General features: G+C 40.3%; 110 protein-coding genes and 1 pseudogene (1 of these 111 running past the window's edge). 36 read left to right on the top strand and 75 right to left on the bottom strand.

Translation table 11 applies throughout. The annotated features are described in order from the left end of the window. From MMU07_RS04960 to MMU07_RS04925, 8 genes are all read right to left on the bottom strand, one after another. Nucleotides 1-102 carry the 5' end (the start) of a sugar phosphate isomerase/epimerase family protein gene (locus tag MMU07_RS04960; RefSeq protein WP_241124732.1) on the bottom strand. It extends 804 nt beyond the left edge of the window, so only the first 102 of its 906 coding nucleotides appear in the window; its start codon is at nt 100-102; its stop codon lies off the left edge, out of view. Nucleotides 103-106: 4 nt separating this feature from the next. Next, the gene (locus MMU07_RS04955; protein WP_241124731.1) at nt 107-1,582 is read right to left on the bottom strand and encodes a CoA-acylating methylmalonate-semialdehyde dehydrogenase; all 1,476 of its coding nucleotides are present in this window, start codon (nt 1,580-1,582) and stop codon (nt 107-109) included. 14 nt (nt 1,583-1,596) lie between these two features. Beyond that, nucleotides 1,597-3,180: a solute:sodium symporter family transporter gene (locus tag MMU07_RS04950; RefSeq protein WP_241124730.1), complete on the bottom strand. Its 1,584-nt coding sequence runs from the start codon at nt 3,178-3,180 to the stop codon at nt 1,597-1,599. 51 nt (nt 3,181-3,231) lie between these two features. Beyond that, complete coding sequence (iolD, locus tag MMU07_RS04945; RefSeq protein ID WP_241124729.1) at nt 3,232-5,103, bottom strand: 3D-(3,5/4)-trihydroxycyclohexane-1,2-dione acylhydrolase (decyclizing); 1,872 nt, start codon at nt 5,101-5,103, stop codon at nt 3,232-3,234. 79 nt (nt 5,104-5,182) lie between these two features. Continuing rightward, nucleotides 5,183-6,196, bottom strand: coding sequence for a 5-dehydro-2-deoxygluconokinase (iolC, locus tag MMU07_RS04940; protein ID WP_241124728.1), 1,014 nt, complete (start codon nt 6,194-6,196; stop codon nt 5,183-5,185). Beyond that, nucleotides 6,193-7,074, bottom strand: a complete 882-nt coding sequence (gene iolB / locus MMU07_RS04935) for a 5-deoxy-glucuronate isomerase (RefSeq protein WP_241124727.1) — start codon at nt 7,072-7,074, stop codon at nt 6,193-6,195. The genes iolC and iolB overlap by 4 nt, the downstream gene beginning before the upstream one ends. A gap of 9 nt (nt 7,075-7,083) precedes the next feature. Then, nucleotides 7,084-8,049: a class II fructose-bisphosphate aldolase gene (locus tag MMU07_RS04930; protein ID WP_241124726.1), complete on the bottom strand. Its 966-nt coding sequence runs from the start codon at nt 8,047-8,049 to the stop codon at nt 7,084-7,086. 421 nt (nt 8,050-8,470) lie between these two features. Further along, complete coding sequence (locus MMU07_RS04925; RefSeq protein WP_241124725.1) at nt 8,471-9,499, bottom strand: LacI family DNA-binding transcriptional regulator; 1,029 nt, start codon at nt 9,497-9,499, stop codon at nt 8,471-8,473. A gap of 389 nt (nt 9,500-9,888) precedes the next feature. Here MMU07_RS04925 and MMU07_RS04920 point away from each other — a divergent pair, with 389 nt between their 5' ends. Together MMU07_RS04920 and MMU07_RS04915 are read left to right on the top strand one after the other, a co-directional pair. Continuing rightward, nucleotides 9,889-10,176: a DprA-like winged helix domain-containing protein gene (locus MMU07_RS04920; protein WP_241124724.1), complete on the top strand. Its 288-nt coding sequence runs from the start codon at nt 9,889-9,891 to the stop codon at nt 10,174-10,176. A 343-nt stretch (nt 10,177-10,519) separates the two neighbouring features. After that, entirely contained in the window at nt 10,520-11,146 is a 627-nt protein-coding gene (locus MMU07_RS04915; RefSeq protein ID WP_241124723.1) for a porin family protein, read from the top strand. Nucleotides 11,147-11,214: 68 nt separating this feature from the next. On the opposite strand, the gene ffh is transcribed toward MMU07_RS04915, so the two are convergent. From ffh to MMU07_RS04885, 6 genes are all read right to left on the bottom strand, one after another. Beyond that, nucleotides 11,215-12,552, bottom strand: a complete 1,338-nt coding sequence (gene ffh / locus MMU07_RS04910; protein ID WP_241124722.1) for a signal recognition particle protein — start codon at nt 12,550-12,552, stop codon at nt 11,215-11,217. A 114-nt stretch (nt 12,553-12,666) separates the two neighbouring features. Beyond that, nucleotides 12,667-13,371: an L-ribulose-5-phosphate 4-epimerase gene (locus MMU07_RS04905; protein ID WP_241124721.1), complete on the bottom strand. Its 705-nt coding sequence runs from the start codon at nt 13,369-13,371 to the stop codon at nt 12,667-12,669. A gap of 101 nt (nt 13,372-13,472) precedes the next feature. Continuing rightward, nucleotides 13,473-13,745 (bottom strand): Txe/YoeB family addiction module toxin, encoded by a 273-nt coding sequence (locus MMU07_RS04900; RefSeq protein WP_241124720.1) that lies wholly within the window; start codon nt 13,743-13,745, stop codon nt 13,473-13,475. Beyond that, nucleotides 13,742-13,993 (bottom strand): type II toxin-antitoxin system prevent-host-death family antitoxin, encoded by a 252-nt coding sequence (locus MMU07_RS04895; RefSeq protein ID WP_241124719.1) that lies wholly within the window; start codon nt 13,991-13,993, stop codon nt 13,742-13,744. Before MMU07_RS04895 ends, MMU07_RS04900 begins: the two co-directional genes overlap by 4 nt. Nucleotides 13,994-14,066: 73 nt before the next feature. Continuing rightward, nucleotides 14,067-15,749 carry a ribulokinase gene (locus MMU07_RS04890; protein ID WP_241124718.1) on the bottom strand — a complete coding sequence of 561 codons (1,683 nt, stop codon included), beginning with the start codon at nt 15,747-15,749 and terminating at the stop codon, nt 14,067-14,069. A 47-nt stretch (nt 15,750-15,796) separates the two neighbouring features. Beyond that, nucleotides 15,797-17,347: an alpha-N-arabinofuranosidase gene (locus MMU07_RS04885; protein WP_241124717.1), complete on the bottom strand. Its 1,551-nt coding sequence runs from the start codon at nt 17,345-17,347 to the stop codon at nt 15,797-15,799. A 315-nt stretch (nt 17,348-17,662) separates the two neighbouring features. On the opposite strand from MMU07_RS04885, the gene MMU07_RS04880 reads away from it, so the two are divergent. Both MMU07_RS04880 and araA read left to right on the top strand, forming a co-directional pair. Beyond that, a complete protein-coding gene (locus MMU07_RS04880) occupies nt 17,663-18,373 on the top strand; it encodes an NUDIX hydrolase (RefSeq protein WP_241124716.1) in 711 nt (236 codons plus the stop codon). A gap of 192 nt (nt 18,374-18,565) precedes the next feature. After that, nucleotides 18,566-20,068, top strand: coding sequence for an L-arabinose isomerase (gene araA / locus MMU07_RS04875; protein ID WP_241124715.1), 1,503 nt, complete (start codon nt 18,566-18,568; stop codon nt 20,066-20,068). A 415-nt stretch (nt 20,069-20,483) separates the two neighbouring features. Here the strand turns inward: araA and MMU07_RS04870 are convergent. Next, nucleotides 20,484-20,615 (bottom strand): annotated as a pseudogene (locus tag MMU07_RS04870) (GIY-YIG nuclease family protein); the annotation flags it as partial. A 345-nt stretch (nt 20,616-20,960) separates the two neighbouring features. Here MMU07_RS04870 and MMU07_RS04865 point away from each other — a divergent pair. From MMU07_RS04865 to MMU07_RS04830, 8 genes are all read left to right on the top strand, one after another. Continuing rightward, nucleotides 20,961-23,387 carry a YfhO family protein gene (locus tag MMU07_RS04865; RefSeq protein WP_241124713.1) on the top strand — a complete coding sequence of 809 codons (2,427 nt, stop codon included), beginning with the start codon at nt 20,961-20,963 and terminating at the stop codon, nt 23,385-23,387. Then, the gene (locus tag MMU07_RS04860; protein WP_241124712.1) at nt 23,384-24,100 is read left to right on the top strand and encodes a class I SAM-dependent methyltransferase; all 717 of its coding nucleotides are present in this window, start codon (nt 23,384-23,386) and stop codon (nt 24,098-24,100) included. The genes MMU07_RS04865 and MMU07_RS04860 overlap by 4 nt, the downstream gene beginning before the upstream one ends. Nucleotides 24,101-24,138: 38 nt before the next feature. Beyond that, nucleotides 24,139-25,161: a glycosyltransferase family 4 protein gene (locus MMU07_RS04855; protein ID WP_241124711.1), complete on the top strand. Its 1,023-nt coding sequence runs from the start codon at nt 24,139-24,141 to the stop codon at nt 25,159-25,161. 8 nt (nt 25,162-25,169) lie between these two features. Beyond that, a complete protein-coding gene (locus MMU07_RS04850) occupies nt 25,170-26,648 on the top strand; it encodes an oligosaccharide flippase family protein (RefSeq protein WP_241124710.1) in 1,479 nt (492 codons plus the stop codon). Nucleotides 26,649-27,187: 539 nt separating this feature from the next. After that, nucleotides 27,188-28,111 (top strand): universal stress protein, encoded by a 924-nt coding sequence (locus MMU07_RS04845; protein WP_241124709.1) that lies wholly within the window; start codon nt 27,188-27,190, stop codon nt 28,109-28,111. Nucleotides 28,112-28,267: 156 nt separating this feature from the next. Then, nucleotides 28,268-28,816 carry an RNA polymerase sigma factor gene (locus MMU07_RS04840; RefSeq protein WP_241124797.1) on the top strand — a complete coding sequence of 183 codons (549 nt, stop codon included), beginning with the start codon at nt 28,268-28,270 and terminating at the stop codon, nt 28,814-28,816. Between the two features lie 36 nt (nt 28,817-28,852). Further along, nucleotides 28,853-29,227, top strand: coding sequence for a hypothetical protein (locus MMU07_RS04835; RefSeq protein WP_241124708.1), 375 nt, complete (start codon nt 28,853-28,855; stop codon nt 29,225-29,227). A gap of 14 nt (nt 29,228-29,241) precedes the next feature. Further along, on the top strand, nt 29,242-29,694 hold the full coding sequence (locus MMU07_RS04830; RefSeq protein ID WP_241124707.1) for a Spy/CpxP family protein refolding chaperone: 453 nt from the start codon (nt 29,242-29,244) through the stop codon (nt 29,692-29,694). A 32-nt stretch (nt 29,695-29,726) separates the two neighbouring features. Here the strand turns inward: MMU07_RS04830 and mscL are convergent, their stop codons facing one another. Continuing rightward, entirely contained in the window at nt 29,727-30,131 is a 405-nt protein-coding gene (mscL, locus tag MMU07_RS04825; protein WP_241124706.1) for a large-conductance mechanosensitive channel protein MscL, read from the bottom strand. 622 nt (nt 30,132-30,753) lie between these two features. Here mscL and MMU07_RS04820 point away from each other — a divergent pair. Then, on the top strand, nt 30,754-31,128 hold the full coding sequence (locus MMU07_RS04820; RefSeq protein WP_241124705.1) for a methylglyoxal synthase: 375 nt from the start codon (nt 30,754-30,756) through the stop codon (nt 31,126-31,128). Next, entirely contained in the window at nt 31,128-32,114 is a 987-nt protein-coding gene (pfkA, locus tag MMU07_RS04815; RefSeq protein ID WP_241124704.1) for a 6-phosphofructokinase, read from the top strand. The genes MMU07_RS04820 and pfkA overlap by 1 nt, the downstream gene beginning before the upstream one ends. A gap of 382 nt (nt 32,115-32,496) precedes the next feature. On the opposite strand, the gene MMU07_RS04810 is transcribed toward pfkA, so the two are convergent. The 5 genes from MMU07_RS04810 to MMU07_RS04790 all read right to left on the bottom strand — a co-directional run bounded on the left by MMU07_RS04810 (nt 32,497) and on the right by MMU07_RS04790 (nt 37,163). Then, the gene (locus tag MMU07_RS04810) at nt 32,497-33,795 is read right to left on the bottom strand and encodes a TRAP transporter large permease (RefSeq protein WP_241124703.1); all 1,299 of its coding nucleotides are present in this window, start codon (nt 33,793-33,795) and stop codon (nt 32,497-32,499) included. Nucleotides 33,796-33,798: 3 nt separating this feature from the next. Further along, nucleotides 33,799-34,284, bottom strand: a complete 486-nt coding sequence (locus tag MMU07_RS04805; RefSeq protein ID WP_241124702.1) for a TRAP transporter small permease — start codon at nt 34,282-34,284, stop codon at nt 33,799-33,801. Nucleotides 34,285-34,374: 90 nt separating this feature from the next. Continuing rightward, nucleotides 34,375-35,328, bottom strand: coding sequence for a TRAP transporter substrate-binding protein (locus MMU07_RS04800; protein WP_336246171.1), 954 nt, complete (start codon nt 35,326-35,328; stop codon nt 34,375-34,377). 95 nt (nt 35,329-35,423) lie between these two features. Continuing rightward, nucleotides 35,424-36,086 (bottom strand): beta/alpha barrel domain-containing protein, encoded by a 663-nt coding sequence (locus MMU07_RS04795; protein ID WP_241124701.1) that lies wholly within the window; start codon nt 36,084-36,086, stop codon nt 35,424-35,426. A gap of 81 nt (nt 36,087-36,167) precedes the next feature. After that, nucleotides 36,168-37,163, bottom strand: a complete 996-nt coding sequence (locus MMU07_RS04790) for a PfkB family carbohydrate kinase (protein WP_241124700.1) — start codon at nt 37,161-37,163, stop codon at nt 36,168-36,170. 105 nt (nt 37,164-37,268) lie between these two features. Here MMU07_RS04790 and MMU07_RS04785 point away from each other — a divergent pair, with 105 nt between their 5' ends. Next, nucleotides 37,269-38,924 (top strand): UxaA family hydrolase, encoded by a 1,656-nt coding sequence (locus MMU07_RS04785; protein ID WP_241124699.1) that lies wholly within the window; start codon nt 37,269-37,271, stop codon nt 38,922-38,924. Nucleotides 38,925-38,987: 63 nt separating this feature from the next. On the opposite strand, the gene yiaK is transcribed toward MMU07_RS04785, so the two are convergent. Then, nucleotides 38,988-39,986: a 3-dehydro-L-gulonate 2-dehydrogenase gene (yiaK, locus tag MMU07_RS04780; protein ID WP_241124698.1), complete on the bottom strand. Its 999-nt coding sequence runs from the start codon at nt 39,984-39,986 to the stop codon at nt 38,988-38,990. A 45-nt stretch (nt 39,987-40,031) separates the two neighbouring features. Continuing rightward, complete coding sequence (locus tag MMU07_RS04775) at nt 40,032-40,319, bottom strand: DUF1330 domain-containing protein (protein ID WP_241124697.1); 288 nt, start codon at nt 40,317-40,319, stop codon at nt 40,032-40,034. A 507-nt stretch (nt 40,320-40,826) separates the two neighbouring features. Here MMU07_RS04775 and kduI point away from each other — a divergent pair. The 4 genes from kduI (at nt 40,827) to MMU07_RS04755 (ending at nt 45,308) form a co-directional block, all read left to right on the top strand. After that, entirely contained in the window at nt 40,827-41,666 is an 840-nt protein-coding gene (gene kduI / locus MMU07_RS04770; protein WP_241124696.1) for a 5-dehydro-4-deoxy-D-glucuronate isomerase, read from the top strand. 1 nt (nt 41,667) lies between these two features. Then, nucleotides 41,668-42,453: a gluconate 5-dehydrogenase gene (locus MMU07_RS04765; protein ID WP_241124695.1), complete on the top strand. Its 786-nt coding sequence runs from the start codon at nt 41,668-41,670 to the stop codon at nt 42,451-42,453. Nucleotides 42,454-42,520: 67 nt separating this feature from the next. After that, nucleotides 42,521-43,543, top strand: coding sequence for a LacI family DNA-binding transcriptional regulator (locus tag MMU07_RS04760; protein WP_241124694.1), 1,023 nt, complete (start codon nt 42,521-42,523; stop codon nt 43,541-43,543). A gap of 394 nt (nt 43,544-43,937) precedes the next feature. After that, the gene (locus MMU07_RS04755) at nt 43,938-45,308 is read left to right on the top strand and encodes a tagaturonate reductase (RefSeq protein ID WP_241124693.1); all 1,371 of its coding nucleotides are present in this window, start codon (nt 43,938-43,940) and stop codon (nt 45,306-45,308) included. An 11-nt stretch (nt 45,309-45,319) separates the two neighbouring features. On the opposite strand, the gene arfB is transcribed toward MMU07_RS04755, so the two are convergent. After that, nucleotides 45,320-45,736, bottom strand: coding sequence for an alternative ribosome rescue aminoacyl-tRNA hydrolase ArfB (arfB, locus tag MMU07_RS04750; RefSeq protein WP_241124692.1), 417 nt, complete (start codon nt 45,734-45,736; stop codon nt 45,320-45,322). Nucleotides 45,737-45,750: 14 nt separating this feature from the next. Next, on the bottom strand, nt 45,751-48,546 hold the full coding sequence (locus MMU07_RS04745) for a formylglycine-generating enzyme family protein (RefSeq protein ID WP_241124691.1): 2,796 nt from the start codon (nt 48,544-48,546) through the stop codon (nt 45,751-45,753). Nucleotides 48,547-49,401: 855 nt separating this feature from the next. On the opposite strand from MMU07_RS04745, the gene MMU07_RS04740 reads away from it, so the two are divergent. After that, nucleotides 49,402-49,905, top strand: a complete 504-nt coding sequence (locus tag MMU07_RS04740; protein WP_241124690.1) for a GNAT family N-acetyltransferase — start codon at nt 49,402-49,404, stop codon at nt 49,903-49,905. 166 nt (nt 49,906-50,071) lie between these two features. Here the strand turns inward: MMU07_RS04740 and trmB are convergent, their stop codons facing one another. The 9 genes from trmB to holA all read right to left on the bottom strand — a co-directional run bounded on the left by trmB (nt 50,072) and on the right by holA (nt 60,652). Continuing rightward, nucleotides 50,072-50,734 carry a tRNA (guanosine(46)-N7)-methyltransferase TrmB gene (gene trmB / locus MMU07_RS04735; protein ID WP_241124689.1) on the bottom strand — a complete coding sequence of 221 codons (663 nt, stop codon included), beginning with the start codon at nt 50,732-50,734 and terminating at the stop codon, nt 50,072-50,074. 2 nt (nt 50,735-50,736) lie between these two features. Next, on the bottom strand, nt 50,737-52,026 hold the full coding sequence (locus tag MMU07_RS04730) for a bifunctional folylpolyglutamate synthase/dihydrofolate synthase (protein WP_241124688.1): 1,290 nt from the start codon (nt 52,024-52,026) through the stop codon (nt 50,737-50,739). Between the two features lie 3 nt (nt 52,027-52,029). Further along, nucleotides 52,030-52,989 carry an energy transducer TonB gene (locus MMU07_RS04725; protein ID WP_241124687.1) on the bottom strand — a complete coding sequence of 320 codons (960 nt, stop codon included), beginning with the start codon at nt 52,987-52,989 and terminating at the stop codon, nt 52,030-52,032. A gap of 1 nt (nt 52,990) precedes the next feature. After that, nucleotides 52,991-53,383 (bottom strand): ExbD/TolR family protein, encoded by a 393-nt coding sequence (locus MMU07_RS04720; protein WP_241124686.1) that lies wholly within the window; start codon nt 53,381-53,383, stop codon nt 52,991-52,993. Nucleotides 53,384-53,389: 6 nt separating this feature from the next. Then, nucleotides 53,390-54,082, bottom strand: a complete 693-nt coding sequence (locus MMU07_RS04715; protein ID WP_241124685.1) for a MotA/TolQ/ExbB proton channel family protein — start codon at nt 54,080-54,082, stop codon at nt 53,390-53,392. A gap of 1 nt (nt 54,083) precedes the next feature. Beyond that, a complete protein-coding gene (locus tag MMU07_RS04710) occupies nt 54,084-54,836 on the bottom strand; it encodes an SPOR domain-containing protein (protein WP_241124684.1) in 753 nt (250 codons plus the stop codon). A gap of 97 nt (nt 54,837-54,933) precedes the next feature. Then, nucleotides 54,934-56,610: a TonB-dependent receptor gene (locus MMU07_RS04705; RefSeq protein WP_241124683.1), complete on the bottom strand. Its 1,677-nt coding sequence runs from the start codon at nt 56,608-56,610 to the stop codon at nt 54,934-54,936. A 16-nt stretch (nt 56,611-56,626) separates the two neighbouring features. Beyond that, a complete protein-coding gene (locus MMU07_RS04700; RefSeq protein WP_241124682.1) occupies nt 56,627-59,614 on the bottom strand; it encodes a tetratricopeptide repeat protein in 2,988 nt (995 codons plus the stop codon). A 15-nt stretch (nt 59,615-59,629) separates the two neighbouring features. After that, nucleotides 59,630-60,652, bottom strand: a complete 1,023-nt coding sequence (holA, locus tag MMU07_RS04695) for a DNA polymerase III subunit delta (RefSeq protein WP_241124681.1) — start codon at nt 60,650-60,652, stop codon at nt 59,630-59,632. A 127-nt stretch (nt 60,653-60,779) separates the two neighbouring features. Here holA and MMU07_RS04690 point away from each other — a divergent pair, with 127 nt between their 5' ends. Beyond that, nucleotides 60,780-61,484 carry a tetratricopeptide repeat protein gene (locus MMU07_RS04690; protein ID WP_241124680.1) on the top strand — a complete coding sequence of 235 codons (705 nt, stop codon included), beginning with the start codon at nt 60,780-60,782 and terminating at the stop codon, nt 61,482-61,484. Between the two features lie 5 nt (nt 61,485-61,489). Here MMU07_RS04690 and MMU07_RS04685 read toward each other — a convergent pair whose 3' ends face one another. Both MMU07_RS04685 and MMU07_RS04680 read right to left on the bottom strand, forming a co-directional pair. After that, nucleotides 61,490-62,332, bottom strand: a complete 843-nt coding sequence (locus tag MMU07_RS04685) for a universal stress protein (RefSeq protein ID WP_241124679.1) — start codon at nt 62,330-62,332, stop codon at nt 61,490-61,492. Nucleotides 62,333-62,344: 12 nt separating this feature from the next. Further along, complete coding sequence (locus MMU07_RS04680) at nt 62,345-63,265, bottom strand: 2-hydroxyacid dehydrogenase (RefSeq protein WP_241124678.1); 921 nt, start codon at nt 63,263-63,265, stop codon at nt 62,345-62,347. Between the two features lie 202 nt (nt 63,266-63,467). Here MMU07_RS04680 and MMU07_RS04675 point away from each other — a divergent pair, with 202 nt between their 5' ends. The 4 genes from MMU07_RS04675 to serA all read left to right on the top strand — a co-directional run bounded on the left by MMU07_RS04675 (nt 63,468) and on the right by serA (nt 67,468). After that, nucleotides 63,468-64,319, top strand: coding sequence for a DUF2911 domain-containing protein (locus tag MMU07_RS04675; protein ID WP_241124677.1), 852 nt, complete (start codon nt 63,468-63,470; stop codon nt 64,317-64,319). 9 nt (nt 64,320-64,328) lie between these two features. Beyond that, nucleotides 64,329-64,952 (top strand): CatA-like O-acetyltransferase, encoded by a 624-nt coding sequence (locus tag MMU07_RS04670; RefSeq protein WP_241124676.1) that lies wholly within the window; start codon nt 64,329-64,331, stop codon nt 64,950-64,952. Continuing rightward, the gene (locus MMU07_RS04665) at nt 64,949-65,440 is read left to right on the top strand and encodes an NUDIX hydrolase (RefSeq protein WP_241124675.1); all 492 of its coding nucleotides are present in this window, start codon (nt 64,949-64,951) and stop codon (nt 65,438-65,440) included. The genes MMU07_RS04670 and MMU07_RS04665 overlap by 4 nt, the downstream gene beginning before the upstream one ends. A 135-nt stretch (nt 65,441-65,575) precedes the next feature. Then, a complete protein-coding gene (gene serA / locus MMU07_RS04660; protein WP_241124674.1) occupies nt 65,576-67,468 on the top strand; it encodes a phosphoglycerate dehydrogenase in 1,893 nt (630 codons plus the stop codon). A 149-nt stretch (nt 67,469-67,617) separates the two neighbouring features. Here serA and MMU07_RS04655 read toward each other — a convergent pair whose 3' ends face one another. The 25 genes from MMU07_RS04655 to MMU07_RS04535 form a co-directional block, all read right to left on the bottom strand. After that, nucleotides 67,618-68,073, bottom strand: coding sequence for an RES family NAD+ phosphorylase (locus MMU07_RS04655; RefSeq protein ID WP_241124673.1), 456 nt, complete (start codon nt 68,071-68,073; stop codon nt 67,618-67,620). 6 nt (nt 68,074-68,079) lie between these two features. Then, on the bottom strand, nt 68,080-68,541 hold the full coding sequence (locus MMU07_RS04650; RefSeq protein ID WP_241124672.1) for an antitoxin Xre/MbcA/ParS toxin-binding domain-containing protein: 462 nt from the start codon (nt 68,539-68,541) through the stop codon (nt 68,080-68,082). A gap of 245 nt (nt 68,542-68,786) precedes the next feature. Continuing rightward, nucleotides 68,787-71,006, bottom strand: coding sequence for a TonB-dependent receptor (locus tag MMU07_RS04645; RefSeq protein ID WP_241124671.1), 2,220 nt, complete (start codon nt 71,004-71,006; stop codon nt 68,787-68,789). 519 nt (nt 71,007-71,525) lie between these two features. Further along, nucleotides 71,526-71,702 carry a hypothetical protein gene (locus MMU07_RS04640; protein ID WP_241124670.1) on the bottom strand — a complete coding sequence of 59 codons (177 nt, stop codon included), beginning with the start codon at nt 71,700-71,702 and terminating at the stop codon, nt 71,526-71,528. Further along, entirely contained in the window at nt 71,699-72,379 is a 681-nt protein-coding gene (locus MMU07_RS04635) for a hypothetical protein (RefSeq protein ID WP_241124669.1), read from the bottom strand. The genes MMU07_RS04640 and MMU07_RS04635 overlap by 4 nt, the downstream gene beginning before the upstream one ends. A gap of 3 nt (nt 72,380-72,382) precedes the next feature. Further along, nucleotides 72,383-72,694 (bottom strand): hypothetical protein, encoded by a 312-nt coding sequence (locus MMU07_RS04630; RefSeq protein ID WP_241124668.1) that lies wholly within the window; start codon nt 72,692-72,694, stop codon nt 72,383-72,385. Nucleotides 72,695-72,699: 5 nt separating this feature from the next. Further along, the gene (locus MMU07_RS04625; RefSeq protein ID WP_241124667.1) at nt 72,700-73,026 is read right to left on the bottom strand and encodes a hypothetical protein; all 327 of its coding nucleotides are present in this window, start codon (nt 73,024-73,026) and stop codon (nt 72,700-72,702) included. 320 nt (nt 73,027-73,346) lie between these two features. Continuing rightward, nucleotides 73,347-73,649, bottom strand: a complete 303-nt coding sequence (locus MMU07_RS04620; protein ID WP_241124666.1) for a hypothetical protein — start codon at nt 73,647-73,649, stop codon at nt 73,347-73,349. A gap of 5 nt (nt 73,650-73,654) precedes the next feature. Further along, entirely contained in the window at nt 73,655-74,350 is a 696-nt protein-coding gene (locus MMU07_RS04615) for a hypothetical protein (RefSeq protein ID WP_241124665.1), read from the bottom strand. After that, on the bottom strand, nt 74,347-75,357 hold the full coding sequence (locus MMU07_RS04610) for an RHS repeat domain-containing protein (RefSeq protein ID WP_241124664.1): 1,011 nt from the start codon (nt 75,355-75,357) through the stop codon (nt 74,347-74,349). The genes MMU07_RS04615 and MMU07_RS04610 overlap by 4 nt, the downstream gene beginning before the upstream one ends. Continuing rightward, nucleotides 75,354-76,034, bottom strand: coding sequence for a hypothetical protein (locus MMU07_RS04605; RefSeq protein WP_241124663.1), 681 nt, complete (start codon nt 76,032-76,034; stop codon nt 75,354-75,356). Before MMU07_RS04605 ends, MMU07_RS04610 begins: the two co-directional genes overlap by 4 nt. A gap of 187 nt (nt 76,035-76,221) precedes the next feature. Then, on the bottom strand, nt 76,222-77,067 hold the full coding sequence (locus MMU07_RS04600) for a hypothetical protein (RefSeq protein ID WP_241124662.1): 846 nt from the start codon (nt 77,065-77,067) through the stop codon (nt 76,222-76,224). Nucleotides 77,068-77,090: 23 nt separating this feature from the next. Beyond that, entirely contained in the window at nt 77,091-77,690 is a 600-nt protein-coding gene (locus MMU07_RS04595; protein ID WP_241124661.1) for a hypothetical protein, read from the bottom strand. Continuing rightward, on the bottom strand, nt 77,683-78,135 hold the full coding sequence (locus tag MMU07_RS04590; RefSeq protein ID WP_241124660.1) for a hypothetical protein: 453 nt from the start codon (nt 78,133-78,135) through the stop codon (nt 77,683-77,685). The genes MMU07_RS04595 and MMU07_RS04590 overlap by 8 nt, the downstream gene beginning before the upstream one ends. Before the next feature lie 5 nt (nt 78,136-78,140). Next, nucleotides 78,141-78,830 (bottom strand): hypothetical protein, encoded by a 690-nt coding sequence (locus MMU07_RS04585; protein ID WP_241124659.1) that lies wholly within the window; start codon nt 78,828-78,830, stop codon nt 78,141-78,143. Nucleotides 78,831-78,834: 4 nt separating this feature from the next. Further along, on the bottom strand, nt 78,835-79,194 hold the full coding sequence (locus tag MMU07_RS04580; RefSeq protein WP_241124658.1) for a hypothetical protein: 360 nt from the start codon (nt 79,192-79,194) through the stop codon (nt 78,835-78,837). Further along, nucleotides 79,191-79,883, bottom strand: coding sequence for a hypothetical protein (locus MMU07_RS04575; protein WP_241124657.1), 693 nt, complete (start codon nt 79,881-79,883; stop codon nt 79,191-79,193). The genes MMU07_RS04580 and MMU07_RS04575 overlap by 4 nt, the downstream gene beginning before the upstream one ends. Nucleotides 79,884-79,888: 5 nt before the next feature. Then, complete coding sequence (locus tag MMU07_RS04570) at nt 79,889-80,254, bottom strand: hypothetical protein (RefSeq protein ID WP_241124656.1); 366 nt, start codon at nt 80,252-80,254, stop codon at nt 79,889-79,891. Further along, complete coding sequence (locus MMU07_RS04565; RefSeq protein ID WP_241124655.1) at nt 80,251-80,943, bottom strand: hypothetical protein; 693 nt, start codon at nt 80,941-80,943, stop codon at nt 80,251-80,253. The genes MMU07_RS04570 and MMU07_RS04565 overlap by 4 nt, the downstream gene beginning before the upstream one ends. Before the next feature lie 10 nt (nt 80,944-80,953). Further along, nucleotides 80,954-81,304 (bottom strand): hypothetical protein, encoded by a 351-nt coding sequence (locus MMU07_RS04560; protein WP_241124654.1) that lies wholly within the window; start codon nt 81,302-81,304, stop codon nt 80,954-80,956. A gap of 5 nt (nt 81,305-81,309) precedes the next feature. After that, nucleotides 81,310-82,002: a hypothetical protein gene (locus tag MMU07_RS04555; RefSeq protein WP_241124653.1), complete on the bottom strand. Its 693-nt coding sequence runs from the start codon at nt 82,000-82,002 to the stop codon at nt 81,310-81,312. A 5-nt stretch (nt 82,003-82,007) separates the two neighbouring features. After that, complete coding sequence (locus MMU07_RS04550; RefSeq protein WP_241124652.1) at nt 82,008-86,264, bottom strand: DUF6443 domain-containing protein; 4,257 nt, start codon at nt 86,262-86,264, stop codon at nt 82,008-82,010. A 17-nt stretch (nt 86,265-86,281) separates the two neighbouring features. Next, entirely contained in the window at nt 86,282-89,605 is a 3,324-nt protein-coding gene (locus MMU07_RS21775) for a PKD domain-containing protein (protein WP_241124651.1), read from the bottom strand. A gap of 6 nt (nt 89,606-89,611) precedes the next feature. Continuing rightward, complete coding sequence (locus MMU07_RS04540) at nt 89,612-90,559, bottom strand: hypothetical protein (protein WP_241124650.1); 948 nt, start codon at nt 90,557-90,559, stop codon at nt 89,612-89,614. 445 nt (nt 90,560-91,004) lie between these two features. Next, the gene (locus tag MMU07_RS04535) at nt 91,005-91,922 is read right to left on the bottom strand and encodes an IS1595 family transposase (RefSeq protein WP_241124649.1); all 918 of its coding nucleotides are present in this window, start codon (nt 91,920-91,922) and stop codon (nt 91,005-91,007) included. Between the two features lie 478 nt (nt 91,923-92,400). Here MMU07_RS04535 and MMU07_RS04530 point away from each other — a divergent pair, with 478 nt between their 5' ends. From MMU07_RS04530 to MMU07_RS04495, 8 genes are all read left to right on the top strand, one after another. Then, entirely contained in the window at nt 92,401-93,012 is a 612-nt protein-coding gene (locus MMU07_RS04530) for a fumarylacetoacetate hydrolase family protein (protein WP_241124648.1), read from the top strand. Beyond that, nucleotides 92,999-94,855, top strand: coding sequence for a M23 family metallopeptidase (locus MMU07_RS04525; RefSeq protein ID WP_241124647.1), 1,857 nt, complete (start codon nt 92,999-93,001; stop codon nt 94,853-94,855). Before MMU07_RS04530 ends, MMU07_RS04525 begins: the two co-directional genes overlap by 14 nt. Nucleotides 94,856-94,884: 29 nt before the next feature. Further along, nucleotides 94,885-95,334 carry a thioredoxin-dependent thiol peroxidase gene (bcp, locus tag MMU07_RS04520; protein WP_241124646.1) on the top strand — a complete coding sequence of 150 codons (450 nt, stop codon included), beginning with the start codon at nt 94,885-94,887 and terminating at the stop codon, nt 95,332-95,334. Nucleotides 95,335-95,343: 9 nt separating this feature from the next. Then, nucleotides 95,344-96,195, top strand: coding sequence for a transketolase (locus tag MMU07_RS04515; RefSeq protein ID WP_241124645.1), 852 nt, complete (start codon nt 95,344-95,346; stop codon nt 96,193-96,195). Nucleotides 96,196-96,197: 2 nt separating this feature from the next. Then, nucleotides 96,198-97,166, top strand: a complete 969-nt coding sequence (locus MMU07_RS04510) for a transketolase family protein (protein WP_241124644.1) — start codon at nt 96,198-96,200, stop codon at nt 97,164-97,166. 87 nt (nt 97,167-97,253) lie between these two features. Further along, a complete protein-coding gene (locus tag MMU07_RS04505; RefSeq protein ID WP_241124643.1) occupies nt 97,254-98,861 on the top strand; it encodes a glycoside hydrolase family 99-like domain-containing protein in 1,608 nt (535 codons plus the stop codon). Between the two features lie 60 nt (nt 98,862-98,921). Beyond that, nucleotides 98,922-99,995: a Gfo/Idh/MocA family protein gene (locus tag MMU07_RS04500; protein WP_241124642.1), complete on the top strand. Its 1,074-nt coding sequence runs from the start codon at nt 98,922-98,924 to the stop codon at nt 99,993-99,995. A gap of 12 nt (nt 99,996-100,007) precedes the next feature. Then, on the top strand, nt 100,008-100,691 hold the full coding sequence (locus tag MMU07_RS04495; RefSeq protein WP_241124641.1) for a CPBP family intramembrane glutamic endopeptidase: 684 nt from the start codon (nt 100,008-100,010) through the stop codon (nt 100,689-100,691). Nucleotides 100,692-101,062: 371 nt separating this feature from the next. Here the strand turns inward: MMU07_RS04495 and MMU07_RS04490 are convergent, their stop codons facing one another. Together MMU07_RS04490 and MMU07_RS04485 are read right to left on the bottom strand one after the other, a co-directional pair. After that, complete coding sequence (locus MMU07_RS04490; RefSeq protein WP_241124640.1) at nt 101,063-101,839, bottom strand: hypothetical protein; 777 nt, start codon at nt 101,837-101,839, stop codon at nt 101,063-101,065. 91 nt (nt 101,840-101,930) lie between these two features. Further along, nucleotides 101,931-102,797 (bottom strand): AraC family transcriptional regulator, encoded by an 867-nt coding sequence (locus MMU07_RS04485; protein ID WP_241124639.1) that lies wholly within the window; start codon nt 102,795-102,797, stop codon nt 101,931-101,933. Nucleotides 102,798-103,317: 520 nt separating this feature from the next. Between MMU07_RS04485 and MMU07_RS04480 the strand changes: the two genes are divergently transcribed. After that, nucleotides 103,318-104,070, top strand: a complete 753-nt coding sequence (locus tag MMU07_RS04480; protein WP_241124638.1) for an SDR family NAD(P)-dependent oxidoreductase — start codon at nt 103,318-103,320, stop codon at nt 104,068-104,070. Between the two features lie 18 nt (nt 104,071-104,088). On the opposite strand, the gene MMU07_RS04475 is transcribed toward MMU07_RS04480, so the two are convergent. The 11 genes from MMU07_RS04475 to MMU07_RS04425 form a co-directional block, all read right to left on the bottom strand. After that, entirely contained in the window at nt 104,089-104,448 is a 360-nt protein-coding gene (locus tag MMU07_RS04475) for a cupin domain-containing protein (RefSeq protein WP_241124637.1), read from the bottom strand. A 468-nt stretch (nt 104,449-104,916) separates the two neighbouring features. Beyond that, on the bottom strand, nt 104,917-105,405 hold the full coding sequence (locus MMU07_RS04470) for a VOC family protein (RefSeq protein WP_336246167.1): 489 nt from the start codon (nt 105,403-105,405) through the stop codon (nt 104,917-104,919). A 95-nt stretch (nt 105,406-105,500) separates the two neighbouring features. Continuing rightward, nucleotides 105,501-106,475 carry an NAD(P)-dependent alcohol dehydrogenase gene (locus tag MMU07_RS04465; protein ID WP_241124636.1) on the bottom strand — a complete coding sequence of 325 codons (975 nt, stop codon included), beginning with the start codon at nt 106,473-106,475 and terminating at the stop codon, nt 105,501-105,503. Nucleotides 106,476-106,509: 34 nt separating this feature from the next. After that, nucleotides 106,510-107,478: an NAD(P)-dependent alcohol dehydrogenase gene (locus tag MMU07_RS04460; RefSeq protein WP_241124635.1), complete on the bottom strand. Its 969-nt coding sequence runs from the start codon at nt 107,476-107,478 to the stop codon at nt 106,510-106,512. Nucleotides 107,479-107,516: 38 nt separating this feature from the next. Then, on the bottom strand, nt 107,517-107,981 hold the full coding sequence (locus MMU07_RS04455) for a hypothetical protein (RefSeq protein WP_241124634.1): 465 nt from the start codon (nt 107,979-107,981) through the stop codon (nt 107,517-107,519). 251 nt (nt 107,982-108,232) lie between these two features. Beyond that, nucleotides 108,233-109,291: a flavin monoamine oxidase family protein gene (locus MMU07_RS04450; RefSeq protein WP_241124633.1), complete on the bottom strand. Its 1,059-nt coding sequence runs from the start codon at nt 109,289-109,291 to the stop codon at nt 108,233-108,235. A gap of 151 nt (nt 109,292-109,442) precedes the next feature. After that, nucleotides 109,443-110,255 (bottom strand): SDR family NAD(P)-dependent oxidoreductase, encoded by an 813-nt coding sequence (locus tag MMU07_RS04445; protein ID WP_241124632.1) that lies wholly within the window; start codon nt 110,253-110,255, stop codon nt 109,443-109,445. Nucleotides 110,256-110,426: 171 nt separating this feature from the next. Next, the gene (locus tag MMU07_RS04440) at nt 110,427-111,032 is read right to left on the bottom strand and encodes a hypothetical protein (RefSeq protein WP_241124631.1); all 606 of its coding nucleotides are present in this window, start codon (nt 111,030-111,032) and stop codon (nt 110,427-110,429) included. After that, nucleotides 111,029-111,457 (bottom strand): DUF2141 domain-containing protein, encoded by a 429-nt coding sequence (locus MMU07_RS04435; protein WP_241124630.1) that lies wholly within the window; start codon nt 111,455-111,457, stop codon nt 111,029-111,031. Before MMU07_RS04435 ends, MMU07_RS04440 begins: the two co-directional genes overlap by 4 nt. Beyond that, nucleotides 111,454-112,038, bottom strand: a complete 585-nt coding sequence (locus MMU07_RS04430; protein WP_241124629.1) for an SRPBCC domain-containing protein — start codon at nt 112,036-112,038, stop codon at nt 111,454-111,456. Before MMU07_RS04430 ends, MMU07_RS04435 begins: the two co-directional genes overlap by 4 nt. A 62-nt stretch (nt 112,039-112,100) precedes the next feature. Continuing rightward, the gene (locus tag MMU07_RS04425) at nt 112,101-112,679 is read right to left on the bottom strand and encodes a Crp/Fnr family transcriptional regulator (protein WP_241124628.1); all 579 of its coding nucleotides are present in this window, start codon (nt 112,677-112,679) and stop codon (nt 112,101-112,103) included. Between the two features lie 150 nt (nt 112,680-112,829). Here MMU07_RS04425 and MMU07_RS04420 point away from each other — a divergent pair, with 150 nt between their 5' ends. Together MMU07_RS04420 and MMU07_RS04415 are read left to right on the top strand one after the other, a co-directional pair. Beyond that, a complete protein-coding gene (locus tag MMU07_RS04420; RefSeq protein ID WP_241124627.1) occupies nt 112,830-113,276 on the top strand; it encodes a Crp/Fnr family transcriptional regulator in 447 nt (148 codons plus the stop codon). 237 nt (nt 113,277-113,513) lie between these two features. Then, a complete protein-coding gene (locus MMU07_RS04415) occupies nt 113,514-114,260 on the top strand; it encodes a 3-keto-alpha-glucoside-1,2-lyase-like domain-containing protein (protein WP_241124626.1) in 747 nt (248 codons plus the stop codon). A gap of 101 nt (nt 114,261-114,361) precedes the next feature. Here MMU07_RS04415 and MMU07_RS04410 read toward each other — a convergent pair whose 3' ends face one another. Then, nucleotides 114,362-115,132: a hypothetical protein gene (locus MMU07_RS04410; RefSeq protein ID WP_241124625.1), complete on the bottom strand. Its 771-nt coding sequence runs from the start codon at nt 115,130-115,132 to the stop codon at nt 114,362-114,364. Nucleotides 115,133-115,343: the final 211 nt, after the last annotated feature.

Below are 115,343 nucleotides of genomic sequence, written 5' to 3'. Positions count from 1 at the left end.
CATTTCATTCAGAACCTCCTGATAACTTTGGGTTTCTTCCTCAAATCCAAATTCGAGGGCTCCCCAAGAACACGGTGCATTTGCAACTTTAATTTTTTCCATACTGTTAAAATTTTCTAGACCACTCTTTAGGCCATCTTTCAATTACTACTTTTGTCTGGGTATAAAATTCAATCCCATGCCTTCCCTGAGCATGTAAATCTCCAAAAAAGCTATTATTCCATCCACTAAAAGGAAATTGCGCCATGGGGGCTGCAACCCCTATGTTTATACCTACATTTCCTGAATTTACTTCATTCCTGAATTTTCTGGCACTTGCTCCACTCGAGGTGAATATGCATGCCATATTTCCATAATGATTTGAATTGATAAACTCAATGGCATCATCCAAAGATTTCAGGGTAAGCAAAGTCAATACAGGTCCGAAAATTTCGGTTTTCATCAATTCACTCTTAATTGGGAGATCTTCTAATATAGTTGGCGCCAAAAAATTACCATTTTCAAATCCCGGCACTTTATGATTCCTACCGTCTAAAATTACTTTGGCCCCATCTCTTTCGCCTATTTGAATAAGCTGTTCAATCCTGCTTTTGCTTTCCTTAGAAATAACAGGCCCCATTTCAATTCCCTCATCAAGACCATAACCTGTCTTTTTTGTTAATGAAGCGTGATAAATACTATCTTTAACCAATCCGTTTTCATCTCCTACAGTAATTATATTGGATGCCGCTAGGCAGCGCTGACCTGCACACCCAAACACGCTATCTGCAATAATTTTTGAACTTAGATCAAGATCTGCGTCAGGTAATATTAATATTGGATTTTTTGCCCCTCCTTGAGCTTGTACTCTCTTACCATAAGCAGAACCTTTCTGATAAATGTACCTAGCAACCTCTGTTGACCCAACAAAGCTGATTGCCTTGACCAGAGGATGTTCGAGCATGGCATCCACTGTTTCCTTACCTCCGTGAACCAAATTAACCACTCCTTTGGGTAGACCTATTTGATCCAAAAGCTCAAAACATTTCATCATTGTGAGGGGAACTTTTTCAGATGGTTTGAGGATAAATGTGTTTCCACAGGCAATGGCGTAGGGCAAAAACCAAAAAGGAATCATTCCGGGAAAATTAAATGGTGATATACAACAACACACACCCAGGGGCTGCCTTATCATAAATTCGTCTACACCCCTAGCAACATTTTCTGAAAATTCACTTTGTATTAATGTCGGGGTTGAGCATGCAGTTTCGATATTTTCTATCGCCCTTTGCAGTTCACCTTTTGACTCGGCAAATGTTTTGCCGCATTCCATGGTAATGATTCTGGCGATTTGATCTGTATTTTCTTCCAAAAGTGTTTTGAGTTTATACAATGGCTGTACCCTTTGCATTACGGGAACATTCTTCCAATCATGAAATGCCACCTGAGCCGCTAAAACCGCTTTTTCGAGATCCTTAGAGGTACCCTTCCCAAAAGGCACTCTTGCCAAAATCTGTTGATTTGCAGGATTGATTACTTCTTTTGTATTTTCTTCAATGCTACTAGTCCAAGATCCATCAATGTAATTTTTTAAAAGTTCCATTTTTTTATTAATTATTATTTTAAACTATAGAATATGTAAATCCCAACAGGAATCAGTACTAAAAACAAAGAGACAATAGGCGTAAATTTCCAAGACCTTAAATCCACAGGTGTCACCATTAAAATAGGTCGATCTACTATTCTTTGGGGCCTTGCATAAGAAATCAGGAACATAACCCCCACATTGATCAAAAATTCTATTCCCCAGATATGAACAAAATGGATATCAACCTTGAGTATAAATACCGTCGTGATATAGAATACAAGTCCTGTAATCAATGCCACTTTTGCTGAAAGTGCTGTAATATTCTTAGTCAAAAATCCTGCTAGCATAATCGAAGCGATTGGTATAAAAAATATACCATTTAGTTCTTGTAAAAGCTGGAAAACACCCTCGGGTGCTCTGGAAATCATGGGGGCAATTAAAATTGAACTTACTGCTAGAATTGAAGCTGAAGCCTTACCAACCCTGACTAGATTGATATCTGAAACGCGGGGATTTATTATTTTTTTGTAGATGTCGAGACTGAAGATGGTAGAGGCACTATTCAGTACACTATTGAATGTACTCAATACAGCTCCTAATACAATTGCAGCAAATAGACCCGTAAAGCCAACTGGCAAGACTTTTTTTACAAGCGCCGGATAGACCTGATCCTGTTCTTCAAAAAGACTCTCACCAAAGTAATAGTATCCAATAACCCCGGGAAGAACAATAATAAATGGGACGATTAGCTTTAACACTCCTGTAAGCAATAACCCTTTTTGAGCTTCAATGAGGTTTTTGGCACCTAAAGCTCGTTGAATTATAGTTTGATTCATACACCAAAAGTAGATTTGGTTAATTATCAAACCTGTAAATAAAGTTTCAAATGGAAGGACCGAATCACTTTTACCAATGACATTAAATTTTTCAGGGCGGTGGTTATAAACCTTGAAAAAACCTTGTACTGGATTACCATCCCCTATCAAAATCAAGGCCATGACTGGAACCAAGGCTCCGGCAATAAATAAACCATACCCATTTATAGTATCGGAAATTGCAACTGCTTTTAAGCCTCCCAAAACCGCGTAAATAGATCCCAAAATCCCCACAGTAACTACCGTTATCCAAATACCTTGATCATAACTGACACCTAATGTGGCAGCAACATCAAATAAACTTTCAAGATTTATTGCTCCTGTGTAAAGGACAATGGGCAAAAGGGTAATGGCAAAGGAAACCAAAAGAAAAAATGCTACCATAGATCTAATTGTAGCATCAAATCTCCTTTCCAAATATTCAGGAATGGTTGAAAGCCCCATTTTTAAATACCTAGGCACAAAATATACGGCGGCCAAAATCAATGCGAGTGAGGAGGTCACCTCCCACGCTACAATTATAAAACCATTTACATAAGACGAACCATTCATTCCAACTAAGTGATCTGTAGATATATTGGTCATTATCATGGACCCTGCAATAACTACCCCTGTAAGACTTTTTCCACCTAAAAAATAGCCATCACTGGTTTTTAAATTTTGGTTTCTGGTTTTGTACCAAGAATAAAATGCCACAAATAGTGTGAAAGCAATAAAACTGACTACAGTTAAAGTCATTGGATTTGGTTAATTCGGTTCAGGGAAAAATGATTGAAAAGAATTTAAAGCTTAAATAAACTGTCTTTGCTTTTTTTGTTGTTTTTCCATTTTTTTGAAAGCTTCTTGGACGGCAGATTTTTGGGATACCTCTGAGACAGGTACCTCCCACCAAGAATCCCCATATCTCTCAAGTTTTGTTTCGGGCTGCGTTTCTGTATAAATTACGGTTGTCATTGGGTATTCTTTAGATTCTTTTAAAGCATTTTGGAAATCATTCATTCCTTTTGCTATGATAACTTTTGCCCCCAGACTTTTTGCATTTTCTGCAAGGTCAACAGGAAGAAATCCACCGTCGAGTTGCCCAGTAATTTGATTTCGATATTGATAAGATGTTCCAAATCCTTCTGTACCAAGTGATTTGGACAATCCTCCAATTGAAGCAAAACCATTGTTGTTGATAAGTATGATTGTGAGCTTGTAACCTTCTTGGATTGATGTAACTATTTCCGTTGACATCATAAGATAACTTCCATCTCCTATCATAACATAAATTTCCCTATCGGGAGAAGCCATCTTTGCCCCTAACCCACCTGCAATCTCATACCCCATACAGGAATATCCGTATTCAAGGTGAAATCCTTTAGGATCTCTAGTTCTCCAAAGCTTATGTAGGTCACCGGGAAGACTGCCTGCAGCACATAAGACCACATCTTTTGGACCTGAAAAATTATTGACAGCACCAATTATTTCTGATTGACAAGGTAATTTGTCTTCATCTTCTTTATAGAAATAAGCAGCTTGGACTTTTTTATCCCAAGACTCATTTAATGATTTGATCCTAGTTTGGAATTCAGGATCGGTGGTATAATCACCCAAAATCGCCTTTAAGGCCAATAATGTGCTTTTTGCGTCTCCAATAAGTGATAATGCTCCATTTTTAAAAGCATCAAACTCGGATACATTGATATTCAAAAACCTCACTTGTTCATTCTGAAAAGCTGTTTTTGACGCTGTTGTAAAATCACTATATCGGGTACCAATTCCAATTATCAAATCACTTTCACTACTTATGATATTAGCACCATCAGTACCAGTAGCTCCAGCTGCTCCTAAATTCAAGGGATGGTCATAAGGCAAAGAACCCTTACCAGCAAAAGTTTCACAAATAGGAATTCCTGTTTGAGAGACAAATTCTTCCAAAACTTTTGAAGCCTCGCTGTAAAGGACTCCACCTCCTGCAATTATGAGGGGTTTCTTAGATTTTCGGATTGACGAAGCTGCCCTCAACAGTAATTCCTGTTCCGGAACAGGCCTTGGAATGTACCAAATCCTTTTTTCAAAAAGATCTTTGGAAAAATCAAACGCCTCTGCCTGAACATCTTGGGGAAGGCATAATGTCACTGTGCCTGTTTCGGAAGGTGAAGTAAGTACTCTCATGGCAGCCATCAAGGAACTTGTCAACTGTTCAGGTCTATTAATCCTGTCCCAATATTTTGATACCGGTTTGAAACAGTCATTTACAGAAATATCTTGGGTACTTGTGGATTCTAATTGCTGGAGGACAGGGTCGACTTTCCTCGTTGCAAAAATATCGCCGGGCAATAGAAGAACAGGAAGCCTATTTATTGTCGCCAGAGCTGCGCCCGTTATCATGTTGGTTGCTCCCGGACCTATGGAAGAGGTACAGACCATAGTTGACAATCTGTTTTTCATTTTTGTATACGCCACAGCCGAATGCACCATAGCCTGTTCATTTCTTGCCTGAAAAAATCTAAATTCAGGATATTGGTGAAGTGCCTGACCAATTCCTCCGACATTTCCATGACCGAATATCCCAAAACAGCCTGCAAAAAACTGATGTTCAATTTTGTCTCTTTCCACATATTGATTAGAAAGAAATTTGATTATTGCCTGGGATACTGAAAGTTTGACTCGATTCATTTTTTTGATTATTTTATTCTTCTTGATCAAAAATTTTTTGAAAAGACACCTTAAAGATTCTCTTTTATTTTGGGTGTGATTAAAACCCGCCAAAAGAGGAAATAAATTGATCTGATTCAGACAAGGTGGGCATAAAGTTTGCGCAACCGGACTGCAATACCACCTGGGCACCACTCGCATTTCCCATTCTGCATGAATTGTAAAGAGACCACTTTTTCAAAAACCCATAGATAAATCCCGATGCAAAGGCATCACCTGCACCTAAGACATTTAATGGAACTACAGGAAAACCTGGGACATCAGTTACATTTCCATTTTTTTCATAAATACTTACTCCTTTAGACCCTCTTTTTACCAACAAAATTTCCAATCCAAGGGCCATAATTTCGGAAATTGCAGTATCAATATCTCCTAAAATAATCGGAGCAGAGATCTGCTGATACTCTATTTTAACCTGGCTAGGATCTTTAATCATAACTGCTAATATTTCTTCTTCAGTCGCTATGGCAATTTTAATTTTTGGGATTATCGATCTCAAGATCACCCCAAAAGCCCTGAAATCATGCCACTGATCTGCTCGGAAATCTATGTCCAAGACCACCGGAATATCCAGCGCATGGGATTTTTCAATGCAAAAAATAGTCGTCGACCTACTTGGATCTTTATTTAGGGCCGTTCCTGATACCTGTACTATTCTAAATTCCTCAAAAGGAATCATGTTGGCATGATCTATTGTAATTTGGCTGTCAGCACAATTGTCCCTATAATACACCAAGGGAAATTTATCCGGAGGCTGAATACCAAGGATTACAGCACTGCTTCTTGAACCTGGAATCCTCGGAATAAAACAAGTTTCGACATTTTCATTTTTCAGGAAATTCAAAATAAAATCACCTACTTTATCTTCACCAACCCCTGTAAACAGGGCACTTTTGAGACCAAGTCTGCTACAACCTGTAGCAATATTCAATGGAGAACCACCTACAAATGCATCAAAGCCTTTTATATCAATAAACTCTGCACCTACTTGTTGACTATATAGATCTATTGAAGACCTACCTATAGCTAAAACATCATATATGGGATTTTTCATTTCAAATTCATTTTAGCAGTTACCATTGGAATTCTTTCATCCTTTCCTTTCCACGAATTAAATATCCATTCGTGGTCAGGATCAGGAGTATTGGCTAAAGACTGGTCACTTCCTGTCAAAAAGTTTAGATAATAAGCATCATAACCATGGGCAGCCGCAACAGGGTGAAATCCTTTGGGCACAAGGACAGCATCGTTATTTCTTGCTCTGGCTATTTCGTCTAGGGTTCGGTCCGAAGTATAAACCTGTTGAATAGCGTAACCTTGCGGTTTGTTGAATTTATAAAAGTAAATTTCCTCCAGTCTTGCCTCTAGAAGATTTCCCTCTGTATCAACTTTTCTTTCATCATGCTTATGGGCAGGAAATGAACTCCAGTTGCCTGATGGAGTATAAACTTCCACTACAACCAGCCTGTGACATTTTGAACCTGGTCCTAATAGATCGTTTATTTGCCTTGTCGCATTATCGCCTCCTCTTATTTCAATTTCTACTTGGTCGGGAGTTTTAATGAATGCTTGAAAATCCTTGTCTGTTTCACACCAACCATAAGCTATATCCAGTAAATCTGAATCAGCTTCTAATTCAAAATTTGTATTTCGAGGAAGGTATAGGGTATGTGCAATCCCTTCAAAAACACTTTTTCTTCCATTTATTGTTGACCAGTTTCCTTTGTCCGAAGTGACAGTGAAATTTCCTGAAAGTAGTATGATTGCATATTCATTTTCAGCTGTATATCCTGACCACTTATCTCCATTCTTCATTTTTCTAGCCTGAAAGTTTAGAAATTCCCAACCTCCGTCTGATTTGCTTATGTTTTGGTAAATAATCTCATTTTCAAGAGGTTTCGATAGCAATCTACATTTTGGATCTATTTTCATGATGTTACCTTAATTGTACTCTGAAGTATATATCAATTCCCTAATTTGTTTTCCTTTCTGACTTGCCCCGAGCAATTCAAATTTCTCAGACAACATTTCAGAAGCCTGCTTTTGATATTCCCTACCGGGGATCAAAGGATCGAATTCTTTTGGTTGTAAATGAAAAAATGACCTATGAATTCTAGTCCACAATACCCTCAAATCGGTGGCTATATTAACTTTGCAAACTCCATAAGCTATAGCACGTTGTAATTCGGAATCAGAAACTCCTCTACACCCTGTCTCCAATTCTCCTCCAAATTTGTTGATTGTATTTATCTCCAAAGGATTTACCGAGGAGCCGCCATGAAGTACCAAAGGAAATCCAGGAAGCCTTTTTTGAATCTCTGCGAGAATCTCAAAATTGATTCCCTGATCCCCAGTAAATTTGTAGGCCCCGTGACTTGTGCCTACAGCAATAGCCAAACTATCACACCCTGTGCTGTTTACAAATTCAACCACTTCCTTTGGATTGGTAAACCTTGCCTTATCGCCTTCTACTTTTTCATCATCCTCTACACCCGAAAGGACTCCCAATTCAGCCTCAACCGGTATTCCCTTTTGATGTGCGGCTAAAACGACCTTATGAGTCCTATTTATATTTGTTTCGAAGTCATCATGGGATGCATCAATCATCACAGAGGTATATTTTCCAGATTCCAATGCATCATAAATATGGGATTCTATGCCATGATCTAAATGAATTGCATAAACTACATTTGGGTAAATTTTTCCTGCTGACTCAATCATTTCCAACAAAACTTTGGGATGGGAATAATCCCTCGCAACAGGAGTGGTTTGAATAATTACAGGTGAATCCTCTTTATCGGCTGCATGAAAAACAGCCATCACTTGTTCTAAAGTAAATACGTTAACGGCCGGTAAAGCATACTTTCCATAACATTCTTGGAATAAAACCTTCGTTGATAACTTCATTTTGGAAAATATTTTTTGAAATGTATGTCTCGAGATGGATTTAAATTCAGATAAGTCCACCATGCAACAAGTAACGCAAAGAATCACTTACAACTTATTACTTGAAACAAAAGGGATAGTCCGAACTGTCATGAAAGGTTTGGTTCGAGCCCCTAGGATGACATTCTGGTTAAAACCTTTTTGGCTGTCTCTTTATAAATCCAATTTATACAAACCGGCATGTTTGAGATTAATCAAATAATATCATTCAACTTAACGACAAATTGATTAATAAAAAAAGCGTTTGGGTATTTATCCACATGCAAACGTTTGCGTATTTAGGTAAAAAAACTGCAACAAAAAAAATCAGAAAAGTATATTTTTTTCCTTCATTTGAACAATAAAAATGGTAAAAATCAAACTTATCTTTTAATTTACATTTTTAAAAAATTGATTTTGAAGTCTCTCTAACGACTAATTCAGGCTTTAATGTCTCAAATCTAAAACCATTAGTTACTTTATCTGACTCTAAATGGTTAAGTAATATTTTTGCGGATAACATCCCAAGATCATATACGGGCTGCCAAACAGAAGTCAGGGCCGGATTAAAATATGCGCTATAAGGTTCGTCATCAAAGCCTACCAATGAAATATCTCCCGGAATATGTAAACCTTTTTCTCTGATTACCTGCATTGCGCCAATAGCTACAGCGTCATTATAGGTAAAAACTGCATCGGGAATTTGTTTACTTGCCAATAATTTAATCATACAGGCTACGCCGGTTTCAGAACTTGAATTTTCACCAAATACGATTAATTCTTCTAATATTTTGATTTTATTAATTTTTAACGCATCAATATATCCTTCTTTTCTATGTCGGGCAGTAGAAAGATTTTCAGGTCCAGAAATATGGGCAATTCTTTTACAACCCGTTTTTATAAGATAATCCACTGCCTGAAAAGCTCCCGCATAATCGTCCACGACAACTTTATCAACATCAAACCCTTGACAATCTCTATCAAAAATAACCATTGGAACTCCATAATCTTTTACTTTTTTGAAATGGTCAAATTCTGTCGTATTAGATGATGGAGAAATTAAAAAACCATCAACTCTTACCAAATTCATCGCTTCAAGTAGCCTAACCTCTTCCGAATAAGATTCATTCGATTGGCTAATCATCAACTTATATCCATAATCTGCGACCATATCCTGAATACCATTAATAGCTGTAGAAAAATAATAACTGGTAATCTCGGGAACAATCACACCAAGGATCTTAGTCCGCTTATTAAACAAACTCAATGCAAGTTGATTGGGTAAATAATTCATACTTCTGGCTAGTTCCAGAATTTGTTTTTTCTTTTCAGAACTTATCAAAGGGCTGTCATTTAATGCCCTAGAAATAGTTGAAGGAGAAACTTTTAAAATTTTTGCTAAATCAATTATAGTTGTTTGAGGTTTTCTCATTTTTAAGATTTGAGGTAAACATCCAATGATATAACAAAACATCGATTTTTAAAAATTGGATAGCTAAAAATCAAAGTATGGTTCAATTTTAACCTAATTTGATAAGAAATTTATCATTAATGAACATCATTTTATGGGAAATTCGTGACTTTGTCTCCCTATTAGGTTACCTTTTTTAAAGAAGTAAATTAAATCTGCTGAATATTTACAACTTAGAAGCCTGGTAAACCTAAACAGAATTCTAATCAAAAAAATCTAATCTCTGATGTAGATATGAGGGGATGGGTGTTTTACCTTGAGAATACTTACAGGACAATTACATTTAAGCAGAAAGTAAGCTGCACTTATTTCTTGAATTTAAGACAATAAGAAAAAAAGAAAGAACAAAAATGAAAGCTACAATTTATACAGGACCCAAGGATTTGGAGGAGGCATTGTCTTGGTCAAAAGAAAATCTGACCTCAACAAATACCAAGAACAAAGTCCTAGACCTTACAAAATACAACGAGGAGGAAAGGAGTATTTTAAATATATTGATGGAGAAAAAAGAATTGGAAATTGATCAGATTGCCATATTCTTAAACGTTTCTATTTCCAGTTTAGCTTACAATCTTTTAAACCTTGAATTTGAAGGACTTATAAAGTCTATGCCGGGGAAGAGGTATAAAATTTTTTAAAAGAAATTTCTTAATGCTCATTAGTAAACATAAATTCCAATTTAAGTGAATCAAATTATCCGCATTCTTGCCTCTATTTCTTTTTGGTAAAACGGCCTCGACTTCGCTCGGCCACCGGATCCGGTGCTATTGTTAGGAGGTGGAGGGAAATGCGTCTTTGCCGCATTTCCCTCCACCTCCTCTAGAAATAAAACTTACGGACACTGAGCCAGTCGAGGTGAATTGAAACAAAATTTTGCTAGTGGCAGAATTGCGGATATACATTTAAGTAAAATACCGCTTTTGGGGTATTTGGGGGCTTACATCTTTTCTGGAAATTTGTCTAAACCAAATTTTTGAAAACATGAAGAAGACGCTGACAATTGTTATTTTGTTAATTTCATTTCAATCATACAAATCCTTTGCACAATTGGGTTTTCAGGCAGGTCCAGTGGGTATTTTTGGAGAGGCTTTTCCAACAGCAGATGGTCTCGACAAATTAGGTGGCGCATTGGGATTTACTTTCGGTGCTTTGTATAACGTTCCCTTGGGTGATCAATTTATAATCCAACCTGCAATCAACTATCTGAATAAAAAGTGGTCAGATGAGCTCGAAAATTTAAATTCCGGTAATATTGAAAAAACTAAAATGAGTGTTAACTACCTGGAAATCCCCGTTCAATTTGTATTTACGGGAGGAAAAGACAAAGGATTCTTTGCCGGTGTGGGACCCTCATTCAATTTAGGCCTTTCCGGGAAAAGAACTGTTGCTTTCAATGGCAATACTACAACAACTGATTATAAATTTGGAAGTGGGTTAAACGAGGAAGCTCCATTTACGATCGCTGTTAATGCCATGATTGGATATTCTTTTGGGGCAATTCATTTGGGATTAAACTTTAGTCAAGGACTGAGTAATCAACCATCAGATAACATTGACCGAGGAAACGTTAACCACCTTGCTTTGAGACTAGGATACGTTTTACGGTAATCAAAATTTATATAACTCTTAAAAAAAAACTCCAAATCACCTGATGCGATTTGGAGTTTTTATTTTTGTTACCTCCTGCCCATTTTAGGCATCAAACCACCAAGGGCTTTTTGGGCACCCCCCATTTTATTCATTTGCTTCATCATTTTTCTCATATCAGCAAATTGCTTCATAAGGTTATTTACCTCAGTGATGCTTCGGCCACTTCCGTTTGCAATTCTTTTTCTTCTATTCCCATCAATAATATCAGGATCTTCTCTTTCCTTTGGCGTCATACTTCTGATAATCGCTTCAATAGGCTTAAAGGAATCATCATCGATATCCATTCCTTTCATGGCCTTGCCCATTCCAGGAATCATACCCATTAAGTCCTTGATGTTTCCCATCTTTTTGATCTGTTCCAACTGGGAAAGGAAATCATCGAAATTGAATTGGTTCTTTCTGATTTTGGCATTGATTCGCTTTGCTTCATCTTCGTCAAAAGACTGCTGCGCACGCTCTACCAAGGAAATTACGTCTCCCATACCCAAAATCCTTTGGGCCATACGGTCAGGGTGGAAAACATCGATGTTCTCCATTTTCTCACCGGTAGATATAAATTTGATAGGTTTGTTGACCACGTGTCGAATGGAAATCGCAGCACCACCCCTGGTATCACCGTCCAATTTGGTCAAAACCACCCCATCGAAATTCAACCTCTCGTCAAAAGTTTTGGCAGTATTAACCGCATCCTGACCTGTCATGGAATCGACCACAAACAATGTCTCGGAAGGGTTCAGTGCTTTTTTCAAAGCCTCGATTTCTTTCATCATCACCTCATCCACAGCCAATCTACCCGCTGTATCTACAATGACTATTTTCTTACCATTCTTTTTGGCATATTCAATGGCACGATTGGCAATTTCAAGGGCATTTTTATTTTCAGGCTCTGCATATACTTCTACCCCTATCTGTTCTCCCAATACCTTGAGCTGATCTATTGCAGCAGGTCTGTATATATCACAGGCAACCAGCAATACTTGTCTGCCCTGTTTTTTGAGCATGCTGGCAAATTTTCCGGAAAAAGTGGTCTTTCCCGAACCTTGGAGACCTGAGATCAAGATGACAGCAGGATCACCTTTGATACTTATATCCACTTTTGACCCCCCCATCAATTTGGTCAATTCCTCTTGGGTAATCTTGACCAACAACTGACCAGGCGAAACTGCTATCAACACATCTCGGCCCAAAGCCTGTTCTTTGATGGTATCGGTTACTTCTTTGGCTACTTTATAATTGACATCGGCATCAATCAAAGCCCTACGGATTTCCTTAACGGTAGTAGCGACGTTGATTTCGGTTATTTTACCTGTTCCCTTAAGGGTCTTAAAGGCTCTATCTAACTTGGAACTAAGATTATCAAACATGCTTAATTTTCTATTTGAGGCAAAAATAGGAATTTATTTGTGAATGGGAGAATGGATTATGGGATTAGAGGAAATGGAGTTGAAAAAAATGGTTTTTTGTTATTGGTTTTTAGATTAACATCCCTGCCCATAATAAGCGTCTTTTCCATGCTTCCGCTCAAAATGCTTTTTGATCAGGGCATCTTTTAATCTTGGTGCATTGGGATTGATCTGTAAAGTAAGGTAGGCCATTCTTGCAATTTCTTCCATTACTTTGCTGTTGTAAACGGCTTTAGCGGCATTTTTACCCCAAGCAAAAGGACCGTGATTTCCAATCAGCACCATTTCGACTTCATCAGGACTTAACCCCTTGGAAGCAAAGCAATCCAAAATCTGTTGGCCTGTATTGTGTTCATAATCTCCTTGAATCAAGTTGTCTGACATCGGAGGTGCACAGGGAATATCCACCGTGAGATGATCTGCATGAGTCGTCCCAAAAATCGGGATATCCATCTGCGCCTGTGCCCAAGCAACTGCATACGTCGAATGGGTGTGACAGATTCCTCCAATATTTTCCCAATGTTTGTAAAGAAATGCATGTGTCTTGGTATCAGAGGAAGGCCGCATCTTTCCTTCAATGACGTTATTTTCAAAGTCCACAATCACAATATCCTCCACTGTCAGTTCTTCATAGGGAACTCCGCTTGGTTTGATGGCGAAAACACCCTTTTCCCTGTCCACAGCACTGACATTCCCAAAAGTATAGACCACCAAATCCAACTTTGGAAGCAGCATATTGGCTGTATAGCATTCTTGTTTGAGGCTTTTGTAAATAGACATGAAATTTATAAATGGATTTGAACAATAATTAAATTTATAGGAATCAACGATATCAATTTTTCTTCTCTGAAAAATGAAATCCCTGTAAAACCTTCAAAAGTTTATTTGTAATGGCCTACAGTTGAAATCACTGTAACTGTAATGCTCTTTTCATTTACAGCATATACTATTCTGTGCTCCCTATTTATTCGTCGGGACCAAAATCCCGCTAATGAATGTTTCAACAATTCGGGCTGTCCCTCACCTGAATAAGGATGTTCTGTAAGCTCCACAAGAAGTTTTTTGAGCTTTAATAAAAGCGGCTTATTTCCTGATTTTTTGAGCTTTTCGATTCCCTCTAGGGCTTTTGGAGTAAATTCAATAATGTAACTCACAAACCCAATAACTTATCAAAATCTGATTTGTCCACTTTGATGGTATTTCCAGTATTATATTGTGAAATTCCAACCTTGATATCTTCCAAAACCTCAGGGTCTAAAAAGAATCTGTCTTTTTCTGAAATTGGAACCAATACGTATGCCTTTTCCTTGCCCCTCTGAACAATCACTTGCTCATTGTTATCGGCAAGATCCATGTACTTTTTTTGATTTTCCCTGAATTCTCTTGAGCTGACTACTAACATATCCTAATAAACTTTATGTACCAATATGGTACATAAATATACAGATATAAGTTCAAGTTTATAGAAAACCATATCAATTATTTGATTGTCCTAATTTGCGCTCAACAAACTCCCCAAACCTACCATACTCCTTATATAATTTATTATAGTGTTTTACATTTTCTGTAATGGGATGATAAACTTCATCAAAACCATTGCTCATGGCCTTGATTGCTGCTTGTGTATCGGGATGGATTCCTGCTGCAACTGCCGCATAAATGGCTGCACCCAAAGCCGGTGCCTGGTCTGAAGTGGCTACTTTTATGGGCATATTAAGCACATCTGCCAATGTCTGCATGACAAGTTTGGACTTCTTGGCCACACCACCCATTCCGATTACTGTCTCGATTTTTACCCCTTCTTCCTCAAACCTGTCGACAATCTTTTTGGAACCAAAGCTGATGGCTTCCACCAATGATTTGAAAACCCTCGCTGCATCCGAACCCATATTCAAACCCATAACCGCTCCTTTCAGAGCTTGATTGGCGTCAGGAGTTCTCCTTCCGTTGATCCAATCAAGTGCAACTATTTTAGATTCATTCACGGGAATTTTAAGTGCCTCTTCAGAAAGTTGGGTTATCAGATTTTCTTGGACTTCTTCCATCAGTTTTGCTTTTTGGGTTTCATCCAAATGGGCACTTTTTTGGATCAAATCGATACTTGGTTTGGTTATCAAATCCCTAAACCAAGCCAAAACATCCCCAAAACCGGATTGCCCCGCTTCCAAACCGATCATTCCGGGGATAACCGATCCATCTACTTGCCCACAGATTCCCTGTATCAGGTTGTTTCCAAGATTCTCTTTGGAAGTAATCATGATGTCACAAGTGGAGGTTCCCATTACTTTGATCAGGGTATTTTCTGATATCTCACCGCCGACTGCTCCTGCATGCGCATCAAATGTTCCCACAGCTACGACTGTATTTGGAGATAAACCCAACCTATTGGCCCAATCGCTACTTAGATTTCCTGCCTGATTGTCTGAAGTAAAGGTTTCGGAATATAGACGATCCCTTAATGACGCTAAATAAGGATGAAACAATCCTAAAAACTCTTTAGGCGGCAAACCTCCCCAGCTTTCATGCCAAAGGGCTTTATGTCCTGCCGCACACCTGCTTCGCTTTAGTGTCAAAGGATCTTCATTTCCAATCAATTGTGCAGTGATATAATCACAATGCTCCATCCAAGAGAATGCTGCCTCAGCCACCTTTTGATCCTCTCTAACGACGTGTAATATTTTAGACCAAAACCACTCTGAAGAGTAAATTCCGCCTTCGTATTTGGTGTAATCCTCCCCGCCCCATGTTCGGGCGATATGGTTGATTTCATCGGCTTCATTGATGGCAGTATGGTCTTTCCAAAGAACCATCATCGCATTTGGATTCTCGGCAAATGCAGGATTCATGGCCAGGGATTGGCCTTTTTCATCCACAGGCAAAGGGGAAGAACCTGTGGTATCCACACAGATGGCTTTGACTTGTGAAGCAGGGATTTTGGATTTCTCTAAAACTCCTTTGACGCTTTCTTCCAAACCTTCCAAATGATCCAATGGATGTTGCCTGAATTGGTTTTCCACAGGATTACAGTACTTTCCTGCTTTCCACCTTGGGTATAAAACAACGTGGCTTGCCATGCAGTCACCGTTTTTGGTATTCACCAAAAACGCCCTGACAGAATCAGTCCCATAATCCAAGCCGATTACATATTTATCCTCCATACTATGAATATCAGTTTTTTTCGAACCAAATTAGTACTTAAAAAATATTATTTAACCCTTACCATCAAGACTGAATTGGCGGGAACAGCAATTTTCAGGTTGTCTTTATCCAATTTGAAATCTTTGAAAGCTGCTTTTTTGACTACTTCCTTTTTTTCAAAAGTATTGTAAGAATCGATGGACGGAGCCGTCACATATTCCGCTGTGACGGTCTTGGCTGAAATCCCTCTCAACACCACATCAAGGTCAATTTTCTTGTCAGGATGAATATTTGCAATGCTGATATTTACTGTTCCGTCAGGGGATTTGGAAGTAGAAACATTCAAAGCTTCCAGTTTTTCTTTGCCATAAGACACAACTTCCGTTACAAGATGGTGGGTAAGCAAAGTGGCATCTTTATGGGGCTTATACAGATCAAAAACATGGTATGTCGGGGTAAGGATCATGTCTGTGTCATTGGTAAGGATGATGGCCTGCAGCACGTTGACGGTTTGTGCCAAATTAGCCATATGGACACGGTCAGCATGTTTGTTGAAAATATTCAGTGAAATAGCCGCCACGTGTGCATCTCGCATGGTATTTTGTTGGTAAAGGAAACCAGGATTGGTCCCAGGTTCGACCTGATACCAAGTTCCCCATTCATCAACGATCATTCCTATTCTTTTTTCAGGATCATATTGGTCCATAATAGCACCATGGCGCTCTATCAATTCCTCAATTCCTGCAGCTTTTCTCAAAGTCTCCAAGTAAGTTTCTTTGTCAAAGACAGTAGCCGATTTCTTGTCAGTCCAAGAACCAGTCATGGTATAATAATGTACCGAAAGCCCATCCATCATGTTGAGGGGAATGTTTTTCATCAATACTTCAGTCCAGTTGTAATCATTACTGTTGGCACCACCTGCTATTTTGTACAGTTTATTTGCCCCATAATCCCTAGCATAGGTTGCATATCTTCTATATTCATTGGCATAATATTCGGCTGTCATATTGCCGCCGCAGCCCCAGTTTTCATTCCCAACGCCCCAATATTTGATGTTCCAAGGTTCGTCTTGGCCATTTTTCTTTCTCAGGTTTGACATTGGGCTGACCCCGTCAAAATTGATATACTCAATCCATTTGGACATTTCATCGACCGAACCGCTTCCTACATTACCTGTGATGTAGGGTTCAGCTCCGATTTTCTTGGCAAAATTCATGAATTCATGTGTTCCAAAGGAGTTATCTTCTACCACGCCACCCCAGTGGGTATTGATCATCGTGGGACGGTCTTTAGGATTGCCGATACCGTCTGTCCAATGGTATTCATCCGCAAAGCAGCCTCCCGGCCAACGGAGATTTGGAATCTCGAGCTTTTGGATCGCTTTCATGACATCCAATCGGTAACCTTCTTCATTGGGGATTTTGGAATCCGGCCCTACCCAGATTCCACCATAGATATTTCTTCCAAGGTGCTCCGCAAAATGACCATAAATGTGTTTGTTGATAATGACACTTCCCTGATCGGCATTCACGATCAGTCGGCTTGTCTGGGCATTGGAAAGGAACGAAATCAGAATAAATCCCGTCATGATTAATCCTTTCAAGGTATTTGTTTTCATATGTTTATTATATTATGTTCTTCAGAAGCCATTAAAGAAGCAGGTTTTGAGAGGTATTTCCTAAAGGAATCTTTTGGGATAAAAGAAAAGATATGGGAACCAACATCAAAGCCATACACCATCTAAATATTAGAAATTAAACCTTAATCGGCAAAATTAATTGTATTTTTTACACTAATAATAAAACAAGCGCCATAAAATAAATCCTTTTGATTTGGGCCAAATAAAACATTGCCAAACCCTAACCCATTTGAATTTAATCTAAGATTTTATATATCTTTTGCCATCTTAATGAAGAACAGATTAAAAAAGTTAATGAAATACACAAACCAAACCAGATTCCTAGTTGCTGTTGATTGTATTGTTTTCGGATTTGATGGGACTGAATACAAATTGCTTTTGATCCAAAGGGGATTTGCTCCTGAAAAAGAAAAATGGTCTTTGATGGGGGGCTTTTTACTGCCTGAGGAATCCATGGGAGATGCTGCAGCCCGGATTCTGAAACAACTCACAGGACTTCAGGACATTTATTTGGAAGAAATGCAGGCATTCAGCAAACCTGATCGAGATCCAATGGAAAGGGTAATTGCGATGGCTTACGTGGCTTTGATTGATATTAAAAAATACCAACAACAAATCAATGATGATTTTCATGCAAGGTGGTTTCCAATGAAGGAGCTCCCTAAACTCATTTTTGACCATCAAGAAATGGTAGATACAGCTCTGAACAAATTGCGCTATAAGGCCGCTTTCCACCCCATATTGTTCGAATTACTTCCTGAAAAATTTACTCTTCCACAGCTTCAAACCATGTATGAGGGGCTTTACAATACAAAGTTTGACAAGAGAAACTTTACCAGAAAAGTTCTTTCTACCAAACTTTTGAAAAAAGAAAAAGAGAAGGAAAAATTGAGTTCGAAGAAAGGTGCTTTTTACTATTCCTTAGATCAAGAACAATACAAGCAAACTATATTGACGATCCAAAACTTTATTCCTCTCACCGACATAACTGACACAAAGGATTAAATATTTGTCATCTATTTTTTTAAATATGTTTTTTTATGTGTAATTATAACACTTAAATAAATACTCCCCCTAATCTCTTTGTTCCATTGCAATCAAAAGTCAAGAGTTTCAATAATTCGATTCTTTAATTTGATGGATTAATGTTTTTAAGGCCAAAAAGATCAAAATAATTGAGCTAAAAATTGAAATAACATGAAAAACATTTCGAGTAATGAAGTTTGGTTTGTCACAGGTAGCCAACACCTTTATGGGGAGGAAACTTTGGCAAAAGTAGCCGAACATGCGAAAATCATTGCTGAAGAGCTAGACGAAACCAATGACATTTCGGTCAAAATCCTTTTTAAACCAATAGTAAAAACCACTGAGGAAATATTTCAAATCTGTCAGGAAGCAAACCAAGTGGAGAATTGTATCGGAATCATTACCTGGATGCACACATTTTCTCCTGCCAAAATGTGGATCAATGGACTTAAAATCCTGAATAAACCCCTACTCCACTTACATACCCAATTCAATCGGGATATTCCTTGGAATTCCATCGATATGGATTTCATGAACCTCAACCAAAGTGCCCATGGAGACCGGGAATTTGGTTTTTTGACAAGCCGAATGCGGATCAATAGAAAAGTCGTGGTGGGCTTTTGGCAAGACAAGGAAGTCCATCTGGAAATCGATGGTTGGTGCCGGGCAGCTAGCGGTTGGCATGATTGGCAGGGTATGAAAATCGCAAGGTTTGGAGACAACATGCGCAATGTGGCAGTCACTGAAGGTGATAAAGTCGAGGCTGAAATCCGATTTGGATTTGCTGTCAACACCTTTCCTGTTGGAGATTTGGTCCAAAAAATCAATGCTGTGACCGAGTCAGAAATCAACAGCCTGATCCAAGAATATGAGAGTTCGTATGCTTTGGCTGAAAACCTAAAAAACGGTGGTACAAAGAGAGAGTCTTTGGTCGAAGCTGCAAGGATAGAAATCGGATTGGAGCGATTTTTAACAGAAGGCGGATTCAAAGCATTTTCCAACACATTTGAAGACCTGCATGGCATGCGCCAACTTCCTGGAATCGCAGTCCAAAGACTCATGAACAAGGGTTTTGGCTATGCAGGTGAGGGAGATTGGAAAACAGCCGCCCTAGTCAGGGCTATGAAGGTAATGGGTACAGGATTGGAAGGCGGGAATGCCTTTATGGAGGATTACACCTATCATTTTGATCCAACAAACACCCTAGTATTAGGTTCACACATGCTCGAAGTGGATGAATGCCTCGCTTCAGGAAAACCTTCTTGCGAAGTTCACCCATTGGGAATAGGAGGAAAAGAAGATCCTGTCAGGCTTGTCTTCAATGTAAAATCCGGTAAGGGACTCAATGCCTCCCTCGTGGATATGGGAAATAGATTCAGGATGATAGTAAATGAAGTTGAGGCTGTGAATGCTCCTCATGATTTGCCCAAATTACCGGTCGCCCGGGTTATGTGGAAGCCCTTGCCTGATATGAAAACCGGATGCGGAGCTTGGATTTTGGCCGGAGGTTCACACCATACCTGCTTCAGCCAAAATCTATCTACGACGATTCTAAATGACTTTGCCAACATTGCAGGGATTGAATCAGTCAATATTGATGCTCAAACCACCATCAGAAATCTTCAGAATGAATTGAAATGGAGTGAGGTGTATTATAAGGTTTTTGATAAATAGGAGGAGTTGATAGTTGACAGACCATAGTCCATAGATCGTGGTTTGAATTAATTTGAGCAGACATTCATGCTTCAATTGGATAGCCCTTTCTAAAAAAAACAGCAAATCATTTATTTAAAGAGTCATACATTTTTTTGGCTTTGATATAAATATAAAAATGGGCCTCGGCAAGATCGGCCACCGCTGATTCGACATTGGAGGGGGAGGGGAAATGCGGCTTCACCGCATTTCCCCTCCCCCTCCTCAGTAAAAATCATCTCGGACACCGAGCTTGCCGAGGTGCCATTATAGTTTTACCCCCCTCTTTCTACCAAATATTTAAAAATCAATTATTTGAAAGTAGTTTCAACCTTTTAATATCCCCATTTATAAGTGCTTCCTTTTTATCATGACTCCACTTTTGTATTTGTTTTTCTCAATTGAAAGCAAGGTCAATTCTGTCAAACTCTTCAACATAAACCAGTCTTACCGGAAGATTCTTTTTTGTAAAATTAGAACCTTGGCTTAGTTGATGTTGTACAATTCTCAAATCTAAGTTTTTTGTACTCCCAACATAGTATTACCCATTTCCGCAAATCAAAATATACATGTAAGCTACCATATACATTCTTATTTCGTGGGAATTTGAAATCCATCAACTTAAAGTTACTCATTTTATCATTTTTTGAAATAAGATTACTAAATTCTAGTTATTCAAACCTTTGTCTTAAATCTCAATCTTATCTTTTGCGATCTGGATAAATCCTACTTCTTCCGGGTATTTTTTGTGGGACGACCTTTTTGGTTGGGCTTGGTAGGGGATTTTAAGTGAATTTGGAAATTGAAAAGCAGGCGGATAATCCTATTTATTTTTTAATTTGCGCCATTCTTTCAAAAAGAACTGACTCAGCTTATGCAGATCAACTTCAAAAATAACGTCTTGCCGCACCTTGTAGGAGTTGTGGTCTTTTACCTCATCGTTTTGTTTTATTTCTCTCCTGCCGTTTTTGACGGCAAAATCCTTTTCCAATATGACATCCTTCAATGGGAAGGTGCTGCCAAAGAAGTCATGGATTACAGGGCCGAAACAGACGAGGAAGCACTTTGGACCAACAGCATGTTTGGCGGAATGCCGGCTTATTTGGTGAGTTTTGAAGTTCCGGGAGACATTACCAATTTCCTGATTAAAATAGTCACTTTGGGACTCCCCCATCCTGTCAATTCCTTATTTTTTGGAATGTTGGCCATGTATATCCTGCTTTTGAGTTTCAAAGTCCGACCTGAATTTTCTATTGCGGGTGCAGTGGCTTTTGCCTTCAATACCTTCCATATCATCAGCTTGGATGCAGGACACAATGCCAAAATCTGGGCCATCTGCCTGATTCCTCTGATTTTGGCAGGGATTCATTTGGCATTCTCCGGAAAAAAGATTTTGGGCCTTGCGCTTTTTGCTTTTGGTTTGATGCTCCAACTCAAATTCAACCACTTACAGATTACCTACTATACTGTATTGATTGTTTTGATTTATGGCATCGGGCAAATTGTGGATTCATATCAATCCAAAACGCTTCCTGCCTTTGGAAAAACGCTGCTCATTCTGGTTATGGGAGCATGTTTAGCTGTCGGTTCGAATCTAAGCAGATTTTTGACAGTGCTCGAGTATGGGGAATATTCCACAAGAGGACAATCCAATATTACTTCGGCCAATACATCGGAAGGCGGTTTGGACAGGGATTATGCCTTTAACTGGTCGCAGGGAAAAATGGAAACCCTGACACTTTTGGTTCCTTTCTTATACGGAGGGGGAAGCGGTGAAGCCTTGCCCAAAGATTCCAATTCAGAACAGGCATTGAGGAGCAATGGCGTTGAAAGCGCCCAAGCAAGAGGGTTTATTGAAAAAGCGCCTACCTATTGGGGCGAGCAGCCGGGAACAGGAGGTCCAATCTATGGCGCTGCGATCATGCTTTTCTTGTTTGTTTTGGGTTTGATTTACGCTCCCAAGACATATAAATATGTATTCCTTTCGATTACGATCCTGTCCATTTTTCTTGCTTTTGGAAAAAATCTCGCTTGGTTCAATGACTTGATTTTCGATTTTCTTCCCGGCTACAACAAATTCAGGGCGGTAACCATGGCCCTTTCAATTGCCCTTTTTGCAATTCCAGTGTTGGGAAGTTTGGGTTTGGAATACCTATTCAGAAGTGGTGACAATAAACCCCTCATCAAAAACCTTTCGATCGCTTTGGGAAGTACAGCCGGTTTGGCTTTGTTTTTCATGCTGTTTGCAGGAATGTTTGGATTTAGGGCTCCTGTAGATACCAACTTACCGGATTGGCTTGTCGACGCTATCCAACAGGACAGGAAATCCATGCTTCAAAGCAGTGCTTTCAAAAGTCTTATTTTCATTTTGCTTGCTGCAGGTTTGATTTGGGCAAGTTTGAAAAATAAAATCTCTGCACAGGTTACTGGTTTGTCCATCGCATTGTTGATTTCCATCGACCTTTGGATAATCAATAAAAGATACCTGAATGAGGATTCCTTTCAATCAAGTCCCTCGGCTCAGTTTTTTGCGAAATCACCTGCTGATGCAAAAATCCTGAATGACCAAGGATATTTCAGGGTAATCAATCTGGAAAATCCTTTCAACGATGCTAGAACAAGTTATTTCTTTAACAGCATCGGTGGCTACCATGGAGCAAAAATGAAGCGTTACCAAGAATTAACTGAAAACGTATTGGGTTTTGAAATTCAGTCTTTTATCCAAAAAGCACAGGAAGGGAATTTTGATTGGAAGGGACTGAAAGCACTGAATATGCTCAACACCAAATATGTGGTAGCAGGTCAAGCAGAGAATGCCGTGTTTAGCAATCCCGAAGCAAATGGCCCGGCATGGTTTCCTGCAACCATCCGCAATGTCACCTCCAATGAAGATGAAATCAAACTCATTTCTCAAATGGACACAAAAAAGGAAGCAACTGTCAATGAGACTGAGTATGGAACAGTGCAGACTGGTTCGGGTTCAGTTGCTATCACTTCCCAAAAACCAAATGAGTTAAAATATTCGGTTGAAGCTACAAAAGCCGGTTTGGTGGTCTTTTCTGAGATTTACTATCCCAAAGGATGGAAAGCACACGTCAATGGGCAGGAGGCCAAAATTATAAGATCAAATTACCTACTCCGCGGTATAGCTGTTCCTGAGGGAAAATCTGAAGTAGTAATGAAATTTGAACCTGACAGCTATTACAAAACCAAGAATGTGACAGTCATCTTTCAATATCTTATTCTTGTGACAATGATAGCGGGTTTATTTCTATCAGTTAAACCTTTACTAAAACCATGAGCAAAAAGGAAGAAGTAAAGGAGTTTTATGATGAATATGTGACCAAGCAGGAAAAGACGGGGATCAATTCACGCCATATATCCATCATTGATAAGCTTGTCCAATCAGGGTTAAAGTCCAATCATAATGTGTTGGAGGTTGGTTGTGGTATCGGTACTGTCAGTCAATTGATTGCGAAGAAAACCCCAAAAGGGAAAGTTTTGGCGGTTGACATCAGCGAAAAAAGCGTAGAAAAAGCCAAAATCCTTTGGAAGCAATTTTCCAATCTTTGCTTTGAAGTTTCTGACATGAGCGACTTTACCAAATCCGGTCAGACATTTGATTATTTTGTTTTTCCTGACGTTTTGGAACATATTCCTGTAGAGCAGCATCCCAACTTGTTTGCCAGGATAGATGCCCACTCCCATGAGGGTTCGGTGGTATTCATCCATATCCCTGCGCCAAGGTTTTTGCAATATAACATCAGCAACGAACCCCAAAAGCTCCAAATTATTGACCAACCTTTGGACACCGCTACTTTGGTTACTGTTTTAAGAGACAATGGCTATTATCTAGACAGGATGGAAACTTATCCTGTTTTTTTCACCGAAAAAGATTACCAATACTTTATCTTCAGAAGAAATACCAAAGTCACAAAAAGTACTTTAAGGGGAAAATGGCCTGTTTTTATAGAAAGAACATTTCTTAAAATCAAAAACAGTATCTTTCTGTAGCCAATTCTCAATCATTCAGATCCATTTCAAGACAATCTATGATTATTTATACCTATCCAGTACGGACTGCATTTACGGATAGAGATGTTGAAATGATCCAGACTAAGTTTTCCATCAAAACACTTCAGTTTACCCAAAACCCTGTTGTTCTCCCCTTCTTCTTTATTCTTCAGTTTTTTCAATTGGTTTTCTTACTGCCAAAGACGACATATTATTTGTGTTTTTTTGGGGGATACCATTCTGTACTACCGACATTTTTTGGAAAAATTTTTAAGAAAAAAGTTTTTATCCAATGTGGAGGAACAGATGCAGTCAATATGCCGGAGATCAATTATGGCAATTTCAGGAAAAAATGGCTGAGAATAGCGACTGTTTACAGTTTTAAAAACTGCACAAAAATCCTCCCTGTAGCAGATTCTCTTATCCAATCGGACTATAAATACGATCAGACCATTTCATCCAAACAGGGACTGAAAAACCTGATTCCCGGGCTGAAAACCCCCATCAAGACTATCCACAATGGTTTTGATACTGATTTTTGGATTGACTTTGAGGAAGAAAGAAGACCGATGACTTTTGTCACAGTAGCTAAAGGGATTTCCTCCCAGGTCCGGGCAAGAATTAAAGGTATTGACATGGTTGAAATGATTGCAAAAAAATTCCCTGAAGCAACTTTTACCCTAATTGGAGATCTTGACTATACATCGGATGCCAAAAACATTTCTATTTTAGGTCCCCAGGATAAAAATGGGTTGAGAGATTTGTATAACAAAAACCGCTTTTACTTACAATTATCTACCTCTGAAGGATTTCCGAATGCATTGGCCGAAGCCATGCTTTGTGGTTGCGTTCCTATTGGTTCAGCAGTCGGCGACATTCCTTTGATCATAGATGATTCCGGTTTTATATTAGATCAAAAAAATCCTGAAAAACTCCAAAAAATTATTCAAGAAGCTTCTAATATTGATTTTGAAAAGAAAAGATCAAAATCAAGAAACAAAATCTTGAAAGATTATCCTTATTCCAAAAGAAAAAAAGAGTTATTGGGATTGTTTAACTAATACGTCCATTGGAAAAATTTGCCCGTCAAAGTATTCTGACTACCCTCTCCCATTATTTGGGTGTGGCGATTGGATATTTCAATGTATTGTGGCTATTTCCGTATTCCCTTGCCCCTGAGCAAATCGGAATATTCAGAACAGTACAGGACATGGCGACGCTTTTAGTGCCTTTTGCGCAATTGGGATTGGGTAATGCGATTACGAGGTTTTTCCCCCAACTCAAAAGCAAGCAGGATTCTTTCCTCACTTTCAACATTTTGGTCTCTTTAATGGGGTTTATTGCTGTCTCTCTTTTATTTTTTATTTTCAAAAGCCAAATTATTGCTGCCTTTGCCGTCAATTCCCCGCAGGTCATTGACTTCTTCGTTGTGGTGTTGTTGATTACCCTGTTTTCAGTAGTCAATACTGTTTTGGATGCTTTCAGTAGGTCTTATATGAAGATTGCTGTTCCTACTTTACTTAGGGAAGTATTGCTGCGGTTGCTCTCGACTTTGCTGGTATCGATCTATTTAGTCGGTTGGATAGATTTTGATCAGATGATTTGGGGATTAGCGGTCAATTACCTCATTGTACTAGGTAGCTTGATAGTTTACATGATCCGCATTGGGATATTCAGCATTAAAACAGATTTCTTTTTTGAAAGAAAAGGTTTCAAATCAGAGTTTCTCAATTACAGCTTCATCACCTTACTAGGCACTGCAGGAGGCATTTTGATCATGAAAATTGACAGCTTGATGGTGAGTTCTATGATCGGATTGGAAGCCAATGCGATTTATAACATTGCTTTTTCGATTGCCATTGTCATGGAAATGCCACGAAGGGCAATATCTCAGGTCAGTATGCCTGTAGTGGCGGAATATTTTTCAAAAAAAGAATTCCCCAAAATAGACAAATTGTATAAAGACATTGCGGTTAACCAGACTTTAATATGTGTTTTGTTGTTCCTAGGCATTTGGTCCAACATTGATAATCTCTATCACTTTGTACCAAACAAAACCATTTATGAGGCCGGAAAATGGGTTGTACTTTGGATCGGATTTGGAAAAATGTGTGATATAGTATTTTCTATCAACGGAGAAATCATTGTGTTTTCGAAGTACTATATCTTCAATATTACAGCGACCATCATCATGAGCATCGCCGTAGTGGTATTGAATTTACTACTGATACCATATTATGGGATTGAGGGAGCGGCATTTGCCTCATTTATGTCCATGTTTCTCTATAATTTTGTCAAATACCTCTATATCAAAATAAGACTATCCTTTGAGCCCTTTTCTTGGGACGTATTGAAGATTCTTCTTTTGGGAGTAGCTATTTATTTTGTTCAAGCTTATCTTTTTAGAAACAATCCATCCGGTATTGCTGATTTGATCATTCGATCCGGGGCAATCACTTTATTGTATGGACTTGGAGTTTTTGCATTAGGCGTAGGCAAAGAAATTCAGGAAAAAGTAATTCAAAAAATAAAAGGGCTCAGGCCTTAGAGTGTTACCAAACCTCTTTACTGACAGGATTTGAGCTGCCACGAGATCCGCAAACTTCCACTGTTATCCTGCATCCGGAGATACGAGGTCCTTTATTGCTAAAGGATGAGGCCTGTTTTTGGAAAGGGCTTCACTCGGGATTGTTTTATAATTGTGAAGTCGGAACATGTCGGCGACCCGAGCCATTTGTGCAAATATACAAATTAATGGCAGATTGGACCGACTGATTTTCCACAAAAAGGCCTCAAAAATCAATTGTCAAGCTAATTTTCCTTACAAAGGAGGAATCTTTTTAATTGACCAAAAATCATTTTGTTGGGAACTTAAATTATGTATTTTTATTGGGTAGAAATTTAAAAAAAATCATTGTCCAAAAATTCAAGAAACATATCCAAACTATTCATCCAAAATTCATTGATTCGCAGTACAAAAATCCGTCTCTAATTTTGAATCGATAATTCGACAAAATTTTATTCTTCAAACATCTATTTTTCATCATCGGATTAGCGTAACTTTGTGGTTCGAAAAGGCTAAATAAAATGTATCAAATAAAAAAGCTCATCGTTTGTCTTGACCAAAGTGACCTTGATGATACCTTGGTAAGGTTTGCGTCTTTTGTGTCCCGGGTCAATGAGACAAAAAAAATCTATTTTGCCAATGTTATCAGAAACCTCCAGATTCCTAAGGAAGTACTGGTTGAATTCCCAAATCTTATCGACAACATGGTAGAAGAAAGGAAGCGACAAATGAAAGAAGTCGTGGACAGAAACTTCGGAAAAAGAGATGATATTGAATTTTCCTATGTCGTCAAAGAGGGTCAGTTAAGCAAAAAAATTCTAAAACTTGCTCATGAAAAGTCAGCCGATATGATCATCATCGGTAGAAAAGTAAGCCTTCCCGGTACAGGTGTTATTTCCCAAAGACTGGCAAGAAGGGCGAGCTGTTCTCTTTTGATTATTCCTGAGAAAGCTGAACCAAAAATGGATAAACTTTTGGTTCCGTCTGATTTTTCCGATTATTCCAAAGACGCTCTTGAAGAAGCTGTCTTGATCGTAGAAAAATACGGGGGAAAAGCTGAAATAATCTGTCAGAATGTCTTCACAGTTCCTTCAGGCTATCATTTTACCGGAAAAAGCTACGAGGAATTTACTTCCATCATGTTGATGCACGCAGAGATCAATTTCAAAAAATTTATAAGGAACATTGATACCAAAAACATCAAAATCACACCTATATACACACAGGATGACGACGATGACCCTGTAGAAGAAATCATAGCCAAGGCCAAAGAAATCAGTGCTGACGGCATCATTATAGGCGCCAAAGGAAGAACAGCCGCTACAGCCTTATTTATAGGAAGCATGGCGGAGCGTCTGATCCAGCTGAATGAAACTTTCCCTCTCCTGGTTACAAGACCAAAAGGTAAAAATGCAGGAATCCTAGACTATATATTGGAAATCTGACCTCTATTGACAATAAGTTTGGATTTAAAATCCGATCTTCAGGCTGGCCCCGAGGATCGGATTTTTTTTGAGGTAACATACAGTAATATTAATGTGCCTTCAAAAATAATGACTCCAAAATTAAACCTCTTGGAATCAGTTATGTCAAACAGCCCAATGATATCAATCAGTGACCTGGAACTTTTAGAATTGATCCGTAATCCCGAATCGAAGGAAAGAGGGTATAGGCTGCTGGTAGAAATGTACCAAAAAAGGGTGTATGGCATCATTAGAAAAATGCTGATTATCCATGAAGATGCCGATGATGTCACCCAGAATACCTTCATCAAGGCATTTAAAAATATTGAAAATTTTCAGGGTAACTCTTCCCTTTTTACATGGTTGTATAGGATAGCGACCAACGAAAGCCTCAATTTTCTAGAAAGGAAAAAAAAGAGGTTTTTCTTCCCTATCGAAGACCATTTGGAGACTATGGCCGGCTATTTGGACAGGTCAGGGTTGATTACAGGGGAAGAAATTGAAAAGCGCCTTCACAAAGCATTGCTGAAATTACCAGACAAACAGCGCCTAGTATTTAACATGAGGTATTATGAAGACCTCAGCTACGAACAGATCAGTCAGATTACCGAAACTTCTATAGGCGCATTGAAAGCCAGTTATCATCATGCTGTCAAAAAATTAGAAAATGAACTCCAAACCGAGTAAACCTAAGTACCTTAAGCCTGTCTAACACACCGAATTATGGAAAACTTCCCAAAAAGCATTGTTTTCAAAACACCGGAAGGATACTTCGAAAAACTGCCGAACCGTGTTTTAGAAAGAAACAATCAAAAGAAAATTAGAACCCTTTCAATGGTCCGAATGACTGCTGCCGCCGCAGTTATTACTATTGGGGTATTCTTTTTTGTAATTAAAAATGAATTAATGGTCAGCAAAACACTTGAGGCAGATTTGGAGCAAGAAATTGACCTATATATCAACTCAGGATATTGGCAGGCAGAAGACATTCTTTCCTTTTCAGAAAATCCCAACTTGATATTGGATGAGATAATTGAAGAAGAATGGGGTGTGGTAGAAAGTACTCAACCAAGCAGCGACATAGAAGAATGGTGGTAAAACAAGAAAAACTCATGAAAAAAATATTATTAGTACATGCTGTATTTTTGCTTTTTGGAATTTCGGCATTCGCCCAAAAACCAAATACAGAATACGACAAAGAAAAATTGGAGGCTGCAAGAGTCGCTTTTATCACAAACAGACTAGACCTCAAGCCGGAACAGGCAGAGAAGTTTTGGCCCTTATTTAATCAATATAATGAAGAGCGGACCAAAATGATGGATAAAGTATCAAACCTCAATAAGGAATCGATGCAGGAATTGACCGAAACAAGGGCCAAAGAAATAATCCAAAAACGGTTTTCTATCCAACAGCAGTTATTGGACAGGGAAAAGAATTTTATGGAGGAGATAACCAAGGTCATTTCACCCCAACAGGCGATCAAACTTGGTGGGGTCAATAGAGAATTTACCCGTCAAGTATACCAAAGGCATCGAGGCGGCAGAGAAGGTGGATCAAAAGATTAAAAAAAAAGCAGCTTTAAAGCTGCTTTTTTTTATTATTTATTCTTTAGAAGGTCTCTGATTTCTTCAAGCAGAACTTCAGATTTTGGTGGTGAAGGTGGCGGAGGAGCCGGAGCTTCGACTTCTTTCTTTTTAAATGAATTCATTCCTTTTATCGCCATAAAAATCACAAATGCGATAATTAAAAAATCCACCACATTCTGGATAAAATTACCGTAGCTCAACACCACAGCAGGCAATTCTCCTTCGGCTTCCTTGATAATGATGCTGAGATCCTTAAAATCAACACCTCCCAACAATACCCCAATAGGAGGCATAATCACATCATTAACAAATGAAGAAACAATTTTCCCGAAAGCACCGCCGATAATTACAGCGACAGCCAAATCGACCACATTGCCTTTCACGGCAAACTCCTTAAATTCTTTTATTAGGCTCATAAATTAAATGGTTATGGTTATAAAATATAAAGTTACAAAATAGTAAAAAATCAAAACCAATTGATATTTATCTTTTAATTAAGTTATTCTACGAAATGAAATCTTTAAAATAGCTTTAAAATAAATTAAAATTTGGATTGGGAAGATTAAAAAATATGGTTACCAGCTAATTTGCCAGTAACCCTATATTCTTATACAATCGGGACGGAATTCCGAGCTATCGGAACGAAGTCGGAAGACCGATGAAGCGTGAATTAAAGTCCATAGTACAGAATTTAAATAGATATCAAATCTACAGGCATCATTGCGTACATACTTATTAAAAAATATGTATTTCCGCAATTCTGCCACTAGCAAAATTTTGTTTCAATTCACCTCGACCGGCTCGGTGTCCGTAAATTTTATTTCTAGAGGAGGTGGAGGGAAATGCGGCTACGCCGCATTTCCCTCCACCTCCCTCCCAACAATAGCACCAGATCCGGTGACCGAGCGAAGTCAAGGCCGTTTTGTCTAAAAGAAATAAGGGCAAGTATGCGGATTATCAGATTAAAAAAAATTATCTGCAAGACTTAACCTATAAATTTTTATAAATTTACCCCGAAAACCTATTTACCACAATCCAATGAAAATAGCATTGATAGCCCATGATGGAAAGAAGGCCGATATGGTCCATTTCCTTAGTGGTTTTAAAAAACAATTACAAAACTCGAACATTGAGTTGGTGGCTACCGGTACTACAGGTTCACACATAGAAAAAATAGGGATTAAAGTTCAAAAAGTACTTTCAGGACCAATAGGAGGAGATGCACAAATTGCAGCCCTAGCAGCCCAAAAGGAACTTACAATGGTTATTTTTTTTAGAGATCCCTTAGACAAACACCCCCATGAACCGGATGTACAGATGTTGATGCGAATATGTGACGTGCACAATATCCCTCTTGCTACCAATCCTGCTGCCGCAGACCTCATGTTCAAACAATTAACTTCAAAATTTTAATGGAACCAAAAACAATCAAAAGAATAGGCGTACTCACATCAGGAGGAGATGCCCCAGGAATGAATGCAGCTATCAGAGCAGTAGTCAGGGCGGGGTTTTACTACAATATAGAAATGTATGGCATCTACAGGGGGTATGAAGGAATGATCCAAGATGACATCAAAAAACTGGAGTCTAAGAATATTGCCCATGTACTTGAAAGAGGTGGGACATTCCTAAAATCTGCCAGAAGCAGCGAATTCAGAACACCGGAAGGAAGAAAGAAAGCCTACAATAACCTTGTAAAGCACGGAATTGATGCATTGGTCATTATTGGTGGAGACGGTTCTTTGACGGGTGCGCATTTATTTTACAATGAGTATGGAATCCCTTCCATCGGCTTACCTGGAACGATTGACAATGACCTTGCAGGAACCGACCTGACGATCGGGTTTGATACGGCTTGCAATACTGCGATTGAAGCTATCGACAAAATAAGGGATACAGCCACTTCTCATGACCGACTTTTCTTTGTCGAAGTGATGGGTAGGGATGCAGGTTTTATCGCAATCAATGCCGGTATTGGTAGTGCCGCCGCCGCTACTTTGATTCCTGAAAAGAAAATGCCGATCGAAAGGTTGGTAGAAAGACTAAAAGCCAGAACCAAAGCCATGAAGTCTTCCAACATCGTCATTGTAGCTGAAGGTGGTAAAAGTGGAGGTGCAGTAGAAATCGCTGAAAAAATCAAAAAGGAACTCCCCTATTATGACATCAAAGTGACTATTCTTGGGCACTTACAGAGAGGTGGAGCTCCAAGTTCCTTGGACAGGGTTTTGGCTAGTAAGCTAGGTGTCTTTGCTGTGGAAGGACTGATGCAGGGAAAATACGATGTCATGGCCGGAATTATCAATAACAAAGTAGTCTTTACTCCTATTGCAAAAGCAATTGTGGGACACAAAGAGGTCGATGAGGATGACTTTAGAATTGCAAAAATTTTATCAACGTAATTAACTTAACCCAAAAAAGGAGGCGAAAACCTCCTTTTTTTGCTCCTTCTATTCTATTCACTTTTTGCATTTATGAGTATACCCAATGTTACATGTTGGGCTTGAAAGGACTTTATCGGATGGGGATAACTGCCCATAGACGACGATCCACAGTCCATGGAACCTCTAATCGTACCCCAACCATAATTTGTTTGGCTGCCTGCTATAAAGCGGAAACGCACATTGTTTTTTATTTTCAAACGCTTCATTGCAACAAACCATTTAAAACTCGGATTGAAAATCCCGTTCCGTGGCTAAAGCTGTGGACCGTCGGCTATGTTCTTATTATCCACAGTTTTAATCTTTGATTTTGAGCTAGTGGAAAAGTAGCGGATAATCATATTTACATTAATCCAAACAGCCTAGGCAACCAAAGTGTCAAACCCGGCCATAAGGTAATGACAATCAAGCCCAAAATCATGGCTATGAAAAAAGGGATTAGGGTGCCTATCACTTTTTCAAGGGTAGTACCGGCCACTTGAACACCTATAAAAAGAACCGAACCTACAGGAGGGGTGCAAAGGCCTATACACAAGTTCATGATCATAATTATCCCGAAATGGACAGGATCGACACCTAGTTCTGTAACTATAGAAAGGAAAATAGGTGTAAAAATTAGAACCGCAGGGGTCATGTCCATAAATATTCCAACAAATAGTAATATGACATTGATCAGAATAAGAATGACGAAAATATTGTCGCTGACAGACAACAAGGAATCCGTAATCGCCTGTGGGATATCTTCACTTGACATCACCCAAGACATGCTCATCGATGTTGCAATAAGAAGCAATACTATGGCTGTCGTCTCTGAGGATTTCAATAGAATGGATGGCAATTCCTTGAATTTTAACTCTTTGTAATAAAGCGACAATCCCAAAGTATAAATCACAGCAATAGCTGAGGCTTCAGTTGCCGTGAATATTCCACCAACAATTCCACCTATAACAATAAACAAAAGCATCAGTGAGGGAAATGCACGGAAGAAAGTCCTTCCAAATTCCTTTAAAGAAACTCCTTCACCGGAAGGTAATTTTTCTTTTCTGATAAAAATCGCAGCAGTGACCATAAGTATAAATCCAACAAAAATTCCGGGCAAATAACCTGCTACAAACAATGCTGCAATAGAAACACCACCAGAGGCGAGTGAATATACAATTAGGATATTAGAAGGTGGAATTATGAGTCCTGTGGTGGAGGAAGTGATATTGACAGCTGCACCAAGTTCCTTGGGGTAGCCTTCTGTTTCCATCCTTTTGCCAAGGATACTTCCCAATGCGGAAGCCGCAGCAGCAGCCGAACCGGCAATAGCGCCAAAAAGCATCGCTGCGATCACATTCACATATAATAAACTCCCGGGAAGTCTTCCTGCAAGAGATTTTGCCAATTCTATCAAGCGGTTGGCAATTCCTCCTTTGTTCATAATTTCTCCGGCCAAAACAAAAAAGGGAATTGCCAGCAAGGCAAAACTATCCAATCCTGTTGCCATCCGCTGTGCAATAGTCGTGGCAGAAGGGCCGGCAGCAACTGAAACCAATAGGGTAATAAAACTTGCGATTCCAAGACTCCAGGCCACAGGCACTCCTATTGCCAATAAAGTAATAAAGGAAAGAACCAATATGATGATGCTGATGTATTCCATGGATCAGGAGTTATAAAGTCTGTAATGATTGGAAATCTGAAAAATCTGGTAATAGATAACCAACAGTCCGCTAATCGGTAAAATGGTATAAATATAGGCAAGTGGAATCTGCATCGTAGCCGACTTTTGACCAAGGATAAATGTGATATAAACCAGATTGATCCCTCCTATTACCATCACAGAAAAAGCAAAAAACAGGACGATGACATTGATTAGAACCATCAATTTCATTTTGGATTTGCCAATAAGGCGGTTCGGAAGCAGGTCAATTGCAATGTGCTGGTTTTGTCCTGCGACATAGGCAGCTCCCAACATCCCCAACCAAATGAGCATATACCTTGACAGTTCATCTGTAAATGAGCTGGGGTTTTGGACGACATATCTCGACAAAACCTGCCAAGTCACATTGAAAACCATCAAAGCCATCAAAATGACCAAAAGGCCCGAAACCACTTTGTCAAGTTTTATTTTAAAAGTAGGATTAAGCATTGGATAACTTATTTTGGGTTGAATAAATAGTTTTTCAAAAGAATTTTAATGGCTTGAAATAAATATACTTATACTCGCCAATAGAATTCTTTACTCAGTCTTTCTGATTTTGTCCACAATTTCAAATAAATCAGGTTGGGTAGATTTGAAATCTCGGTACATCACTTCTGTCGCCTCTCTAAAGCCTGTCACTTCAGGATATAAAATGGTAACTCCGGCTTTTTTCAACTCTCTGTAAGATTCCTCGACGGACTCTGCCCACAGTTTATACTGATACACCACAGACTCGTCAGCGGCTTCCTGAAGCCATTTTTTCTCCTGATCATCGAGCAGTTTCCAGACCTTGGTACTGACAATCAGCACATCAGGCACGGCAGTGTGTTCATTGATCGAATAGAACTTACAGACTTCATAATGCTTGGAAGTATAAAGGCTTGGCGGATTATTCTCGGCACCGTCCACGATCCCTTGCTGCAATGCAGTGTAAAGCTCGCCGTAAGAAACCGGAGTCGGAGAACCTCCCAAACTCTTCACCATATTGATAGCAGTATTGCTTTCCATCACCCTGATTTTCAATCCTTTCAGGTCAGATGGATTTTCTATAGGCTTGGTTTTGGTGTAAAAACTCCTTTTGCCTGCATCATAATAACACAAACCCCTCAACCAAAAATCTTCCCCGTCGAGCAGCAGTTGCTTACCGATATCTCCCTTCAATACCTTATCCCTGTGGGCATCGTCTCTGAACAAATACGGCATAGACAAAACCTGCATCCTAGGAGCAAAACTTTCCATCGTTGCTGAGGATACTTTTGTCATTCCCAAACTTCCAATCTGAAGCAATTCCACCAACTCCCTTTCAGTACCCAATTGTTGGTTTGGATAAATCCGGATCTGCATCTGTCCATTTGATTTCTCGGCAACTTTATCGGCCATAAACACCATAGCCTTATGGACGGGATGCGTTACCCCAAGCCCATGACCCAATTTGATGACCCTCACCCCTCCCGGACCTTTGCAGGTAGAAAATAAAATCAGTGAAAACAAGATCAAAAAAGTTGGCCCTGAAAAAAAAGACAAACGATTCCTATTTTTCTGTTTTGAATTTAAATCAGTCATGGCTTTAGGGTAATAATGGGATTTCATTTCCTAATTTTTTGGATTGTTGCCAATGCATTCTTGATATTTTTTTCCAAAGCCTCAAATTCTCCCTTTTCAATGGCATTTTTATCAAACAACTGCGAACCCATCCCTACACAATGCACTCCGGCTTTAAACCATTCTGAAAGATTATCCAAGGTAGGTTCCACGCCACCGGTGGGCATCATTTTGATATCCGGCATGACTGACAATACACTTTTTATAAATCCTGAACCCAATAAATTTCCGGGAAATGCTTTGACCAAAAGCGCGCCCATGGACTTTGCCTGAAACACTTCCGTGATTGTGGCACATCCGGGAACCCAAAAAAGGCCTTTCATCGTGCAGTAATTGGCAACTTCAGGAATCAAAGCAGGAGAAACCACAAAATCTGTCCCGACATAATGAAAGCGTGAAGCGTCTTTTGCCGAAAAAACAGTCCCTATTCCCAAAAGCAAATCAGGATATTTTTCAGAATAAATCTTCAACTCTTTAAATACCTCAAAAGCATTGGATTCCCTGTTAGTAAATTCAAAAACCCTGATCCCGGCATTATAGGATGCATCTATCACTGACTTGGCGACAGAAATATCTTTGTGGTTAAATACAGGAATCATTCCCGTTTCAGCCATTTTATCAAGGATTTCTTGGTGGGTATATTTCATTACTGATATGGTTATTGATTATTGGTTATTGGAAATCTATAAATGAGAGCGTTATGAATAGAATGACTTAGAACTTAAACCTTACCTCAATAGCTTGCCAATATTTTCTCCTTTGACCAAATCATTTACTTCTTCAAGAGAGACAAAATTGGCATCGCCCTTAATGCTGTGTTTCAGGACGGAGGAAGCCGTAGCAAATTCAATGGCTTCCTGATCGGAAAGATGCAATAGCCCATAAATCAAACCTGCGATAAAGGCATCACCCCCTCCCACCCGATCGACAATATGAGTCATTTCATAAATGTTTGAAAAAAGAATTTCCTCGCCGTTCCATAAAACACCCTTAAGCCGATTATGGGATGCAGAAACGGACTCTCTTTTTGTCTTGGTAATATATTTGATCTGTGGGTAATACTTTTTGGCCTGATAGCAGGCATCACCCCAATCATCTTGGGCGATATCCATACAGTTTTCAAAATCAGATTTCCCTGCTACCAATACATGGGTATACCTTATCAGCTCGGGCATCACGTCCAAAGGTCCTTTTCCATATTGCCAAAGGTTTCTCCTATAATTGATATCCCCACTGATTGTCAATCCTTTATCATATGCAGCTTTAAGTGCCTTCAGCGTCATGTCTGCTGCATTTTGGCTGAGTGCGGGTGTTATTCCTGTCCAATGAAACCAATCCGCCCCGTCAAAAACCAAATCCCAATCGATGTCTTTCCCATCAAAATTGGAAAAAGCAGAATCAAATCTGTCATAGATGATTTTAGAAGAACGCTGCATGGAACCGTTCTCCAAAAAGTACAAACCCATCCTTCCCTCAGAAAAATAAACGAAATCGGTCTTGACTCCAGTCTGCCTCAAATACCTTGTTGCAGCTTTTCCGATATCATGTCCGGGAAAAGCGGTAACATGGTAAGTTTCCTGATCCCAATTGGCGAGACAGATGGAAACATTTGCTTCCGATCCTCCAAAAACAGCTTCATAAGAACTTGCCTGAACGAATCTTTCGTGTCCCGGAGTGCTGAGGCGCATCATTACTTCGCCTATGGTAATAATTTTTTTGCCCATTGTCTAAAATGCTAATCTTTCATGAAAATAAACACTTAAATTTTGTTTTCAAGAGATACAGGATATAAGTTAATGCAAACGATTTCAGATTAGATAAAAAAATACATGGCTGGCAAACCAAACACTTTTATTCAAATCCACGAAAAGGACAATGTATTGGTCGCTTTGGTGGATTTACCTTCAGAAAGTACGGTAGATTTTGGAGGAAAGACAATCAAACTTCGTCAGGAGGTTCAGGCAAAACATAAGTTTACCATTGAACCCTTGGCTAAAGAGGATTTGATCTACATGTATGGGACAGTCGTCGGCCGTACCATGATAGACTTACCCGAGGGAAGCCTGATTACAACCCAAAACATTATCCACGAGGCTGGCAATTTTGGTAAAAAAACCAAAAATTACCAATGGAACCCTCCTTCCTTAAGTAGGTTTCACGGCCGGACTTTTATGGGCTATCACCGAGAAGACGGTCAGGTAGGGACAGCAAATTATTGGTTGATCATCCCGTTGGTTTTTTGTGAAAACCGAAACGTAGAAGTCATCAAGGACGCCTTTAATGATGCCTTGGGTTATGGTAAAATAAATCCATTTAAGTCAATGGTCAAAAACATGGTGAAGCTGCATCAGGAAGGAAAACAAGATGAAATCGTAAACCTGAACGTAGAGAAAGCGAAGGAAATGGAGTCCAAATTGTTGTTTCCAAATCTTGACGGCATCAAAGTCCTGGATCATCAGGGAGGCTGTGGCGGTACAAGAAGAGATTCAGAATCCCTTTGCGCACTTTTAGCAGGATATATCAACAATCCTAACGTGGCGGGGGCAACGGTGCTGAGCTTGGGCTGTCAGAATGCACAGCCTTCGATCTTGAAAGAAAAACTCTATAAAATCAATCCGGAATTAAAAAAACCGCTCATTATTCTGGAACAGCAAAAGGAAGGGACCGAGCAGCAACTTCTTTCAGAAGCCATCAAAAAAACATTTTTGGGAATGGTTGAAGCCAACAAACAGGAAAGAAAACCTGCACCGCTCAGTAAGCTTACTGTTGGGTTGGAATGCGGCGGATCGGATGGATTTTCAGGTATTTCAGCGAATCCTGCAGTCGGATATGCCTCAGACTTGATCGTCGCTCTGGGAGGAACGACCATGCTTTCAGAATTTCCTGAATTGTGTGGGGTGGAACAGGAATTGATCAACCGATGCACTACCGATGAGTCGGCTGACAAATTCGCCGCATTGATGAAAGCATATTCAGCTTCCGCTGTCGCTGTGGGTTCGGGTTTTGATATGAATCCCTCGCCGGGCAATATCAAGGACGGTTTGATCACTGATGCGATAAAATCAGCCGGAGCTGCCAAAAAAGGGGGAACTTCGCCCGTCACTGATGTGCTCGATTATGCGGAGTATTTTCAAAAGCCGGGCCTCAATCTTGTCTGCACTCCCGGTAATGATGTGGAAAGTACGACTGCCATGGCAGGTTCCGGGGCCAATGTCATACTGTTTACCACGGGATTGGGAACGCCTACAGGGAATCCAATTGCTCCGGTCATCAAGATCGCAACCAATACAAAACTTGCCAATAAAATGCCTGACATCATCGATATTGATACGGGAGGCATCATTTCAGGCGAAAAAAGCATTGCGGAAATGGGTGAAGCAATACTCGAAACCATCATCAAGGTGGCTTCGGGAGAAGTTAAACCAAAAGCGGTCTTATTGGCTCAGGATGATTTCATTCCCTGGAAAAGAGGCGTTTCGCTATGAAGTTAAAAGGTTTTAAAAGTTGGAAGGTTTCAAAGTTGACCTAAACATTCTACTTTCCCTATGTTATAGTTCTTTAATGATGCTTTTCCAAATATTCTCATCCACAGGAACTCCATTTTGCATGTTTTCTTCGCGGGTTTTCATATTGTTTTCACCGGGGTAACGGATTTCTTTGTCCGCAAAAGTCAAAGAGCTTTTCAGGTTTCCCACAATTTGATCCAATTTTTGATCAGACCATTCCATTATTCCCAATTTCTCAGCAGCAAGGCAAATAAAAACCTGCGACAAGCCGGATTCTTCCCCACTTTCGCCAACCTGAAAAGTTGCTTTTCCGCCAGACATTATGGTGGCCAACATGTCAAGTAACAGGGATAAACCTGCTCCTTTCCACAATCCTATTGGCAAAGCCAATTCGTTGGCTATGACGCTTTCGGGGGATTTGGTCAGGTTTCCATCAGGATCAAAACCGGCATCAAAAGGCATTTCTTTGCCTTCCCGTAGATAGGTTTTCAATTTCCCATAAGAAAACTGTGACATGGCCATATCCAAAACAATATGACCGCCTGATCGCGGAATGGCGATCACCAAAGGGTTGTTGCCAAGCTTGGGTTCACTCCCACCCCAAGCTGGCATATTGGGTTTGGTATTGGTAAAGCAGATGCCTATGCAACCGGATTCAGCGGCCTGCCAACCATAATTTCCTGCCCGCATCCAATGGTTTGTATTTTGTAGCGCTACGATTCCCACTCCAAATTCTTTTGAAAGTTGGATCGCCCGATCCATGCATTGATGGGCATTGAGCGGACCTGGACCGAGGTTTCCGTTCCATCTTTCAAAAACCCCGTAGCTGTCCACAAGATTTGCTTCCTGTTCAGGGAAGACCAGTTTTTTCCTGATCATTTCCAAAAATACAGGAAACCTGTCCAAGCCATGGGAAGCCACCCCATCCAAGCTTGCTTGGGCAAAAAGAGAAGCGCATAAAACGGCTCTGTCTTCTGTAAACCCATTTTTAAGAAGGATTTTTTCAAGAGTCTGAATAACTTCATGGTAGTCTACGCGCATGGTTGATGGATTTTGAGGAGCTAAAAAAAAAATATAAAAGCGATATCACAAACTCTCCACCACAAGCATTTTGGATTTGGCAGCCTGGTATCTGATATTTTTGGCTTTGGTATATTCCTCTGAGTTCCACCATTCCTTTGCTTTTTGGACGGAAGGGAATTCTAGGATCACCAATCTTTCAGGATTCCAGTCACCTTCCAAAGATTCAGTTTGTGCTCCGCGCACTACAAATTTCCCACCAAAAGGAAGTATGGAACCGGGAGTAAGCTTTTTGTAAGATTCATACAATTCAGGGTCATGGATACTGACTTCGACAATAACAAATGCAGGCACAGTTATAAAATTATGGTTAAAAACAATTAGAACTTGAAGCTATTTCAATCACACAATAAAGGAAGTTGAAACAACAGCTATCAATAATATGACAATTCGATTTAAAGTCAAAACAAGAAATCTACAGGTGGGATCAATAAAGTAAGTTGAAATGGATCCATTTTTATCTGAATAATTTCTATAAAGACGCATTGGCTGCATAAAAATGAAAAAGAAGTTTTGATCAAATTTCTTCCAAGCCATTAGCTGAAAAAGCAACCAAGACATCTTCTCGTTTTTTCTTTAATAAAGCATTCGATTGCACTATTTTTACCTTACTTTAAATAAAAATATAATTTGGCTTAATTGTAAATTTATTTAAATAATTTAATTAATTTTTATTAAATAAGATATAAAATTTGTAAATAACTATTCATACACTCCAAATAAAAGTATTGATTATTTTGGTTATAATTTCAAAATAGGGTTAAATTGCGCAATCGATTACATTACTTTAAATATTTTCAAATGCACACTATAATTGAAACAAGATATTCCTCTCATCCGGGAGATATAAAACATTATGACACTCAGCAATTGAGAACCCAATATTTAATTGATAATTTATTTTCGCCAAATCAAATCATGGGAGTTTACTCTTTTTATGATCGAATGATTATAGGAGGAATAAGCCCTAGGGATTTTCCTTTGGAATTGGAGTCGGTTGATCAATTGAAAAGTTCATATTTTTTGGAACGAAGGGAAATAGGAATTATAAACATTGCCTCCCCTACAGAGATAGAAGTAGATGGTGAAATATTTTCTCTGGGCCATAAGGAGGCGCTATATATAGGCAAAGGTGTAAAATCAGTAATTTTCCACCCTTCTAAAGAAGGAAAATCACATTTATATTTTAATTCTACCCCGGCTCACCAGACTTATCCTACAAAAAAAATTGATAAACACCTAGCTGAGGTATTGACCTTGGGTTCTATGGAAAACTCCAACCATAGGACAATTTATAAGCTGATCGTCAACTCCGCAGTACAAACTTGTCAGCTACAAATGGGTATGACGGAATTAAAGCCCGGTTCGGTTTGGAATACCATGCCCGCCCATACACATGATAGAAGAATGGAAGCGTACTTTTATTTTGATTTAAATGAAGGGCAGGCAGTTTGTCATTATATGGGACAGACAGACGAAACCAGACACATCTGGATTAAATCCAACGAGGCAGTAATCTCCCCACCTTGGTCGATACATATTGGAGCCGGAACTTCAAATTACACTTTTATCTGGGGAATGGCCGGAGAAAACCTTGATTATGGTGATATGGATATTGTCGCTCCAACTGATTTAAAATAATATGAAAAACTTGTTTGACTTGAAAGGTAAAGTTGCCCTAGTTACCGGAGCAACTCATGGACTAGGAATGGCGATGGCTAAGGGATTGGCTCAGTACGGTGCCACATTGGTGATCAACGGCCATACACCTTCCAAAATGGAAGAGGCATTGAAGCAATATGCAGCCCTTGGAATCGATGCTAAGGGGTATTTATTTGATGTGACAGATGAAAAAAGAGTAATTGAAGCCATTTCCAAAATAGAAGCTGAAGTAGGCTCAATTGACATCCTTGTAAACAATGCAGGAATAATTAAAAGAATTCCTGCGGAGGAAATGGAGATTTCTGATTTTCGAAATGTAATTGATGTAGATCTTGTTTCACCCTTTATCATGTCAAAATCAGTTTCAAAATCCATGATGGCTAAAAGGGGTGGGAAAATAATTAATATTTGCTCTATGATGAGCGAACTTGGCCGCGATACCTTATCTGCCTATGCAGCAGCAAAAGGAGGCCTTAAAATGCTCACCAGAAATCTTGCTACAGAATGGGCTAGACATAATATCCAAGTAAATGGGATCGGGCCCGGCTATTTCGCAACAGAACAGACCTCTCCCATCAGGTTCAATGGACATCCAATGAATGACTTCATTATTGAGCGTACTCCGGCCGGAAAATGGGGAGATCCCGATGACCTCATTGGGGCTGTAGTTTTTCTATCTTCCAAAGCGAGTGATTTTGTAAATGGGCAGATACTATACGTTGACGGAGGTATTTTGGCCACAATTGGAAAACCAAGAACGGCTTGAAAGATTGAACAAAGCGGTTAAAGACTAATTTTTGTTCATTCTATGAATTTAATCGGTAATCTGATTTATGAAAAAAGAGAAAGTAACTATTCATGATATAGCAAAAAAGCTAAACATTACAGCATCGACTGTTTCTCGTGCATTGCAGGATCACCCCAGAATATCTGCAATTACGAAAAAGCGGGTAATTAAGATGGCAAAACTTCTCAAATATCAGCCAAATCACATTGCCTCAGCATTAAGAAGTGGAAAAAGCAAGCTGATAGGTGTTGTAGTACCTACAGCAAATAGAAATTTTTTTTCATCCGTAGTGAGAGGTATAGAAGAAATAGCCAATAACCTAGATTATAAAGTCATTATATCTCAATCTTATGATGATTATGACAAAGAAATACAAAATGTCAAGGCTTTGTTAAATGCAAGAGTAGATTGCATTATCGCTTCGATTGGAAAAAATACGGACAACTTTGACCATTTCAAAAAAGTCCTTGATGAAGAGATTCCGTTGATACTTTTTGATAGGATTACCAATGAATTGGAAGTAAGCCAAGTAGTAATTGACGATTATTTGGCTGCTTATCAAGTAACCAGCCACCTCATTACACAGGGATGTAAAAGAATTGTCCACCTATCCAGTCCAAAAAAAATTAACATTTACAAAGATCGACGCCGGGGATATGAGGACGCGCTTAAAGATCATGGAGTTAATATTGACCCTCTACTCATCGAAGAATCTAATTTACAATTGGAAGACGGAAGAAAATCTATAGACAACATTATCAAAAAAGGTGTTTATTTTGATGCTGTTTTTTCAAGTTCTGATTATGCAGCCATGGGAGCAATGCAAGTTTTGAAAGAAAATGGCTTAAAGATACCTGGGGATGTCATGTTGGCCGGATTTGGAAATGAACCTTTTACATCATTTACAGATCCTCCAATTACCAGTGTAGATCAAAAAAGTATTTCTATGGGTCAGATAACTGCAGAAATATTTTTTCAGATTATTAAAAATGAAAAAATAGAGGGAGGTCCACATAAAATAATTTTAAAACCTGAATTGATAATCCGAAAATCAACTCAAAAACTATAGTCAAATATTCCCTTTTAATTTTAATGTATTTATCCTCTTCCTTGCCACTAACTATGTAAAAATCGGAGTATCGATTTTTTGACAAGGTGATGGCTAATTGTAATTATCAAATCAATGTCGATTAGATAAGCTTTTGCGTCATAAAAAGCTTTTCCAAAGCGAGTAACAGACCATGAAAATCTTAAACCAACCATTCCAAACTTTGGAAAAGTTTATCGAATCCCCTAACTAAATGACATTGATTCTTAAATACACCATCCAAAATTAAGGAACCTGCTTTTTGAAATTTTAATATTGCAAAACATATATGAAGATTCTTTAACTATGGACATTCCTGCAAAAAATCTTCAATTATAATTTCAATCCTGTCATGACAAACCCTAAGTCAATCTCCTTGAAACCAAAGAAAACTAGACCTGTGAAAGTCCTTCAATTTGGTACAGGGAATTTCCTCCGTGGATTTGCTGATTGGATGGTTGAGATTTTGAATGAAAAAACAGATTTTGATGGTTCCATCCATATTATCCAAAGCCATGGAAAATCCATTCCTGCAGGTTTTGGGAAGCAAAACTTCAATTATCACGTTTTGATCAGAGGTTTTCAAAATGGCAAAATCATTGATGAACAAAAATTGATCACCTCGATAAATGGAGTAAGCAATCCGAACCTTGATTATGGTTTCTATTTGGATTTGGCCAAAAACACTGATTTGCAATTTATCATTTCCAATACCACCGAAGCGGGTATAGTTTTCGATGAAAAAGACACCTATCCCAAAAAAGTGCCGGCATCATTTCCCGGTAAGTTGACAGCATTGCTATATAAGCGGTTCACATTTTTTGAAGGAAATGAAACAAAGGGTCTGACAATACTCCCCTGCGAACTCATTGAAAATAACGGGGACCAACTCAAAGAATGTGTGATGAGGTATGCGGCAAAGTGGAATTTCCCTCAGGAATTCCTTGCTTGGCTAGATAAAACCTGCACCTTCTGCAATACGCTTGTAGACCGGATTGTCCCGGGATTTCCTAAAGAGAATTTTGAAGAGTTTGAGAAGAAAACAGGCTTTGTGGATCATTTGGCAGTAGTTGCCGAGCCTTATCACTTTTGGGCAATAGAAGGCTCTGAAACATTGAAGTCCATTTTTCAAACAGAAAAAACAGGGCTGAACGTACACATCGTCAAAGACCTCCAACCCTATCGCCTCCGAAAAGTCAGGATCTTAAATGGTGCACATACAGCGATGGTTCCTGTAGCATATCTGAAAGGAATCAGGACTGTGGGGGAAGCAATGGAAAATCCTATAATCTCAACATATATCTCAGACACCATTTATAAAGAGATCGTCCCAACGCTTGATTTACCAAAAGAGGACTTGGAGCAATTTGCCGCTGAAGTTTTGGATAGGTTCAGAAATCCGTTTATCCGTCATGAATTGATCTCCATTTCACTCAATTCCATCTCCAAGTTCAGGGTTAGGGTCCTACCTACAATTTTGGAATACCATAGTCGATCTGGGCAATTTCCTGAAAATCTTATCCGGTCATTTGCTGACCTGATCCGGTTTTACAAAGGAGATATCAATGGTGAATCGATTCCATTGAAAGATGAACAGGCCGTGTTGGAGTTTTTTGAAAAAGTATGGAAAAAAGAAAACTACAGGGAAATCGTAGAAACGGTACTTGCCAATGAGTATTTATGGGGAATGGGCTTGAGTCAGATTCCGGGGTTAAAAGCGAAGGTTATTGGCTTTTTTGGAAATTAGAGGAAATTAAATCACCACTCTCCTCTCCTTCCTTTCTTCTTCTCGGAAAGGGCTTTTTTGGCTTTCAGACGGTCTTCGATAGCACCTTTACCGGGTTTGGTGGCTTTCCTTATTTTCTTTTTATGAAAAGCTTTTTTGAGCAGGTCATAGAATTTTCGGACAGCTATCTCTTTGTTTTGAAGCTGAGACCTCTTTTCCTGACTTTGGATAATCAGGTTTCCTTCCGTATCGATTTTGGAAGAGAGCTTTTCTGAAAGTATCACTTTTTCAGTTTCATCAAGGATTTGTGAATTTGGGATATTGAACCTCAGTTCCACTTTGGAGTTGACTTTGTTTACATTTTGCCCACCAGGACCGCTGCTTCGGCTAAATTGAAACTGAAGTTCAGTATCCAACACCTGATTGGCGATTTTTTCAGAAATAGTCATTTACAAAGTTTCAATTAATAATCCGCAACACATCTAAATCCCACAGTTTCATTTCTTTCAAATCCCGGAGAAACCCTCAGCTGCATCTGCCGGTAATGTGTTTCTCTTGGCCCGCCCTGTACATACCACCAACTTGAGGATGGTTTGAAATAGGAACCACCTTTCAAAATTACCATCTGATTGGTTCCATTGTCATAAATATCAGAGGACATCTGCCAGACGGAACCCACCAAATCTTCCAAACCCCAAGGATTTTTACCTTTTGGATGGCTTCCCACTGCTTCAGACTTCCCATTCCCAATATTGCAAAACTCTTCCCCCAATCCATCCAAATGCTCTACAATCAGGGTGTTGGTCACATATTCAAACCTCTTTTTCACTTTAAGGTTTTGATCCCAAGGCCAATCCCTTCCATCACCTGATGATGCTGCATATTGCCATTCTCCTTCTGTTGGCAATCTTTTTCCGGCCCATTTGGCATAGGCTTGTGCATCTTCAAGGCTTACATTCACAACCGGATGCTTCTCCATACCTTCCGGAATTTGACCTTGGACCCAATGGGCAAGAAAACGGTTTTTATCCAATGGCTTGTAACCTGTAGCTTCCAAAAACTCTTTAAACTCTTGATTGGTAACAGGATACCTATCCATATAAAAACCAACCATAGATATAGTCCGGGGATAGCCTGACGTTGGATAAGGGATAAATTGGTCTCCCTGAGTAACCTTCATTTCAAAACTTCCCGAAGGGATTTTTACCATTCCCTCCAGAGCTTTGTCATATCTTGGTGTCTTTTCGGGCAAACTTATCAATCTTGGAATTCCATATTCCATTTCGATGACCTGTTCATCTATCAGTTCTTCTGACTCAAACAATTGAACCACAATTTTGCCTTCATATCGGCCAAATTTTTCTTGGATATCCACAGTATGCAGGCCTGATTTTAAACTCAAATATGACTTCCCGTATTCCGGAACTCCCGCCCAAACCCTGATTTCATTTCCTTTGGAGGATTTGATACTCAACTTATTTTGTTCCAAACCCACCTCTAATAAATTGGGGAAATATGCAATACTCCCCACAGCTCCTTCATTGTTTGTTCCCAGCCATTTCTGGTGAAAAGCCTCCAAATCAACAGGAATGAAATATTTTCCCTCTGATTCCTGAACCAGCACTTCCTCATGATTCCACAGATCGACATAATGCCAATCGGATGCAGGTTTTTCAACTTCGAAAAGGTTTCCCAAAAATCCCTCAGTCTTGAGACTGAAAATCGTGTATATGGTTTTATTTTCCAAAGGCCATTTATTGACAAAAACCCCATCAGGCAAAGTGGGTACCAAGGGAGTGTATCCAAATGAAATAAAATTGGAATGGTTTTCCCTCAAAATCCTCAATGTCTTTCCAAAAAACCGGTAATCCTCCTCCATCCATTCAGGCCTTCCGGGTCTGAAAATATTCAGTTCAGTTCCATATCCGTTGAAAAATGAGGTGGCATATTCCCTTCTGATCCGGTCATAGGACAATTCAGCCACCCTGAAAATCGCAAAATCCGGTTTGATCAGTTTGTTGAGGTTTAGTAAAGGAGGATAATAGAGCGCATTGTGAACCCTTCCGGAAACTATCCCCGGCATGTCTTTGGGTACAGCCATCCCTTCACTGTACATGACTACGCCGGGTTTTGCCAAGTCAGCAGCCTGCTGTATTTCAAGGCTCGAACTCCCTTTGGTATCCAAGACTACACCATCAGCTTTGGTGGCTTTGATCAGGGCAGTCATACCCTCCAAATGCCCTTCTAACCGGGTACTTTCATCCCATGGGTTATAGGAGATAAAGAATTTGGTTCCTAATCGATTCAGGCTGTCGGATATCGATGCCAACTGTTGCAATCCACCCGGAAGATCTCTGAACAAATCCCACTGATTTCTTTGGTCTAATCCCAAAGTAGGCCAGGTAGGCCAGATTCCGATCACATCATCCCCGCCAAACCATTCCTTGTTCCTTTGTTGAAAATCAAAAATGCTGAACCTCTCTCCTTCTCTATCATAAAAATCAGCATCCCAAGCCATCATGAGGTGCATGGCATAAGACTTCCTGATCCATTGCAGGTCTTCCCTTTGGTACATGCTGTAGTCAAAATCATCCAAATCGTAAAGAAACCTCTTTTGGAAAACCTGCTTCAATCCTTCCTGCCAACCACCCGTAAATGAATCTACAAACATCCTGTAGCTGACATTGGAGTTAGGAGGCAAAATAGTCTCAAACCTTCTCCTTTGCGCCCCATCCCAATACTTGCGTCTCATAAGCCCAGTAAATCCTTGATTTCCGACTTCAAAACTTGAATAACCCAATTCCCAGGCATTGTCAGGTAGGATGACATTGACAGGATCATATCCAGGCCTGAAGAGGTGCGGACGGGACAACCGGTGATCGCCTTTTCCGGTGATGTAGACCTGATCTTCCAAACCTCCAAAGGGAATGAAGTTTTCTACTTTCAGCGTATCTTCTGAAATATTGAAAAAAGTAAATACAGCAGTCCAGTTGTCTTGGCCATTCTTTATACTGTCAATTCTCAAGGAAATTTGCCCATCCAAAGTCCAAGACTTTTCATTCGGTAAAAAATCACTCGAATTCTTTTTTTCACCATTAAGCAGAAAAGAGAAAACAGGAACCTTATCCTCAAATTTGACTCCTTGGACACTCTTTAGCTTAAGGTTCCTGTCCCAATCCAAAGAAAAACTTTGTGAATGGATGTAAAATGGAGAAAATAAACAAAGAATTACCAATGGGAAATTTATTCTTTTAAACATTACGATGCAGATTAAGTCCAGTCAATAATTAATTAAGACATGCGCAAGTCATTTGAAATAAATTACGAGTATCCGTAATGTTGCACGTTGGGCTATAGGAGATTGTATGGAATGCAGATACTAGTCCACAGACGACAATCCACTGCCCACCGCCCACCGGGTGTTTAATCGATCCTCCGACAAATTATTGTTTGGCAACGCGCAAGAAAGCGGATACACATAAAATAAATATAAATTATTTGGATCACAATGCAGATTTAAATGTCACAATTGAAAAATTAACCTTGACAATGTCTAATTCAAGTGTCCAAAAAGGCATCTGAAAAAATATTTTCAATTTTTTTCATTTTTTTTTTGGGGAATTATTTCAGATGGTAGAAGTAAAAATGGCATTGGTATTCAGAAAAGTTAAAGTTATATCACCTGACAAAAGGACAAAAATCCAAATAAATGCTTTTGAAATATACGAATATAGATTTCAAACTATTATTTGGATTTTTTGAACAAAAATTATTTAAAATGAATTTTACAGAGACTTAACATATTTTTTATTTTGTTTATTTGGTTTCGTTTGTATAGTTTTAACTCATCGATAAGGACAAAAGGTCTAATCACCCCATGTTTTTACCTTTATCCATTTGAAAACAAATGAGGATTTAAAAGTTAATTCTCGATTATACTTATCTATCTCAGGAATTCTTTTTTTCATCAACAGTATTTATTTTTTTTTCGACCATTTATTTTTTTTGCTTAATTCACCCAATAAAAACCCTTCAATTCTGAAGGGTTTTTTGTTTTTTTGGTAAAGCCAAATAATTTTCAATCCATCAGTCCACTTATCGACTCCATCATTTCATGATTGACATCATAGAAGCCTCCCCCCACCAACTTTCTATAGTCCAAAAAATAGCCCATCAAACATGGCCTGTGACTTTTTCCAATATCCTTACTCCGGAGCAAATCAAATTTATGCTGAATTGGATGTATGACCAGAAAGCATTGGAACAGCAGGTCCTTGAAAAAGGACATGTTTTTTTGTTAGCCAAAGAAGAAGATTCATTTTTAGGATTTGCTTCCTATGAAGTCCATTGCAAGGAACAGGAAAAAACCAAGATTCATAAAATCTATATTTTACCCGGAACTCAAGGTAAAGGGATCGGAAAAAAGTTGATCAGCCATATCAAAGACATTGCCTTTATGAACGGGGATAAGTATTTGTATCTTAATGTAAACAGGTTTAATGAAAAAGCTATTTCATTTTACAAGCACATCGGGTTTTATGAAGCTTATAGAGAAGTGATAGACATCGGAAACGGGTTCATCATGGATGACATTGTGATGGAGATGAAAATAAATTAAAATATATGGTTATCCGCTACTTTGCCAGTAACCCTATATTCTTATACAGTCGGGACGGAAGACCGAAGTCGGAAGGCCGATGAAGCGTGAATTTAAGTCCATAGCACAGAATTTAAATAGATATCAAATCTACTGGCATCATTGCGTACATACATAATAAAATAAATCAATCATTAAACCTGAATTTCAAATATTTGATTTTTTCGCCTTTCTCGCTAAAAAGTTTCTCGTATTTTGTCTGTATACCATGGTGTTCATCCTTAAATGGAGATGCATAAAAATCATGTGTATGGATCATAATTTCACAGTCAGGACGGCTTTGTATCAACTCCAAAGTGTAGTCAAATAATCCTGTATTATCTGTTTTGAAATGGACAATCCCATTCTTTTGAATCAAAGGCTTGTACATTTCAAGAAATTTTGGCGAAGTCAGCCTCCTTTTTTCATCACCCTCTCTTGGAAACGGGTCAGGAAATGTAATCCACAATTCAGAAATTTCTCCCTGATGAAAATACCTGTCCAACAACTGAATCTGGGTTCTCAAAAAAGCCACATTGGACAAACCCTCTGAAATTGCGATGGTGCTTCCTTTCCAGATTCTTGATCCTTTGATATCCACCCCGATAAAATTACTGCCGGGATATTCCCTTGCCAATCCAACTGTGAATTCCCCCCTTCCGCAGGCCAATTCCACAACTATGGGATTTTGGTTTTCAAATTGAACAGACTTCCAATTTCCTTTGATGGTTTCAAAGAGTTCTTTTCCCGGTTGGATAACATTTCGGTTCTGTTCATTTTCTTTGAACCTTTCCAGTTTTTTTCTACTCATGATTACAAATCGTTGATTTCGGCGACGACAAAAGTACTTCCTCCAATAAATATTAAATCCTCTTTTGAGGCTAAATTTTCAGCTTTTTCGATAGCTGCATTTACATCCCTGATTATTTCTCCACTTAAGCCAAATTCAAAAGCTTTTTGAGCCAATTCCTCAGCATCCATTGCTCTGGGTATAGTAGCCTGACAGAAAATATACCAAGCATTCTTTGGAAGAATGGACAAAACTTTTGAAACATCCTTGTCGTTGACCATGCCAATGACCATAAAAAGTCTGTTGAAAGTCAGCTCATTGATTTGCTCAATTATCAGCCTAATCCCATCCTCATTGTGGCCTGTATCACAAACCTTCATAGGATCTTTTCCCAAAATCTGCCACCTTCCTTTAAGCCCCGTGTTGGATACGATCCCTGATAATCCGTTTTTCACAGCACTCTCTTCAATCTTCCATCCCAAAGTTTTGAGAACTTTTATCGTCTGAAGAATTCCTGCAAGGTTTTTTTCCTGATAATTACCGTGTAGATCAATCTCGATCAAAGACTTTTCATCTTCATCTATAATTTCATACACACGTCTACCCGAGCTACTTGACCCGGACCTTTTCACCTTGATAGCATCCTCTGCAAAATAAATCGGTGCTTGAGTCTCTTCGGCTTTCTTTTCAAAAACAATAAAGGTTTCTTGCTGCTTTTGACTTATTACCACCGGTGTTTTTGGTTTTATAATCCCTGCTTTTTCACCTGCAATCAGTGGCAATGTGTTACCTAAAAATTGCATGTGGTCATAGCCAATATTGGTGATCACTGAAACTTCAGGCATCACGACATTGGTAGAATCCAACCTTCCTCCCATACCCACTTCAATGACGGCGATGTCGACTTTCTCCTTGGCAAAATACCAAAATGCCATACCTACGGTCATTTCAAAAAAACTAGGTTTCAATTCCTCCAAAAAAGCTTGGTTGCCCTCGACAAAATCCACCACCACTTTTTCAGGGATGTCATTTCCATTGATTTTGATCCTCTCTGTAAAGGACTTCAGATGGGGAGATGTGTATAAACCTACTTTGTATCCTGCCTCCATCAGGACCGAGCAAATGGCATGGGAAGTACTTCCCTTTCCGTTTGTTCCTGCGACATGAATAGATTTTATACTTTTTTCGGGATTACCAAGGTGGGAACAAAGTGCAAGGGTGTTATTCAAATCATTTTTAAATGCTGCAGCTCCGATCCTCTGAAACATCGGTAAAGCATTGAACAGATAGTCCAACGTCTCTTGGTAAGTCATGGATTAATCGACTTTGATGATAAAAGTAATTTTTCCTGTGGAATAATCGGCCGTGGGATTTCCAGATTGACGTTTGAAATTGACCTGATTCACTACAGTTCTGTAGTAGGCAAGGACCTCATTGGAAACGTTATACTCCAAAGGAACTGCCTGAACAATTTTGCCATTGTCATCGACTGTGATTTTAAAAACTATTTTGCCATTTCTAGTAGATACATTATCCTTAATATTGGGCTTAGAAGCAAAATCCCATCCCGCAAGTTCCAATCCTACTCCTGAAGCCGGTCCTGGATTTCCTACCCCTGATCCTGAGCCCATTATAGCCCTACCATCGACAGTGCCTGTAGGCTTTCCTTCATCACCTTTTTGGGTAGAAGATCCTTGCGCACTCCCCGAGGCCGGTTTTGAACCAGTACCTGAAGTACCACCTGCACCAAAAATAGCGCGTTGGTCAATCTTCGGTTTTTCCTCAGCTTTGGTAGTGGTTTTTTCAGCTTCGGAGGTAGAGGGCTGGGTAACAGGAGTCGGCTCTTTCTTGGCAGGACTAGGTTGCTTGCTTGCGGTACTTGCCTTTTCGCTGGCTTTTACGGGACTTGGGGCTTTGGATGGGGACTCGTAGGTTGTTTTGGCAGGGGAAGATTTGGGTTTTGCAGCCTCAGTTTTTGGTTCTGAAACAGGCACAGAAGATTCTACAGGTTTGGTTGCTTGTTCTCCAGGAGCAGGGGATTCGGTATTACTAGTTAGGGTTTCGGAGGCCGGTGTAGTGGTTTGGTTATTTCCACTTCCCTGGTCAGTAAATCCCAAATTCAATTCCATGCCATAGGTCGGAAGTGGTGGGATTTGCTCTTTCCATACTACGATAAAATAGATAGCAATCAGCAACAGCACATTCACCAAAATCGTGATGATCAGCGCTTTTCTTTTGTTTTCAGCTTCTTGGCTATCTGTCTCCCAAATCTGCATGTTACTTAAACGGTTGTGTTGCGATAGAAACGTTGGCTTCTAGGTTTGCAGCTATTCCTCCGATTTCGACCAAATACTCCACAGGAACTTGTTTGTCTATATGAAGAACCACTTGGCCTTTTTTGTCTTTCAAAAGTGCTGTCAGTTCAGTTTTTATCTGATCTCTGTTTACTACTTTATCATTAACGGAAAACTTGAGGTCTTTGGTTACTGTCACTGTTACTTCCTGCATGACGATATCCGAAGTTTCGCTTGATGGAAGATTCACCGGAAGCCCCGATGGGGTGATGAATGAAGAGGTCAACATAAAGAAAATCAGCAATAAGAAGATGATATCTGTCATTGAAGACATGCTAAATGCAGCATCTACTTTATGTTTGGATTGTAAGCCCATATTATATTATTTGTCCTGTAATAAGTCTATGAATTCCACAGAGGTATATTCCATGCTGTGGACCAATTTGGAAACCTGACTGACCAGGTAATTATAACCTAGGTAAGCAATAATCCCTACCACCAATCCGGCAGCAGTCGTTATCATAGCTTCATAGATACCTGTTGACAATAGTTTGGGGGAAACCATTCCTTCTTCCTGCGCTACTGCGATGAATGCCTGAATCATCCCTGTTACCGTTCCCAAGAACCCAATCATGGGTGCTGCACCGGCTACGGTCGCCAAAATCCCCAAATTCTTTTCAAGCTTATAAATTTCTATTTTCCCGACATTCTCAATAGAGACTTCAATGTTTTTGAGAGGACTTCCGATTCTTTCCAAACCTTTGGCAATCATGCTCGCTACAGGTGTACTTTCGCCCTGACAAAGAAATTTAGCTTGGTCCACCTTGCCGCTCTGTACCAAAATTTTGATTTGATCCATCAGGTGTTTGGGGGATTTTGCAGCTTTTCGGAGGGTAATCAGTCTTTCCACAAAAATAAAAACCGCAATTACAAAAAGGATGTACAGCGGGATCATCATGTATCCCCCTTTTATCAATAAGTCAAGCAACCCGATACTTGGTTTGCCAGGTTCCATCAAAGACAGAGAATCAGCCATCATTTGGCTATCGGTACTCAAAGTTTGTGCTAAAATCATGTTAATATTTCAAAATCCAGGTAGATTCATTAAAGTCAGCTTTGGCTGCAGCCAAAGCATCTGTAGCTGATTTAAAACTGCTGTATTTACCAACGGAAAGGCGGTAATTTCTGGTATCTCCCGAGGGGAAAATCAACCATATATCTTTGCCTTTATCCAAAAAGACCTGAGCTTCTTCCCTTGCTATTCTTTCATTGGGAAGACTGGCGACCACCAAATGGTAATTGCTCGACTCTTCTCTGGCAGTCAGTACAATCAATTTTCCGCCTGTGGATCCAACAATAGCCGGAGAAGTAACCACAGGTGACGGTGTTTCGACAACTTCGGAAACGATAGAGTCACTTAGGGTTTCTGCAGATTCTTCTATTTCAACCTCAGGTTGAACTTGTGTCTCTTCGGTTTTATTCTCGGTAATTTCAGGGGTTTCTACTATTTCAGATTGGCCGGGCAAATAGTATAAGAAGTATGCCATCGATGCTAAAACAATTAAAATCAGGAGGATAAGGCTAAATAGCAAAGGCACCTGACTCTTTTTCTTTCTTTCAGGGATTTCTGCAGATTCAAATTTTATGGCCGTCGCTACTGAGTGCTGATCCGCCAAATGCTCTTTTTGCAATGTTGCTATTTCTGTGATATCCCCTGAAGGTTTTGAAATTTCCTGTGGCACATCACTATGCAAAGGTTCTGCCTTTACAAAAGGAAAGCCATAGTCTTTGTCAGCCGAACTGAGGTTATTTTCAGAATCCTTTTCCATTAATGATCTAAGTCTATAAAGCTATGCAAACTAAATGAAATGGGTGAATTGCCAAATTGGTATTTGAACAAAGGTATCAATCAAAGCCACAGTAAATCTAAAATTTAATTGTTGCTCCTACAATACCCTGAATTCCCCGCACCGGGTAATTCAAAAATCTTTGGTTGTTTCTATTCAACAGGTTGTTGCCAATTACAAAAGCAGAAATCCTTTCAGAAATCTGATAATCTGCTTTAGCCTGAAGATCCAAAATCGCCGGCAGTACCGTCGTGAGGTCACTTTGTTGGTTAAAACCGACTATTCCCCCCATCAGGTGGGCATTAAGGTATATCAGCCATTTATCAGCAGGCATGAATTGATTGTGAATCTTAAACTCCCATTCGGGTCTTTGAAACGCAGCACCCAAGGTACTTAAAGAATAATTAAAATAATCAGCGGTGGCTGTCATTTTATACCAGCCTTCATGCTCCCATCCTACCTTTACGGTATAATTCAAAACCCTGGTATTTTCATCAAATAGCAGGTTAAACCTCAGACTATCTGTCACGCTGTTTGCAAAAAAGTGCATATTCCTATATTTTCCAACATTAAAACCGACTTCGTAAGTAAGCCCCTCAAGGATTGTACCTTTGATACCCGCACCTGTTTTAAAGTTTTGGATGGTATTTAGCAATTGGCTGCTAGGCCCCAAAAACTGATTTTCCATTACAAAATCATGGTATGTTTTTCTCAAAACATCCCCTTCAAAACTTCCATAAATACCTATTTCTTTACTGATCATGTATTCACCGCTCAAAGCAGGGAAAATATGGAAGTCAGACTTTTTATTGAGGGTTATATCATTTTCAAATACAATATTCACCCCTGCTGCTATTTTCAATGACTCATCCTGATAACCTATCTGTGGTTTGATTTTAAAGTAATTCCTGTTGATATCACCGTAAAATTCATCTTTTGGACTTGTCAGGGAAAGATCAAAATCAATATTTCCGTTTAGATTGTCATTGTACCAATAAGAGGAATTCGCTTTGATCGAGACCTCATTTTCTGCGGCAAGAAAATTATCATTAAAAGCCCGGATGCCTAGCCTTACGTTATAATTGATCCCCTCCATTTTGTCAATATCCTGGATTCCTCCAAAAAGCTGGAACGTATTGAAGATATTCTGGCTTGGAACAAAGTCCACGAGGTTCAAATCTTCGGGATCATAACCATAAAAGTTAAACTTGTGCCTGTCATATTTTACACCACCATAAATCTGAAAAACATCCATAAAGTATGTCCCATCCAAACCGAAATTGGTAATGCTTTCTCCAGAATTTCGTCCCCCAATAGGTCCTCTGGCAAAACTTTGATGCTTGAATTTAGCTCCAAAATCATAATTTTCATCCTCCCAAATGTTATAACGGCCCTCTAAAAGAGGAGACCCATAATTACCATATCCCACTCTGGCAAATCCGGGATATTGTTCTTCTACCACCTTTGGAAAGTTTTTCTGTGCAGCTTCCGCTTTGATACCGATAGGCGGAAGTGAAAGAAAATACTGCTTTACATCATATTCAAAACTCGAATTTCCCTTTGCCGCCGGTAATGTCGGCGCACGTTCAAATCTTCGCGGCTGAACAGGTAAGGTCAGCACCCTATCTTTTCTAATGATAAATTCCTGGTCCTTGACTTCCCCTTTTTCCTGACCATTGGCCAATCGGGGTAGCATTACCAATGCAATCAGGCCAAAAACAGTAAATAAGAAAGCCTTTTGTGGGGATGGTTTCATCTGATTTTCCTTCATACTATTTTATTTCAGCCATTTTTTTGTTTGCCATATCTTTAATTTCCTCATTATTGGAATTTTCAAGAATTGATTCCAATGTTGCTTTTGCCTGAAAAACCTCATTAAGCTTCAGGAAATTATCCGCTAAAAGAATAAAACATCTCCCATACCAATAATCATATGGGAAGAATGGACCTGAGAAGTCAAATATGGTGTTGTTCGACTGCTGAAAACTTCCCTTCAAGGCTTGGCTTTCTGCCAAAAGATACAATCCTTCTGCTCCATGCACAGTCTTATATTCATTGATCAGATCCATCAATGTCGCATCAGCATCTGCATCTTTTTTCAACTCCCTATGTGATTTAGCTTTGAGCAGGGTCGCCTCTGGAACTGCATCTTGGGTCACACTTCCCAGCTTGATCACCCTATCAGCAAAGAAAGCTGCCGAATCAAATTTTTGGGTTTGAAAATAAGCCTTCATCAATCCCGAAAAAACTTCAAATTCCTCGATTTTATTTCTTGAATAATTGATAGCTTCTCTATAAAAACCGATAGCCTGAACATAATTGCTATTTTCCATTTCTATTGCTGCTATCCTTTGTACAGCCTTGATTATTTGATTGGAGGATTTTTCTCTCTCAATCTGATAGAAATATTCCAAAGCCTTATCTTTTCGGCCTGATTTATAATGTGCATCTGCGATAAAGTAATTAGCTTCATCACGATTGAAAGTTTGAGGGTAGTTTTTAAGGTATCCTAAAAAAGCATTGATGGCTTGATCAAAAGAACTACTGAAATAAAGGTTTTTGGCTGCCTCATATTCTAAGTTTTGAAGACTTTTATTTTCAGGATTAGCATTCCTATATGTCCCAAGATATTGTGAAAACTCAGCTGACCTGCCCTGAAGTGCAAGTGCTTCCTGTAGACCAACAAGTGCTGCTTCGGCATTTGAAGAATTGGGATGCCTCTGTAGAATAGTTTTATAATCTTCTATTGTCTGATCATAATTTTGAAGGGAAAAATTAGCCACTGCTCTTCCTTCCAAAGCAAATGGAATAAATTGACTGTTTGGACGGCTGCTGATCAATCTTGAAAATCCTTCTCGAGCATCTTCATAATTCAATTGCTCCATATTGATCTGCGATTTTTGATACACTGCATCCTCGAAATACAGGCTGTTCGGGTATCCTGAGATCAATCTATCCAATTGATTAATGGCTTCAGAATTTCTACTTTGAAAATTAAAGACTACCCCCGACCTGAAATATGCATAATCCACCGAAGAACCTCCTTCATTTATTGCCCTTTGAAAGGCCGCTTGTGCTTCCTGGAATTTTTTCTGCACAAAATAAACATCACCCAACCTCACCAAAGCCTCCTCAAATTTGTCTGTATCATCGTTTTTTCCTCCCTTTTCGACATATTGTTTAAACTGGGGCTCAGCTTTTGAATATTGTTGGATATTGAAAAATGTATATCCCAATCCATAGTATGATTTTATCAAATAAGGATCAGAGGCTTTTGGCTTGAGATTTTGAAGCGTTTCATAAGACTTGATGGCTTGGGGACTTCTGTCTGTCGATGCATAATTTTCACCTTTCCAAAAATGCGCCTGAATCACTAAATCTCTGTCCATCGGCGAGGCGAGCGACTTGTCAAAGTAAGTTGTGGCCAAATCATGCTTCTTATCTCTATAGTAAACTATTCCTTGGTAAAAAGTAATTTTCTGATATGCCGATTTAAGCCTATCAGACTTGCGGGACATCTTTTCGATATGTTCGATGGCACGTAAGTAATTGTTTGTATTGATGAGTGCGTCTGTTAATAATACCTCAGCTTCGTTGGCATATATTCCATTAGGGAAATTTTCCAAATAGGTATCCAGCGCATTGACCGCTTCCTGGAAACTCCCTCTTTCCAGATTGACTTTGGCAAAATTCACCAAAGCATCTTCCCTGATTTTTGGATCACTTGGATTCTTGTAGGCAGCGTTGAAGCTTGTTGACGCAAACTGCGGATTGTTCAATTTCAGATAAGCATGTCCAAGATAGTAGCTCGATACCTGACCGATTTTATCTTCGATGACGGCAGACACTTTGAAATAATCCGATGCTCTTTGGAAATTCCCAATCTCAAATTGTGCCACTCCTGCTTTATAGATTTGAGACCTGTCTAAGTCCCTTTTTCGGGCATTCACAAAAGCATCATAATTTTGAGCTGCGGCCGCAAAATTCCTCTTTTCAAAATAAGCCTCGGCAAGGTAAAGGTGGATTTCTTCCCTGCGGTCTAGGTTGGGACGGGATTTCAAGACGGGTTCTGCATAAGTTATCAACTCGTCAAAATACCCTTGTTGGTAAAATATTCCTGCAAGCATGTAGGGGACCTTTGAGGAATAAAAAGTTGCTTTCTCAGCCTCCCTAAAATCCTTGATTGCCTGATCATAATTTCCTGACTCTTTGGAAATAAATCCTGCGTAATAGTAAGCATCAGCAGAATAACCTCCTTTTTCAACTTTTACCTGATTGAAATAATTCAATGCATTTTTAAAGTCTTTGAGCTGAAAATAGGAATATCCGGTCTTGAAATAGATTTCTGATTTCTGATCTGTTTTTATGGCTGCTGTTTCGATCTTTTGAAATGCAGGGATTGCTTCCCTGTAATTTTTTCGGTCAAAATAAAAACTGCCTAAAATAAACCCTGCCTCATTCTTTTTGGGATGGTCAGGATAGGTTCTTATAAAATTATTGATGAGATCGGCTGCGCCGGGATTCTCTATTTTAAGAGCTGAAACAGCATGGTAAAAGTCAACCAAAACCTGTTGGTTTTTATTTAATTCAGTGCTTTTTAGTTCCTCATAGTCAAACCTCGAAGCACTGAAAAGGTGTTTGTCAAACAATTCAAAATTGTCGTCAAGTTTGACTTGCTCTCCTGATTGATACAGACCTGTCTGCGCAAATACATTGTGGGTACTCCACAATATCCAAAACAATACTATGCTTTTCCTCATGGATGAATTATGCCTTTAATGCATGATTTTAAATACCAATTCTCTAAGAATCTCCCTGTCCTCCATTTCTCCTGAATCGACTCCTTTAGAACGCAAATCCGCTTCTTTTATATATGCGAAACAGTCAATAACCTTGCCTAAACGGAAATTATTTGCGGCAACCCTGTATTCTTTTAGATAATAAGGATGAACACCGGTGATTCTAGCAAGTTCGGCATCCGGCAACTGCTTATTGAAATGTACCAAAGCTACTTTGCTAAAATAGCCGTAAACCAAAGCAATGATCGGAATCAAGGGATGACTTTTGGGGTTCTGGGAGAAGTAGTGAATGATCTTGTTGGCTTTTACAACATCTTTGACTCCCATTGCTTTGGTAAGTTCAAAGTTGTTGTATTCCTTATTAATTCCAATGAATTTTTGGATATGGTCTTTTGTAATCTTTGTTTCTCCTTGAAAGTTGAGAAACATCTTCCCTAGTTCATTAGAGATAACTTCTAGGTTATTGCCAATGCTATCGGCTAAAAATACCGCAGTTGGATTATCTATGTTATGGCCTTTACTTTTGACATAAGTTTCTATCCATCCTGCCAATAAATGGTCCTTGATTTTTTCAGCTTTGACAAAAACAGTACTTTTTTCCAATTCCTTGGACAATGCCTTTCTGCCATCTACACTTTTATACTTATGGGCAAATACCAGAATTGTACTTGGTAGTGGATTTTTGATATAATTGATCAGCATCTGATCTATTTCTTCTTTCCCAAGCTGCGAGATGTTTTGGGCTTCTTTCACAATAACAACCTGCCTGTCAGCCATCATGGGAAACCTTCTCGCATTGTTTAAAATATCGGGAATAGTCACGTCTTTACCATACATCACCACTTGGTTGAACCCTTTATCGTGGGGCTGTAAGGCATTGGCTTCTATAAAATCTGATATTTGATCAATAAAAAACGGTTCCTCTCCCTGTAAAAAATAAATTGGCGCATATTTGCCGGACTTGAGGTCTTTTAATACATCTTCTGCTTTATTGGCCATGGTTTGAGTTTTCGTTCCAAATATATAAAGAAAACATTTTAGGGAAAGAATACCTGTAAGTACCCTAAGTAATTTTAAACTTTATTACCCTTAATTTTGTATTTACTTCAAAATACAGGAAAAACACGTGGAAGAATTTCAATCAAGCATATCACATTTCAAGGAAGGAAAATTTCAGGAGGCGCTTTCCCAAATCAATTCTTGCATTAAAAAAGACTGGAATAATCCAGAATACTTTTTTTTCAGGGCTCGCGTACATTCCCGACTTGGAGATTTTGATTCAGCCCTTATTGATTTCGATAAGTTGATCAACTTAGATCCCTACAATCCAAGTTATATCAACGACAGGGCAGTTGTACTTCACTTGATGAAAAAAAATGAAGAGGCTTTAGTGGAGTTTGATAGGGCCATCAATCTTGATCCCAAAAATCCTTATCGTTTTGCAAGCAGGGCATACTTTAGAGATAGGATTGGTGATTTGACAGGTGCAATTGAAGATTATGAAAAAGCCATTGAACTTGACCCGGATGATGCAGTGGCATACAACAACAAAGGGCTCCTTGAGGAAAAACTTGGCTATAGGGAAAGGGCAAAATCAAGTTTTTCCAAAGCTGATGATTTGATCGGGTATAGCCCAAAAGAAAATGCTGAATCCTTTCCAAAACCGGATACAGACACTCAGATTACCGCAGAGAACAGATTTGAAAACGATCCAAAAAAGATAACAGTCAAAAATTATTTCAAGTTAGTCAAGAATATTTTGACCAACCCCTCTACTCGTCAGGAATTTATGTTGTTTTTAAAATCAAAATTAAGTGGCAGCCCAAAATAAAATTTCTATACCTTTTTGATAACTAAAAGAGGTTTGTTGATAAAGTAAGACATCTTTCTTGAAAGATTATTAGAGAAAATCTGTTCAAACCACGTCTTCTTTTTACTCAGGGTAATGAGAATATCCCCTTTGGATATGATAAGGTAATTTTCCAATCCAAGACCCGGATCATCCCTATATGACTTAAGCACGAAATTGACCTTGTCATACTTGACAAAAGGCCTAAGCTCCTGAACCATTGTAATATGTAAAGATTTGTCTATATTCTTTATTTTTGTGCTTACATGGACAATATCGATTTCACTTTCCCAGTTTCGAGCCAATTCTACTACTTTTTGAATAGCAAGTTTATCTTCTTCAAGATAATCTGTTGCAAACACTAATTTCTTGGGCGTCTTGAAAAAAACCTTCCTTGGGACGACCATTACATCTCTTTCTGATCTTTCAACTAACTTACTTGTCCGCGTACCTATATAATTTTGCTTGAAATCATTTACCCCTTCTGTTCCCATGATGATAAGGTCAGCATTTTTTAAATCAGCATATTCCAAAATCGTATTGACCGTTTTGCCTTCTATGAATTCACTCTGACATGACTTTAATCCATTGGGTAAACTTTCTTGACTAACTATTTTAACAAGACTATCCAGCTTTTTTTGAATAAAAGAGTACTGATCACCAGAATGAAATTCGCTGGAAGCAAGTTTTTGATAGTCATCTTTATCAGGAACATGAAATAAAAATAAATCAGCTTTATACATTTCCCCTAGTTTGGCAGCATATTCAATAGCATTGAGTGAACATTCTGAGAAATCAGTCGGGCAAACAATCTTAAAAGTAGTGTCCATTTTGTTGACTTGTTAATATCCTAAAATTTGGTTTATCTGATTCAGTAGTGGTTTGTGGTTTTTAATTCTTTTATAGTTTTCAATTACCTGTGGTATGGCAGAATTTGGATTTGTCACACTAGCAATGTGCGGTGTGACTGTGATTTTGTCTGAATTCCAGAAGGGATGTTCCTGTGGTAAAGGTTCTTTCCTAAAAACATCCAAAAAAGCACCTGATATGGTGCCTTCACCTATCGCTGTCAACAAGTCATCCTCAACAAGATGATTGCCTCTCGCAACATTAATAATGTAGGTGCCCTTATTACACTTGCGGAAAAAATCCAGATTAAGGATATTTTCTGTCAAAGGTGTCAAAGGTAACATACAAATAATTAAGTTTACGTTATTTAAGAATTGGGGAAGTTCATCTCCATGAAAATAAGGGTAATCAGTATTAGATTTAGGACTGTTGCCATACCCAAAAACTGAAAAACCAAGAAACTTCAATTTTTGAATAACATCACCTCCCAAAGCACCTACTCCCATAACCCCGACCTTTGTCTCGAGTTCAGGATCACTCATATCCCAAACTTTCTTTTTCTGATTGGATTGGTACCTGTAGAGTTGTCGATGATGGTTTAAAGTTGCCATCACCACGTAATTGGTCATTGGAATAGTGAGTCCCGGGTCTACGATTCTGGTAATGGGCAGGGAAAGTGGAATCTCAGAATCACTCAAAATATGATCTACACCGGCCCCCATAGAGCAAATAAGCTTCAGGTTAGGAAATTCTTTGAGAATACCCTTTGGATGCTGCCATAAAATGGCCAATTCAACAGATTCTTTGTCCCTGATATCCGGAAAAACCTGAATATCAATTTTTGGATCAAACTTATTGAAAGTTTTTACCCAAGAACTAACATCTCTCCCAGGTGAAATAATAACTATACTCATTAGACTTTTAAAATTTTATTCTATGTAAAACTGCTTTTCTATCTCATTAAGTAAAAAAACAATTTTTTAAGCGGTTACACTAGGTCTAGGTTCTCAAAACAAACAGTATTGCCTTTTCGATAGGCTTAAGATAATACAGATTGAATAAATTATTATATTTACGATTGGCAAATCTAGCTCAACTAAATTAACATACAAAAAAATGAAAACCAAATCTATTTTATTGCAATTTATATTTATTGTTTCAATTTCCACATTGGCAATGGGACAGCAGATACAAATGCCCCAAGCCAGTCCAACAGCCACAATTAGTCAAAAAATAGGACTTACCGATGTTATTATAGAATATAGTCGGCCTAGCACAAAAGGAAGGAAAATATTCGGAGAATTAGTTCCATTTGGTGAAGTATGGAGAACAGGGGCAAATGCTGCCACAATCATTAATCTTAAAAATGAGGTAAAAGTCGAAGGAAATATTATTCCCGCCGGATCTTATGCCCTTTATTCTATTCCTGACAAGAATGAATGGACCATTATCCTTTCCAAAAACACAAAACTATGGGGAGCTGTAGGATATGACGCAAAAGATGACCTTATCAGATTCAAGGTAAAATCAGGAAAAACAGGTCAAAAATACGAAACCATGGAAATCAATTTTGTGGACATGACCGACACCGGAGCTACTATTGCCATGAAATGGGAAACTACCAGGGTCAAATTCAGAATCGAAACCGAGGTAGACAGTATCGTAATGGCTGAAATCAAAGCATTGGTCATTGATAAGGAAGCAGAAAATCCCGGTTTGTTATATCAGGCTGCCAATTATTATTTTACCAACAATAAAGACATGAATCTGGCCTATGACTGGATTACAAAATCTGTCAGCGAAGATCCAAAATACTGGACCATGCACCTAAAAGCCAAAATTGAGCTGGCCTTGGGCAAGAAAAAAGAGGCAATAGAAAGCGCTACAAAATCTATGGAAATGGCCAAGGAAGCCAAAAATCCTGATTATGTCGGTCTTAATGAAAGATTGATCAAGTCTATAAAATAATTCAAAACTATGTATGAGATTTTTGATATCGAAAAGTGGTCCCGCAAAGACCACTTTTTGTTTTTCAGTAAATTTGAAGAACCATTTTTTGGGGTGACGGTAAGGGTGGACTGTACAAAAGCCTATCAAAACGCCAAATTAACCGGCAGTTCGTTTTTTCTTTATTATCTCCATACTGCCCTGCAGGCGGCTAATTCTATAGAACCATTCCGGTACAGAATCAGGGATGGCCAAGTATTGATATTTGAAAAAATCAATGCTTCCCCCACCATCAACCGTGAAAATGGGACATTTGGCTTTTCTTACATGGATTACTTTGAGAATTTTAAGGAATTTGAGAAATATGCCAAAATTGAAATAGAAAAAGTGAGAAACAGCACCGGGCTTGATCCTGCAGGTTCGGGAGATAATGTCATCCATTTCTCCTCCATTCCTTGGATTGACTTTACTTCATTGTCACACGCCCGAAGTTTTTCATTTTCTGATTCATGCCCAAAGATCTCATTTGGTAAAGTCACAGATTCCGGGGGAAATAAAACCATGCCTGTATCCATTCACGTACACCATGCCCTGATGGATGGGCATCATGTCGGTCAGTTTATAGATGAATTTCAAAAACTATTGGATAGATGAGCAGCATTCCCATTGGCATAAAAAAAGCAGCAACAATCTGTGTACTCAAAAACGGAGATAGTTTCCTGCTCTTAAAACGACTAAAGGAACCCAATAAAGACCTCTATACCCCTGTCGGAGGCAAATTAGACCCATACGAAACTCCACTTGACGGTGCCATTAGGGAAACAATGGAAGAAACAGGAATCTTGATCGAAACTATGGATTTTTGTGGCATCCTAACTGAAACCTCCCCTATCAACTACAATTGGATCAGCTATGTATACTTGGCCGAAATTGACAAAATACCACCTCCGGATTGTAATGAAGGCACTTTGGAGTGGATTTCATTTGATCAGCTATTAAATATCCCTACCCCAAAGACAGATTGGTATATTTATAGATATTTATTAGACAAAAAAAAATTCGTTATAGACTCCCAATATGATGAAAACATGGAGATCAAATGGATGGTCAATGAGTTGACCGGAGAAAGGCTTATCGGATAAATATGAATGTAAGCTTCTCAATCGATTTCAGGACTAAGCGCCAAAAATCACAAAAGTATTTTATTCAATAAAAGGGATTATTTTTTAATAATATGCTAATTTTGAGCTTAGATCAAAAAAAAATTCACAGCAATAATGCCCAACAACAAGAAATTTATCATTGATTTTGACAGTACATTTACGCAGGTCGAAGCCTTGGATGTGCTGGGAGAAATCAGTCTGAAGAATGATCCAAAACGAGCTGAAAAAATCCAGGCCATCAAAAACATCACAGACCTTGGGATGGAAGGTAGTCTCAACTTCCGCGAAAGTCTTGAAAGAAGGTTGGATATCTTGGAAGCTTCCAAGCCTCAGATTTCGGAATTGATCTCCGAATTGAAGACCAAAGTCTCCAAATCCTTCCAGAGAAACAAAGAATTTTTTGAAGAAAACGCAGACAACATCATCATCATTTCCAATGGATTCAAGGACTTTATCACCCCGATAGTTGGAGAGTATGGAATCAAGGCTGAAAATGTTTTTGCCAATGAGTTTATCTATGACGATGCCGGCAAAATCATAGATTTCAACCGTGACAATGTCCTTTCCAAAAACGGCGGTAAATCCAAAACCATCAAAACCCTCAATCTCGAAGGAGACATCTACGTAATCGGAGATGGCTACACGGATTATGAAATCAAAGAATCAGGCCTTGCCAATAAATTCTATGCCTTCACAGAAAATGTCGAAAGACCAAAAGTGACCTCCAAAGCGGACCACATTGCCCCTAGTTTAGACGAAATCCTTTATGTCAATAAAATGAACAAGAAATTTTCCTACCCAAAAAGCCGAATCAATGTACTCCTTCTTGAAAATGTCCACCCAATCGGCGTGGAATTGATGAAACATGAAGGCTATAATGTGGAAGTCATCAGCTCCGCCCTTAACGAAGAAGAACTTGCCGAAAAAATCAAAAATGTCAGTATCCTTGGCATCCGCTCCAAAACCAATGTGACCAAAAAAGTTCTGGAAAATGCGAATAGGCTGATTTCTATCGGCGCCTTTTGCATCGGTACCAATCAAATAGACCTGGAAACCTGCACCGAAAAAGGTATTGCGGTATTCAATGCACCCTTCAGCAATACCCGTTCTGTGGTCGAAATGGCCATCGCTGAAATCATATTCCTCATGAGAGGATTTCATGACAAAAGCCATGGCATGCACAAAGGAGTATGGGATAAATCAGCTTCCGGAAGTTTTGAAATCCGCGGTAAAAAATTGGGAATTGTAGGCTATGGTAACATCGGTGCACAACTTTCAGTATTGGCAGAAAACATGGGCATGGATGTCTACTATTATGATGTCATCGAAAAACTCGCGCTCGGAAATGCCACAAAAATCGATTCTTTGGATGAATTGCTCAAGACCTGTGATGTGATAACCCTACATGTGGACGGCCGAAAAGACAACAAATGCCTGATCGACAAATCCAAAATCGATTTGATGAAAAAAGGTTCATATCTCGTCAATCTCAGCCGAGGCCACGTAGTGGATATTCCTGCACTGAAAGCTGCTTTGGAATCAGGACATATTGCCGGTACTGCAGTGGATGTATTCCCTCACGAACCAAAAAATAATGATGAGCCATTCGCTTCAGAATTAATAGGTATGAAAAACACCATCCTGACACCTCACATCGGTGGTTCTACCCTGGAAGCCCAGCAAAACATTGCCAGGTTTGTTCCGGGAAAAATCATGGAATACATCAATACGGGAAATACTTACAATTCAGTAAACTTCCCCAATATCCAATTGCCATTCTTAAAAGATGCCCACAGATTGATCCACGTTCATCACAACGAACCAGGCGTTTTGGCTAAAATCAACCAAATCCTAGCCAGTTACAACATCAACATTGTAGGCCAATACCTCAAGACCAATGAAAAAATCGGATATGTAATTTCAGATATTGACAAAGCATATTCACCGGAAATGATCGAGGCCATGAAAGAAATTCCCGGCACGATCAGATTTAGGGTACTTTATTGAAATACAATAGAAATAAAGTAGAAATAAGGTAGAAATAAATTGAAATAAAAAGAGGCAAGGAGTAATCGTTGCCTCTTTTTATTTTTATAAACTCGTTTTCAGAAAGCTCCTCAAGGTAGCTCAAATACCAACCTCAATAGAAAATGGGATTATCGGATAATGCGTGAATCCAAATCCAAGGGATATACTTTATGAGTCACTTTCGAAAAATCAACTGATGTTGGATTAAGGACGAAATTAAGTGAAGTTTTATCTACAATAGAAGGAATACCAAAGCACAAGACACCTCTTTGAAGTAATTGAGTTCCGTAATCCTGAGAAACTCTCAAAGGCGGTATCGCATCCCACCCTTCCGGTAATTCATTCATCTTCGGAACAATTACACTTCTGTCGGGAACATCAAACTCCATGACCGAATACAACACATACCTTTCTGAAGAAAATAATTCGGAATCAATCGTAAGTCTTTCTAACAAGGAAGAAGAAATAGATGCGCTCCCATATAAAGCCGGAAAACCTTGAAAATTCCATCTACCGCCATACAATTTGGCACCTTCACCACTGACATCGCAATATTGATTCAAAGCAATACGGTAAACTTTCATCTATCCTCAAATAGCAATACCGTGCTGCAGGCGCATAATCTCGGTCTTTAGAATATCAAGGCCTTCAGAAACATCAAGAAGATCAAGTGGAATTCTATTGCCAATGGTAAAAAGTGGCCTCTCCATCCAACGCCTAAAACCCTCACTGCCAAAATAATTGGTACCCAAAGCATATAACTCTGCCAATTCATACATCTTTTCAGATTGAACGACATCAAAAACATCTTTTCTCTGAAGTGTCTTAGCGGATACAGCCAAAGCTGCCGCCAAAGTATTATTATCAAGACCCGATATTTCTTTCAATCCCTCAAAGGATCTCTTTTTTAGGCCTTTACGGAAAGTATCCACCCTTTGGAATGGCTCATCCAATCTTCCGTATTCCACATTCAAGATGTCATGGGCAGACAATCGGGACTTTTTGTAATAGGCCACCGCAGGCTCGCTTACAATTGAGGGTTTCTTTTCCATTCCAATATCACGTAATTTGTCCTCTAAGATAACGTAATTTGTCCATTAACATCAAAGATATCCAAACTTTTTTCCAAGTTCCAATCAGACTTTTCTTTCAAAAGGTAACCCAATCAGAAAACATTTGAATTATTTTGCACCGGTTTAAATACAATCAAAGGAAAAAAAATCATATCTTTTTTCATTTTTTTAGCCATTCTGCTTTTTCAAAACCTTATGTCTTCCAAATTCAACCCAAATGAAGCTTACTCTTTGACGGAAAATGTGTATTTCCCAAAAATCGGTTGTCCGGACTTGCTCATTCCCTCCACAACAATCGTGAAGTCTGTTTGCAGGTCGTTGAGCACAAATTCAACGTTGCCCTTTCCAGCTGTATTGGTTTTTACGTTGGGGTTCCAATAGACCGTCGCATCATAGTTGACCAGAAAGGGATCCTTTTGCAATGTTCCCGTAGCATGGACAGGGAAGGCAATAGGTTCAAGATAACCATTTGCGAACACGACATTTTCATCCCTAAACTTGCTTTGATCAGGATTGGATCTTCTGGTAACTACGTTGATGGCACCTGCTCCGCTAGTCCTAAGGCCCAGTATATTCTGACTTGCGATCGTTTTCAAGATTTCAATACGCTCCACATCTGACATCAGTAATGTGGCAATCATCACCCGATTTGTCTGCACACCATCAAGAAAGAACAATGCCCCTCCTTCCGATCCTGCACCAGTCCTTTGTGATTCACTTAAAGCCGACCAACCCATCTGACCCACTTGACTTTGCCTAAAAAATATCATGGGTGGATTACCAATATCGCTTGCATCACCCACCATGATGAGTCCGGCAACCCTTCCTTTCATGTACTGGAAAACATTCAAAAACTCCATTGCCCCTTCCTGAGGTTCTAGTACAAAATCCGGTATATCGCCTAACATTATCCCTCGCATATCCTGGTTGGAAGACTTACGGGCATCTTCGACAGTAATGGTATCAAGCTCAATCATCCTATCTTTGGCGCGTGCATTGCGTATCATGGTGTATCTCCTGACATCATCGAGGTCTTCCGTTTCCGGTAGGCTCACAAAACGATCCTGAACGGTTGTTTTTGGCAAATCAAACTGTTCAAAGGAAATTTGGGATTTCTCCAATACTTCCGAATAAGTCCCTTTGCGCCGGGCCAGAACTTGTCTCGCAATCACAGAGGCTTCTCCAAAAAACGCCAATCCATGTAGCTCAAATCTACCTTTTTCTCCAATCTTTGAATAAGTAATAAAAGGTCCCTCGTCCTTGGGGTAAAACAAAAACTCCAGATCCGTTCCGGCTCGCAAATAATTCCCGAATTTGTCCATTGCAGTTCCCCTGAGGGTAATTCCCGGATCCTCCCAAGTGGGTTTTGGGGTTTGGATTCCATATTTTGACAGTGCAGTTTGACTACTTTTCCTTGACAATAAATCATTGATAGCCTTCTTGGAATCTATTGGTTCATCGTCAATTAGTGAACCGGAGAAATAAAACGGAGAACCCAAAGCCGAACCCAACATCATTTCGGTCACAATTGTATGCATCTCAGCTGACCAGGCTACTTGCTTGGAGTCGAATACTGAAACGGAGAAATCGCCCTCAATGCCAATACCTGACCCATCCTCTACCGAAAAATCGATCACAACCCTCTCTCGGGGGCTATATTGGATTTTGTCTGTCACAACCTTCAGAGTGGTGCTGCCTTGAGGATGAATAAAAACCGGCCGTTCGGCAAGGATGGTGCCTTTTTGATCAAGTATCGCAAAATCAACTAACCCGGGAGAAAACGATTCCAGACTCATCGAATAGCTGTTTTTTCCTGGTTTCAAAAAAAAGTATTGCTCGTAAACCAGCCTGCCATGTTGTATTCCAATCAATTGAAAAATGCTGTCGGCTTGGGTTTGACTTCTTTCAATAATCAATTGATAAGAGGTTAGAGAAGGATTTAAACCAATTCTCATTCCGTTTTGAAAAGGAATCGGAGTGTTTTGACCTTGTAATCCCGCAGGTTTTGCAAATTGGAAGGTCCCGACCTCGGATATCATAATCGGACGCTGGAATATGTAATCATTTTCCCATTCGGCCATTGATTTTGTCTGTGCCACTAAAACGTACTCACCCTTTGGTATACCCTTCAGCGAAATCTGTCCCTCACCCACACCGTTATTCAACAAAATGGAAGTCTTAAAAACGGCTTCACCCGTTATCTGCTTTTGCAACTCCAGATACAAAGTGCGGCTTTTTGACGGTTTTAAACCTTTTTCCGCTACAGCCGCCCATGCATAAGCCTTCATCCACAGGGTGTCATTTAAAAAATAGTTGGGTCGATCGGTATGTATGTAAACCTGGTCAAACGCGGTTTCCATTTGAAGCACATAATCCTCTTCCTGCGCAAATACCTGGGTTTGGATCAAGGATAAGATGAGGGAAAGAAATCGAAGAAGCTTCATTTTGTATTGGTTTTATAGTTAAGCTCAATTACGAAGTGTATAGGTAGAAAGTTACATACAACTGCCAAAAAATGAAAAAATAGTTTTATCTCGAATTTCTATATAAAAAGTAAGCGTCCTTGGCATAAAATGGTTTTTCCCCAATTGGCCACAGTAGGTGGGCTGAAACTTATTCACATAATTAGTTCTGCGAAGATTGGTGGTGTTGATTGGGTGGAATCTGATGCCAATATTCCTATAGATGTTCCTTCAATTACATTTTCGATTGTAAAAATCGATTTAATAAACAATTGGACGAACCAGTTAATAAGCCTTTTGATGCTATATCATGTAAACAAAGCTTCCAATGGTGGGATAGGCTCAGTTTATGAAAAAGTGGTCATCATTTTGCATTGGAGTCTCTTTGCCAGTAAACTTAACCTGTTTTGCATTTTTGTCTTGAAGCAGTAGTTGAGCGTGTATTCCGCCCCATAGGAGAGCATTGAAAGGCTAAACTTCTTTGATAATGTAGTAAATGGTCTAAATGATGGATTTCCCCATAATCCCCTGCTGCAGGCTTGCGCCGATGCCGCCCATCATAAATGCCGCACCGTGTATGGCGATGGGCTTTTTGAAAAAGGCCTGTTCCTTGTCGTAGGCGAAGTTGGCGGCGACGTTCTGTAGGCCGTGTGTCCCTGTGTCTTCCCTATTCCTCATTTCATGCGCTTGAAGTACTCCTCCAAAGACAACTTCACCAAGGTATCGATTACTTCCTGCGGGACCTGGTAGTGTAACTGCTCCCCACGCGCACTAGCCACCCTTGTCCAATAGGCTCTGTTATCCATGTAAATCAACGTGTCATTCTGATAAATTGAGGTAATCAGCTTGTATTCAATCAAATGTCTGTCGTCACCCATGTCTTCGGCCCACTCCAAGCCTCCACCTCCTTCTATTCGCTTTCCTGTTTGCGTAGTAATCTGCAGCTGTAAGTAAACGATCCTGTTACATGCCTGACTTTGAAAAGAAGAAGGCAAATCAAAAATCCCAGATAAGTCTTTGCCAACGTAGTCGCAATGCCTCCAATTCGAAATCCCTGATACTTGATTCAGGCTGGAGCCGGGGAAAGCTTCCGAAAAAGCGATAGATATTAGGCTCGTTATTGAATCATGATCGAAGAATATACGACTGTTGGTGATGCCTTGTGGTAGACCAGGAATGTCTATGTCGTGGCAAACCCGACCTTGGAAAATGCAGGTAGCTTCTACGGGGACATAGTCTCTACGAAAATATTTTTCTCTACTGCTTTTTCGAGCATACAAGTCCTCAAAAAAGACGTGGCTCTTACACGAACAGCAAAAGATAGCGAAGAAAACAATCAGCCTGAACTGCCACATAAATTAAAGACCATGTAATTGAAACAGCCATTTGACGTAGCTCAACGAGATTTTATTTGTCTGTGAACCGTCAATCTTTATCCCCTTAAACTGCTTTTTGATTGCTCCATTTATTCCCCAGTCAAAAATCTGGTATCCTAGTGACGCACCCAAAATATGTAATTCATCAAATGCTATTTGTTGATATGCCCCGCTAATTCCTCCCCAAGCAAACAGCTCCAGATGTCCTGAGCCTCTTGACAGGAAGTCTTCCTTCTTTGAATAAGCAAAATCATAGGCATTGTTCTGTAGGACATGTGTCCCTGTCTTTTCCATATCCCTCATTTCATGCGCTTGAAGTACTCCTCCAAAGACAACTTCACCAAGGTTTCGATTACTTCCTGCGGGACTTGATGCTGAATACGACTACCCCTTTCGGCAATTAACCTAGTCCAATAAGCACGATTATCCATATAAATTAATGTTTCATTTTGATAAATTGAAATAACAAGCTTGTATTCAATTAAATGCCTATCGTCACCCATGTCTTCTACGAATGTGAGCCCACCACCACCTGCTGTATTTTTACCGGAATTTGATGTGATGATCAATTTTGGCACAATACTGTTTTCACAACAATCATTAGACACGTTTCCGTTTTTTTTCACTCTAGATGAGCAATCTTGAATTATGAAACTCTCTTTATTCTCGTTACAAGACGATAACTGAAATAACCCTGAAAATGATAGATTTAAAGAATTTTCAATGGACTTAGGGTCGAAAGAAATACGGCTACCGGTAATATTTGCTCTGTAATCAATTTGATGACAAAACTCAATTTTGGGAATACAGAAAGTATCTTGGATTTCATATGATTCTAAATAAAACTTTTCTTTTCTATTTGCACGGGCCTAAACATCCTCTAAGAAGAAGTAATTCTTACAGGAGCTTAAAAGTATTCCGAAAACTATGATAAGAAGAAGCGTTTTCATAAAGACAATAACCAAAAGTTCCACTTTAAATAATTTACAACAGCTTTGTTGTAATCAAATTTAATTCCTCGGTAGCGTTTTTTTATCATTCCATTGATTCCCCAATCTATACCTTGGTACAATGGCGAAGCGCCAAATAGATCAATTTTATTAAATGCAATTTGTTGATAGGCACCACTAAAGCCGCCCCAAGCAAACAGCTCCAGATGTCCTGAGCCTCTTGACAGGAAGTCTTCCTTCTTTGAATAAGCAAAATCATAGGCATTGTTCTGTAGGACATGTGTCCCTGTCTTTTCCATATCCCTCATTTCATGCGCTTGAAATACTCCTCCAATGACAACTTCACCAATGTGTCGATTACTTCCTGCGGGACCTGGTACTGTAACTTCTCCCCACGCGCACCGATAACCTCGGTCCAGTGGGTGCGGTTGTCCATGTAGATCAGGGTATCGTTCCGATAGATCGATGTGACAAGCTTGTATTCTAAGAGGTGTTTGTCGTCACCTAAGTCCTCTGAAAACCCTGTGGGACCACCCCAATAGGTATTTTTAAGCGATTTTGAAGTAATTTTTAGCTGGGGGATGATGACTGCCTCGCAATCTTGACATGCTGACTGAATAGAAGAAATTAGTCCTTTCGCCAGAACTTCATCTTCAAAACGGCAATCAGAATCCATGTAATACCTTGTTGATGTAATCTCTTTTTTGATCGTCATATTATTTTTGAATGCACTAGTAAGCCCGCTTTTGATTGAATCCGGAAAAAACTTGATCAAACCGGGAGTTCTAAGTCTGTTTGCCAACTCTACATCCTGACAAACACTAATCTGCGACAAGGCGAAACCGGTTTCTTTGGCATAAGAATCCAAGAAAAACCGGGATTTCCGATCCGCCATCGTATACAAATCGGTGTAGAAGAAAGAGTTTTTGCATGAAATAGTAAACAAAAGGGTCAAAATAACAATGTAGTTCTGGGTTTGAAAATTTGCTTGTTTCATCATTCATAAAGGAGTTGAAGCCATTTAAGGTAACCTAAAATTAATTTGTTGGTTTGTGAACCATCTACCTTTATACCAGTGAATCGTTTTTTGATTGCCCCATTTATACCCCAGTCTATCCCTGTGTAAAATAGAGTTTGCCCAATCCACCTTTCTCTTTCCCATGAAACGTTTTGAAAGGAAGAACTCAACCCTCCCCAAGCAAACAATTCCAAATGCCCCCAACCTCTCGACATAAAGTCCTCCTCTTTGGAGTAGGCAAAGTCATAGGCATTGTTCTGGATACCGTAGTTAACAAAGTTGTCTCCGTGCTTCATCAACGTTTTGGACAAAAATTTTCCGTCATTCAATTTCACCAAAGTATTCCCCCCTTCTATTTGCTTGAATACTGCATGTTTTCCCTTTACTGCCTTTCCCATACCAACATAGCTTGAAAGCGCTCCGCCTACAAATTCCTGCGCACCCTGATAGTCAAAGGAAGCCCCGTTCACTCCCCAAGTCGCCAATCCGCCTACTCCCATGCCGATTAATTTGTTTTCGGCACCAAAGCCAAATGAACCTCCAGCAAAACCGGCCGCAAAATCGCCCAATGTATTCCACCCAAAACCCTTTTTGGCATTATAGTTGGAAATCATATTGATCGCGCCACTTTTTAGCCCCGTTTTTAGTCCTTTGGTTGATGTGGCCTTGGTGATCACACTGGCTAATTTTGAGGCATTTGCAGTCTTCGTAGCGGCGACTGCTACCTTCGCAACTTTAGCTGCCTTCAACGCAACTATCGCTTTCTTTGCAAAGAGGGCGGCTGCCAAGAAAGCAAACTCCCCATCCGGATCCACCATCATCACGGGGTTGTTACCCATACCGACATAAGGCGAAGCGAACTGGTCCTGCGGATCCACCCCGAACCACCTTCCCACTGCCGCATCGTACTGTCGGGCATGGAAGTCGTACCACCTGGTGAGGTCTTGGTGTGCAAATCCTATCTTTTCCTCCCCACTGCCCCCTATCATCTCTCCAGCCTCCTTACATACCGCCGCATCCCCCGACGGACAAGCTCCTCGATGTGTTCTTCCCTGACCTGATAGGCAGGCGGGATTGCCTTGACTTCCTCAAGGGTATTAGCCCATGATCTCTCGGAGGCATAACTTCTACTGTCCGCGTAAATAACCTTCCCATTCTCTACTACAATAATCAAAATGCTCAATGATGTAAATCTCATATACCCCGAGTCTCCCCACATACCGCCCGAAGTGACATATCCTGTAAATCGATAAATGTCCGCAAAGTTGACCACGGGCACGAGATATCTGGTTCCTTGATCGCCGAGGTCAGCTTCCGTTAGGAAGTCCTTTTTCATCCGTTTCAAAGAAATAACCTCTCTATCACAAAGCAATGAAGTAGCCCGGTTCTGTCCTTTATCCACCCATAGCCTTACACCCTGATTCGATAGTCCTGTTTGGAACAATCCCATGAGGCTATCGGCGTCCAGTTCCATTTTTTCGAAGACCCGGAAAGCAAGAACACTTTGTCTCTGGTGGGCGCAAAAGAAGTAGTCAGCCAAGACAAGTTCTTGGTTGGTATAAGACCTTCGCACCACGCTCGATAAATGGTCGTGTCTTTTGAACGCATCAACCCCCCCGCATGAAGCCAATGAAGCGGAAACAATTAGCAGTATCAGCCTTTTCATATCACCAGTACAGATACGTGTAAAACATCGATTTGATACCGTAGGAGGCCTGCTTGTAGCCGTAGTAGCCGCTGAAGCTAAGGCTAGGGGGTCGCGAGGAGGAGTTCCACATATAGTTGGCGGCGTACTTGCCAAGATTTGCGTTTTGGTAGGTCATTTCCGTCTTTTTCTTCCATACCACTCCTTGTCACTTCTCCAACCTCCTTACATATCGCCGCATCCCCCGGCGGACAAGCTCATCGATATGCTCCTTGAGCACCTCGATCGCGGGAGGGATTGCCTTGACTTCCTCCAGGGTATTCGCCCAAGACCTTTTTGAAGCGTATCTTCTATTTTCGGCATAGATAATCTCCCCGTTCTCCACCACAAAAAGCAACAGACTTAAGGATGTATACCTCAAATAGCCCGAGTGACCTCCCATCCCTCCCGAAGTGACATAGGCTGTAAAACCATATCTATCTGCAAAGTTGACTACTGGCACGAGGTATCTGGTTCCTTGACCGCCTAAGTCAGCCTCTGAAAGGAAACGTTTTTTCATCTGTTTCAAAGTGATGAACCCTCTTTCACAGAGCAATGGAGTTGCCCGGTTCTGTCCTTCATCCAACCTTAGCATTATGCATTGATTCGATAATCCTGTTTGGAACAATCCCATGAGGCTATCAGCGCCAAATTCCATTTTTTCAAAATTGGGAAGGGCAATGTCTATTTTGCTTTGGTGGGCGCAAAAGAAGTAGTCAGCCAAAACGAGTTCTTGGTTGGAATAAGACCTTCGCACCACGCTCGACAAATGGTCGTGTCTTTTGAACGCATCAAACCCCCCGCAGGATGCCAATGAAGCGGAAACAATAAGCAGTATCAGCCTTCTCATATCACCAGTACAGATACGTGTAAAACATCGATTTGATACCGTAGGAGGCTTGCTTGTAGCCTTACTAGCCGCTGAAACTGAGGTCGCCACAGGCGACAGTACCAGACCGTCCGACGTTCCAACCGTCGAACAACTCGACTTGGGTCTTTGCTTGGTCTTTTCCATACTTTCTTCCGTACCACTCCTTGTCACTTCTCCAACCTCCTTACATACCGCCGCATCCCCCGACGGACAAGCTCATCGATATGCTCCTTGCGCACCTCGATTGCAGGCGGGATTGCCTTGACTTTCTCCAGCGTCGGCGCCATGGTCGTCTTAGAAAAAAAACTTCGACTGTCCGCATAAATAATCTCCCCGTTTTCCACCACAAAAAGCAACAGACTCATTGTCGTGTATCTCATGTAGCCCGAGTGACCTCCCATCCCTCCCGAAGTGACATAGGCTGTAAAACGATATCTATCTGCAAAGTTGACCACGGGCACGAGATATCTGGTTCCTTGACCGCCTAAGTCAGCCTCTGAAAGGAAATGTTTTTTCATCTGTCTCAACGTGATAAATTCTCTATCACAGAGCAAAGGGGTAGCCTGGTTCTGTCCTTCCTCCACCCTCAGGCTTGCACCTTGATTCGATAGCCCTGTTTGGAACAATACCATAACGCTATCAGCGTCCAATTCCATTTTTTCAAAGTCATGAAGTGCGAGTGCCATTTTCCGCTGATGGGCACAAAAGAAGTAGTCAGCCAAGACAAGTTCTTGGTTGGAATAAGACCTTCGCGCTACGCTAGACAAACGATCGTATCTTTTGAATATTTCCAATCCCCCGCATGAAGCCATTGTAGCACAAACAAATACTAGCAACATACACCTCCTCATATAACCAGTACAGATAAGTATAAAACATCGATTTGATGCCATAGGAGGCCTGCTTGTAGCCGTAGTAGCCGCTGAAACTGAGGCTAGGGGGTCGTGAGGAGGAGTTCCACATATAGTTGGCGGCGTACTCACCCAGGTAGGCAAAGGTGCTGAGTCCAAAGAGCTTCCCAAATGTACCTGCTCCAACCTGCGACCCCGTTCGTTCCTTCATAATCCCCGACTGTGCGAGTCCGCCAAAGGAACCGATCAGGAAGCTGCCGGCGATTTTGAGGTCTGCCTTGTCGTTGAAGTAAGATTGGCTCTTGTCAAAGGCGAAGTTAGCGGCGACATTTTGGAGGCCGTGTGTCCCTGTGTCTTCCATATCCCTCATTTCATCCGCTTGATATAGTCCTTCATCGCCAGCCTGACCAACTTGTCCCAATGCTCCTTCGTCACCAAAGGCGCAGGCGGAATCGCCTCAGCTTCTTCGCGGGAATTGGCCCAGGTTCTTTCGGATGTGTGTCTAACTTGTTGACTGTACACAACATCGTCATCCTTTACAATAAAAACGATAAGATTTACAAAAGACATCACATGATATCCACTGCTTCCTGCCATTCCGCCAGAGGAGATATATCCTGTGAAACTAATTTTATTCATGATGTAAATTACAGGGACAAGTATTAGTTTCTTACAGGAATCCCCTGCGACCACATTAATCCATTCCTCATCTATTTTTCGTATCCTTATTAGACGTTCGTAAAATGAACTATCAATATGATTTTGCCCTGTTTCAAAATTGGAAACAATGGGCAATTTTAATTTCTCAAATGACTTCCAAACTACTTGCATCACACTATCCTCATCAATAGGAATAGGCTTATTTTCAAGTGTAAAGGAAAGGTGATCTTGGGTGTTGTACAAAACATAATTTGCGATGAAAATCGAATCCGTGGCTGAATAAGTTTTTTGAGTTTTACTCACAGATTTATTCAAATTTCTAAACTCTCTGTGACATCCTGTAATTGCACTAAACAGGATGATCATGCCTACAATAAATCCCAAGTTTGCCTTCATACTGTTACAAACTATACAACCAACCAAACGCCAATGACTTAATCCCAAACGACCAAGCCTTGTTCCTCCGATAATCTCCATACTTCACGTACTGCATTTTGGTCTTGAAGTAGTAATTGAGCGAATATTCAGCTCCATAAGCGAGCGTTGACAAACCAAATTTTTTTCCAAAAGTCAAAAAATCACTTTCAAATGATTTCCCCTTCATAATCCCCTGCTGCAGGCTTGCGCCGATGCCGCCCATCATAAATGCCGCACCGTGTATGGCGATGGGCTTTTTGAAAAAGGCCTGTTCCTTGTCGTAGGCGAAGTTGGCGGCGACATTTTGGAGGCCGTGTGTCCCTATGTCTTCCCTATCCCTCATTTCACGCGCTTGATATAGTCCTTCATCGCCAGCCTGACCAACTCGTCCCAATGCTCCTGCCTGACCGCCGCAAGCGGCGGCACCGCCAATATCTCCTCCTCGGTATCGGCCCAGACCACATCTGATTTATACCTTATGTGGCGGCTGTAAATTATTTCTTCATTCTGGAATATAAACACAAACAAATGAAGCCAAGTAATAGCATTCCAGCCACTGCTTCCAAACGCACCTCCTGAGGTAAAGTATCCCGTAAACTGATATTGATTGTCTGCATAAATCAATGGGACTAAGACTGTGTTGTGCTTTGAAAATTTGACAAAACTAGAAACATATGAGTCCTCCAAATGCTTCATTCTTATAGCATATTGACGGAACAAGGAACTATCAATTAGGTTGTCTTTAAAACTTATTTCCAATCTAGAAAGGCCGAGAGTAGAAAGCGATTTTTGGAAAATCGCTAATAAACTGTCTTTATTAACAGGAAATGGCTCTTTGTTTGCGATTAACAACACCTCGTTTCTTGTATTATACAAACCGAAATTGTTGACAATAATCGTGTCCCCAAGGTCGTATGATTTCTTCGTAATCCATTTTCCTCTACTTTTTTTATGGAAGACATCATTCGGTGTACAGCTTACGGACAATGCAAACAGCAGGACAATTCTAATATGTTTCAAGATTCGCACCATAAGTATCACATTTTGAAAGAGTAAATCCAGCTGTAGGCCCATGACTTGATCAGAAAAGAAGCCGCCTTGTTGCTTCTATAATCGCCGTATTTGATATGGTTCATCTTTGTTTTGTAATAGTAGTTGACCGAATACTCTCCAAAATAGGCCAAAGAACTCCTTACAAACCGCTGACCGAATGCTGCATAAGGACCGCCATCGAAAAACTTACCCATAATCGCCTTCTGCACGGTGCCTCCGATTCCACCGATCATAAATGCCGCGCCGTGGATGGCGATGGGCTTTTTGAAAAAGGCCTGTTCCTTGTCAAAGGCGAAGTTAGAGGCGACGTTTTGGAGGCCGTGTGTCCCTATGTCTTCCCTATTCCTCATTTCATGCGCTTGATATAGTCCTTCATCGCCAGCCTGACCAACTCGTCCCAATGCTCCTGCCTAACCGCCGCAAGCGGCGGCACCGCCAATATCTCCTCCTCGGTATCGGCCCAGACTTGGTCGGATTTGTAGAGAATGTGGCGGCTGTAGACTATTTCATTTTGGTCAACTACAAAAACAAACAAACTCAGCCATGTAAGGATCGTATAGCCGCTGCTGCCTGCCATACCACCTGAAGAGATAAACCCAGTGAAAGCAAACTGATTGTGGGCGTAGGTTATTAGAACAAGGGCAGGGCAATTGTGGGTGTCACCCGCAATTTTGTTGATGTACGAATCATCAAAATGCCTGACTCTAACTCCTTGTGTACGGTACAAAGTACTATCGATGACATTGCTGCCGATTTCCGTTTTTATGTTTTCTAAACCAAGCCTTTTAAAAGAAGAAAGCAAGACGGTGAGAAGGCTATCTTTATCTACCTCAAAGGGACCCTTCTCTGGAGAAAGACTAACCTTCGCCCTCGAGTTGTACAAGGCATAGTCTTTCACCACCAGCGTGTCAGCCAAACTGTATGATTTCTTGGTAACCCATTTCCCTCTACTTTTTTTATAATACACATCATTGGGTGCACAGCCTTGTATCAAACAAAGTGAAATACCCAAAACAAGTAAAGATAGTAAACGACTCATATCCCTAATATCAAAGTGAGTACAACCAACTAAACGCCAACGACTTAACCCCAAACGACCAAGCCTTGTTCCTCCGATAATCTCCATACTTCACGTACTGCATTTTGGTCTTGAAGTAGTAGTTGGCCGAATACTCGGTAAAATAGGCTAAGGAACTTCTGCTAAGTTTGTGAAGAAAATTTCTAGCCTCTGAAAAGCCGAAGGTTTTCCTCATAATCCCCTGCTGCAGGCTTGCGCCGATGCCGCCCATCATAAACGCCGCACCGTGAATCGGAAAGGGCTTTTTGAAAAAGGCCTGTTCCTTGTCGTAGGCGAAGTTGGCCGCGACATTTTGGAGGCCGTGTGTCCCTGTCTTTTCCATATCCCTCATTTCATCCGCTTGATATAGTCCTTCATCGCCAGCCTGACCAACTCGTCCCAATGCTCCTGCCTGACCGCCGCGAGCGGCGGCACGGCCAAGATCTCGTTCTTTGAATTCGCCCAAACTTGGTCAGATGCAAACTGAATTTGACGACTGTAGATAATCTCTTCTTCTTTGATTACAAAGACAAACAAGCTTAAGTAGGTCACAAAAAACCAGCCATTTGAACTAAATAATCCACCTGACGAAAACGAGGCTGCAAATGTGTATTGATTATGGGCATAGACAACGGGGACTATTTTTATTGTTCCAGGAGAGGATTCTGCAAGACTATCAATATAAATTTCATCAAAGTGCCTGATTCTAACCGCTGTTTGAAGGTACAAGGCGCTGTCAATTATGTTGTTAGTATATTCAATCGAAATGTTTTTAAGTCCAATCCTGTTCAGTGATTTGTCGAATACCGATAACAAGCTATCCTTATTGACGGGAAAAGGTTCTTTATTGGGGATCAAAAGCTCTTCATTTATCGAATTATAAATCCCGTAGTTATTTACAACAAGTACATCCTGTGCGTTATAGGACTTTTTTGTCACCCACTTACCTCGGCTTTTTTTGAAAAAATGTTTATTCGGAGTGCAACTGACCGAAAACGCAAGCATCAGGACAATTCCAATATGTTTCAAGATTCGCGACATATGTATCAAAGTTTGAAAGAGTAAATCCAGCTGTAGGCCCATGACTTGATCAGAAACGAAGCCGCCTTGTTGCTTCTATAATCGCCGTATTTGATATGGTTCATCTTTGTTTTGTAATAGTAGTTGACCGAATACTCTCCAAAATAGGCCAAAGAACTCCTTACAAACCGCTGACCGAATGCTGCAAACGGATTGTCGCCGTAACCCTTACCCATAATCGCCTTCTGCGAGGTGCCTCCGATTCCACCTATCATAAATGCCGCACCGTGAATCGGAAAGGGCTTTTTGAAAAAGGCCTGCTCCTTGTCGTAGGCGAAGTTGGCCGCGACATTTTGGAGGCCGTATTTGGCGAAGACTTCCTTATTCGCATAAGTTTCTGCTAGCCCCCATTTTTCCTTAATTGAACTACTGAAGCTTTTTCCTGCCAAGGCAGACAATCCACCCCCGACAAAAGACTGGGCCAGTCCATATTCGTTCTTTATACTTCCATGCAGGATATCATTCATGCTGGTCAGCGCTCCACCCGTAAAGAAAGCTCCGGCAGGGTCATCCTCGCCGATACCGATAGCCGATCCAATGTATCCCGCCGCAAAATTCCCCAGCATATGCCCGACACCTGCATCGGGGTCATAGTTGTTGGCCATGTTCAATCCTCCCGAAAAACTATTGGAGATTACTTTTGAGAGCTTGCCGGTCTTTGCGGCGGCAAAGTTTGCCATTCCTGTTTTTACTTTCGCACCCAACAGGCCCGCTTTTCCCATAGTGGCTGTCAATGCGAAACCAGCCAGAGCTCCTTTGAGCACACCGCTCCAAAAATCCTGTCCGTTATTGTGTGCGATCGCCCCTCCAGTCGCACCACCAACGACTGCCCCAATGATAAGTGGAACAAACCACGCCAACTCCCCATCCGGGTCCACCATCATCACCGGATTATTCCCCATCCCCACATAGGGCGAAGCGAACTGGTCCTGCGGATCGACCCCGAACCACCTTCCCACTGCCGCATCGTACTGTCGGGCATGGAAGTCGTACCACCTGGTGAGGTCTTCAAATGTCTTGCCCTGAAACAGGTCATTGGTTGCCTTATCGCCCAGACGTCGGAATTCCCGCGCCACCATGCCGTAGGGATAGTAGTCTATCTGCTGGACGATAAAGCTCTCCGATACCTGGACACTGAAGTCATCAAAGAATGCCTCGGAGCCTGTGTTCGATTCGTTGGAGAGGTAGATATAGAAGAATCCGGCCTCTTCCGCCACTACCTGTCGGGAAAGCTGTTCGTGTGGGACGTTCGATCCGTCCTCCCTTGCGGCGTTGGACATCTGGACAAAGCCTCCATACTTGTAATTCATCTCTGCGTCGAAAAACAGGTAGTTCAGGAAGGCGGGTGGCGCATCGCCGATTTCCTTGCTGGAAGTCAGCAGTCCGGCCAGTCCGCCCGTCTCGGCGTTGAGGGTATTGGCGGAGGTGGATAGGGCCCCATCTATGCCCATACCGATCGGGTCGGCTGCGGTGATTGCCATCAGTACGGCCATCACTGCGGGATTGCGCTTTGCCTCACCGATGTCGATGTACTTGCCGAATACTTCCATACGAACAGTATCTCCGGGCATCACCGAGATGGACTTGGCCAGCCCAATGTTTTCTCCAAATCCCCCACTCAGCCGCATGGCATAGCTTGATTCAGCACCCGGCGTATGGTTCAACATATCGGCGGATATCCGCACCACCTCTTCGTAGCCGATAAACTGCTGGGATTCCTCTGCCATATCTGGAGCCTCAAGTCCAGCGGATGCAGAAAAGACGGCAGGATCTTCTTGAAGTACTACCCGTGTACTACCGAGATAGTCAGTCAGGTAATATTGGTACCGGAACCCGTTGTTGGCCAAGACCCTTCCATACTCATGGTTGATATCGGTTAGGGTGCCGTTCTCAAAGACAAGCTCTCCCACATATTGCAGAGTAACCGTACTACTTCCCGAAACGTGACGTGCGACAGTCTGAAGTCCCCCGCCAGCCCCATAGGTGTACCGGATATTGGTACCCGACGCAAAGTCGATTCTGGTTGGTCGGTCAAGTATGTTATAGGTAATCCCAGTAATCGACTTGTTTCTGTCAATCGTCACAAAGCCGTTTTCATTGTACACATAGTCGTCGATGGCGGTATTTCCGTCATTGAATCCATTAGGCCGATGGGCAGTGGGAGCTCCGTCGGTGACTCGCATTAGTCTATTTCCCGAGTAGACATAAGAAAGATTATCAATTTGTTGCACTGCACCCGATACTTCTGAGTTCCTTGTAAGCGATGTAATGTTTCCGTTGTTGGAGTAGACAATATTGTCTTCGTTAAAAAAGTTGTTGCTTGTCCAAGTGGTACCGCTCCTTTGTCTAAAAGTCGAAGCGGTGAGTCTTTTTGGAACGCTGTACGCGTAGGTGTAGGATCGTTCCGGCTGTGATCCATGATGTTGCCAACGATTGGACGTGATTAGTCCATCCATTCTCGTCGTGTTGCCATTACCCGCAGAAGTGTTGTAATTGAGTTTTTGGTTGAACACGACCGCATTGTTGGAAAAAACGTAGTTGATTTCGTCCAGCCAGCCCTGAGTTGTCGTTTTGGAATTGTTTTTATACAGCCAAACCGTTCCGTTGTTTCTACTGTGGTGTATACTTTCATAGGGCTGCCCGAGTTCGTTATAAAATGTTCTTGCCAAAAGCACTTCCGTATTTGTATTCACTTGGTGGTAAAGGTTCGTAGGTCTTTTCGCGTGGTCGTAGGTATACCTTCTTTGGACGCGGGTAGTTGCGCCGTTGTGGGTGTAGATATTGACTGATTTTTCGACCTCGCCGGAAAAGGCATATTGTGTTACAGTTCTTACGGTTCCGTTCATCTGATGGGTCGAAATCACCTGTATCGGCTGATAGTATTTGTCGTAATGGAACACTGTGTTTTCCCAAGCATTTGAGTCCCCGATTCTTCTGGTTCTTTTTCCAGTTAACAGGCCTTTTACCGTTGTAATGTTTGAGCCGGCATACCCGGGCTCCGCCCCAAACGCGAAGTTGGATAACGGAATCGATGCCCACGAAGTTATTGTCAAAAAGTGGTAATCGTCGAAATACTCAATAGTCAGGAGGTTGGTTTCCACTACCGTAGTGGGATATGTCCTATTCAAGGTATATCCTACTGACAAGGTGTTCTTGATTTCATCCCTCGTGCCTGAATTGGCAACGGCAGTTGTCAGTTGAGCCCTCGTAAGCCCTGGGGCAAAGGTACCTGTAATGATTGGACGATTGTGGACATCGTATTTCACAAACGACCACTCTTGCGGAGACCTAGCCCGTTGGACACCATCCTGCGTCAGGACCGGACGATCCCAGCGGTCATAGATGGTAAAGACAGGATGTGCGCCGGGGGCTTTTGAGCTTACCAATCTACCAAAATCATCGTACTCGTAGCGAAAATGCCAAAGGTCGGCAACTGCCTGGGTCGGATTAAGGTCCCCCGCAGCAGCTGGAGGGATAACGAACAAAAGTTGGTTATAGTCATTGTAGACATAGTAGGTATCTTCCCAAGTCGATGCGCCGGTCTGGACTTGCGTCAAAACCTTTCGTCCCAACCAATCCGAAAAAGTCCGGGTCATAAATTGTGATGCATCTCGACTTATGCTTATAGACAGGCTGCCTGCCGGATAGAAGGCGGTAGAACGCGGCAAGCCGTTGGAAATCTCCCATCTTCGCACCTGGTTTGCGATATTCACCTGCTGTTCTATATTCACGCCCGCAGTTTGATATCCAACACCGTATTCGGTCGAAGAAAGGAGCCTTTCGAGCGGAGACGATTCATAAACGTTGTTTTTTAAGGGTCTACTGTTGGCAGTGATACCGATTGATGGGCTGCCATAAAAGGAAGATTGCTCGGTAAATGGACTTGTCCTAAATCCGCCATTGGTAGCTGTACTTCGATAAGGCAGGTACTCGATTGGCTGTAGACTTCCAATGGCAGAGACTACCGGAAAGATCAAATCCCTTTTCTCTGGACTCCCACGCCAAATAACCGTTTGGGTAGTTCTGCCGAGTCCATCGGCATATTGGTATTCGACTGTTTTCTGGTCATCCGTTGCACTTAGCACAAGGCCATCGTTGGTTCTCCCCGGAACTAGCACCGACTCTATTCTTACGAAGTTTTGCGTTGGACTCGGCGCCAAAGTTTGGCCAATGGCTTTGGAAGTCCAAATTATCATCAACAAGAGAATACATATGTTTTTCATAAAATCCTGAGTTTAGATCAATGTTGGATTGGCGTACAGTTGGGATTGCTTTTGTAGACGTTTATGAACACAGTAGAGGTAGCCGTTGAGTTGCAACTATCAGTGATGGTGCACCTTATTTCATAATTGCCCAATTGGTTTGGGTTGTGGAAAAAGTCGGCAGTATTTGAAAAAGGTGATCCGAAAGTCACCCATGAACCACTGCCTAGACGATATTGCCAGAGATACGTATGGGCTCCAGCACAGCCAGTTGAAATCGGAGATGCGAAATTGGCAACAATGGTTGAAAATCCGGGGTCCGATTGATTTTGGGTACACGAACCGTAAACATTGTTAGCCGGATTACAATAGTCTTTTTGTTGGGGACCGTTGACACAAGTTGTGATCTGCAGTGGTGAAGAAACGAGAAGCTGGTAGGTTCTGGTAACTGGATTATATTCATTTGTGTTGATTGTCGCTGTGACATTGTATAGGCCTGGACTAGTGTAGGTATGGGTCATAGTCGTCCGGTTATCCGAATAGATAATCCCCGTACCTGTCGTCCAAGTTCTAGTAACTGGCCCACCTGTTGTCACCACTATATCATCCAGAGAAAACGTAGCAGATTGGCCAACAAGTATTTGATTAGGGTTTGAAATGATTTTAAAGTTTGGAGTTTCATTTTGATAGTGGTACCGATATCGCTTGATGATATTGTTATCGTTATCACTTACAAGTCTTGGCCTATTCAATATGTCATATTCGGTGTGTACAGCGAACCCATTTGTGTCAGTCTCCCTGGTAGTGCCAACCAATGGACGATGGATAAATGACTTTTGAAAACTGTTGGGGCCTGGATTTGTGGTCACTTGAGCCAGAGTGGTGTTTTGGTCTGAGTAGGCATACTGTGTTGTCGTCCCATCCCTGGAACTCGTACTTGTCAACATACCTGTAGTTGAATCGTAAATGCCACTCTCGATTTGGAAAAAGTTGGCCGGCATTGTAAATGTGGCCGAAGAGCTGTTGATGCTTGAACTCACATAACTTGTTGTCGGGATCAATTGTCGAGTCCAAGTTGATGCAGGTACCACCTTATGGTCTGTGCCAATCGTGTTAAACCTGTTAATAGTTGAGCCTAACAAGTGGTTCGTGGTGCCCCGTCTGATAAAGTTCATGGATTCAATAACTACATTGTGTACATGCCTCTCCCGCATCTTGTAGATCGCTTTACCGTCCGGGTCCAAACTATTGAATGCCTGTGTGACGCAGTTGTTGAACACGAGGTAGCAGTTGTTTTCACAGGTGTTGTTTCCGGATGTGCAGTTGTTGAGGCAGGTGGCAAGCGAATTTGTGCAATCAGCGGATTGAAAGTTGTAGTCCGTATGGGTGACATACTTCATCTCTGTAACCATGCTTTCATTTGGATTCGTGGAATTCCATTTCAGTACCCTGATATTCTGGAACAGCGGTGCTTGGTACTCGTATTTTTCCACACTAGTAATCGTTCTGTTTGGATCAATTTGATCGTGCACCAATGTCGTCTTCGTATCAAGATTGAATGGGCGAGAGATAAGCGTGTAGGTACCTGAAAAGTTACCTATTGGAGCAAAATTGTATCTTTCCTCTGCCGTGTAAGATCGCTGGTTTGGAAGATTCAGGTTGTATGTAAAAGATTCAGTATACAAAAGATTATTCGCTTGGTTGAAAACCCGAATTGACGTTGTCTGTCCCCGTTCCCAAAATCGGGTACTTTTTGTAAACAAATGACTGGCGCCCAAATCCTGGTTAGTATTATAGTTTGTGAACTCGTACTCGGTTCTTCCCTTGCCGGATTCAAATTCGACCACCCTCGAATAACCGACGAAGGTCCCATTCATGTCAAATTGATCACCCAACGAATGTGAAAACCTTCGCACAGGTGCAGTTACTCCGGGTGGAGTGTTCGGTGCTTGAAACCTGAAGATCGGGTTATTTGCGACGATCCCACTCGCCGTTCCGTTCGAAAGTGTATAATTGTAGCTGGTGGTCTTTTCTACACCTTGACCATTCCGCTCGACTATCGACCATACCCGGTTCCCGCTCACAACACTTTGCGCGACACCATTTAGTACACCCGAATGCGGTTCATAATTGTATTGAATAGAGGCACCACCTCTAAAGGCTATTCCCGTTAGGAGGTTTGCCCTCATCCTCGCGGCGTGCGGGGCACGAGAGGTGCCGCCTAAAGGTGCGTCATCCGCTATCCAGCTACTAATATTAGGATTGCCGCCATTTGGATTGTTGTTATAAAGTCCCAAATAGTCGAAGTGTTTTGAATTTCGGCATGGGAGGTTTTCGGTCAAATTGTATGTGAATGAATAAAGTGCCGTTGTCGAACGATCGTTGATCTGGTCTAATCGAAGCCTGCGGCAGATTCCGGTCGAACCCTGGGGACCAAAATAGCTGTATCTGAAATCCAGATGTTCGATTTTCAGGTTATTGATGTTGAATACCTTGATGTTCTTGAGTGACTTCGCTCCGGCGACATCCTCCCTAAAAGCCTCATATTCCATCTCTATCCTACCGCCGGAACTCACAATGGTTTTGGGAAGCCTTACATTTTGAGTAAGCACAAAAGAGCTGTTTACAACAGCGTTGTTTGAGGTATTGAAGTCCTGAAAATAGGAGTAACTTTCATATGTAAAGCTCGCGCCTTCATACTGAATCGTTATCTCGTCTGTTCCATTCGATGAGATAATTCGATCGAGAAGCCAACTGGATGTATAGTTCTTGCTCCTGGTTGCGAAGATGCCCCTAAATCCAGTGGTCTCTCTGCTGTCCACACTCGACCCAAAAATGTACCTCGTACCGTCACCATCAATGATTTCCCAAGTCCCTGTGCTTCCACTTCGACAAAGACCTGATTTGATGATCACATCCTGATATGGCATAATGAGAGGCGTACCATTCTTGGCAAGAACGAATTTGCCTACCATTCCCATAATTGAAAACGTGTACATGTCAGGTTCATCTTCAATGCCAGGTACGCTGCAGAAACCTCCGGGTAGATCATCTGGCTCACCTTTCACAACCCTTGTAATCACACCGCCGGCGACTAGATTCCAACCTAAACCCACTGAACCAGCCACATCCTGTACTCTATGCCCAAAGCTGTTGTAGGAAAGTGAAACATCCACACCCAGCTCTCTGCCCGAAATCCCCACTAACAGAACACCAACAACCGGAGAACCCGTATAATGGGACACTTGGTTGGCCAGACGTACCAATCCCATTGAGTTTGGTGATGGACCGACATAATTCTGCGCAAATACTCCAAAACTTATCGAAAAGATCAATAAAGCAAGACAGTGATACCTATTCACACTACATCATTTTATTGGTTTTAACACAAGGCCAAATTGATAAACTGATTGTTTAATAAAGCTGGGGTTTTCAAGTAACCTCAACCCAAACGGAATAAGCACAGTTGTTCTAAGGTAAAGTCTGCCCCTGATTCTAAGGTCTCCACCCAACCCTGTAACCAAAGGTGAAATTTGGTAGTCCACCATCTTTATTCCTTCTGGCAAATCATTCAACTGCAGGGTGTATTCTGTGATCCACAGGAAGTTTCCTGCAATCTGACGATTGTAATAAACCTTTAATCCGTTTATTTTATTTGCGTTCTGCCAGTTAACTCTTAAGCCAGCGCCTAAAGTTGACTTCTTTGACATAGAATAGCCAACTTGCATGTGTACTTCAAAATGGTTTGGTGAATTGGGGTTAAATTGAGTTAATGCACCATAATCAAGCCTTTGAGAAAAATGAAGATGTTTCAGGGATTGACGTTTAGTAGCTGCCTCCTTTACACGAGAATCAAAAAGAGATGTGTACCTTTTTTTATCTTGATTTAGTTTTTGCCTAGCTTGCTCAAGCTTTTCTTTAGGTGCCCAAAAATCCTTTTGAATAAATTTCTTAGAAAGTGCTGAGGAATATTTATTTTCATCCATTTGTGGGAAAAAGCCTTCAACACCGCCAAAGTCACTAAATGATAGATTTTCATTATCAGAAATTACCTGTTGTTCCAGATACGATTCTATTTTGTTGATCAATTCTGTTGAATCGACCATTGAAGAGTCAACTTTGTATGATCTAAAACTTGAATCTTTCTGTGTAAATTCAATTAACTCTTGAGATTTGGAGCCACCAACTTTTTGAACATTAATTAAAGAGAAAGGCTTTTTCTTAATTATTTGGGTGTGCTGAGCAACTAAGGAATTACCATTAATAAAGAAAAAGAACACTAAAAAAATACCTAAGAAAATCCTAGGAACGGCCAAAAAATGGGGAGATTTAATGCCGATGACTATGAGGAAAGTATTTTTAAGGTTGCAGCCCACTATTTTTCAAAATTTTTAAAATAGAAAATAAAAACATTTTAAAATCAATTAACATCTTAAACTTTATAAATAATTTACAAATAAAAAATACCCATTTTTGGTTATTTTTAATATTAATAGAAACTACTATATTTGTATTTTTTATAGGTATAAATCAGAATAAAAATTTTTATTTTAATTTTTTTTAAAATTTAAATCTGTAAAATAGGATTGAATATTTTTTTATACTGATAATAGTATTTCTTAAAAATTTAAACTTCTTCGCAAATTCAATGTTTTTATTAGAATAAGTCAACAAAAAATTAGGCGCAATCAAGCCAAATAAAAAAAGTACATGAATACTTTTTATTCCTATTATTTATTCAATATATTATGTGTATCCGCATCACTGCACGTAAGGATGAACAGCTGCAATAATCAATCGGTCAAATAGTCTTTCTCCAAAATATCTTCGGTTAAGCTTATAGACGAATTCATTGATGTAGTTCTGTAAATATTTATACGTGATCATGTGATGTATTCCCAATAGATTTCTTTTCAGGTTACTGATTCCCTTATGCACCCATTTTAGGGTTTCATTGACACTTACTTTATCTGAAACAACCATGTAATGTGTGTCAACAATATCTGCAATATCAACATAGGCTGTGTTTTTGTCGGTAAACAGGACGATATCTCCAGCGGCATTCTTCTTGATGAATTTGTTGACATGATCTGAATCTACTTTTCCTAGTACTTCCATTTTATAATATCCACATGCTCTGTCTTTCTTTCCTGTTCTGGGATCTTCAAGCGGGGTAGATTCGGCAGCCACTGCTACTTTTGCCTGCCTTTGGCTCCCTTTTCCTCGTTTAAGGTTCTGCTTTACCTGTTTTTTGGTTGCAACTTCTACAAAGCATTCATCAAACTCAATCATGTCATTTAAGATGTACAGCGAATCCCTTTTACCCATCATGGCACGAATCTTATGCATCAGTCTGAATGCAGTATCATATCTTGACAAGCTAACCTGCCTTTGGAATTCAAGACATGAAAAGCCTTTCTTACTAGCTGACATGAAGATAAAAGCCAACATCCAGGTGTGAAGAGATATCTTACTTTTTTCCATTACAGTTCCACTTTTTAAGGAGCTCCTCCTTCTGCATTGACTACATTCAAAGAATTTCCCACCACTGAACCAGTAATGCTTAGTAATGGATTTACAGGTTTTACAGTATATTCCCGCCTTTTCTCTGCTCTCTTTGATATAAACTTCGCAGCTTTCTTCATCTGGAAAGTATTGTAGAAATTGAAGTATTGTCATAATGTTTCCTATTTTTATACAAGAAACAACAGCAGATTTCAACCTACAACTAATTGACACGTATTGTCAAATTTTATCACGTGCATTCAAGCGGATACACATACAATATATACATGTATGGCTATTTCAGATCCTGTTATTTGGATGTAGGTAAAATTTCAGGTTTGGGTATTCGGTACGGATTCAAACCTTATTGGATTTTGAAAAAAAATTGCTATTCCTCAAACAAATGAAGTTCTGGGAAAAATCAGTCAATTATCCTTTTGAGATCATTTAGTCAATTTTTGTTTTGATAAATTAGGTTGGAGTAAACAAAATAAAATTAAATCAACGTTTATTTAAACTATTACTTTTTGTTCCTTTTGTGGTAAATAATCAGTCATTCTAAAATTCACATTAATCGATTTGAAGGATAAAACCCTTATGTCTTTCCACAAAAAATCCCTTTATTTGCCCAAGTCAAAATTCACCTTCCCTTATGAAGATTATTGCCATCGGAAGAAACTACGCGGAACATATCGAGGAACTGAAAAATGAGCGCCCCTCCGCCCCTGTCGTGTTTCTAAAGCCTGATACCGCTTTACTTAAAAATAACGCACCTTTTTACCATCCTGACTTTTCGGAGAATATCCACCATGAAGTAGAATTGGTTTTGAAGGTGTGTAAGGAAGGCAAACATATCCAGAAAAAGTTTGCTGACCGGTACTTTGACGAAATCGGGATCGGGATTGACTTCACTGCAAGAGACCTGCAGGATAAATGCAAAGCAAAAGGACTCCCCTGGGAAATCGCCAAAGCTTTTAACGGGTCCGCTCCCGTCGGGGAATTTTTACCTGTGTCGGAGTTCAAAAATTTTGCAGATATCAACTTTCATCTCCATATCAATGGGGAGTTGAGGCAAAAAGGAAATACTTCCATGATGTTGTTTGATTTTGGGGTGATCATAGAATATGTGTCTCAATTTTTCACCTTGAAAAAAGGAGACCTCATCTTTACAGGGACTCCCGCCGGAGTTGGAAAAGTCTCTGTGGGAGATAGATTAGAAGCATTTATAGAAGATAAAAAGCTGTTGGATTTTGAAGTCAAGTAAGTACCTCCTTTTATTATTTTTCTTTTTTCCTTTGGTTTTAAATGCACAGGAGTATTTGTTTCCGGTCAAACCTGGAAGCAGAAACCTCCTTTCCGGAAATTTCAGTGAAATCCGACCCAACCATTTCCATTCGGGTATAGATGTAAAAATTGGCGGTGTCGATGGAGAACCCATCCTCGCCATATCTGACGGATACGTCTACAGGATCAAAATTTCTTCCTTTGGCTATGGCAATATCATCTACCTCAAGCATACCAACGGTCAGTCTTCAGTCTATGCCCATCTCCGGAATCTTTCTCCCAAGATCATGGAATTCATGCGGAAGGAGATGTATTTTGCCCAGAAAAACGAATTGGAAGTATTTCCAGATCCAGAATTTCTTCCGATCAAAAAAGGAGAAATCATAGGAAACGGAGGCAATACCGGGAGTTCCGGAGGGCCGCATCTTCATTTCGAAATCAGAGACAGCCTTGACAGGGCCATAGATCCATTTATTTTTGGGTTCAAAGAAGTGGTGGACAAAACACCTCCGGTCCTATACAGAATTGCCTTAAACCCACTCGATTCTGATGCTAGGGTTAATGGCCGATACCAAAGACAAGAATTTACCCCCATTATCGAAGGCGGAATGTATATTCTCCATCAGCCTATAAAAATCACAGGACGGATTGGGGTCGAAATCTATGCAGTGGATAAAATGGATGGTGTAAATAATATTTTTGGGATTCCGGTCATAGAAATGCTCGAAAATGAAAAACCGCTTTACCGAATCAATGTTGACCATGTCGACTTCAATAAAGGAAGGTTCTTCCTAAGTCATATGTACCAAAACAGATTCATCAGGCTATACCAATATCCCAACAACCAACTCAAGATATACGAACCTGATTCCCTTACCGCAGGCGCCGTCTCTGCCAAAATAGGAGAGAAAAAGCAGCTCAAAGTCACGATGAAGGACTACTTCGGCAATGCACGGGTTCTAAGTTTGCAGGTCGAGGGAGAAGATACAAAAACCCAGATAGGAAGCCAGGCCATTTCTGCCAATAAGACTACCAATATATCATTCAATAGGGAAGTGATGTTCATCCAGACAGGCGGATCAGAATGGGGTACTTTGGCCAAGGTTTTTGTAAACAGTCTTGAAATGGAAATTCCCCCTGCCTATATCCAAGATGGCCGAAGGAATTATTTGTGGGACATGCGCTATGGTGTTCCTGACTCGGTAGACCTTTGTACAGAAATCATAAAACCGGGGGTTCTTATCAAAATCCCCTTTGGCGAAGAAATCTCTTTTGCAAATAATGATGTAGAAATCAAATTTGCAGAAAACACGCTTTTGGATGATCTCTATCTGAGAGTTGAAAAGAAAAAAACCGCAAATGGTTCCTCAGTCAGGATCAACGGTCCCTCTGAATACCTTCAAAGCAACATGGAAGTTTTGATCAGAAATACCGGATATGTAGGGGACAAAACAAACACTCATGTCTATTTCCAGGCAGATAATGGACGGAAAACTTTTGTTGGTGGTGAATGGGAATCGGAAGATATCAGGTTCAAAACCAGAAATTTTGGTACTTTTGTTTTGGACGTGGATAGGACCGCACCGACGATTGCCCCGGTCAGGGTCAATGCCTCAGAAATGAGATTTGTGATCAAAGACGATAAATCCGGCATCAAAGATTTCGAAGCATATGTGGATGGGAAGTGGGTGCTGATGAGGTATGAACACAAGCAAAGCGTAATTTGGTCCGAAAAATTAGATAAACAACCATTCAAAGGAGAAGTTCTATTGATAGTAAGGGATATGGCAGGAAATGAGAAACGCTATACCACCAAACTTTAATCAATCTTCAATTTTAAAAACAAAATATTATGTCATTAGCAGTAGGAAATCCGGCCCCAAGTTTTGAAGCCAAAGACCAAAACGGAAACATCATCAAACTTTCCGACTTGAAAGGAAGAAAAGTCATCCTTTATTTTTATCCAAAAGACGCCACACCGGGATGTACAGCACAAGCATGTAACCTCAGAGACAATTATGAAGGATTGCAAAAAGCAGGTTTTATCGTGCTTGGGGTAAGTTCAGATTCAGAAAAGTCCCACCTCAAATTTATCGAAAAACAAAGCCTCCCCTTCCCGCTCATTGCCGATGAAGACCTCAAAGTCCATGAAGCATATGGTACTTGGGTAGAAAAATCCATGTATGGCAGAAAGTACATGGGAACAGCAAGGACCACATTTGTCATTGATGAAAATGGAGTTTTGGCAGAAATCATTGAAAAAGTAGATACTAAAAACCATACCAATCAAATACTCAAATAATTCCAACTAATGGAAAAACAATCTATCGATCAACTCAAACAAATCTGTTCTCAAGTTAGAAGGGATTGCCTCCGTATGGTTCATGCCGTACAGTCAGGACACCCTGGCGCTGCCTTAGGCCTCACTGAATATTTTGTTGCGCTCTATTTCAATGAGATGACGCACGACAGCAAATTCAAGATGGAAGGCAATGGTGAAGACCTTTTCTTCCTTTCCAATGGGCACGTTTCAGCACTTTGGTACAGTGTATTGGCAAGAAGCGGTTATTTCAGCACAGAGGAATTGGGGACTTTCAGGAAATTAAATTCTAGACTTCAAGGTCATCCGGCCACGCATGAAGGCCTTCCGGGAATCAGGATTGCTTCCGGTTCATTGGGACAGGGACTTTCCGTAGCGATCGGGGTAGCCCAGGCCAAGAAAATCGACAAGGACGACAAGCTTGTCTATGTGATGATGGGTGACGGCGAGCAACAGGAAGGTCAGGTTTGGGAAGCGGGCATGTATGCAGCGCACCACAAGGTGGACAACCTGATCGCGGCCATTGATTATAACGGACAACAGATAGATGGACCAACACTCAAGGTAATGGATCTGAAGAATCTGAAAGCAAAATGGGAAGCATTTGGATGGGATGTGATCGAAGTAAAAAAAGGAAACGATATAGAATCAGTAGTAAATGGCCTGGCTGAAGCAAGAGGACTTACCGGAAAAGGAAAACCTGTGATGATTCTCCTGTATACCGAAATGGGTTACGGCGTAGACTTCATGGTAGGCACTCACAAATGGCATGGTGTGGCACCGAGTGATGCTGAACTTGAAAATGCTTTGGGACAATTGGAAGAAACTTTAGGAGACTATTAATCATGGAAAAGACCTTAGACTTAAAATATACCTACACGGATAAAAAAGATACCCGCTCGGGATTCGGTGACGGATTGTTGGAAGCAGGACGTAATAATCCAAATGTCGTAGGACTTTGTGCTGACCTGATCGGATCATTGAAAATGGGAGCTTTTCAAAAAGAATTCCCGGAAAGGTTTTTTCAGGTAGGTATCGCCGAAGCCAACATGATAGGCTTGGCGGCAGGTTTGGCAATTGGAGGAAAAATTCCTTTTACAGGCACTTTCGCAAACTTTTCCACTGGACGTGTCTATGATCAGATCAGGCAATCTGTAGCCTATTCTGACAAAAACGTAAAAATCTGTGCCTCCCATGCAGGCTTGACTTTGGGAGAAGACGGAGCGACGCATCAGATTTTGGAAGATGTGGGCATGATGAGAATGTTGCCACACATGACAGTCATCAACCCTTGCGATTACAACCAAACCAAAGCTGCAACCTTGGCCTTGGTAGACCACGTTGGACCTGCATATCTAAGATTTGGACGCCCGGTTTGGCCTATTTTCACCCCTGCTAACCAAAAATTTGAAATCGGAAAAGCTTGGAAAATGATCGAAGGAAAGGATGTTTCCATCTTCGCAACCGGACATCTGGTTTGGGAAGCTGTGGTTGCTGAAGCCATGCTCCGCGAAGAAGGGATTTATGCAGAGGTGATCAATATCCACACGATCAAGCCTTTTGACGAAGCGGCAGTATTGGCATCTATCGCCAAGACGGGTTGTGCTGTATCTGCGGAAGAACATCAAATCAACGGTGGTTTGGGAGACAGCATTGCCCAATCATTGGTTAGACACAAACCAGCTCCACTCGAATATATCGGAGTCTTGGATTCATTTGGTGAATCAGGTACGCCTACCCAATTGTTGGAAAAATACGGATTGAATGCGGAGAATATTGTAAAGGCAGCTAAAAAAGCTATCTCAAGAAAATAAATATTAAATCGTAAAATTTTGAAACCGTGGTGGCTTTTCCATCACGGTTTTTTAATTTTAGGTAATACTTAATTCAACTAGACGATCATGATGAAATTCTTGCCCTATATTTTTGCTCTGACCTTTATCATGTATGGCCCTGAAAGCTGTTCCTCTAAAAAAACAGCCATAAAAACCGGTGCATTGGAATCAGCCCCCAATATCTCTTCCTCGATTTTCACTTCAAATTCTTTAAGTCCTGTAGGAAACATCGGTGTTGAAAACTTCAAGGCAGAAAAACGAACCTTGGTCGGTGTTTACTTTATGCCGTCTTGGAATCTTTCAGCAGATCCAAACAATGACATTGATAGTTTTTGGTCTTGCCTAACTGGAAATGAGAACTGTGGTCACACAAACAATACAGCTATTTGGGGCCCAAAAGGCCGAATTTTCAATGCAAGCTATCCTTACGAGGGCCCTTTTTTGCAAAGGAAACCGCATCCAAGCCTAAAAGGATTTTATAAGAGGGATGATCCTGATGTAGTCAAAAAGCAACTGGAATATATGAAAAGCTATGGCATTGATTTTTTTGCTTACAATTGGTTCTTTGGAAGGCACTATTATTACCACTTGAATTTTGCACCACAGGCAGATACTTACTATCCGGTCGGATGGAAAACTGATCCTGCAAGAGATGGAAGGGTGGAAGTTCCTGGAATAGAGCAATGGAATGAACAATTGACTGTTTTGTTGAGTGAGAATGAAAAACTTCCTGAGGCCAAACAGATGAAATGGGCGATCAATTGGGTAGATGACAGTGAAGACCGGTGGAGGCTTTGGTTGGATCTTGGATCTCCAGAAAGCCTTGCAGCCGGAAGAAATTATCCGGGAGAGGTTCCAGACAAACAGCTATTTCTAAAAGTCCATGATAAAATTACCCAACTCTGGATTGACAAGTATTTCGGAAGAAAAGATTACCTCAAGGATGAAACCGGTAGGCCGATAGTATATCTCTATTTCCCTCAGGATCTGGAGGCAAGAGCTTCCGTCTATGGAATTACAATGAAAGATCTGCTGGACAGGTCTAAAAGCCTCGCGCAAAAAGCAGGATTAAAAGGGATTAAGTTTATAGCAGTCGCAGCAGGTGCAATGGCAGAAAGAGAAAGACAGTATGCCCTACCCACCAAATGGGTAGCCAATAACCCAAGGGAACTTTGGAGGGGAGGTAATTATACTGATAAATTACTCTTTCAGGATTATGTTCCAAGATTAAAAGGGATGGGATTTGAAGGTATGACTGCCTATGTTTACCATAGTTTTATGGACAAAGACAACAGGTCCTTTGATGGTATGCGCGCCAATTACAAAAGCCATTGGGAAATGTGGTCGGAGAAGTTCAAAGACGACCTTAATTTCGAATATCAAATCCCTGTAGCCATGGGTTGGGACATGAGACCTATGGGAGGTACTTGGCCCCAAGCAACAGGTTTTCCAAGTGAACCATACAAAGACAAAGTTCATAGTACCAAGTCAACTTTCAAGGCCAAACTTCTTGAAGCTCAAAAATTCTCAGAAAAATACAGGTCATCAAACGGAAATACGGTCATGGTTTGTTGTTGGAATGAATACCTGGAAGGAAACCATATTGAGCCAACAGAAGGTCATGGATTTGATTACTTAGAGGCCATCAAGGAGGTTTTTATAAAGGAAAACTAGGAATTATGAATTCATAATTCTGAATTCATAAATACAAGAAACTTAAAAAGTTATAAAAAAATGTTGACACAGATTAGAATCCTTGTAGTTGGTTGTGGAAACATGGGAGCTTCCCATGCCACATCCTATCACAATATGCCTGAATTTGAAATCTGCGGCCTTGTGGCAAGGGGTGAAAGTAAAGTCAAACTGAATGAGAAACTGGGAGGAAAATACTCCTTATTCGATGATTTTGACTTGGCTATGCGTGTATCAAAACCAGATGCAGTGTGCATTTCTACCTATCCCGATACGCATGAGGAAATGGCCATCAAAGCTTTGGAAAATGGTTGCCATGTCTTTATCGAAAAACCATTGGCCGACACGGTAGAAGGTTCCCAACGCATCATAGACGCCTCCAAAAAAGCCAATAAAAAAGTGGTGGTGGGTTATATATTAAGACATCATCCTTCTTGGGAGAGATTCATAGAAGAAGCACATAAACTTGGAAAACCACTTGTCATGCGCATGAATTTAAACCAACAAAGTCATGGTTTTATGTGGGATGTCCATAAAAACCTCATGAAAAGCTTAAGTCCGATAGTAGACTGTGGGGTACATTATATTGATGTAATGTGTCAAATGACCAGATCAAAGCCTGTTTCTGTATCGGCTATCGGTGCAAGGTTATCCAATGAAATACCCATGGACAATTACAATTATGGGCAACTTCAAATAAGGTTTGAGGACGGTTCCGTAGGTTGGTATGAGGCAGGATGGGGTCCGATGATATCAGACAATGCATTCTTCATCAAGGACATCTTTGGTCCAAAAGGGGCAGTTTCGATCGTGGCTAAATCAGCCGGATCAGCCGGAAAATCAGATGATGTTGATTCCCATACCAAAACTGAAAGCATTAAAGTCCACCATGCTGATTTAGATGACAAAAATCATTTTACCAAAAAAGATTTTTGGATCGATATGACAGAAGAGCCAGATCATCAAGGACTTTGTGACAGAGAGCAGCAGTATTTTCTAAGGGCCATTCAACAAGATATTGACCTGACTGATCACTTGGAGGATGCCATCAACAGTTTAAAAATCGCATTCGCATGTGACGAATCTGTAAAAACAGGAACTACTGTCACCTTATAATTTCCAAGTGCTATGATGGACAACCCAAATTTTGGATTCATTTATCATGGGTTGGCATATTCAAGTATGTTTTTGTTGAGTTGGTGGGTATCAAGAAAAAATAGCTTAAAATTCTTTTCCGAAAATGGTTGGGCGAAGAATAGTTACCTCCAGTTTTTTCTTTTGATTTGGGGTATTATCGTTTGGACATTGGTTCCAACGACCTTGTCTTGGCATAGCTATTCCTTCCTTGTTGGCTTTGATAAAAACACTGTCAGTTTTGAAAATTTACTTTGGGTTTTAGGGCTATCTGTTTTGGCATTTTTGGTAAGTAGATCACAATCAAAAAAGTTGGATGTCAATTCGAGAGATTTTCACCAAAACCCATCATTCGGTGTCATTTTGACTTATGCAGTCTTGCGTTTTATTTTTCTAATTTCCTATGAAATATGGTTTAGAGGCTATTTTTTAGAAGATTTGATTTCCATTTTTCCTTTGTCTGTCGCTATCGGGATCAATGTCTTTTTTTACGCATTAATTCATGTTTTGGGCGGAACTAGGGAAGCATTAGGAAGCATCATATTCGGGGTTATCTTATGCTTGATGGTAGTCTCCTTTGGCAATGTGTGGCCGGCTATCATCATTCACCTTTCTCTAACATTTGGCTATGAGGCAAGTTTTTTTGTGAGGAAACTCAAAACCGGTCTTGAAAAATAGGAAATGGACTAAAGAAAATTTGTAAATCCGCCTTTTTGCACTTAGCCAAACAATAATTTGAAGGAGGAGCCATTAAACACCAAAAGAACTGTCGTCTGTGGACGAGTATCCGGATTTGATACAGCCTTCTACATCCTCACGTGCAATATTGCGGATACTCATAAAAGAAAAAATGTATGGACGCAATTATGCCGTTAGATTGGATATCCATTTAAATTCTTGTCTGCGGACTGAAATACCCGGAACATCCCTGCCCTCCGGGAGGTGGGCTCTTCCGACTTCGTCCCGATAGCTCGAAAACCGTCCCCATTGAAGAAGAATATAGGGTCACTCGCAGAGAAGCGTATCACCATGAAAAAGATTATCAAAGGTCAATTTGCCAAAACAAATACAGGCATATTGAATGAAATTGATGGGTTAGTATCCACAGGTAAGGAAGCAGATTGCGGTTCTGGAGCGTTTGAAAAAAGAACTATTCCAAATTGATTGATTGATTCAACATTTAGGATTTTTACAGTGACAATGGGTAAGTCCAAATTACTACCACCGGTCTTTGGTTTAATTTCAATTACTTCAAACGCAACCAATCCAAGATTAGCTCCCTGAAGGTTGCCTTCCAAAGGTGAATAATTAACACTGATATCACCGTCGTATACGACAGCCAAAACTTTAGAACCAACCAGCATGCTTAATCCTGTAGCTCTCAAAGGGGTCACGAGAGGTATTTCGTCCAATAAGACTTCCCGATCATTGTCAATATTGGGAGCCCCCAAACCCGGACCAGGAGTCAGGTAATTCTTAGCACCACTGTCGGTAGGCCCGGCATTTACCCATCTATTTGGGATATTTTTTAATGCAAACCAACCCTCATCGCCCACCTGACCGGTATTTAGATCTATGGTCGTACCTACTTTATCCTTAAAAAATTTCAGCTGAGATCTTTGGCCAACAGCGGCAATTTGGTCATTGACATCAGTTTCAGAAAAACCATTTAATTCATCCCCATTGTCAATACTGCTTTCATCAATTACCATCAGCACTAAATAATCGTCATACACAGGACTAAGGTCACCATCCTCAGTGCCCGGCATACAAGAACCCAATAAGTTGAAAATCAGAAGAATGTAAACGCTTAGTTTCTTACTCATGGCTCTTTGGTTTTGATAAAAGTTTGGGAAAATTATCTTACCAAATAGTATGCCAAAGAGTTATTTACATTTATTTAAAGTATTACTTTAATCATTTTCTATGTTTTGAAAGATATTCAGTTGGAGAAAGCCCCATTGATGATTTGAATTGTCTGTTAAAATTAGAGAGGTTATTGAATCCTGATTCATAACCTATCTCCGAAATATTCATTTTCTCCTCCAACAACATCTTACAGGCATAACCTATTCTGATTTCATTGAGGAATTTGGAATAATTCTTTTTGGTATTTTTCTTGAAAAACCTACAAAAAGCGGTTGGATTGAGGTTTGCAATATCTGCCACCTCTTCCAACGTGATGTTTCTATTAAAATTGTTGAAGGTAAAAGAATACACTTTATCTATCCTGCTATCCCCGTTTTTTTCCTTGGGATGTTGGAATCCTTTAGAAGATAAATACTTGAAATCAACCTCTTCTGAAAGTTCATGTAGAAATTTTATCAAACCAATCAACCTTGAAAACCCTTCAGAATGGTGTATAGCAAGTAATTTTTCTTTTGCTGATTCAAGAACGGAACCCTGAAACAAAATTCCCTGTGAGGCCCTTTCAAATAGTGTTTTTATCTGAATCATTTCAGGAATATCGAGCAAAGCTTCTCCTCCAAAATCCCTCCTAAAGTGGAGCGTAATGGATTCTGCCGTCAATCCACTATTTTTCTCAAAATAAGGCTTGTCGTTTTGCCACATATGAGGCACATCTTCACCAATCAATACCAAATCACCCTCTGAGAATGGAAGTATACTGTCACCAACAAAGCGCGTACCTGTACTTTTGATCATAAAGACCAATTCAAGTTCGGGGTGGTAATGCCAAATATTAAGAAAATGTGGGTAATTGTGGATAGCCGAGATAAAGGATTTGTCAAATGGCTTCCTTCGCTCTAGTAATTTTGCTTTCATTAGGGTATTTTGAACTATTCAGAAGATTCAAATTCCACATTAATTACATGGCAATCTTCCTGTTTTTTTGCTAATTCTGACTTTATTTTGTTCAAAAAATTGATTTTTTGGAGGTTATAGAGCATAATTAACCAACTATTCGATTTTCACTCAAAAACGACCAAATTACAATGCAGGTAAATTGGTTTCTTTTTTGCCTTCTTTTTTCTATTTCCAAGGCATTGACTCTCTTATTCACTACTCTAATTATTTAAAACTTTATATGAGTATCCGCAATGTTGGACGTTGGGCTATAGGAAGTTGTACCGAAAGCGGATACTCGTCCACAGATGACCATCCACTGTCCACCGGGTGTTTAAAGGCTCCTACCAACAAATGATTGTTTGGCTGCCTGCAAGAAAGCGGATACAGATAAAACGATATTAATGGAAAAAGAACCGGCGAAAAAAAAATTGAAAATAGCCTCTCCCCTACTCCACCACAGCTTACTATTTTCGCATCACCTTCCTATATTTAGGCTATGAAAAACATTATCATCACCGGAGGGGCAAGTGGAATTGGCTTGGCCATCACTACTCTTTTTGCATCAAAAGGAAACCATGTTTACTTCATTGATTATAATGAACCTTTGGGAACAAAAATTGAAAAAGACCTTTTGGAAAAAGGATATATGGTAACCTTCCTCCAAGCTGATGTTTCAAAATTGGAGGAAGTTAAAAAAACCTTTGAAAGAATCCCTGAAAAAATAGATGTCTTGGTCAATAATGCAGGAATATCACATATAGGAAACCTTGAAAACACAAGCGAAGATGATTTTGAAAAAATATTTCAAGTCAATGCCAAAGGAGTCTTCACCTGCAGTCAGGCAGCGATACCCAAACTCAAATCAAACGGGGGTGGAAGCATCATCAACATGTGTTCTGTCGCTGCCATTATAGGTATACCGGATAGATTTGCCTATTCAATGACCAAAGGTGCGGTTTATTCGATGACACTTTCTATAGCACGGGATTATGTGAGTCACAATATACGATGCAATTCAATCTCTCCTGGCCGGGTTCATACACCGTTCGTAGATGGTTTTTTGGCAAAAAACTACCCGGGACAGGAAAAAGAAATGTTTGCCAAATTAGCCGCAACCCAACCCATAGGCAGGATGGGAACTCCCGAAGAGATCGCAGGATTGGTATATTATTTAGGTTCTGATGAAGCATCCTTCATCACTGGAAGCAATTTCAATATCGACGGCGGTTTTATGGGTTTGAAAGTATGATCTGATTTTGCGGGGGAATCAAATTTTTTCTAATGTTTCCTTTGTCAAATCACCTTTTTCGTCTCCTGTATTCAAAGTAGTGGCAGGTTCAAAAAGCATTACCGAAACTTCTGCCTCAGCTACAGGGCGATGCTCAATACCTTTGGGGACAATCAAAAATTCTCCTTCTTTTAATTCAACGGTTTTATCCCTAAACTCCATCTTGAATTGACCCGAAACCACCAAAAACAATTCCTCTTCCAAGTCATGTTTGTGCCAGACAAACTCCCCCTTAAATTTGACGAGCTTTACCTGTTGACCATTGAGCTCACCCACGATCCTGGGATTCCAATAATCCTGAAAGAGAGAAAGTTTCTCTTCGATATTTACTTTTTGCACAGAATAGTGGTCTTGTTTGCCTTTGAAAAATTAGAATTTTCAATGTTAACAAGAAAAAATTTGCAAAACCATAAAAGGCGATGGGAAAATCAATCTTATGATGGTGCTACAAAAAACTTATAGAAATAATGCAGGATATAAAAAGGGAATATGTATATCCGCAATTATGCCAATATCAAAATTTTGTTTCAATTCACCTCGACTGGCTCGGTGTCCGTAAGTTTTATTTCTAGAGGAGGTGGAGGGAAATGCGTCTTTGCCGCATTTCCCTCCACCTCCTAACAATAGCACCGGATCCGGTGGCCGAACGAAGTCGAGGCCGTTTTGTCTTAAAGAAATGGAGGCAAGCATGCGGATAATCAGAAAAGGGAATATTGTAAATCCAAAACTACATTTGCCAATAAAAAAGATTACACTACCGGCAATATCTAACCTTTTCTTTTTGTAGATCAGATTTTTCAAATCATGCTAAAGATGCTGGTCAAATAAGATGAAATTCCCATCAGGATCTCTAAGCATCAAACTTGCCGGTCCGGAAGAATTTTCATCCGCTTCAGATTCCAATTTGACACCCTTTGATTTGAGATGCTTTTGGATGGCCCTTATATCATCGTAGGAATCAAGCTCGGCGGCATTTTCATCCCAACCGGGATTGAACGTCAGGATATTGCCTTCAAACATGCCCTGAAACAGTCCGATCAGCGTACTTTCATTTTTCATAATGAGGTAATTTTGCTCATTGGAGCCTGCAAATTGGGTAAACCCAAGTTTTTCATAAAATTCCTTGGAAGCCTGAAGGTCCTTTACACTCAGACTGACTGAAAATACACCAAGTCTCATGTTTTCTGAAGTTTTGTAGTGGTGGATGTGATTTGAATCCGACTCTGTAGGTTTAAGCAGAAACCCAATACAGAATACTGTTATTAATCCTAGGATATAGAAGCTATTCTTTTTCATTGCCAAAGTGTGTTTAATGATAGATTAATCAAAATTGAAATCGGTAAAAATCACGTTATTGGAATGGAGATTTAGAGGCCCGGCTAAAATTTTTTTTACCCTTCCTTATTCGAAACCCCAATCACCACATTGCCGATCTTCTCCCCTGTCTCGACGTATTTGGTGGCTTCAATGATTCTAGACAAAGGATACTGCCGGTCAATAACTGCCCGGTACTTTCTTGATTCGATCAATTCTTTGAAAAAAACAATGTCTGATTTACTGTCTGTCACAATCGGGAACTTAACCTTTCTTCCTCCAAATAAAGGTGTCAACAGAGTCAGGAATACATTTTGTGCTAGGTAGCCAAATTCGGTCGAAACATACACACCCTTTGGCTTGAGGAGTTTACGGCATTTGAAATAAGAACTTTTCCCTACCGCATCAAAAACATAATCAAAGTCATTGCCGACTAGTGTAAAATCAGTCTGTGTATAATCTATGACTTGATCTGCACCCAAAGACTTGACAAGATCTAAACTTTTGGTATTACAAACCGCCGTCACCTCGGCCCCAAAGTATTTTGCCAACTGCACTCCCGCTGTCCCTATTGACCCTGAGGCACCGTTGATGAGTATTTTTTGAGGTTTGGAATAATCAAGATCTTTAAGATATCCATTAGCAAGCATCAATCCATCACAAACTGCAGCCGCCTCCTCAAAAGAAAAATTCATAGGTTTGATGGCAATGGAACCTGACTCCGAAACACAGATATATTTAGCATGTGCACCGAATTTGCCGGTACTTAATCCAAATACCTCATCACCCACACTGAAGCTATTGACCTTGGAACCTACAGATTCCACTGTACCGGAAAATTCTGATCCGAGGATTTTTACTTTAGGCTCAAAAAAGCCATTGAACAGGCGGATGATGAAGTAATCCGGCTTTCTGAATCCACAGTCTGTCCTGTTGACTGTGGTGGCATGGACTTTAACCAAAACCTCATGGTCTTTGGGAATCGGTTTTGGGACTTCTATCTGTTGCAGGACATCAACGGACCCATATTTGGAATAAACAATGGCTTTCATTTGAATAATTAGGAAGAAAATTGGTTGAAAAAAGCTATTTCAATAATAGATTAATGGTCACATTCCCTGTTTTTTGACCTGTCTCAACATAAGCATATGCTTTGGAAATATCTGACAACGAATATTCTCTGTCCATAAGCGGCGTGAACTTCCCTTCTTCTATCATCTTCTTCACCATTGCCAAACTTGCTTTAATATCAGATGGAAAAGGGAATTTGACCTGCTTCCCTCCCGCCAAAGGTGTCAGGAGTGCAAGGATTGGGTTTTGGTTTTTAGGGCCCAACTCTGAAGAAATGTAAGTCCCTGTTGGTTTGAGCAGTGGTTTACATTCACCAAAACTGCTTTTCCCGACTGCATCAAACACATAATCAAATGTCTCCCCGATAGACTTGAAATCTTCACTTTCATAATCGATGACATTGTCTACACCCAAGGAGGCTATCAGGCCCAGGTTCTTATGACTGCCAGTAGCGGTGATATGGAGTCCTTGATACTTTAAAAGCTGAACCAAAGCCGACCCAATGGCACCGCTTGCCCCGTTGACAAAAGCCCTTTGCCCCTTTTCTAACTTGACCTTGTTGATAAAATTGATGGCATAATGGGCTCCCTCAATACTTGCAGCGGCTTGTTGGAAACTTATATTTTTGGGCATGTGGCTAATGAATTTTTCTGTCCTGCAGACAAGGTATTCTGCCTGAGAACCCATCCCTTGGTCGGTAAATCCAAAAATCCGATCTCCAATTTTAAAGCCCTTTACGGATTTGCCAAGCCCTTCTACCATTCCTGCAAAATCTGTCCCTAACACAGGATTATTTGGCTTGGTCAATCCTGTGAAAAATCTCATGACAAAGGGATATGCACGGAGTATGGCACAATCTGTCCTGTTTACAGTGGTGACATGAACTCTTACAAGTACCTCGTCATCCTTTGGAATGGGTTTGGGAATTTCCTTGACCTGAATAAGTTCAGGGGGGCCATATTGGTAATATACAGCAGCTTTCATATTGGTCATTTGCAAAACCCAAGTAATAAAAGATCAAATCAGGGTGTCAAAACCACATCTAGTTGCCTTCCTTCTTCGGCAGCTTTATTGTCCAAAGAGGTTCCAACCGCTATGCCTATTCCCATTCCAATCGGAAGCCCTATTCCAAGGAAGGCCAAATTTCCTATGGAAATCCCAAATGCAACACCGAGAGGAACCCCAAAAGCCGACATTCCCAAGGCAAGCCATAGGTTACGGTAATGGTTTTTGACTACGAGCTTTGATTCCTTTTCAATGACTTTCAAAACATTGCTTTGTGACTTGGCAAGGATCTTTGTAAAATCTTTTTCAGAACCGGAGAAGGTATTGACTGTTTGTATTTCCGTATTGATGATTTCCACTTCCTTTTCAGAAAGTTGTCTTTTGCTTAATTCATCTATAAGGGCAGAAAAACAACCTATCTTCTTATTGAGTTTTTCATTTGTTAAAAACTCCTGCCTTTTGTTAAGTGTGTTAAGGGACATGTGGTTTATGATTAAATTAAAAAGAACATGAATATAGAAGCAATGTACGAGATTCCATCCACTTACACTCAAATTGACATAATCCTGCCTTTTTAACTTAATCGTCCGACGGTCTTTAAACTGTCTGACGCGACACTGAGTCGGACGGTTACAAACAGTCAGCCCCTTAATCCTGCCTGCTTTTGCTTAGTCATTCGACGGTCTTTAGATCGTCAGACCCAACACTGATTCGGAGAGCTTCACCTCTCTTTTCATAAGACTTCAGTAAACAATTTTTCAGAAACCACATTGGCTGCCCTTACCGCCCCGTCCATATAGCCACCATAGGTTTTGGCAGTCTCAGCTCCACACAAAAAGAGCTTGTCTCCCAAAAAAGGCCTATTGAAAATCGGATGGCCGTTGTTCTGATGGGGAAGCAAAAACCCGTCTTGGGGAGACTTGATGTATTTGTCGTCCCAGATTTTATCAGTGTAACTGAGGAATTCTGTCGCTTCCGGTCCGTAGTAATTTACGAGTTGTTGGATGACCCTATTCTTTCTCTCTTCCAAACTGAAATGGGATGCGCTGCCGTTCAGGAATCCTTTGAGTGCAAACTTTGACTCCTCAAAATCAGTATGGTCATACATTTCTGTCGCCAATCCAGATTGGCTGTAGACATTGCCTGAAAATCCCTTTGCCCTCCAAAAGGGAGCCGCATATTCCACCGCAAATTTTACCGATCCACTCATCCAAGTTTGCACGTTTTGGAGGATTTCGGATGCTTCCCCGGGCAACTCCGGATGAACCCTGAAACTATGGGCAAAGATCCTCGGGGGCATCGCCACCACAAGATGATGACAAAAGTATTCCCTGCCGTTTTGGTCCCTCAGTTTTAGCCGATCATTTTCTTCGCTAATTTCAAGAATGTGTGTGTTGAGGAGGATGTTTTCCTCTCTTACATATTTTACCAAAGCGGAGATCAGAGAAGAAGTCCCACCCTGAACCCGGTAGGAAGAAGACTCCGAAGGCGGGATGTAATATTGGTGGGGAGGCTCAAAAGACATGGTCTCAAACAAGGCTATTCCATCTTCCTTTTGCTTGAAATGGCCGATTTCCAATTCCTGAAGAAGTCTCAAAAGATGTACATGGACATCTCCAAACCAAGTCGCCCCCATTTCCATGGGAGTGCCTGCCTTCCCGAATACGGTTTGAATCCTTCCCCCAATCCTGTCCTGTGCTTCTAATACTTTACAAAAAACCCCCCGTTTCCGAAGGTTATAAGCAACAGTAAGCCCACTCAATCCGGCTCCGATAACGATGATTTCACGCATTTTCTGATGTTTTTCCAAAGGTAGTTCAATACACTAAACCAGAAAACAAAAAACAATAACATAAGACAATAGTAAAAGTTACCAATGATATTTCAATCCGGGATAAAGAAATCCTGAAAACCTTGCTGACATAGAATATACTAAACCTAGTTTATTGCCGCTGATGTGCAGTCATCCCTCCCATCACCTTTTGCATGATTCGGACTTTGGCCCATCTTGGCACCATCATCAGGGAATACACCAAGAATTTTGTCAGGAAGCCCGGAAGGACAGTGTTTTTTCTTCCCAAAGCCTTTAAGATAGGCACACCCACCTCTTCAGTGCCCAATGACATCGACATTTTCATATTTGCCCGATCCGCAAAGCCACTCCTTACAGGCCCCGGTGCAGCTGCCAAAACATCCACTCCATAAGATTCCAATTCAACAGCCAAGGCCTCTCCCAAAGATTGGACATAGGCCTTTGTAGCTGCATAATTGGCAGAATATGGCACTCCCTGAAAAGCCACCATTGAACTTAGAAGAATTATCCCTCCTCTTTTTTGTTTTGCAAAAAGTCTGCTGAAATGAAACGTAATGTCCAAAAGTGCCTCACAATTCACCCTAAGCATGTTTTTCTCTTCCTCAATCTCTCCTCTGATAAACAAACCCGTGGTACCGAAGCCTGCCGAAACAACCAAAAGTCCTACATTCAAATCCTGAACCAAATCAGTAATCGTTTTGAAACTTCCTTCCGAGGCTACATCTGTTGCAATTGTGTTTACCTGAATGGCGTACTTTGATTCCAATTCTGATTTAATTTGATCAAGTTTTTCCCGGTTCCGGGCATTGATGACAAGATTAAATCCTGCCGAAGCCAAAAGCTTGGATATCTCCAGTCCTATGCCTGATGATGCGCCTGTTACCACCGCCCAATCACCATACTTCAATTTCAATCTGTTTTTTTCTTTAGTAGCTAATTTCATCTTTGAATATTTTATTGGTTATAAGCGGTTTTCCTTGAAGTGCCTGAATCAGTGTAAAAACAGCCAAAAGACCATACACAATAGCCAATATGACCGTCCCTTTTAAATTTTTGATTAGATAAAATGAAAGTATTGGAAGCACCTGTAGAGCATGCATGCCTATAAAGTGGGCTATCCGCGGGTCGCCGTATTTGGTACTCCAATTGAGGAAAAGGAGCCCCTCTCCTCCATCAGGGCCTCCAATGGTATGGGACATCCGGCTCTGCCCATCACAAATCCTTCGAATGAAAAAACCACAAAGATCAAAATCCCCAATCTTATACTCCAGAGATAATAATCGGGTAGGCTTGGAAATTCATTGGCAAAAAACAGCCATCCAACAAATAATGTATAGACCGTCACGGTACTTGCCGCAAATGCCATCATGGAATACAAAGCGGAATAAGTCGGAGTACTCACATTAAAATGTGATAACTGTCCCCTGCCCGCCTGAATGGCTATGTACAAAATCTCAAAACCCAATAATAAAATCACTGCCCAATTAAACAGGCCGGTATTGAACTTGGGCAAATAAAAGCAATACCAAGCCATAGCCCAAGCATAAAGGAAGGTAGATAAAGCAAACTTGAAAGGTTTGATCCAAGCATTGGTTCCATTGACCTGAATTTCTGAAATCAGGGAAATGACCAAAAAGAGAACAGACAAAACAAAGCAAAGTAGACCAAAATAAAACAGGGTCTCATTCCGTGACTTTAGTGTTTCTATAAAATTTATCATCTTAACTCCACCGTGATTTTCAAGGTTTTTCCTTCTTCGATGGCTATTCTTGCATCCTCAAAAGAGGGCGGCCCAAAATTTATCCTCGCATCATTCGAAAAACCGATCGGTTCTTTTGGCAAGCCTACGAGATTTGTATTGAGGGATTTGCTTGAATCTTTGTCCTGATAGATTGCAACCCCATATTCTCCGACAGGAACTCCTGTGAATGTCATTGTCATGCTCTTGGACATTACGGCAATATATTTTGCCATAAATGCCTTCCCATCTTTGGGAAAATCCACTTTCCTGAAAATCCCTGCCGAAACAGCACCTCCTTTGTCAGGTTGGATGCCTGTCACTGTCACCGTCAAAGTTCCTGTCTGACTTTTGGCAGTAAAGCCAAACCCAATGAGCAAAATCAAATTCAACAAGATGGATTTCATAAAGCGCTTGGATTAATGGGTGGATGAGATTCGGCTTTGGTTTTCAATTCAGCCAGCCAAACATCATGGAGATTGTGGAGCTTTTTCCCCTGAAAGGTCTTCTCAAAAAACGTCAGCCAACCATTTTGCGCTTCTTCGGTGATGACTTTGCACCCTTCAGCTATAGGCACGATCAGCCAAACATGGTACCCCTGAATACTTTTGATTCTGGATTCCCATGCTAGCAGGCCATAGGGTTCGAATTCTTTGATGGTGGTGTTTGGGAATTTCAATCCCATCGTTTCCCAGTTGAATTGGGAATGGCTCTGAAGTACGGTCTCATTAGGATTGACAAGGGAGACGTTTTTTGCCCCTACATACCAAGATTCCCATGCCAAAGCATCTATTAGGATATTCCATACTACGTCAGGAGATGCTGCAATCTCGATTTCATTGTGAACAAAAAACTTACTTTTTTCAGGTTCAAATTCAGTCGGCCATGAAATAAGACGGCTACGGTTTTTTAGGTCTTCTTTTTGCCCAAAGGCCTCAATGCCCAAAGCGAATGCAAAAAGAGAAGTCAGGATAAGATATTTATTCATTTGTCTGTTTATTTACAGCACAAACTTACCCCCTACTTACTCCCCAAAACGATAACAAATGTTTAGGCTTTTTGGCTGTCTGCTTTTTTTAACCTGCTGAGATGAACAGGGGTAATGCCAAGATAAGAGGCTATCATATGCTGCGGAACTCTATTATGAATGCCGGGAAAAATTTCTGAAATGCTGTCATACCTTTCTTTGGAAGTACGGGAATACATATTTCTCAGCCTTGTATCCTGGTACACAAAATAGAATTCGGCAATCAACCTGCCCATCTTTTGACCTTCTTTAAGGTTCTCATAACCCCAATAAACTGCATCTCGGGGTAATATCGCCACAGTAGTTTCTTCCAATGCCTGCAAAGTATATATGGAAACTTGGTTGGTCAAAAAGCTGGTATAATCGGCAATGAACTGATTTTCCATCGCAAAGTGGACGGTATGTTCTGTTCCTGCATTGTCGGTGACTACTACCCTGACAATGCCTTTTGCGATAAAAAAAATCTCATTGGGAACTGTTCCCGGAGCTGATAGGAGCTCCTGTCTTTTGAATGTTTTGGAAAAAGTTTTTCCCAGAAACACCTCCAATTCCTGTTCTGAAATGTCAATCATTTGACGCATGGCCTGCCTTAGATTTTCCATTAACTGTTTGATTTTGCCCAAGATGATAAAGGAACAAAAATATCTTTAATAAGTTTTTAGCCTTTGGTCCGGATTTTAAATTTGGAAAATGCCGATTACATGAATCCTCTTTATATTTGACGTGACCTACAAAAAGGAATTTCGCTTAAAATGACGGATTTTTCAAAAACTTCTCCCTGCCAACCACTCCTCGATTATTTCGGGAAGCTGATTCCTTTGAAGCAGGAGGAGAAAGAATTGGTTGCGGCTAAATTCCATCCCTACACTTTTGTCAAAAAGCAGTTTGCGCTGCAGGAGGGTAAAGTATGTGACTATTTTGATTTTGTGGTAAAAGGATGTCTCAGGCTTTTTAAAGTGGATGAAAAAGGAGATTACCACGTTTTTCAGTTTGCTACAGAGAATTACTGGATTCTTGACCTCACAAGTTTCCATAAAAGAATCCCTTCCACTTTGAATATTGAAGCTTTGGAAGATACCTTGGTACTTCGTATCACCCACCGGGATTTGCTTGATTTGTATATACAGGCCCCAAAGTTTGACAGGATTTTTCGGGTATTGTTGGAAAACCACTTTATGCAGCAACAGGAGCGGATCTGACAGCTGTTCAGTTCTACGGCTGAGGAACGGTACCTGAGTTTTTTGGAACAATATCCCCATCTTTTTAACAGGATTCCCAATACGCAGATTGCCTCCTATCTCGGGATTACCCCTGAATTTTTGAGCAAAATCCGGAAGAACCTCCAAGCCAAGGGCTGATTTCTTAACCTAGTTTAAGGGTATAGGCCGTTGATTATGTTGACCTTTGTAAGGTTATCATCATCAACAAAGAAAATCATGTCAATAAAAAAATCCCCAATCATACTTCTGTTGGCATTTTTCACCTTGGGTGTCAGTGCGCAAAACCTGAAACTCAAAAACCAGGAGTTTGAACTTCACAATGTCACCGGCGAGGTGGTGAAATTTCAAGAAAAAAAAGTCTTAAAAATCGAACGGGATTTAAATGCACTTCCTTTTGATTCGACACGGGTAGAGGCCACGGTGGATGAACCACATTATGCCAAGCTTGTAGGATTGGATGACTTCGAAAACGGAACCATTGAAGTCAAAATGTACAGCCAATTACAAAATCCTGCCCCGTACTCAGGCATCGCCGGATTTATCGGTCTTTATTTCAGGATTCAGGAAGATGATTCGGCCTTTGAAAGTATTTATGTGAGACCAAAAGTCGGAAGGTCCGATAACCAACTGCGAAGAAACCACACCGTACAGTACTTCTCTTATCCCGACTTTAAATTTGACACCTTACGGAAGACTGCCCCATTCAGGTATGAAGGATCTGCCCCTGTAGCCCTCGATGAGTGGATTACCATGAGGATAGAAGTCAATGGTGAATCTGCCGAAATGTATATCAATGACATGAAGTATTCCTCCTTTATCGTAGATAAAATGCTGGGTAAAACCAAAAAGGGATTTGTAGGCCTGTATGTGGATATCGGTACGATCGGTTATTTCAGAGATTTGAAAGTTACCAAAAGGGCACTGCAGGTAAAGAAACCTGGAGAAAAGGAAACTGCTATCTGACAGAAAGTATGTGTTGAACTTCTCAGAATGAGGATTTCAACTCTCAAAAAATAAAAGGGTGGAATTTGTAATTCCACTCAGTCCTAAATCAATTGGATAAACTACTCTAAGACGGGTTTGTATAGGTAATTTTCTAATTTTGCCTCTTTTGCAATTGAAAGCCATTTTTTTTCAAGAGTCCAATACAAATCATCAGGTTGAACATATATCATATTCAAAAGGTCATTCTCATCATTTGGATCTACTTTCATTCGAGATAATTGAACAGTCCTTAAATATTTCCCTCCTATTCCTATATAAAATTCAAATATTGACCAATCTATTTGATCACTTAAAAATAATCCATTTTCCCTTTCATTTAAATTCAAAACAAATATTTCCTTGAATTGACTTATGAAAAAATCATTTTTTAAATGTTTTTTAAGTGCCCATTTTATTTTCTTATCTAAATCATAAAGTTCATTAAGAAACTCTGCCCAATCTGAGTAATTTTTCCTTCTTTGAGATGAAATTTCTTCTAGACTAATTTTAAAATCATTCTCACTTAAAAATTCCTCGGGATGGTTTACAAGAATTTTAAGAAAACCTAAAGTTAAATCTTCTTCAGGTGAAAAGTATGAATCTAGATTTCCACTAATTAAATCCAATGCGTATTGTTTTGGGTAAGAAATTTCAAAATGAGGCTTTAATTTAATTATTGATTTTATTGCATTTTGAACCTCTGTTAACTTAAAAAAATTGTTTGGAGAGAAGGCTAATTCCATTAAGGTTAAGTAAGTACAAACAAGGGTATACTTATTTGGATCCGGCATAGGAATTTTGTTTTCTGCTAAATTGTACCAAATCATTGTATCGCAGATTATTCTTTTCATAATAGCGGCTTTTTTAATCAAGGAGTTTCCTCATTAGAAAGACTTAAAATATTTTCTAACTAGCATTATTGTTTTATTGGCTTTTAAGCGTTTTTCAAAGTCTTTTTGATTCTTGACATCTCTGATTAAAATAATATGTGTATCCGCTTCACTGCACGTAAGGATGAAGAGCTGCAATAACCATCCGTTCAAACAGCTTTTCACCAAAATA

This window comes from Cognataquiflexum nitidum (assembly GCF_022538055.1).
In the GTDB taxonomy this organism is placed as follows: domain Bacteria; phylum Bacteroidota; class Bacteroidia; order Cytophagales; family Cyclobacteriaceae; genus Cognataquiflexum; species Cognataquiflexum nitidum.
Note: the sequence above shows the minus strand (reverse complement) of the source record. Positions and strands in the feature narration are given on the sequence as shown.

Coding starts and splice junctions, on each gene's coding strand:
- MMU07_RS04955 (WP_241124731.1), bottom strand. CDS start 1,582: ATGGAACTTTTAAAAAATTACATTGATGGATCTTGGACTAGTAGCATT.
- MMU07_RS04950 (WP_241124730.1), bottom strand. CDS start 3,180: ATGACTTTAACTGTAGTCAGTTTTATTGCTTTCACACTATTTGTGGCA.
- iolD (WP_241124729.1), bottom strand. CDS start 5,103: ATGAATCGAGTCAAACTTTCAGTATCCCAGGCAATAATCAAATTTCTT.
- iolC (WP_241124728.1), bottom strand. CDS start 6,196: ATGAAAAATCCCATATATGATGTTTTAGCTATAGGTAGGTCTTCAATA.
- iolB (WP_241124727.1), bottom strand. CDS start 7,074: ATGAAAATAGATCCAAAATGTAGATTGCTATCGAAACCTCTTGAAAAT.
- MMU07_RS04930 (WP_241124726.1), bottom strand. CDS start 8,049: ATGAAGTTATCAACGAAGGTTTTATTCCAAGAATGTTATGGAAAGTAT.
- MMU07_RS04925 (WP_241124725.1), bottom strand. CDS start 9,499: ATGAGAAAACCTCAAACAACTATAATTGATTTAGCAAAAATTTTAAAA.
- MMU07_RS04920 (WP_241124724.1), top strand. CDS start 9,889: ATGAAAGCTACAATTTATACAGGACCCAAGGATTTGGAGGAGGCATTG.
- MMU07_RS04915 (WP_241124723.1), top strand. CDS start 10,520: ATGAAGAAGACGCTGACAATTGTTATTTTGTTAATTTCATTTCAATCA.
- ffh (WP_241124722.1), bottom strand. CDS start 12,552: ATGTTTGATAATCTTAGTTCCAAGTTAGATAGAGCCTTTAAGACCCTT.
- MMU07_RS04905 (WP_241124721.1), bottom strand. CDS start 13,371: ATGTCTATTTACAAAAGCCTCAAACAAGAATGCTATACAGCCAATATG.
- MMU07_RS04895 (WP_241124719.1), bottom strand. CDS start 13,993: ATGTTAGTAGTCAGCTCAAGAGAATTCAGGGAAAATCAAAAAAAGTAC.
- MMU07_RS04890 (WP_241124718.1), bottom strand. CDS start 15,749: ATGGAGGATAAATATGTAATCGGCTTGGATTATGGGACTGATTCTGTC.
- MMU07_RS04885 (WP_241124717.1), bottom strand. CDS start 17,347: ATGAAAACAAATACCTTGAAAGGATTAATCATGACGGGATTTATTCTG.
- MMU07_RS04880 (WP_241124716.1), top strand. CDS start 17,663: ATGAAATACACAAACCAAACCAGATTCCTAGTTGCTGTTGATTGTATT.
- araA (WP_241124715.1), top strand. CDS start 18,566: ATGAAAAACATTTCGAGTAATGAAGTTTGGTTTGTCACAGGTAGCCAA.
- MMU07_RS04865 (WP_241124713.1), top strand. CDS start 20,961: ATGCAGATCAACTTCAAAAATAACGTCTTGCCGCACCTTGTAGGAGTT.
- MMU07_RS04860 (WP_241124712.1), top strand. CDS start 23,384: ATGAGCAAAAAGGAAGAAGTAAAGGAGTTTTATGATGAATATGTGACC.
- MMU07_RS04855 (WP_241124711.1), top strand. CDS start 24,139: ATGATTATTTATACCTATCCAGTACGGACTGCATTTACGGATAGAGAT.
- MMU07_RS04845 (WP_241124709.1), top strand. CDS start 27,188: ATGTATCAAATAAAAAAGCTCATCGTTTGTCTTGACCAAAGTGACCTT.
- MMU07_RS04840 (WP_241124797.1), top strand. CDS start 28,268: ATGATATCAATCAGTGACCTGGAACTTTTAGAATTGATCCGTAATCCC.
- MMU07_RS04835 (WP_241124708.1), top strand. CDS start 28,853: ATGGAAAACTTCCCAAAAAGCATTGTTTTCAAAACACCGGAAGGATAC.
- MMU07_RS04830 (WP_241124707.1), top strand. CDS start 29,242: ATGAAAAAAATATTATTAGTACATGCTGTATTTTTGCTTTTTGGAATT.
- mscL (WP_241124706.1), bottom strand. CDS start 30,131: ATGAGCCTAATAAAAGAATTTAAGGAGTTTGCCGTGAAAGGCAATGTG.
- MMU07_RS04820 (WP_241124705.1), top strand. CDS start 30,754: ATGAAAATAGCATTGATAGCCCATGATGGAAAGAAGGCCGATATGGTC.
- pfkA (WP_241124704.1), top strand. CDS start 31,128: ATGGAACCAAAAACAATCAAAAGAATAGGCGTACTCACATCAGGAGGA.
- MMU07_RS04810 (WP_241124703.1), bottom strand. CDS start 33,795: ATGGAATACATCAGCATCATCATATTGGTTCTTTCCTTTATTACTTTA.
- MMU07_RS04805 (WP_241124702.1), bottom strand. CDS start 34,284: ATGCTTAATCCTACTTTTAAAATAAAACTTGACAAAGTGGTTTCGGGC.
- MMU07_RS04795 (WP_241124701.1), bottom strand. CDS start 36,086: ATGAAATATACCCACCAAGAAATCCTTGATAAAATGGCTGAAACGGGA.
- MMU07_RS04790 (WP_241124700.1), bottom strand. CDS start 37,163: ATGGGCAAAAAAATTATTACCATAGGCGAAGTAATGATGCGCCTCAGC.
- MMU07_RS04785 (WP_241124699.1), top strand. CDS start 37,269: ATGGCTGGCAAACCAAACACTTTTATTCAAATCCACGAAAAGGACAAT.
- yiaK (WP_241124698.1), bottom strand. CDS start 39,986: ATGCGCGTAGACTACCATGAAGTTATTCAGACTCTTGAAAAAATCCTT.
- kduI (WP_241124696.1), top strand. CDS start 40,827: ATGCACACTATAATTGAAACAAGATATTCCTCTCATCCGGGAGATATA.
- MMU07_RS04765 (WP_241124695.1), top strand. CDS start 41,668: ATGAAAAACTTGTTTGACTTGAAAGGTAAAGTTGCCCTAGTTACCGGA.
- MMU07_RS04760 (WP_241124694.1), top strand. CDS start 42,521: ATGAAAAAAGAGAAAGTAACTATTCATGATATAGCAAAAAAGCTAAAC.
- arfB (WP_241124692.1), bottom strand. CDS start 45,736: ATGACTATTTCTGAAAAAATCGCCAATCAGGTGTTGGATACTGAACTT.
- MMU07_RS04745 (WP_241124691.1), bottom strand. CDS start 48,546: ATGTTTAAAAGAATAAATTTCCCATTGGTAATTCTTTGTTTATTTTCT.
- MMU07_RS04740 (WP_241124690.1), top strand. CDS start 49,402: ATGATTGACATCATAGAAGCCTCCCCCCACCAACTTTCTATAGTCCAA.
- trmB (WP_241124689.1), bottom strand. CDS start 50,734: ATGAGTAGAAAAAAACTGGAAAGGTTCAAAGAAAATGAACAGAACCGA.
- MMU07_RS04730 (WP_241124688.1), bottom strand. CDS start 52,026: ATGACTTACCAAGAGACGTTGGACTATCTGTTCAATGCTTTACCGATG.
- MMU07_RS04725 (WP_241124687.1), bottom strand. CDS start 52,989: ATGCAGATTTGGGAGACAGATAGCCAAGAAGCTGAAAACAAAAGAAAA.
- MMU07_RS04720 (WP_241124686.1), bottom strand. CDS start 53,383: ATGGGCTTACAATCCAAACATAAAGTAGATGCTGCATTTAGCATGTCT.
- MMU07_RS04715 (WP_241124685.1), bottom strand. CDS start 54,082: ATGATTTTAGCACAAACTTTGAGTACCGATAGCCAAATGATGGCTGAT.
- MMU07_RS04710 (WP_241124684.1), bottom strand. CDS start 54,836: ATGGAAAAGGATTCTGAAAATAACCTCAGTTCGGCTGACAAAGACTAT.
- MMU07_RS04705 (WP_241124683.1), bottom strand. CDS start 56,610: ATGAAACCATCCCCACAAAAGGCTTTCTTATTTACTGTTTTTGGCCTG.
- MMU07_RS04700 (WP_241124682.1), bottom strand. CDS start 59,614: ATGAGGAAAAGCATAGTATTGTTTTGGATATTGTGGAGTACCCACAAT.
- holA (WP_241124681.1), bottom strand. CDS start 60,652: ATGGCCAATAAAGCAGAAGATGTATTAAAAGACCTCAAGTCCGGCAAA.
- MMU07_RS04685 (WP_241124679.1), bottom strand. CDS start 62,332: ATGGACACTACTTTTAAGATTGTTTGCCCGACTGATTTCTCAGAATGT.
- MMU07_RS04680 (WP_241124678.1), bottom strand. CDS start 63,265: ATGAGTATAGTTATTATTTCACCTGGGAGAGATGTTAGTTCTTGGGTA.
- MMU07_RS04675 (WP_241124677.1), top strand. CDS start 63,468: ATGAAAACCAAATCTATTTTATTGCAATTTATATTTATTGTTTCAATT.
- MMU07_RS04670 (WP_241124676.1), top strand. CDS start 64,329: ATGTATGAGATTTTTGATATCGAAAAGTGGTCCCGCAAAGACCACTTT.
- MMU07_RS04665 (WP_241124675.1), top strand. CDS start 64,949: ATGAGCAGCATTCCCATTGGCATAAAAAAAGCAGCAACAATCTGTGTA.
- serA (WP_241124674.1), top strand. CDS start 65,576: ATGCCCAACAACAAGAAATTTATCATTGATTTTGACAGTACATTTACG.
- MMU07_RS04655 (WP_241124673.1), bottom strand. CDS start 68,073: ATGAAAGTTTACCGTATTGCTTTGAATCAATATTGCGATGTCAGTGGT.
- MMU07_RS04650 (WP_241124672.1), bottom strand. CDS start 68,541: ATGGAAAAGAAACCCTCAATTGTAAGCGAGCCTGCGGTGGCCTATTAC.
- MMU07_RS04645 (WP_241124671.1), bottom strand. CDS start 71,006: ATGAAGCTTCTTCGATTTCTTTCCCTCATCTTATCCTTGATCCAAACC.
- MMU07_RS04640 (WP_241124670.1), bottom strand. CDS start 71,702: ATGAGGAATAGGGAAGACACAGGGACACACGGCCTACAGAACGTCGCC.
- MMU07_RS04635 (WP_241124669.1), bottom strand. CDS start 72,379: ATGTGGCAGTTCAGGCTGATTGTTTTCTTCGCTATCTTTTGCTGTTCG.
- MMU07_RS04630 (WP_241124668.1), bottom strand. CDS start 72,694: ATGGAAAAGACAGGGACACATGTCCTACAGAACAATGCCTATGATTTT.
- MMU07_RS04620 (WP_241124666.1), bottom strand. CDS start 73,649: ATGGAAAAGACAGGGACACATGTCCTACAGAACAATGCCTATGATTTT.
- MMU07_RS04615 (WP_241124665.1), bottom strand. CDS start 74,350: ATGATGAAACAAGCAAATTTTCAAACCCAGAACTACATTGTTATTTTG.
- MMU07_RS04610 (WP_241124664.1), bottom strand. CDS start 75,357: ATGATAGGGGGCAGTGGGGAGGAAAAGATAGGATTTGCACACCAAGAC.
- MMU07_RS04605 (WP_241124663.1), bottom strand. CDS start 76,034: ATGAAAAGGCTGATACTGCTAATTGTTTCCGCTTCATTGGCTTCATGC.
- MMU07_RS04600 (WP_241124662.1), bottom strand. CDS start 77,067: ATGGAAAAGACCAAGCAAAGACCCAAGTCGAGTTGTTCGACGGTTGGA.
- MMU07_RS04590 (WP_241124660.1), bottom strand. CDS start 78,135: ATGGAAGACACAGGGACACACGGCCTCCAAAATGTCGCCGCTAACTTC.
- MMU07_RS04585 (WP_241124659.1), bottom strand. CDS start 78,830: ATGAAGGCAAACTTGGGATTTATTGTAGGCATGATCATCCTGTTTAGT.
- MMU07_RS04580 (WP_241124658.1), bottom strand. CDS start 79,194: ATGAGGGATAGGGAAGACATAGGGACACACGGCCTCCAAAATGTCGCC.
- MMU07_RS04575 (WP_241124657.1), bottom strand. CDS start 79,883: ATGGTGCGAATCTTGAAACATATTAGAATTGTCCTGCTGTTTGCATTG.
- MMU07_RS04570 (WP_241124656.1), bottom strand. CDS start 80,254: ATGAGGAATAGGGAAGACATAGGGACACACGGCCTCCAAAACGTCGCC.
- MMU07_RS04565 (WP_241124655.1), bottom strand. CDS start 80,943: ATGAGTCGTTTACTATCTTTACTTGTTTTGGGTATTTCACTTTGTTTG.
- MMU07_RS04560 (WP_241124654.1), bottom strand. CDS start 81,304: ATGGAAAAGACAGGGACACACGGCCTCCAAAATGTCGCGGCCAACTTC.
- MMU07_RS04555 (WP_241124653.1), bottom strand. CDS start 82,002: ATGTCGCGAATCTTGAAACATATTGGAATTGTCCTGATGCTTGCGTTT.
- MMU07_RS04550 (WP_241124652.1), bottom strand. CDS start 86,264: ATGAAAAACATATGTATTCTCTTGTTGATGATAATTTGGACTTCCAAA.
- MMU07_RS04535 (WP_241124649.1), bottom strand. CDS start 91,922: ATGACAATACTTCAATTTCTACAATACTTTCCAGATGAAGAAAGCTGC.
- MMU07_RS04530 (WP_241124648.1), top strand. CDS start 92,401: ATGAAGATTATTGCCATCGGAAGAAACTACGCGGAACATATCGAGGAA.
- bcp (WP_241124646.1), top strand. CDS start 94,885: ATGTCATTAGCAGTAGGAAATCCGGCCCCAAGTTTTGAAGCCAAAGAC.
- MMU07_RS04515 (WP_241124645.1), top strand. CDS start 95,344: ATGGAAAAACAATCTATCGATCAACTCAAACAAATCTGTTCTCAAGTT.
- MMU07_RS04510 (WP_241124644.1), top strand. CDS start 96,198: ATGGAAAAGACCTTAGACTTAAAATATACCTACACGGATAAAAAAGAT.
- MMU07_RS04505 (WP_241124643.1), top strand. CDS start 97,254: ATGATGAAATTCTTGCCCTATATTTTTGCTCTGACCTTTATCATGTAT.
- MMU07_RS04500 (WP_241124642.1), top strand. CDS start 98,922: ATGTTGACACAGATTAGAATCCTTGTAGTTGGTTGTGGAAACATGGGA.
- MMU07_RS04495 (WP_241124641.1), top strand. CDS start 100,008: ATGATGGACAACCCAAATTTTGGATTCATTTATCATGGGTTGGCATAT.
- MMU07_RS04490 (WP_241124640.1), bottom strand. CDS start 101,839: ATGAGTAAGAAACTAAGCGTTTACATTCTTCTGATTTTCAACTTATTG.
- MMU07_RS04485 (WP_241124639.1), bottom strand. CDS start 102,797: ATGAAAGCAAAATTACTAGAGCGAAGGAAGCCATTTGACAAATCCTTT.
- MMU07_RS04480 (WP_241124638.1), top strand. CDS start 103,318: ATGAAAAACATTATCATCACCGGAGGGGCAAGTGGAATTGGCTTGGCC.
- MMU07_RS04470 (WP_336246167.1), bottom strand. CDS start 105,405: ATGAAAAAGAATAGCTTCTATATCCTAGGATTAATAACAGTATTCTGT.
- MMU07_RS04465 (WP_241124636.1), bottom strand. CDS start 106,475: ATGAAAGCCATTGTTTATTCCAAATATGGGTCCGTTGATGTCCTGCAA.
- MMU07_RS04460 (WP_241124635.1), bottom strand. CDS start 107,478: ATGAAAGCTGCTGTATATTACCAATATGGCCCCCCTGAACTTATTCAG.
- MMU07_RS04455 (WP_241124634.1), bottom strand. CDS start 107,981: ATGTCCCTTAACACACTTAACAAAAGGCAGGAGTTTTTAACAAATGAA.
- MMU07_RS04450 (WP_241124633.1), bottom strand. CDS start 109,291: ATGCGTGAAATCATCGTTATCGGAGCCGGATTGAGTGGGCTTACTGTT.
- MMU07_RS04445 (WP_241124632.1), bottom strand. CDS start 110,255: ATGAAATTAGCTACTAAAGAAAAAAACAGATTGAAATTGAAGTATGGT.
- MMU07_RS04440 (WP_241124631.1), bottom strand. CDS start 111,032: ATGATAAATTTTATAGAAACACTAAAGTCACGGAATGAGACCCTGTTT.
- MMU07_RS04435 (WP_241124630.1), bottom strand. CDS start 111,457: ATGAAATCCATCTTGTTGAATTTGATTTTGCTCATTGGGTTTGGCTTT.
- MMU07_RS04430 (WP_241124629.1), bottom strand. CDS start 112,038: ATGAATAAATATCTTATCCTGACTTCTCTTTTTGCATTCGCTTTGGGC.
- MMU07_RS04425 (WP_241124628.1), bottom strand. CDS start 112,679: ATGGAAAATCTAAGGCAGGCCATGCGTCAAATGATTGACATTTCAGAA.
- MMU07_RS04420 (WP_241124627.1), top strand. CDS start 112,830: ATGACGGATTTTTCAAAAACTTCTCCCTGCCAACCACTCCTCGATTAT.
- MMU07_RS04415 (WP_241124626.1), top strand. CDS start 113,514: ATGTCAATAAAAAAATCCCCAATCATACTTCTGTTGGCATTTTTCACC.
- MMU07_RS04410 (WP_241124625.1), bottom strand. CDS start 115,132: ATGAAAAGAATAATCTGCGATACAATGATTTGGTACAATTTAGCAGAA.